The 115343-nt window shown below is 70.8% G+C and carries 102 protein-coding genes and 3 tRNA genes (2 of these 105 running past the window's edge); 55 read left to right on the top strand and 50 right to left on the bottom strand.

Annotation, left to right across the window (positions count from 1 at the left end; genetic code table 11):
- Together AB0K00_RS00445 and AB0K00_RS00450 are read right to left on the bottom strand one after the other, a co-directional pair.
- Positions 1–110 carry the start of an ABC transporter permease gene (locus AB0K00_RS00445; protein ID WP_363512952.1) on the bottom strand. The gene continues 2215 nt to the left of window position 1, outside the view, so 110 of the gene's 2325 nt are visible here — the first part of the coding sequence; it begins with the start codon at positions 108–110; the stop codon falls past the left edge of the window.
- Entirely contained in the window at positions 107–805 is a 699-nt protein-coding gene (locus AB0K00_RS00450) for an ABC transporter ATP-binding protein (protein WP_363512955.1), read from the bottom strand. Before AB0K00_RS00450 ends, AB0K00_RS00445 begins: the two co-directional genes overlap by 4 nt.
- A 66-nt stretch (positions 806–871) precedes the next feature.
- On the opposite strand from AB0K00_RS00450, the gene AB0K00_RS00455 reads away from it, so the two are divergent.
- Positions 872–3544 (top strand): LuxR C-terminal-related transcriptional regulator, encoded by a 2673-nt coding sequence (locus tag AB0K00_RS00455; protein WP_363512958.1) that lies wholly within the window; start codon positions 872–874, stop codon positions 3542–3544.
- 59 nt (positions 3545–3603) lie between these two features.
- Here the strand turns inward: AB0K00_RS00455 and AB0K00_RS00460 are convergent, their stop codons facing one another.
- On the bottom strand, positions 3604–5232 hold the full coding sequence (locus AB0K00_RS00460; protein ID WP_363512962.1) for a beta-1,3-glucanase family protein: 1629 nt from the start codon (positions 5230–5232) through the stop codon (positions 3604–3606).
- A 156-nt stretch (positions 5233–5388) separates the two neighbouring features.
- Positions 5389–6246 carry a flagellin gene (locus AB0K00_RS00465; protein WP_363512965.1) on the bottom strand — a complete coding sequence of 286 codons (858 nt, stop codon included), beginning with the start codon at positions 6244–6246 and terminating at the stop codon, positions 5389–5391.
- 144 nt (positions 6247–6390) lie between these two features.
- Here AB0K00_RS00465 and AB0K00_RS00470 point away from each other — a divergent pair, with 144 nt between their 5' ends.
- Positions 6391–7113: a DUF6086 family protein gene (locus AB0K00_RS00470; protein ID WP_363512968.1), complete on the top strand. Its 723-nt coding sequence runs from the start codon at positions 6391–6393 to the stop codon at positions 7111–7113.
- A gap of 87 nt (positions 7114–7200) precedes the next feature.
- Complete coding sequence (locus AB0K00_RS00475; RefSeq protein WP_363512971.1) at positions 7201–9657, top strand: LamG-like jellyroll fold domain-containing protein; 2457 nt, start codon at positions 7201–7203, stop codon at positions 9655–9657.
- Between the two features lie 61 nt (positions 9658–9718).
- Here the strand turns inward: AB0K00_RS00475 and AB0K00_RS00480 are convergent, their stop codons facing one another.
- The 3 genes from AB0K00_RS00480 to AB0K00_RS00490 form a co-directional block, all read right to left on the bottom strand.
- Positions 9719–10072 (bottom strand): hypothetical protein, encoded by a 354-nt coding sequence (locus AB0K00_RS00480; RefSeq protein ID WP_363512974.1) that lies wholly within the window; start codon positions 10070–10072, stop codon positions 9719–9721.
- 5 nt (positions 10073–10077) lie between these two features.
- Positions 10078–10509, bottom strand: a complete 432-nt coding sequence (locus AB0K00_RS00485; RefSeq protein ID WP_363512976.1) for a helix-turn-helix domain-containing protein — start codon at positions 10507–10509, stop codon at positions 10078–10080.
- 92 nt (positions 10510–10601) lie between these two features.
- Positions 10602–11408 (bottom strand): SAM-dependent methyltransferase, encoded by an 807-nt coding sequence (locus AB0K00_RS00490; RefSeq protein WP_363512978.1) that lies wholly within the window; start codon positions 11406–11408, stop codon positions 10602–10604.
- Positions 11409–11490: 82 nt separating this feature from the next.
- On the opposite strand from AB0K00_RS00490, the gene AB0K00_RS00495 reads away from it, so the two are divergent.
- Entirely contained in the window at positions 11491–12006 is a 516-nt protein-coding gene (locus tag AB0K00_RS00495; protein ID WP_363512980.1) for an N-acetyltransferase, read from the top strand.
- Here AB0K00_RS00495 and AB0K00_RS00500 read toward each other — a convergent pair.
- From AB0K00_RS00500 to AB0K00_RS00510, 3 genes are read right to left on the bottom strand one after another with little or no spacing between them, the layout of a single operon-like run.
- Positions 11998–13125 carry an aromatic ring-hydroxylating dioxygenase subunit alpha gene (locus AB0K00_RS00500; RefSeq protein WP_363512982.1) on the bottom strand — a complete coding sequence of 376 codons (1128 nt, stop codon included), beginning with the start codon at positions 13123–13125 and terminating at the stop codon, positions 11998–12000. The two genes, AB0K00_RS00495 and AB0K00_RS00500, sit on opposite strands and share 9 nt — an antisense overlap.
- 19 nt (positions 13126–13144) lie before the next feature.
- Positions 13145–13783 (bottom strand): response regulator transcription factor, encoded by a 639-nt coding sequence (locus AB0K00_RS00505; protein ID WP_363512984.1) that lies wholly within the window; start codon positions 13781–13783, stop codon positions 13145–13147.
- On the bottom strand, positions 13771–14991 hold the full coding sequence (locus tag AB0K00_RS00510; RefSeq protein WP_363512986.1) for a sensor domain-containing protein: 1221 nt from the start codon (positions 14989–14991) through the stop codon (positions 13771–13773). Before AB0K00_RS00510 ends, AB0K00_RS00505 begins: the two co-directional genes overlap by 13 nt.
- 139 nt (positions 14992–15130) lie before the next feature.
- On the opposite strand from AB0K00_RS00510, the gene AB0K00_RS00515 reads away from it, so the two are divergent.
- From AB0K00_RS00515 to AB0K00_RS00540, 6 genes are all read left to right on the top strand, one after another.
- Positions 15131–16513: a hypothetical protein gene (locus AB0K00_RS00515; protein WP_363512989.1), complete on the top strand. Its 1383-nt coding sequence runs from the start codon at positions 15131–15133 to the stop codon at positions 16511–16513.
- A gap of 155 nt (positions 16514–16668) precedes the next feature.
- Positions 16669–16830 (top strand): hypothetical protein, encoded by a 162-nt coding sequence (locus AB0K00_RS00520; RefSeq protein WP_363512992.1) that lies wholly within the window; start codon positions 16669–16671, stop codon positions 16828–16830.
- Between the two features lie 38 nt (positions 16831–16868).
- Complete coding sequence (locus AB0K00_RS00525) at positions 16869–18356, top strand: hypothetical protein (protein ID WP_363512995.1); 1488 nt, start codon at positions 16869–16871, stop codon at positions 18354–18356.
- Positions 18347–18419 (top strand) — tRNA-Met (locus AB0K00_RS00530). The genes AB0K00_RS00525 and AB0K00_RS00530 overlap by 10 nt, the downstream gene beginning before the upstream one ends.
- Before the next feature lie 22 nt (positions 18420–18441).
- On the top strand, positions 18442–20244 hold the full coding sequence (locus AB0K00_RS00535) for an ankyrin repeat domain-containing protein (protein WP_363512997.1): 1803 nt from the start codon (positions 18442–18444) through the stop codon (positions 20242–20244).
- 21 nt (positions 20245–20265) lie between these two features.
- Positions 20266–20338, top strand: a tRNA-Ala gene (locus tag AB0K00_RS00540).
- Positions 20339–20341: 3 nt separating this feature from the next.
- On the opposite strand, the gene AB0K00_RS00545 is transcribed toward AB0K00_RS00540, so the two are convergent.
- The 3 genes from AB0K00_RS00545 to AB0K00_RS00555 all read right to left on the bottom strand — a co-directional run bounded on the left by AB0K00_RS00545 (position 20342) and on the right by AB0K00_RS00555 (position 24897).
- On the bottom strand, positions 20342–20884 hold the full coding sequence (locus AB0K00_RS00545) for a GNAT family N-acetyltransferase (RefSeq protein WP_363512999.1): 543 nt from the start codon (positions 20882–20884) through the stop codon (positions 20342–20344).
- 41 nt (positions 20885–20925) lie between these two features.
- Positions 20926–24378: a glycoside hydrolase family 2 TIM barrel-domain containing protein gene (locus AB0K00_RS00550; protein ID WP_363513002.1), complete on the bottom strand. Its 3453-nt coding sequence runs from the start codon at positions 24376–24378 to the stop codon at positions 20926–20928.
- Between the two features lie 156 nt (positions 24379–24534).
- A complete protein-coding gene (locus AB0K00_RS00555) occupies positions 24535–24897 on the bottom strand; it encodes a cyclic-phosphate processing receiver domain-containing protein (RefSeq protein WP_363513005.1) in 363 nt (120 codons plus the stop codon).
- A gap of 136 nt (positions 24898–25033) precedes the next feature.
- Here AB0K00_RS00555 and AB0K00_RS00560 point away from each other — a divergent pair, with 136 nt between their 5' ends.
- From AB0K00_RS00560 to AB0K00_RS00580, 5 genes are all read left to right on the top strand, one after another.
- A complete protein-coding gene (locus AB0K00_RS00560; RefSeq protein ID WP_363513008.1) occupies positions 25034–25732 on the top strand; it encodes a DUF6308 family protein in 699 nt (232 codons plus the stop codon).
- A gap of 213 nt (positions 25733–25945) precedes the next feature.
- A complete protein-coding gene (locus AB0K00_RS00565; protein ID WP_363513011.1) occupies positions 25946–27370 on the top strand; it encodes an ankyrin repeat domain-containing protein in 1425 nt (474 codons plus the stop codon).
- Between the two features lie 95 nt (positions 27371–27465).
- On the top strand, positions 27466–29550 hold the full coding sequence (locus AB0K00_RS00570; RefSeq protein ID WP_363513014.1) for a cellulose binding domain-containing protein: 2085 nt from the start codon (positions 27466–27468) through the stop codon (positions 29548–29550).
- Positions 29551–29638: 88 nt separating this feature from the next.
- The gene (locus AB0K00_RS00575; protein ID WP_363513017.1) at positions 29639–30121 is read left to right on the top strand and encodes a GNAT family N-acetyltransferase; all 483 of its coding nucleotides are present in this window, start codon (positions 29639–29641) and stop codon (positions 30119–30121) included.
- A 782-nt stretch (positions 30122–30903) separates the two neighbouring features.
- Positions 30904–32679: a GDSL-type esterase/lipase family protein gene (locus AB0K00_RS00580; RefSeq protein ID WP_363513020.1), complete on the top strand. Its 1776-nt coding sequence runs from the start codon at positions 30904–30906 to the stop codon at positions 32677–32679.
- 87 nt (positions 32680–32766) lie between these two features.
- Here AB0K00_RS00580 and AB0K00_RS00585 read toward each other — a convergent pair whose 3' ends face one another.
- Positions 32767–33798 (bottom strand): DNA polymerase IV, encoded by a 1032-nt coding sequence (locus AB0K00_RS00585; RefSeq protein WP_363513023.1) that lies wholly within the window; start codon positions 33796–33798, stop codon positions 32767–32769.
- Between the two features lie 110 nt (positions 33799–33908).
- Here AB0K00_RS00585 and AB0K00_RS00590 point away from each other — a divergent pair, with 110 nt between their 5' ends.
- Genes AB0K00_RS00590 through AB0K00_RS00615 form a run of 6 tightly spaced genes read left to right on the top strand, consistent with a single transcriptional unit; the run spans position 33909 to position 39476 of the window.
- Entirely contained in the window at positions 33909–35513 is a 1605-nt protein-coding gene (locus AB0K00_RS00590) for an AAA family ATPase (RefSeq protein WP_363513026.1), read from the top strand.
- Entirely contained in the window at positions 35510–36001 is a 492-nt protein-coding gene (locus AB0K00_RS00595) for a hypothetical protein (protein ID WP_363513029.1), read from the top strand. Before AB0K00_RS00590 ends, AB0K00_RS00595 begins: the two co-directional genes overlap by 4 nt.
- Positions 35998–36216: a DUF2997 domain-containing protein gene (locus AB0K00_RS00600; RefSeq protein ID WP_363513032.1), complete on the top strand. Its 219-nt coding sequence runs from the start codon at positions 35998–36000 to the stop codon at positions 36214–36216. Before AB0K00_RS00595 ends, AB0K00_RS00600 begins: the two co-directional genes overlap by 4 nt.
- On the top strand, positions 36200–37039 hold the full coding sequence (locus AB0K00_RS00605) for a helix-hairpin-helix domain-containing protein (protein WP_363513035.1): 840 nt from the start codon (positions 36200–36202) through the stop codon (positions 37037–37039). The genes AB0K00_RS00600 and AB0K00_RS00605 overlap by 17 nt, the downstream gene beginning before the upstream one ends.
- A 52-nt stretch (positions 37040–37091) precedes the next feature.
- Positions 37092–37745 (top strand): 4Fe-4S single cluster domain-containing protein, encoded by a 654-nt coding sequence (locus tag AB0K00_RS00610; RefSeq protein WP_363513038.1) that lies wholly within the window; start codon positions 37092–37094, stop codon positions 37743–37745.
- 24 nt (positions 37746–37769) lie between these two features.
- The gene (locus AB0K00_RS00615) at positions 37770–39476 is read left to right on the top strand and encodes a prolyl oligopeptidase family serine peptidase (RefSeq protein WP_363513041.1); all 1707 of its coding nucleotides are present in this window, start codon (positions 37770–37772) and stop codon (positions 39474–39476) included.
- A gap of 1 nt (position 39477) precedes the next feature.
- Here AB0K00_RS00615 and AB0K00_RS00620 read toward each other — a convergent pair whose 3' ends face one another.
- Both AB0K00_RS00620 and AB0K00_RS00625 read right to left on the bottom strand, forming a co-directional pair.
- A complete protein-coding gene (locus AB0K00_RS00620) occupies positions 39478–40284 on the bottom strand; it encodes a hypothetical protein (RefSeq protein ID WP_363513044.1) in 807 nt (268 codons plus the stop codon).
- Positions 40285–40331: 47 nt separating this feature from the next.
- The gene (locus tag AB0K00_RS00625; RefSeq protein WP_363513047.1) at positions 40332–40595 is read right to left on the bottom strand and encodes a hypothetical protein; all 264 of its coding nucleotides are present in this window, start codon (positions 40593–40595) and stop codon (positions 40332–40334) included.
- Positions 40596–40941: 346 nt separating this feature from the next.
- Between AB0K00_RS00625 and AB0K00_RS00630 the strand changes: the two genes are divergently transcribed.
- The 6 genes from AB0K00_RS00630 to AB0K00_RS00655 all read left to right on the top strand — a co-directional run bounded on the left by AB0K00_RS00630 (position 40942) and on the right by AB0K00_RS00655 (position 46377).
- On the top strand, positions 40942–41952 hold the full coding sequence (locus AB0K00_RS00630; RefSeq protein ID WP_363513050.1) for a glycoside hydrolase family 11 protein: 1011 nt from the start codon (positions 40942–40944) through the stop codon (positions 41950–41952).
- Positions 41953–42040: 88 nt separating this feature from the next.
- Positions 42041–42703, top strand: coding sequence for a hypothetical protein (locus tag AB0K00_RS00635; protein WP_363513053.1), 663 nt, complete (start codon positions 42041–42043; stop codon positions 42701–42703).
- Positions 42696–43475: a hypothetical protein gene (locus AB0K00_RS00640; protein WP_363513056.1), complete on the top strand. Its 780-nt coding sequence runs from the start codon at positions 42696–42698 to the stop codon at positions 43473–43475. The genes AB0K00_RS00635 and AB0K00_RS00640 overlap by 8 nt, the downstream gene beginning before the upstream one ends.
- A 31-nt stretch (positions 43476–43506) precedes the next feature.
- The gene (locus AB0K00_RS00645; RefSeq protein ID WP_363513059.1) at positions 43507–43926 is read left to right on the top strand and encodes a hypothetical protein; all 420 of its coding nucleotides are present in this window, start codon (positions 43507–43509) and stop codon (positions 43924–43926) included.
- Between the two features lie 98 nt (positions 43927–44024).
- A complete protein-coding gene (locus AB0K00_RS00650; RefSeq protein WP_363513062.1) occupies positions 44025–44735 on the top strand; it encodes an NAD(P)-binding domain-containing protein in 711 nt (236 codons plus the stop codon).
- A 13-nt stretch (positions 44736–44748) separates the two neighbouring features.
- Positions 44749–46377 carry a DUF885 domain-containing protein gene (locus tag AB0K00_RS00655; RefSeq protein ID WP_363513065.1) on the top strand — a complete coding sequence of 543 codons (1629 nt, stop codon included), beginning with the start codon at positions 44749–44751 and terminating at the stop codon, positions 46375–46377.
- Positions 46378–46410: 33 nt separating this feature from the next.
- On the opposite strand, the gene AB0K00_RS00660 is transcribed toward AB0K00_RS00655, so the two are convergent.
- Together AB0K00_RS00660 and AB0K00_RS00665 are read right to left on the bottom strand one after the other, a co-directional pair.
- Entirely contained in the window at positions 46411–47292 is an 882-nt protein-coding gene (locus AB0K00_RS00660) for an RNA polymerase sigma-70 factor (RefSeq protein WP_363513068.1), read from the bottom strand.
- A 9-nt stretch (positions 47293–47301) separates the two neighbouring features.
- A complete protein-coding gene (locus AB0K00_RS00665) occupies positions 47302–47649 on the bottom strand; it encodes a DoxX family protein (protein WP_363513071.1) in 348 nt (115 codons plus the stop codon).
- Positions 47650–47792: 143 nt separating this feature from the next.
- Between AB0K00_RS00665 and argG the strand changes: the two genes are divergently transcribed.
- Entirely contained in the window at positions 47793–49241 is a 1449-nt protein-coding gene (argG, locus tag AB0K00_RS00670) for an argininosuccinate synthase (RefSeq protein WP_363513074.1), read from the top strand.
- Between the two features lie 23 nt (positions 49242–49264).
- Here the strand turns inward: argG and AB0K00_RS00675 are convergent, their stop codons facing one another.
- From AB0K00_RS00675 to AB0K00_RS00700, 6 genes are all read right to left on the bottom strand, one after another.
- Positions 49265–49876 (bottom strand): hypothetical protein, encoded by a 612-nt coding sequence (locus AB0K00_RS00675; RefSeq protein ID WP_363513076.1) that lies wholly within the window; start codon positions 49874–49876, stop codon positions 49265–49267.
- A 125-nt stretch (positions 49877–50001) separates the two neighbouring features.
- Entirely contained in the window at positions 50002–51369 is a 1368-nt protein-coding gene (locus AB0K00_RS00680) for a hypothetical protein (RefSeq protein ID WP_363513079.1), read from the bottom strand.
- Complete coding sequence (locus tag AB0K00_RS00685) at positions 51366–51887, bottom strand: SigE family RNA polymerase sigma factor (RefSeq protein WP_363513082.1); 522 nt, start codon at positions 51885–51887, stop codon at positions 51366–51368. Before AB0K00_RS00685 ends, AB0K00_RS00680 begins: the two co-directional genes overlap by 4 nt.
- Before the next feature lie 77 nt (positions 51888–51964).
- On the bottom strand, positions 51965–52765 hold the full coding sequence (locus AB0K00_RS00690; RefSeq protein ID WP_363513085.1) for a hypothetical protein: 801 nt from the start codon (positions 52763–52765) through the stop codon (positions 51965–51967).
- The gene (locus tag AB0K00_RS00695; RefSeq protein ID WP_363513088.1) at positions 52755–54785 is read right to left on the bottom strand and encodes a hypothetical protein; all 2031 of its coding nucleotides are present in this window, start codon (positions 54783–54785) and stop codon (positions 52755–52757) included. The genes AB0K00_RS00690 and AB0K00_RS00695 overlap by 11 nt, the downstream gene beginning before the upstream one ends.
- A 152-nt stretch (positions 54786–54937) precedes the next feature.
- Positions 54938–55726, bottom strand: a complete 789-nt coding sequence (locus AB0K00_RS00700) for a hypothetical protein (protein WP_363513091.1) — start codon at positions 55724–55726, stop codon at positions 54938–54940.
- A 67-nt stretch (positions 55727–55793) separates the two neighbouring features.
- Here AB0K00_RS00700 and AB0K00_RS00705 point away from each other — a divergent pair, with 67 nt between their 5' ends.
- A complete protein-coding gene (locus AB0K00_RS00705) occupies positions 55794–56432 on the top strand; it encodes a hypothetical protein (protein WP_363513094.1) in 639 nt (212 codons plus the stop codon).
- Between the two features lie 52 nt (positions 56433–56484).
- Positions 56485–57180, top strand: coding sequence for a Crp/Fnr family transcriptional regulator (locus AB0K00_RS00710; RefSeq protein WP_363513097.1), 696 nt, complete (start codon positions 56485–56487; stop codon positions 57178–57180).
- Here AB0K00_RS00710 and AB0K00_RS00715 read toward each other — a convergent pair.
- Positions 57159–58919 carry a hypothetical protein gene (locus AB0K00_RS00715; RefSeq protein WP_363513100.1) on the bottom strand — a complete coding sequence of 587 codons (1761 nt, stop codon included), beginning with the start codon at positions 58917–58919 and terminating at the stop codon, positions 57159–57161. The genes AB0K00_RS00710 and AB0K00_RS00715 overlap by 22 nt on opposite strands.
- The gene (locus tag AB0K00_RS00720; RefSeq protein WP_363513103.1) at positions 58904–59659 is read right to left on the bottom strand and encodes an ABC transporter ATP-binding protein; all 756 of its coding nucleotides are present in this window, start codon (positions 59657–59659) and stop codon (positions 58904–58906) included. Before AB0K00_RS00720 ends, AB0K00_RS00715 begins: the two co-directional genes overlap by 16 nt.
- 154 nt (positions 59660–59813) lie before the next feature.
- Between AB0K00_RS00720 and AB0K00_RS00725 the strand changes: the two genes are divergently transcribed.
- On the top strand, positions 59814–62846 hold the full coding sequence (locus AB0K00_RS00725; protein ID WP_363513106.1) for an FtsX-like permease family protein: 3033 nt from the start codon (positions 59814–59816) through the stop codon (positions 62844–62846).
- Positions 62843–65830, top strand: a complete 2988-nt coding sequence (locus AB0K00_RS00730; protein ID WP_363513110.1) for an FtsX-like permease family protein — start codon at positions 62843–62845, stop codon at positions 65828–65830. Before AB0K00_RS00725 ends, AB0K00_RS00730 begins: the two co-directional genes overlap by 4 nt.
- Here the strand turns inward: AB0K00_RS00730 and AB0K00_RS00735 are convergent.
- Positions 65800–66309, bottom strand: a complete 510-nt coding sequence (locus AB0K00_RS00735; protein WP_363513113.1) for a hypothetical protein — start codon at positions 66307–66309, stop codon at positions 65800–65802. The two genes, AB0K00_RS00730 and AB0K00_RS00735, sit on opposite strands and share 31 nt — an antisense overlap.
- 341 nt (positions 66310–66650) lie before the next feature.
- Here AB0K00_RS00735 and AB0K00_RS00740 point away from each other — a divergent pair, with 341 nt between their 5' ends.
- Together AB0K00_RS00740 and AB0K00_RS00745 are read left to right on the top strand one after the other, a co-directional pair.
- Entirely contained in the window at positions 66651–68216 is a 1566-nt protein-coding gene (locus AB0K00_RS00740; RefSeq protein WP_363513116.1) for a protein kinase, read from the top strand.
- Positions 68217–68415: 199 nt separating this feature from the next.
- On the top strand, positions 68416–69261 hold the full coding sequence (locus AB0K00_RS00745; protein WP_363513119.1) for an NAD(P)H-binding protein: 846 nt from the start codon (positions 68416–68418) through the stop codon (positions 69259–69261).
- A 12-nt stretch (positions 69262–69273) separates the two neighbouring features.
- On the opposite strand, the gene AB0K00_RS00750 is transcribed toward AB0K00_RS00745, so the two are convergent.
- The 3 genes from AB0K00_RS00750 to AB0K00_RS00760 all read right to left on the bottom strand — a co-directional run bounded on the left by AB0K00_RS00750 (position 69274) and on the right by AB0K00_RS00760 (position 71679).
- Positions 69274–70077, bottom strand: coding sequence for a hypothetical protein (locus AB0K00_RS00750; protein ID WP_363513122.1), 804 nt, complete (start codon positions 70075–70077; stop codon positions 69274–69276).
- Positions 70070–70564, bottom strand: a complete 495-nt coding sequence (locus AB0K00_RS00755) for a SigE family RNA polymerase sigma factor (RefSeq protein WP_363513125.1) — start codon at positions 70562–70564, stop codon at positions 70070–70072. Before AB0K00_RS00755 ends, AB0K00_RS00750 begins: the two co-directional genes overlap by 8 nt.
- 179 nt (positions 70565–70743) lie before the next feature.
- The gene (locus AB0K00_RS00760) at positions 70744–71679 is read right to left on the bottom strand and encodes an HNH endonuclease (RefSeq protein ID WP_363513128.1); all 936 of its coding nucleotides are present in this window, start codon (positions 71677–71679) and stop codon (positions 70744–70746) included.
- 118 nt (positions 71680–71797) lie between these two features.
- On the opposite strand from AB0K00_RS00760, the gene AB0K00_RS00765 reads away from it, so the two are divergent.
- A complete protein-coding gene (locus AB0K00_RS00765) occupies positions 71798–74893 on the top strand; it encodes a DUF3427 domain-containing protein (protein ID WP_363513131.1) in 3096 nt (1031 codons plus the stop codon).
- Positions 74894–75546: 653 nt separating this feature from the next.
- Positions 75547–77682: an ATP-binding domain-containing protein gene (locus tag AB0K00_RS00770; protein WP_363513134.1), complete on the top strand. Its 2136-nt coding sequence runs from the start codon at positions 75547–75549 to the stop codon at positions 77680–77682.
- A 3-nt stretch (positions 77683–77685) separates the two neighbouring features.
- Here AB0K00_RS00770 and AB0K00_RS00775 read toward each other — a convergent pair whose 3' ends face one another.
- The 3 genes from AB0K00_RS00775 to AB0K00_RS00785 form a co-directional block, all read right to left on the bottom strand.
- Complete coding sequence (locus AB0K00_RS00775) at positions 77686–78093, bottom strand: hypothetical protein (RefSeq protein ID WP_363513137.1); 408 nt, start codon at positions 78091–78093, stop codon at positions 77686–77688.
- A 10-nt stretch (positions 78094–78103) separates the two neighbouring features.
- Entirely contained in the window at positions 78104–79015 is a 912-nt protein-coding gene (locus AB0K00_RS00780; RefSeq protein WP_363513140.1) for an AAA family ATPase, read from the bottom strand.
- Between the two features lie 834 nt (positions 79016–79849).
- Positions 79850–79922, bottom strand: a tRNA-Thr gene (locus tag AB0K00_RS00785).
- A 213-nt stretch (positions 79923–80135) separates the two neighbouring features.
- Between AB0K00_RS00785 and ugpC the strand changes: the two genes are divergently transcribed.
- Entirely contained in the window at positions 80136–81230 is a 1095-nt protein-coding gene (gene ugpC / locus AB0K00_RS00790) for a sn-glycerol-3-phosphate ABC transporter ATP-binding protein UgpC (protein WP_363513142.1), read from the top strand.
- A gap of 84 nt (positions 81231–81314) precedes the next feature.
- Here the strand turns inward: ugpC and AB0K00_RS00795 are convergent, their stop codons facing one another.
- Together AB0K00_RS00795 and AB0K00_RS00800 are read right to left on the bottom strand one after the other, a co-directional pair.
- The gene (locus AB0K00_RS00795; protein ID WP_363513145.1) at positions 81315–84038 is read right to left on the bottom strand and encodes an Hsp70 family protein; all 2724 of its coding nucleotides are present in this window, start codon (positions 84036–84038) and stop codon (positions 81315–81317) included.
- 463 nt (positions 84039–84501) lie between these two features.
- Positions 84502–84954 (bottom strand): DUF6232 family protein, encoded by a 453-nt coding sequence (locus AB0K00_RS00800; RefSeq protein ID WP_363513148.1) that lies wholly within the window; start codon positions 84952–84954, stop codon positions 84502–84504.
- 501 nt (positions 84955–85455) lie between these two features.
- Between AB0K00_RS00800 and AB0K00_RS00805 the strand changes: the two genes are divergently transcribed.
- Positions 85456–86061 (top strand): DUF5753 domain-containing protein, encoded by a 606-nt coding sequence (locus AB0K00_RS00805; protein ID WP_363513151.1) that lies wholly within the window; start codon positions 85456–85458, stop codon positions 86059–86061.
- Here AB0K00_RS00805 and AB0K00_RS00810 read toward each other — a convergent pair.
- Positions 86048–86245: a DUF397 domain-containing protein gene (locus tag AB0K00_RS00810; RefSeq protein ID WP_363513154.1), complete on the bottom strand. Its 198-nt coding sequence runs from the start codon at positions 86243–86245 to the stop codon at positions 86048–86050. The genes AB0K00_RS00805 and AB0K00_RS00810 overlap by 14 nt on opposite strands.
- Before the next feature lie 319 nt (positions 86246–86564).
- Here AB0K00_RS00810 and AB0K00_RS00815 point away from each other — a divergent pair, with 319 nt between their 5' ends.
- Positions 86565–87395, top strand: a complete 831-nt coding sequence (locus AB0K00_RS00815; protein ID WP_363513157.1) for a helix-turn-helix transcriptional regulator — start codon at positions 86565–86567, stop codon at positions 87393–87395.
- Positions 87396–87409: 14 nt separating this feature from the next.
- Here the strand turns inward: AB0K00_RS00815 and AB0K00_RS00820 are convergent, their stop codons facing one another.
- From AB0K00_RS00820 to AB0K00_RS00830, 3 genes are all read right to left on the bottom strand, one after another.
- Entirely contained in the window at positions 87410–87865 is a 456-nt protein-coding gene (locus tag AB0K00_RS00820) for a DUF6232 family protein (RefSeq protein WP_363513159.1), read from the bottom strand.
- A 183-nt stretch (positions 87866–88048) separates the two neighbouring features.
- Positions 88049–88690 carry a response regulator transcription factor gene (locus AB0K00_RS00825; protein WP_363513162.1) on the bottom strand — a complete coding sequence of 214 codons (642 nt, stop codon included), beginning with the start codon at positions 88688–88690 and terminating at the stop codon, positions 88049–88051.
- Positions 88687–90642, bottom strand: a complete 1956-nt coding sequence (locus AB0K00_RS00830; RefSeq protein WP_363513165.1) for a sensor histidine kinase — start codon at positions 90640–90642, stop codon at positions 88687–88689. Before AB0K00_RS00830 ends, AB0K00_RS00825 begins: the two co-directional genes overlap by 4 nt.
- Positions 90643–90804: 162 nt before the next feature.
- Between AB0K00_RS00830 and AB0K00_RS00835 the strand changes: the two genes are divergently transcribed.
- Positions 90805–91524, top strand: a complete 720-nt coding sequence (locus AB0K00_RS00835) for a hypothetical protein (protein ID WP_363513168.1) — start codon at positions 90805–90807, stop codon at positions 91522–91524.
- A gap of 26 nt (positions 91525–91550) precedes the next feature.
- Positions 91551–91898: a hypothetical protein gene (locus tag AB0K00_RS00840; protein WP_363513170.1), complete on the top strand. Its 348-nt coding sequence runs from the start codon at positions 91551–91553 to the stop codon at positions 91896–91898.
- 77 nt (positions 91899–91975) lie between these two features.
- Here AB0K00_RS00840 and rlmB read toward each other — a convergent pair whose 3' ends face one another.
- Positions 91976–93070, bottom strand: coding sequence for a 23S rRNA (guanosine(2251)-2'-O)-methyltransferase RlmB (gene rlmB, locus AB0K00_RS00845; protein ID WP_363513173.1), 1095 nt, complete (start codon positions 93068–93070; stop codon positions 91976–91978).
- A 6-nt stretch (positions 93071–93076) separates the two neighbouring features.
- Positions 93077–94486 (bottom strand): cysteine--tRNA ligase, encoded by a 1410-nt coding sequence (gene cysS / locus AB0K00_RS00850; RefSeq protein ID WP_363513176.1) that lies wholly within the window; start codon positions 94484–94486, stop codon positions 93077–93079.
- A gap of 67 nt (positions 94487–94553) precedes the next feature.
- Between cysS and AB0K00_RS00855 the strand changes: the two genes are divergently transcribed.
- The 3 genes from AB0K00_RS00855 (at position 94554) to AB0K00_RS00865 (ending at position 95799) form a co-directional block, all read left to right on the top strand.
- Complete coding sequence (locus tag AB0K00_RS00855) at positions 94554–95186, top strand: helix-turn-helix domain-containing protein (protein ID WP_363513179.1); 633 nt, start codon at positions 94554–94556, stop codon at positions 95184–95186.
- Positions 95187–95284: 98 nt separating this feature from the next.
- The gene (locus AB0K00_RS00860; RefSeq protein WP_363513182.1) at positions 95285–95542 is read left to right on the top strand and encodes a type II toxin-antitoxin system prevent-host-death family antitoxin; all 258 of its coding nucleotides are present in this window, start codon (positions 95285–95287) and stop codon (positions 95540–95542) included.
- Positions 95539–95799 carry a Txe/YoeB family addiction module toxin gene (locus AB0K00_RS00865; protein ID WP_363513185.1) on the top strand — a complete coding sequence of 87 codons (261 nt, stop codon included), beginning with the start codon at positions 95539–95541 and terminating at the stop codon, positions 95797–95799. Before AB0K00_RS00860 ends, AB0K00_RS00865 begins: the two co-directional genes overlap by 4 nt.
- 19 nt (positions 95800–95818) lie before the next feature.
- Here AB0K00_RS00865 and AB0K00_RS00870 read toward each other — a convergent pair whose 3' ends face one another.
- Together AB0K00_RS00870 and AB0K00_RS00875 are read right to left on the bottom strand one after the other, a co-directional pair.
- Positions 95819–96349: a GNAT family protein gene (locus AB0K00_RS00870; protein ID WP_363513188.1), complete on the bottom strand. Its 531-nt coding sequence runs from the start codon at positions 96347–96349 to the stop codon at positions 95819–95821.
- On the bottom strand, positions 96346–97359 hold the full coding sequence (locus AB0K00_RS00875; RefSeq protein ID WP_363513191.1) for a hypothetical protein: 1014 nt from the start codon (positions 97357–97359) through the stop codon (positions 96346–96348). The genes AB0K00_RS00870 and AB0K00_RS00875 overlap by 4 nt, the downstream gene beginning before the upstream one ends.
- A 226-nt stretch (positions 97360–97585) precedes the next feature.
- On the opposite strand from AB0K00_RS00875, the gene AB0K00_RS00880 reads away from it, so the two are divergent.
- A complete protein-coding gene (locus AB0K00_RS00880) occupies positions 97586–97846 on the top strand; it encodes a hypothetical protein (RefSeq protein ID WP_363513194.1) in 261 nt (86 codons plus the stop codon).
- Here AB0K00_RS00880 and AB0K00_RS00885 read toward each other — a convergent pair.
- From AB0K00_RS00885 to AB0K00_RS00895, 3 genes are all read right to left on the bottom strand, one after another.
- Positions 97824–98732 carry a hypothetical protein gene (locus AB0K00_RS00885; RefSeq protein WP_363513197.1) on the bottom strand — a complete coding sequence of 303 codons (909 nt, stop codon included), beginning with the start codon at positions 98730–98732 and terminating at the stop codon, positions 97824–97826. The genes AB0K00_RS00880 and AB0K00_RS00885 overlap by 23 nt on opposite strands.
- A 31-nt stretch (positions 98733–98763) precedes the next feature.
- A complete protein-coding gene (locus AB0K00_RS00890) occupies positions 98764–100146 on the bottom strand; it encodes a class II fumarate hydratase (protein ID WP_363513200.1) in 1383 nt (460 codons plus the stop codon).
- 65 nt (positions 100147–100211) lie between these two features.
- Positions 100212–103118 (bottom strand): BTAD domain-containing putative transcriptional regulator, encoded by a 2907-nt coding sequence (locus AB0K00_RS00895; RefSeq protein WP_363513203.1) that lies wholly within the window; start codon positions 103116–103118, stop codon positions 100212–100214.
- 383 nt (positions 103119–103501) lie between these two features.
- On the opposite strand from AB0K00_RS00895, the gene AB0K00_RS00900 reads away from it, so the two are divergent.
- Together AB0K00_RS00900 and AB0K00_RS00905 are read left to right on the top strand one after the other, a co-directional pair.
- Complete coding sequence (locus tag AB0K00_RS00900; RefSeq protein WP_363513206.1) at positions 103502–104788, top strand: esterase-like activity of phytase family protein; 1287 nt, start codon at positions 103502–103504, stop codon at positions 104786–104788.
- A gap of 158 nt (positions 104789–104946) precedes the next feature.
- The gene (locus AB0K00_RS00905; RefSeq protein ID WP_363513209.1) at positions 104947–106278 is read left to right on the top strand and encodes a hypothetical protein; all 1332 of its coding nucleotides are present in this window, start codon (positions 104947–104949) and stop codon (positions 106276–106278) included.
- Here the strand turns inward: AB0K00_RS00905 and AB0K00_RS00910 are convergent.
- Positions 106275–106826 carry a helix-turn-helix domain-containing protein gene (locus tag AB0K00_RS00910; protein ID WP_363513212.1) on the bottom strand — a complete coding sequence of 184 codons (552 nt, stop codon included), beginning with the start codon at positions 106824–106826 and terminating at the stop codon, positions 106275–106277. The two genes, AB0K00_RS00905 and AB0K00_RS00910, sit on opposite strands and share 4 nt — an antisense overlap.
- An 84-nt stretch (positions 106827–106910) precedes the next feature.
- Here AB0K00_RS00910 and AB0K00_RS00915 point away from each other — a divergent pair, with 84 nt between their 5' ends.
- Genes AB0K00_RS00915 through AB0K00_RS00925 form a run of 3 tightly spaced genes read left to right on the top strand, consistent with a single transcriptional unit; the run spans position 106911 to position 109544 of the window.
- Positions 106911–107597, top strand: a complete 687-nt coding sequence (locus AB0K00_RS00915) for an AzlC family ABC transporter permease (protein WP_363513215.1) — start codon at positions 106911–106913, stop codon at positions 107595–107597.
- Positions 107594–107902, top strand: a complete 309-nt coding sequence (locus AB0K00_RS00920; RefSeq protein ID WP_363513218.1) for an AzlD domain-containing protein — start codon at positions 107594–107596, stop codon at positions 107900–107902. Before AB0K00_RS00915 ends, AB0K00_RS00920 begins: the two co-directional genes overlap by 4 nt.
- Before the next feature lie 13 nt (positions 107903–107915).
- The gene (locus AB0K00_RS00925; RefSeq protein WP_363513221.1) at positions 107916–109544 is read left to right on the top strand and encodes a fumarate hydratase; all 1629 of its coding nucleotides are present in this window, start codon (positions 107916–107918) and stop codon (positions 109542–109544) included.
- Here the strand turns inward: AB0K00_RS00925 and AB0K00_RS00930 are convergent.
- From AB0K00_RS00930 to AB0K00_RS00940, 3 genes are all read right to left on the bottom strand, one after another.
- Positions 109541–109909 carry a hypothetical protein gene (locus AB0K00_RS00930; protein WP_363513224.1) on the bottom strand — a complete coding sequence of 123 codons (369 nt, stop codon included), beginning with the start codon at positions 109907–109909 and terminating at the stop codon, positions 109541–109543. The two genes, AB0K00_RS00925 and AB0K00_RS00930, sit on opposite strands and share 4 nt — an antisense overlap.
- Before the next feature lie 188 nt (positions 109910–110097).
- On the bottom strand, positions 110098–110604 hold the full coding sequence (locus tag AB0K00_RS00935; RefSeq protein WP_363513227.1) for a hypothetical protein: 507 nt from the start codon (positions 110602–110604) through the stop codon (positions 110098–110100).
- Between the two features lie 73 nt (positions 110605–110677).
- On the bottom strand, positions 110678–111166 hold the full coding sequence (locus tag AB0K00_RS00940; protein ID WP_363513230.1) for an Lrp/AsnC family transcriptional regulator: 489 nt from the start codon (positions 111164–111166) through the stop codon (positions 110678–110680).
- Between the two features lie 93 nt (positions 111167–111259).
- Between AB0K00_RS00940 and hppD the strand changes: the two genes are divergently transcribed.
- The 5 genes in view from hppD to AB0K00_RS00965 are tightly spaced (at most 37 nt apart) and all read left to right on the top strand, a layout consistent with a single transcriptional unit that may run on beyond the window.
- Positions 111260–112417 carry a 4-hydroxyphenylpyruvate dioxygenase gene (gene hppD, locus AB0K00_RS00945; protein ID WP_363513232.1) on the top strand — a complete coding sequence of 386 codons (1158 nt, stop codon included), beginning with the start codon at positions 111260–111262 and terminating at the stop codon, positions 112415–112417.
- A gap of 10 nt (positions 112418–112427) precedes the next feature.
- Positions 112428–113078: an RDD family protein gene (locus AB0K00_RS00950; protein WP_363513235.1), complete on the top strand. Its 651-nt coding sequence runs from the start codon at positions 112428–112430 to the stop codon at positions 113076–113078.
- Positions 113075–114031, top strand: coding sequence for an RDD family protein (locus AB0K00_RS00955; protein ID WP_363513238.1), 957 nt, complete (start codon positions 113075–113077; stop codon positions 114029–114031). The genes AB0K00_RS00950 and AB0K00_RS00955 overlap by 4 nt, the downstream gene beginning before the upstream one ends.
- Positions 114028–115065: a histidinol-phosphate transaminase gene (hisC, locus tag AB0K00_RS00960; RefSeq protein WP_363513241.1), complete on the top strand. Its 1038-nt coding sequence runs from the start codon at positions 114028–114030 to the stop codon at positions 115063–115065. Before AB0K00_RS00955 ends, hisC begins: the two co-directional genes overlap by 4 nt.
- A gap of 37 nt (positions 115066–115102) precedes the next feature.
- Positions 115103–115343 carry the 5' end (the start) of a hypothetical protein gene (locus tag AB0K00_RS00965; RefSeq protein WP_363513244.1) on the top strand. Its footprint extends 380 nt past the window's final position, so 241 of the gene's 621 nt are visible here — the first part of the coding sequence; the start codon lies at positions 115103–115105; its stop codon lies off the right edge, out of view.

Below are 115343 nucleotides of genomic sequence, written 5' to 3' on the forward strand. Positions count from 1 at the left end.
AGGACCTGCCCCATCGCCGCGATCAGGGCACTGCCGAGGGCGAGGGCGATGAACGTACCGACGAACGACAGCCACCGCAGCCGCAACGTCGCGAGCGCAATGAGGATCATGCCGTCATCCGGGCGGCCACGGCGGCGGCGGTCGGCCGCTCCAGGGAACCGGAGCACCGGCCGTCGGTCAGGAACAGCACCCGGTCCGCGTGGGCGGCGGCGACCGGGTCGTGGGTGACCATGACGATCGTCTGGTGGTGCTGGTCGACGAGGGTGCGCAGCAGCCGCAGGACGTCGCGGCTGGTGCCGGTGTCCAGGGCGCCGGTCGGCTCGTCGGCGAAGAGCACCGCCGGGCCGGTGACCAGGGCCCGGGCGATCGCGATCCGCTGCTGCTGGCCGCCGGACAGCTGGTGCGGGCGGTGCCGGGCCCGGTCGGTGAGGCCGACCGCGGCGAGGGCCCGCTCGACGGTGGCGCGGTCGGGGCGGCGCCCGGCGAGGCGCAGCGGCAGGCCGACGTTCTGCCGGGCGGTGAGCGCGGGCAGCAGGTTGAACCCCTGGAACACGAACCCGATCCGGTCCCGGCGCAACAGCGTGAGGCGGCGTTCGCTGAGCCCGGTGAGGTCCTGACCGGCGAGCGTGACCCGGCCCGAGGTGGGCCGGTCGAGCCCGGCGGCGCACTGCAGCAGCGTCGACTTGCCGGACCCGGACGGCCCCATCACGGCGGTGAACGTCGCCCGCGCGAACGCGACCGTGACCGCGTCCAGCGCGGTGACACCATTGGGGAACCGCCTGGTGACGGCATCGAGCTCGACCATGCCCCGACCGTAGGGAGGCCGGTGCCGGCGCGGTACCGGACAGGTGACCAGTACCCTCGAATGGTCATGCTGTGGGGCAGGGAAGCCGATCGGGCCGCGGTGGGTTCGGTGCTGGACCGGGCCCGCGCCGGGCACTGCGCCGTCCTGGTCGTGCGCGGCGACCCGGGCATCGGCAAGAGCGCCCTGCTCGACGACGCGGCCGCCGGCGCGACCGGGATGACCGTGCTGCGCTGTGCGGGCGTCGAGACCGAGGCGGAGGTCCCGTTCGCCTCGCTGCACCAGTTGCTCGCCCCGGCGTTGACGCGGGCGAAGCACCTGCCGGACGTGCAGGCGGCCGCGCTGCGCGGCGCCCTCGGGCTCGGTCCGGCCGCCGGCGGTGACCAGCTGCTCGTCGGGGTCGCGGTGCTGACGCTGCTGGCCGAGCTCGCCGAGGACGGCCCGGTGCTGTGCCTGGTCGACGACGCGCACTGGCTGGACCGCTCCTCCGCGCAGGCGCTGCGGTTCGTGGCCCGCCGGCTGCACGCCGAGGCCGTGGCGATGCTCTTCGGCGCGCGGGACGAGTTCGCCCCGGAGGGCCTGCCCGAGCACCGGCTCGCGGGGCTGGACCCGGAAACCGCGGACGCCCTGCTGCGGCAGGTCCGCCCGGGCCTGCCGCAGCGGATCCGGTGGCGGCTGGTGCGCGACAGCGCCGGTAACCCGCTGGCGCTGCGGGAGCTGCCCCGCGGGGCGGCGCCGTTCGTCCCGGCCGCGCTGCCGCGCCGGATCCAGGACGCGTTCGCGGCGAGGATCGACCGGCTGCCGCCCGACGGGCAGGCGATGCTGCTGATCGCCGCCGCCTTTGACGGCCTCGGCATCGCGCTGCGGGCCGCCGAACTGCTGGGCGTGTCCCCGAAAGGGCTCGGCGCGGCCGAGGAGGCGGGCCTGGTGACGGTCGCCGCCGGGCGGATCGCGTTCACCCATCCACTGCTGCGGGCCGCGGCGTACCAGCAGACCACGTTCGACCGGCGGCTCGCCGTACACCGGACCCTGGCGGAACTGCTGCCCGCCGACGACGACCGCCGGGCCTGGCACCTGGCTGCCGCCGCCACGGGGCCGGACGAGGAGGCGGCGCTCGCCCTCGAACGCGCCGCCGATCGCGCCCGCGGCCGCAAGGGATACCCGGCCTCGGCCGCGGCCCTGCAACGCTCCGCCCAGCTGACCGCCGATCCGGTGCAGCGGACCCGCCGGCTCGTCGGGGCCGCGGTCGCCGCGAACGACGCCGGCCAGCCCGACCTGACCCGCACGTTCCTCGCGTCCTGCGACCCCGTGGATGGCGACCCCGTGCTCGTCGCCCGGGTGTGCGAGCTGCGGGCCCGGCTCGCGTTCGACGACGGGTCGGCGGCGTCCGCGCACGACCTGCTCGTCGCCGGCGCGGCGGCGCTCGCGCCGGTGGACCGCCGGGCCGCCGGGCTGCTGCTGGTCGACGCGGCCCGCAACGCCTGGCAGCTCAGCGACCCACCGCGGGTGCAGGAGGCGGCGGCGCGGCTGCACGCGCTCGACCTGGCCCCGTCCGACGGCCTGGACCCGGCCGTGGACGCGGTGACCGCGGCGGCGAGGCTGCTCATCGAGGGTCCGGCGGCCGGTGTACCGGCAATGCGCGCGCTGACCCGCACCCGGACCGGCCCGCCGAACCTGCGGCTCAACGCGGCGTTCGTCGCGGGCCTCGTCGGCGACTTCGAGGCCGGCCGGGAGATCTCGCAGGCCGTCGCCGACGAGTCGCGGGCCGAGGGCGCGGTCGGCTGGCTGCCCCTCGCGCACGTGACGCTCGCCGCCGCGGAGCTCTACCTGGGCCGGTTCCGGGACGCGGTCGCCACCGCGACCGAAGGGCTCCAGCTGGCGGCCGACACGGGCCAGCCCAACCGGGCCGGCTACCTGGAGGGCATCCTCGCCTGGATCCTCGCGGTGCGGGGGGACGCGGCCGGGTGCGCGGAGCTGGCCGGGCGCTGCCACGAACGGTACGCCCGCAACCACATCGCCAACGGCCTGGCCTGGGCGGAGTGGGCCCTCGCACTGTCGGACCTGGGGCAGGGCCGGCCGGCGGAGGCGTCGGACCGGCTCGACGCGGCCCTGGCGGGCCCGGTCCGCCACCAGATCCAGGCCGTCTACAGCGCCCCGGACCAGGTCGAGGCGGCCACCCGGATCGGCGCGTTCGACCGGGCCGAGGCCGCCTGCGCCCGCTTCGTCGCGTGGGCGGACGCGGCGCGCATCGGCTGGGCCGACGCGGTCGCGCACCGGTGCCACGCCCTGCTGGAGCCGTCGTGGCCGGCCGCGAACCGGCACTTCGAGGCCGCGGTCGCCGCGCACGCGTCCAGCGGGCGGCCGTGGGAGACGGCCCGCACCCAGCTGGCGTTCGGCGAGCGGCTGCGCCGGGAGCGCCGCAAGGGCGAGGCCCGCACCCAGCTGCGGGCGGCGGCGGAGATCTTCGACCGACTGGACGCCCGCCCCTGGGCCGACCGGGCCCGCGCCGAGCTGCGCGCCGCCGGGGCTGCCTCCGCTGCACCTTCATCCAGCCTGGCCTCGGCGCTCTCCCCGCAGGAGCTGCAGATCGTCCGCCTGGTCGCGGCGGGCCTGACCAACCGCGAGATCGGCGCCCAGCTGTTCCTGTCGCCGAAAACGGTCAGCTACCACCTGTACCGGGCGTTCCCGAAGCTCGGCGTCGCCAGCCGTACCCAACTCGCCCGCCTCGATCTGACCGGCTAGAGCACAAACAAAGGGCCGGATCCTGGCGGAGATCCGGCCCTTTGCGGCAGTGGCTCGCGTCAGACGCGGTGCCACTTCTGGTTGGCGCCGCCCGTGCATTCCCACAAGTGCAGGACGGCGTCGTTGTCCGGGTTCCAGCCGGCGATGTCCACGCACTTGTTGGCCTGGGGGTTGACCAGGTCACCGGCGGCCGACAGGACGAACTGCTGGGCGGCGTTGCCGCTGCAGTTGGCGATCTGGATCGCGGCGCCGTTGGCGGTGGAGCCCCACGCCACGTCCATGCACTTGTTGTTCTCGGTGCGCAGGGTGCCGCCGGTGAACGTCCAGCGCTGGTTGGTGCCGCCGGTGCAGTTCCACACGATGAGGCGCTGGCCGTCGTTGAAGTTCCAGTTCGGCACGTCGATGCACTTGCCGTGCCAGTTGCTGGCGATGGCGCTGGTGTTGCCGGCCGGTGGCTGCGCGGTCGGCGGGGTCGTGGTCGGCGGCGGCGTGCTGCCGCCGACGAATGGGCTCAAGGTGATGCCGGCGGAGCGCGGGTCGCCGGAGTGCACCAGGGACTCCTGGTTCTGCACGTCGTCGAAGGCGAACCCGTACGCCTTCCCGTCGGCCATGTTCGCGTGGATGATCCGCGAGTAGTGGTTGGTCAGCGAGCTCTTGTAGAAGTCCGCCGCCCCGCCGCCGGGCTGGGTGTCGATGGTGCCGAGCGTGCCGCGGTGCAGCGCCGCGCAGAGCGTGCGGGCGATCGGGCCGACGACCTGGTCGTTGGGTGCGCCGAGCGCGCCGTCGCAGCCCCAGACGTTGCTGGTGCTGGGCTTGTTGAACGACGCGACCTGCTGGCCGGAACCGTTGGTGAAGTTCATGACGGTGCCGCTGGTGCGGCCGAAGTACTTGATGCCCGGCTGGTCGGTGAACGGCACCACGGTCAGCGTCTTGGACGCGTACGCGTTCCAGGCGTTGGTGATGTACGGGTCCAGGTACGTCGCGCTGAACAGCCCGGCGTCGGCGGCCTTGCCGGGTGCGAGGACCCGCAGGACGGTGCCGTCGGCGCGGGTGACGACGGTGTTGCCCCAGCCGGCCTGGGCCTTGACCTGGTTGATGACGTTCTGCCGGCCGTTGGTGACGGGTGCGCCGGTGGTGGTCGTGACGCCGTTGCTGCCGGTGACGGTCACGGCGTGCGGGACGGCGAACATGTCGACCTGTGAGCTGTTGAGCCACAGCCCGGCGTCGTTGTAGGTGAACTCGCTCCAGTCGAACAGGATGTCGTGGTTGGGGTCGCTGGCGGACCACGGCGCCGGCTGGACGAGCCCGTCGGGGGTGAGGAAGAACTTGAGCTTCTGCCCGAGGGACATGTAGACCCGGCCGGACAGGTTCTTCGGCAGCTGGATGGTCGTGCTGCCGCCGTTGCCGGGGCCGGCGATGGCGACGTCAGGTGCCGGGGAGGGCGGGTTCGACCCGGCGGCCCAGTTGGTGAAGGTCCCGCCCGCGTTGACGTAGCCGAGACGGCCGGTGGTGAGGTTGACACCCAGTACGTAGAGGTAGACCGCGTCCGCGCGGCCGGTCGTGTTCGTGACCGTGAAGGGCAGCAGGCTGGGTCCGACCGCCGACGCGTTCGGCATCGCGGCGATGCCCACGGGCACCGCGACGGCGAGCGCGGCCAGCGCACCGAGCATTTTCGTCCTGAAACGCACCGAGAGACTCCTTCGTGAGAGCGCTCTCAGCAGCTTTGTTACCGGTCAGGAACCTTGTCAACACAGATCGACAAAATCCCCCGTTACCGAATACAAACTTAAGAATGCGTTGAGCGGGGCCCAACGTCCGCCGGGCCCCGCCCATCGAGTGATCGCCTAGCGCAGCAGGGACAGCACGTTCTGCGGCGCCTGGTTGGCCTGGGCCAGCATGCTGGTGCCGGCCTGGGTCAGGATCTGCGAGCGGGTGAACGACACCATCTCGGAGGCCATGTCCGTGTCCCGGATGCGCGACTCCGAGGCGGACAGGTTCTCCGTCGCGGTGTTCAGGTTGTTGATGGTGTGCTCAAAGCGGTTCTGGTATGCACCGAGCGTGGCCCGAGCGGTCGAGATGCCCTTGATCGCCGTGTCGATCGCGGTGATGGCCGCAGACGCGCCGGTGACGAGGTCGAGCGAGACGACGCCGAGTCCGGTCGAGTCGAAGCCGGTGACCCCGGTGACGCTGCCGAAGGCGGCGGTGCCGAGGTTGACCGCGATCTGGTCGGCGGTCGCGGTGTTGGCGCCGACCTGGAACGTGCCGGTGTAGGCGCCGGCCGGGTCGAGCAGCTTCTGCCCGCCGAAGCTGGTCGTCGTCGCGATCCGGTCCAGTTCCGCGTTCAGCTGGGTGAACTCGGTCTGCGCCGCGGTACGGGCGTCGGTGTCCTGCGAGCCCGTGGACGACGCCTGAACGGAGAGGTCGCGCATGCGCTGCAGGATGGAGTGCGTCTCGGTGAGCGCGCCTTCAGCGGTCTGCACGACCGAGATGCCGTCCTGCGCGTTGCGCACCGCGACCTTCAGGCCGCCGATCTGCGAGCGCAAGCCCTCACTGATCGACAGGCCGGCCGCGTCGTCGGCGGCCCGGTTGATCCGGAAGCCCGACGACAGCTTCTCCAGCGACTTGCTCATCTGGCTGTCGGTGACCGACAGGTTCCGGTAGGCGTTCTGCGCGGCGATGTTGTTGTTGATACGAAGACCCATGGTGTTCCTCCTTGAATCGGGTCGAACGACGTGGGCCATCCGTGGCCCGCTCGGTGAGGACATCGGCGCCACGCCGCCGGTCGTGAGCCTTCGCCGGGACCTTTTTCGCCGGGCGTCGCCGGGCCGGATGAGAAGGTCATCCGCATGGGCATGTTCGGGTACGTCGACGGGGTCTCCTTCTGGAGGCCGGGCCGCAGCACGGCGCAGATGTTCGCGGCGCAGGTGCGGGTGATGGAGGACCGAATCCAGCGATCCAGCGGCATCCTTGGGCCGGAGAGCGACGAGCTGCACTTCGATCCGCTGAAGTTGCGGGAGTTCTTCGTGTTCCTGCTCAACGACTGGAACCGGCAGCACTCGCCGGCGGTACGCGCGATGTCGCTCGGCACGATGCAGGTGCTCGCGGCGCTCGACCAGCACCTGAACGGGCCGCTGCGGGAGCTCGGCGGCAACCCGGAGATCCGCGACCGGATGCACGACGCGCTGCCGCCGGGCGGCCTCGAACCGGTCGCGTGGGGTCCGCCGACCGCCCGGGAGCTGCCGCCGTCGGTGCGCTTCGAGCTGGCGGCGATCGTGTTGGACCTCGTGCGGGGCTGGTATCAGACGATCGACGCCCGGACCGACGGCCAGGGCTGGCAGGGCGACCGGCTCCGGGAGATCGTCGCCGGCTATCCGGTGCCGCTGCTGCTGCCGCCGCACCGGATCCCGCCGGACCTGATGAGCACGGACGAGGGATTTCGCCGGGTCAGCGTGATGTCGCTGTGGGACACGGTCTACGGAGTGTCACGTCTTCGGCTACAAGTAGTGCACGATGGGCTCGGCCACCGGATCACCTGGCTCGGCTTCGGCGATCCACCCAACGTGCCATGAAATGTTTGAACCTGTCAATGCTTGACGATACCTGATTACTTTTGTTGATATAAGACTTCTTCGATGCTCAACGAAGGAGCGCACCCAGTGACCAGACGCTTCGCCCTGATCGCGGCCGCCACCGCGATCGTGGTCGCCGTCGGCGCCCCCGCCGGCGCGGCCCCACCGCCCGCCGAGGGGCCCAGCTGGCACCCCGGCATCCCGCCCATCGCCACCCCGTGGACCGGGCAGGTCGGGCCGGCCAACGCCCTGCCCGAGTACCCGCGCCCGCAGCTCACCCGCACCCGCTGGGAGAACCTCAACGGCGTGTGGGAGTTCGCCCGCGCCACCGTCGGCCAGCCCGTGCCCACCGGGCAGAGCCTCGGCGAGCGGGTCCTCGTGCCGTATCCGATCGAGTCGGCGCTGTCCGGCATCCAGCGGCACGAGGACCGCATGTGGTACCGGCGGACCTTCACCGTCCCGCCCGGCTGGGCAGGGCAGCGGCTGCTGCTGCACTTCGGCGCCGTCGACTACGACGCGAAGGTGTTCGTCAACGGCACCCAGGTCGGCGCGCACCGCGGCGGGTACGACGGCTTCGACCTGGACGTGACCGACGCGCTGACCGGCACCGGCCCGCAGGAGCTCATCGTCTGGGCCGAGGACCTGACCGACGCGACCGGCCAGCCGATCGGCAAGCAGCGCCGGGTCGGCGACCGCGGCATCTTCTACCAGGGCAGCTCCGGCATCTGGCGCACCGTCTGGATGGAGCCGGTCCCGGCCGCGCACATCACGTCCCTCACGATGACCCCTTCCCTGGCGACGCAGACGCTGAGCCTGACCGTGAACGGCACGCCCGGCCAGCAGTTCGAGGCGGTCGCCAAAAACGGCAACAAGGTCGTCGGCCGCGTCACCGGCGTGGTCGGCAGCCAGGTCGCGGTGCCCGTGCCGAACCCGAAGCCGTGGTCGCCCGACGACCCGTTCCTCTACGACCTCCAGGTGAAGCTGACCACCGGCGACGCAGTCGGCTCCTACTTCGGCATGCGGCAGGTCGGTACCGCCCGCGGCGCCGACGGCAAACTGAGGATCGCACTGAACGGCAAGATCCTGTTCAACCTCGCCAACCTCGACCAGGGCTTCTGGCCCGACGGGCTCAACACCGCACCCACCGACGCCGCGCTCAAGTTCGACCTGCAGCAGGACAAGGCGATGGGCTTCAACGCGGTGCGCAAGCACATCAAGGTCGAGCCCGACCGCTGGTACTACTGGGCCGACAAGCTGGGCCTCATGGTGTGGCAGGACATGCCGTCGGCGAACACCGGCCCGATCCCGGTCGAGTGGCGCGACCAGTTCGAGGCCGAGCTGCACGAGATGGTCCGCGAGCACCAGAGCTGGACGTCGATCGTGGCGTGGGTGCCGTTCAACGAGGGCTGGGGCGAGTGGGACCGGCTCGCGACCGGCCGCATCGCCGACGACGTCAAGGCCCAGGACCCGACCCGCCTGGTCAACGCGCACAGCGGCGTCAACTGTTGCAACTCCCACGGCGACTCCGGCCGCGGCGATGTCATCGACTTCCACCAGTACCTCGGCCCGGCCTCCCCCGCCCCGAGCGGCGACCGCGTCTCGATCGACGGCGAGCACGGCGGGTTCGGCCTGAAGACGTCCAACCACATGTGGTTCGGCGACGGCGGCGCGTACGAGATGGAGCCCGACAAGGCGACCCTGACCGCGAAGTACGTTGCGAACCAGCAGGCGGTCATCGCCTCGGCGAAGTCCTGCGGCATCAGCGCCTCGGTGTACACGCAGATCACCGACGTCGAGGGCGAGCTCAACGGCTTCTGGACCTACGACCGGCAGGTCGCGAAGATGGACCTCCGCCAGGTGAAGAAGATCAACCAGCAGATCATCGCCGCCGCCGACGGCTCCCCCGGCAACATCCCACAGCCGCCGCCGGGCACCCCCGGCCTGACCGGGATCGCCTTCTACCCCCTCGAAGCGTCCGGGGCCGATGAGGCCGGTTCCCACGACGCCACCGTCGTCGGTGGCGCGGCGTTCGCGGCCGGGCACACCGGCAACGGGGTCCAGCTCGACGGCGGGTACCTCGACACCGGCGCACCGCTGCTCAACACGGCGACGGACTACACGGCTGCCGCGTGGGTCAAGCTCGACCGGGCCGACGGCGGGTTCCAGACCGTCGTCAGCCAGGACGGCCCGACCAACAGCGACTTCTTCCTGCAGTACTCCGGTGCCGACCAGCGCTTCGCGATGAGCTTCGTCGGCGTGCGGGCCCTGTCACCGACCAAGCCCAACCCGGGCCAGTGGTATCACCTCGTCGGCGTCCGCGACACCGTCAAGGGCGAGCTGCGCCTCTACGTCGACGGCGAACTCGCCGGCACGGCAAGCGCCTGCCTGCCCCAAGCCGCCCCGACCGGCAACACCGTCATCGGCCGCGGCAAGTTCGGCGGTAACCCGGTCGACTTCCTCGACGGCACCGTCGACCAGGTCCACCTGTACGACCGCGCCCTGACCCCCGCGGAGATCCAGCAACTGTTCGCATCCGGCAACTGACCTTCCGCCCTGCCTCGAAGGACCGGGAGCGTGCCACGGCGCGCCCCGGCCCTTCGGCGTCTCAGCGGCGCACGGACTGCTCGATGAGGTCGACGGAAGCGCGAGGGTCGTCGACCTGGATCACCAGGCGCGCGTACCGCTCGTCGGCGAGCTCGACGACGATCGCCTTGGCCGCGTCGTGGACGTCCCAGAACACCTTCTCCCCGTCCAGGTGGAACGTGCCGGCGGTGATGACGTTCGGGATGTAGGCGCCGGGTGCCCGGATGCCCTTCGGCTGGCGGAGCATGCCGGGGTCGGCGGTGGCGCCGCGGACGTTGGCCAGCGGGATCGCCAGGCGGCTCTTGAGCGCCCAGAGCTTGTCGAGCCCCTCGATCTCCACGACCAGCGTGTCGCCGTCGATGCTGACAGTTGCCATGATCGTCACTCCTTGGTGGTGGATGAGCGCACGCGGGCCCGCAGCCGCAGGCCCAGCAGTTCGGTGGCGCGGTCCGGGCCGAGCGCCGCGTCCAGCCGGGCCAGGGCGCCACGGATCAGCGCGGCGACCTCGGCGTCGAACGGCGCCTGCTCGACCGCGGCCAGCAGCAGCAGATCGAGCGTCCCGCCGGCCAGCAGGCTGTCGCGAGCCCGGTCCGTGGCCGCCAGCAAGGGCTCGAGGTCGTGCTCGAGATACCAGCGCAGCGCGGTCAGATACAGCCCCCGCTTGCTGCCGAACGTCTTGTACAGGCTGTTGCGGTGCACGCCCAGCCCGTTGACCAGGTCGTCCACGGACAGCCCGTCATAGGCCCGCCCGGCGAACAGCGCCACCGCCGCCCGCGTCACGACCTGCTCGTCAAATCCCCTCGGCCGCCCCATACTTCGACGCTACGAGTAAAGGAACGCCCAGTCAAGAACGACCGTTCCTAAATGACGCCGATCACACGCGAACAGAACCGCCGATCCGGGGTTCAGGGGAGGCGGGCGACGCCGGCGTACATGGCGGTTTCCGAGGCGGTCGGGCGGGGTTGGGGCTCGTCCTCGGCGCGCCACTCCGCCAGCGGGACGATGCCCGGGGGCACCAGGTCCAGGCCGTCGAAAAAGCGGGTGAACTCGGCCTCGGTGCGCAGGCGGCCCTGGCCGTGCTTGCCGGAGGAGATGTCGGCGACCAGTTCCGGCGGCAGGTAGTCGCTGGTGGCGTGGGAGGCGACCAGGTAGCTGCCGGACGGCAGGGCGGCCAGGAGGCTGCGCACCACCGCGTACGGGTCGTCGTCCTCCGGCACGAAGTGCAGGATCGCGAGCAGCAGCAGGGCGACCGGCTGGGAGAGGTCCAGGGTCTGCCGCAGGCCCGGGTCGTTGAGGATCTTCGCGGGGTCGCGCAGGTCGGCGTCGACGTAGACGGTGGCGCCCTCGGGGGCGCTGGTCAGCAGGGCGCGGGCGTGGACGAGGACCAGCGGGTCGTTGTCGACGTAGGCGATCCGCGACGTCGGGGCGATCGCCTGGGCGACCTCGTGGGTGTTGTTGGCCGTGGGCAGGCCGGTGCCGATGTCCAGGAACTGCCGGATGCCGACCTCCTCGGCCAGGAAGGTCACCGCGCGGCGCAGGAAGCGGCGGTTCTCCACCACGGCGGTGCGGATCGCGGGGAACTTCGCGGCGATCGCGTCGCCGGACTCGCGGTCGGCGGCGAAGTTGTCCTTGCCACCGAGCCAGTAGTCGTACCGCCGGGCGGGGTGGGCCACCGTGGTGTCGATCCGTGACTGCCAGTCCTGCGAACTCACCAGCGAACCTCCGTGTCCGATGTGTCCGACATGTCCGAACGACGTTCGACGACCCCGGACACGGCGATCCTAGAATGCCGTCATGGTGACCTTCCGCCCCGCTCGTAGCTCCGACATCCCGGCCGTGGTCGCGCTGGTGCAGTCCGCCTATCGCGGGGACAGCAGCCGCGCCGGGTGGACGACCGAGGCGGACCTGCTCGAGGGGCAGCGGACCGACCCGGCGATGGTCGAGGCCGCGATCACCGACACGTTCGTGCTGGTGGCGGAGCAGGACGGCGAGGTCGTCGGTTGCTGCCAGCTGGAGCGGCGCGAGGGGTACGGCTACTTCGGCATGTTCGCCGTCGACCCTAGCCAGCAGGGCAACGGGCTCGGGCGGGCGGTGCTGGCCGAGGCGGAGCGGATCGCCCGGGACGAGTGGGGCGCCGGGGAGCTGCGGATGACGGTGATCGTCCAGCGGGAGGACCTCATCGGCTGGTACGTGCGGCGCGGCTTCAAAAGGACCGGCGAGCTGGCGCCGTTCCCGTACGGCGACGAGCGCTTCGGCCGCCCGCTGCGGGACGACCTGGCGTTCGAGACCCTGACGAAGAAGCTAGGTTAGGCGCACGCCACGGCCCAGGTACGCCTCGGCGACCAGCGTCGTCCACTGATAGACGGCGTCCTCGTTCGGGGCGAGCGGGCCGGGCACGAAGTGCGGGGAGCTCAGGCCGCGCTGGACCGACTCGCACGCGGCCCAGTCCTGCCGGTTCGTCAGGTCCCAGAAGTCGACCGCGTATGCCGTCTCGGAGAACCCGGCAGGGAAGAACCAGCTGCACTCGATCGACGTCAGGCCCGGCTCCAGCGGGGTCAGCCGGTGCGTCATCACGTAGTCCGGGTGCGCGGACACCAGCAGGTTGGGGAACAGCCCCACGTAGAGCACGGTGCGGCGCGGGGCGTCGGGGATGTAGACGCCGGGGCCGGTGCCGTCGAAGGACATGGTCGAGGCGTGCGGTCGCAGGTCCATCGAGCCGCCGACCCACGCGCCCGGCATGGACCAGTTGTCGCCGGACGTGGGCGGGGACACCTTGCACAGCTCGGGGTGGATCAGCGGGCAGTGGTAGCACTCGTGGTAGTTGTCGATCATCACCTTCCAGTTCGCCGCCACCCGGTATTCGTGGCGCGCGCCGAGTTGCAGGCTGCCCATCTGGTACGGGCGCAGCACACCGTCCAGTGCCCCCAGGTGCTGCTCGAACGGCGGGGCGGGCGCGCCGGCGTTGACGAACAGCCAGCCCTCCCAGACCTCGGCCGGCAGCTCGATGAGGCCGAACTCCTCGGCGTCGAGCGGGCCCATGCCGGGCGCCGTGGCGAGCGCGCCGTCGAGGCGGAAGGCCCAGCCGTGATACGGGCACACCGCCGCCGGTCGCCGGTTGGACCCGCCGTCGGGCAGCAGCTCGTGCGCGCGGTGCCGGCACACGTTGGCGAAAGCGCGCACGGTGCCGTCGGAAGAGCCCTCGGGGAAGGTCAGCAGTACCCCCACATCGCCGACGGTGACAGCACGCTGGGTGCAGCCGTCGCTGAGCTCGCCCACGCGGCCGACGCACGTCCACGCGTCGGCGAACAGGTGCCGCCGTTCCCAGGCGAGGACCACAGGGTCGGTGTAGGCCTGCGCGGGCAGCATCCGTGAGGACCCGAACGGGCGCAGCGCGGCCTCGACCGCGGCCCGGTCCAGCGGGGCTTCCATACCTTCCATCATGACGGCTCTACCGGTGGTCGAGGTAGCTCAGGACGGCGAGGACGCGGCGGTGGTGGTCGCCGGACGGGGGCAGGCCGAGCTTCGCGAAGAGCGAGTTGATGAGGTTGTTGACGGACTTCTCGGCGAGGACCAGGCGGGTGGCGATCGCGGCGTTGGAGTGTCCTTCCGCCATGAGGCGCAGCACCTCGCCCTCCCGGGCGGTGAGGTTGTCGAGGGTGTCCGGGCGGTGGATCAGCTGCGCGACGACCTCCGGGTCCATCACGGTGCCGCCGGCGGCGACCCGGCGGATCGCGTCGACGAACTCGCGGACCTCCCCGACCCGGTCCTTGAGCAGGTAGCCGACCGCTCCGGCCCGGTCGGCGAGCAGGTCGCGGGCGTAGAGGCGCTCCACGTACTGCGACAGCACCAGGATCGGCAGGCCGGGCACCGCGCGGCGGGCGGCGACGGCGGCGCGGAGGCCCTCGTCGGTGAAGGTGGGCGGCAGGCGGACGTCGACCACCGCGACGTCGGGTCGCGCCGCGACGAGCCGCTCGGCCAGCCCTTCGCCGTCGGCCTCGGTGACGGTGACGTCGAAGCCGTACGCGGTGAGCGTGCGGGTCAGGCCGTCGCGCAGCAGCACCTGGTCCTCGACGATCAGGACCCGCACGGCAGCTCCATCTCCAGCACGGTCGGGCCGCCGGCCGGGCTGCTGACGCGGACGGTGCCGTCGAACGCGGACAGCCGCCGCTGGATGCCGAGCAGGCCGGTGCCGCGGGACGGGTCGGCGCCGCCGCGGCCGTCGTCGCGCACGGTGATCTGGACGGTGTCGCCCGCGTCGACGAGGCTGACGCGGACCTGCCCGGCGCCGCTGTGCCGGATGGCGTTCGTCAGCGCCTCGGCGGTGGCGAAGTAGGCGGCCGCCTCCACGGGCGCGGCCAGCCGCCGCTCCAGCCGCAGGTCCAGTTCGACCGTGACCGCGCTGTCGAGGACGAGCGCGTGCACGGCGGCGGCCAGGCCGCGGTCCGCGAGCACCGGCGGGTGGATGCCCCTGACGAGGCCGCGCAGCTCGGTGAGGGCGGCGCCGGCGCCGGTCCGCGCCTCGGTCAGCAGTGCCTTGGCGACCGCGGGGTTGTCGTCGATGACGTCCTCGGCCACCCCGAGGTGCATGGCCAGCACGACCAGCCGCGCCTGGGCGCCGTCGTGCAGGTCGCGTTCGATGCGGCGCAGCTCGGCGGCGGAGGCGTCCACGGCGGCCGCGCGGGTGGTGGTCAGCCGGTCGACCCTGGCCGTCAGCCGGGCCGCGGCCGTGGGCTCCAGCAACGCCCTGCTCAGCCGGGTCTGGCCGCGGATCAGGTGCCGGGGCAGGTGATATGCGAGCACTGCGAGGGCGGCGCCCACGGGCACCAGCACCCAGGTGAGCGGCCCGGACCGGCCGGTCCACTCGAGCACCGCCGGGTCGAACCCGGTCGGCTCGGGCAGCAACGCCCGCAGCGCCGGCGCCGTCACGCACTGGACGGCGGCCAGCCACAGCCCGGCGGTCAGCACGAGCCCGCCGAGGCCGGCCACGAACTGGCACGGCAGCCACGCCAGGTCCCGCCACGTCGCCGGATCCCGCATGACGGTGCGCAGCCGGGCCCACCCGTTGCCGCTCAGCGGCCGGTACGGGGACGGCGCCCCGACCCGGCGGCGTTGCGCACCGGCGAGCCGGCGGCAGGCCCAGACCGCGGCGGCGAAGAGCGCCACGCCCAGCCCGGCGGCCAGGCTCGCCGGTCCCGCCACGGCGACGAGCACCAGCAGGGCCGGCGCGGGCAGCCCGATGGCCGCACCCACCGCGAGCCACCCGAGCTCCCGCAGACGATCACGAAACCGGTTCACGACCACGACGGTAGGCCGCACCCGGCGCGCCCGACAGGGTGCCCGCACCTGATTGCGTCGAGGTGCCGCTGCCCTGGGCCGGCCCGTGTCCCACCGGCCAGTCTGAGCGCCGGCATCCACTGGACAAAGGGGCATCTCGATGCGACGTCTCGGCACGGCACTGCTCATCACGGCGCTTCTGCTGTTGGGGGCGCCGGCCGCTCCCGCGCACTCGGCACCCGACGGCTTCACCGCCACGGAGGTCTCCTTCACCGGCAACGGCGGCGTCGTGCTGCACGGCACGGTCCTGACCCCGGCCGCGGCCCCGCCCGCCGGCACCACCCGCCGCCCGGGGATCGTCATGCTGGAGGGCGCCGGCAACCGCGGCCGGTCCTATCTGCGGCCGGAGGCGGAGGCGTACGCCCGGCACGGCATCGTGACGCTGTTCTACGACAAGCGCTCGGTCGGGTACTCCCTGCTGCACCGCGATTATTCGGTGCTGGCCGACGACGCGCTCGCCGGGATCCGGCTGCTGCGCGACCGGCCGGACGTCGACCCGGCCCGGCTGGGGCTGTGGGCGCTGTCGGAGGGCGCGTTCGTGGCCCCCATCGCCGCGAACCGCTCGACCGACGTCACGTTCCTGATCACGGTCGGCGCGGTCGGCACCACCGTGGCCGCCCAGACGGCCTGGGCCTACGGCACCTACCTGCGGCACGCCGGGGTGCGCGGGTCGATGCCCCGCATCATGCAGACCACCGCCGTCCGCGCCACCATCGCCATGGGCCTCTTCGCCGAGGCCGGCTTCGACCCGGTGCCCGCGTGGCAGCAGGTCCGCCAGCCGGTCCTCGCCCAGTGGGGCCAGCTGGACCGCGACTCCGTGCCGCGGCGCAGCAGCGAGCTCATCGGCGCCGCCCTCGACCACGGCGGCAACACCCGGCACACCATCCGCGTCGTCGCCGGCACCAACCACAACCTGCACCGCACGGCCCACGACGGCTTCGACCGCCTGCCCGTCCTCCCGGCGGACTACGCGGACTACGAGACCGCCTGGATCGCCGACCCGCCCTACGATGCCGCCATGGTGGGTGCCGTGCTGGCCGACGAGCCCGCCGTGCCCGTGGTGACCGGCTCGACCTGGGCGTACTTCGGTGTCGCGCTGGCCATGGTGGGCGCCTTCGCCGGCTACCTGCTCGCCGGTGTCGGGCGGCGGATCCGCGGCGGGGTCCGGGGCCGGTCCTCGCGGGCGGCCCGATGGCTGGTCGCGCTCGCTCCCGTCACCGTCGCCGGCACCTGCGTCGTGATGCTGTTCCTGCTCGCCACCGCGGCCAAGGTGCCCGGGCCGGTGATCCTGGGCCGCCCGCTGGTGTGGCTCGCCCTGCAGCTGCTCGCCGTGGCCACCGTCGCGGCGGCGGTGGGCGTCGCCGCCACCTGGCGGCACCGCGGCGGCCTCGGCCCGGCGGAGCGGATCCGGCTCGGTCTGCTCACCGCGGGTGGTGCGCTGTTCGTGGTCTGGGCCGTCCAGTGGGGGCTGCTGCTGCCTTGATGCGTGCAGGTGGCGGCGGCCGGTACCGCGCAAATCGGGCGAAACGCTGAGCTGCTGAATGCCTTACGGATTGTGACGGCCAAGCGGTTAGGGTGGTGGCATCCGGGTAGTCGGCCGACCGGTACTTGACCGGACGACACCGCACGGGGCACCCGATGACGCTGAAGAAGACGCTGACCTACGCCGCCTGGGCGTTCCTCATCTATTTCATTGCCTTCCGCCCGCAGGCCGCGGCGAGCGTCGCCAGAGGGCTTCTCGGCCTCATCACCCGTCTCGGCACCGGGTTCGGTGACTTCTTCAGCAGCCTGGTCACCTGACCAGCCGTCACCCGATCGGGTTTCGCTATGGTCGGCCGATGTCCCGGTTGCAGCAGCGGATCGTCGAGGACTTCGTCGCGTGGGCGTCCGGCGGTGCGGCGGGTGACGGGGTGCGGGATCGCATCGCGGTCCTGCTGCGGTGCCGCGCCGATGCGCGCGAAGGGCCCGATCCGACCCGCTGGCGCAGCGGCGACGTCCACGCCCTGTTCATGGACTCGGTGGTGCCGCGGCAGGTCGACGCGTGGGGGCTGGCCGAGCGGGGTCTGGACACGCTCCGCGACTACCTGAGGTTCCTCGACGACACCGGCCGGCTGCACCCGGGCAGCGCCCGGCCGGCGGCGCTGTTCAAGGAGCTGGACCGGCTGGCGGTCAAGTACCCGGCGGCGATGGCCGACGCCGACCGGTGGGGGCTGGCGAAGCGGGTCTTCACCGCGATGCTCCGCGACGGCGTCGACCCCGACGGCGACCCGGCCGAGGTCGACGCCTGGGCCGCTCGGTTCAGTGCCCGCGCGCCGGAGGAGCGCCGCGAGGTGCTCGGCCGGATGCTGGACGAGCAGGAGGGGTACGCGACCGGGACCGTCCTGGTCAACCACGGCCGGGTCGCGATGGTGACCGGCGGCCGCAAGCCGCTGAAGCACCTGATCTGGCCGGACCTGCCCTGCGACTGCGGGTGCACGCCGCCGGCGCGGTTCGCCCCCGTCGCGCTCCCGGACGACGCGGCCCTGGCCAAGGCGGTGTCCACCGACGGCGCCGCGCTGCTGCACGACCTGGCCGCCCTCGCGGGCTGGGTCGGGCCCGACGGCCGCGCCGTCGACGACCGCGGCGAGCTCCGCAAGGCCGACCGGCCGGCGCTGCTCACCGCGCTGGGCCTGCCCGCCGGCAGGACCTCGGCGGGCGGCGAACAGGTCATGGCGGCGCTGTGGCGGACCGGGATCGAGTTCGACGTCGTGCGGCTGCGGCGGACCAGGGTCGTGCGCGGGCCGGGCGCGGACCTCGTCGATGCCGTGCTGGCCGGGACCGCGCCGGCGCGGGAGGCGCTGGAGCTGTGGTCGGAGCTGGCCGAGGTGCTCATCCATCCGATCACGCCGATGCACGCGGAGAAGGGCACCGCCCACCTGCGCAGCTGGCTGGATCCGTGGACGCCGCTGTTCCTCGACGCGCTGTACGCCGCCGGCGGGCCGGCCGACCTGCAGGCGCTCACCGACCGGCTGCTGGACGAGCAGGCCGGCCGGCTGCCGAACGGCGACCCGGAGCTGTTCGCCGGCGTCGCCGGCACCGCGATCCGCAACATTCTCGCCACCCTGGCCCGCCACGGTGCCGTCACCGTCACCGGCGGCACGGAGGATCCGGAGCGCGCCGCGGTCGCCGCCGCGTACGGCACCACGCTGTGGGCGATGTGGCCGCAGCCGGGCCTCACCGTCGACCTGACCGACCTCGGCCGGTATCAGGTGCGCCGCCGGCTGCTGTCCGAGGGTGCCGAGGCGCCGCTCGCGGCGTCGATAGACTCGGCGGCGGCAGGGCCGTAGCGCAGAGGTCGTCGCGTCCGTCTCATAAACGGAAGGACGCCGGTTCGATTCCGGCCGGCACTGCCCTCGACGCGAAGGAGACAGGGTGCTGCCGCTGCATCCGTCCGCGGTGCCGGCGCGGATGATCGAGCGGGCGACGGCGCGGCGGCTGGCCGGTGACTGGCGCGGGGCGTGTGCCGCCGCGGGCGTCGACGTCGAGGTCGACAGCGCCGCGCTCAAGCGGGCCCACGGCGCCCAGGTCGCCGCGGACGTCGACGACGAGCTACGTCATCTGGTGCCGGACCTGCTGCGCTGGCATCTGCCGCGGCGCCCCGCGGACGGGCTGCTGCGCACCGGGCTGCGGCTGCCGCTGGCGCTGTTCCCCGACGCGCACGCGCTCGTCGCCCGGCCGCCGGACCGCCTCGACCGGCCGCAGCGGATCGCGCTGCGGTTCGAGCGCCTGGACGGCACCGCGGTCGGCCGGCGGGACGACGCGCTGCTGCACCTCCGGGACCGCTGGGACTCGCGGCGGACGGCGCGGCTGCTGGCCCGCTGCGGCGGCGAGACCCGGCTGCCGTTCTTCACCGCCACCGGCGAGCGGCTGGACACCCCCGGCGGCGACGGGCCGGAGGGTCTGGTCGAGCGGGCCGTGCTGCTCGACGAGGGCGGCCGGCACGCGCAGGCGTGGGCGGCGGCCGGGTTCACCCTCGAGGTGCTGCTGTTCGACGAGGGCTGGAGCCGGGACCGCATCGACCCGGCCGCGTTCGGCCCCGGGCGGACCGGCGCCGAACGGGACGAGGCCCGCCGGGCCGTGGTCGAGCAGTCGCTCACCTGGCTGCGCCCCCTGCACGCGGCGCTCGCCGGCGCCGCCGGCTGGGTCGTCGAGCACATCGCGGACCTGCGCCGGACCGGGCTGGCGGAGCCGGAACCCGGCCACGAGGCGCGCTCCCCGGCCGGCGGTGCCGCGGCGCGCCGGGCGGTCGCCCCGCCGCGGCCGGAGCCGATGCCGGTGGGCGTGGACACGCGGTCCGGGCTCGTGCGGATCGACCTGCGGGGCCGGTGCATCGTCCTGGACCGGTTCGACACCGGGCGGCCACGGGCCCGGCTCGTCGCCGGTGTGCCGTACGGCCGCGTCGACGAGGGCCGGGTGCGCGCGGAGGTGGCCGAGTTCGGGCTGCCGCTGGACCGCGTGCCGCGGCTGCCGCACGTCCTGGCCCGCCGGCCGGAGGAGCTGACCGCCCTGCTGCACGGGCGGGTGCGCCCCGACCAGCTGCATCCGCTGGTGCATGCGGCGCTGTTCCCCGCCGGTACACCTCCCACACCGCCCGCGCCGCCGAAGCTGCGGGACCGCATCCGGGTCCACTGCGACGACGCCGTCCACGAGGTGCTCCTGCGCGACGGCGCGATCCGGCTGGACCACCCGCCGGAGGAGATCCGGCGGGAGCGCATGATCAAGGCGTTCGGTGGCCGGGTGCAGGGCTGCGTCGCGGCGCACGACGGCTGGCGGGACGCGACCGTGCGGCTGCCCGGCCCGATGCGTGGCCTGCGTCGCGAGTTCCTGACGCTGGCCCTGCACGGCGACGGCCCGGCCGTGGCCGCCGCCCTGGACGGCGGGCTCGACCCGCACGTGTGTGACGAGCGGGGCCGCACGCTGCTGCACCTGCTGCCGCGACTGTCCGATGTGGACCTGCTGCCGCGACTGCTGGCGGCGGGCCTCGACGTCAACGCCCGCGACCTGAACGGTGAGACCCCGCTGCACCCGGCCGTCGACCACGGCCCGGCGGACCTGGTGCGGGCGTTGCTCGCGGCCGGCGCCGACCCGCAGGCCCGGTCCAGCGCGCCGTATCCTCGGGTCGCCATCTGGACCGGCCGGCCGGACCTCGAGTTCCTGCGGAGCCTGAACCGGTAACGCCCTAGACTGCTGCGCGGCAGGGCCGTAGCGCAGAGGTTGTCGCACCGCCTTCGCAAGGCGGGGAACGCCGGTTCGACTCCGGTCGGCCCTGCCCTCAGCTCCTCTCGACCGCGTATTCGAACTCGCGGCCGGCGGCGGCTTCCACGGTGTTGCCGGTGCGCTTGAAGCCGGCCTTCTCATACAGCGCCTGGGCGCGGGCGTTGTGCTCGTGGACGTAGAGCCGGGCGCGTTCGACGTGCGGCTCGGGCAGCGCCCATGACCAGGCGAGCGCGGCGTCGAAAAGCGCCTGGGCGAGGCCGGTGCCGCGCGCCTCGGGCCGGACGAAGACGCCGACGACGTGCGTCTGCGCCACCTCCGGGGTGTACCCGAAGTAGTCCACCACGCCGGGCAGCTCGACGAGCACGGTCACGGTGCCCAGCCAGCGCCCGGCGCCGTCCTCGGCGATGAACTGCCGCACGGTCGTGCCCTCGGCGGCGGTGGCGGTCCGGCCCTGCCAGAACTCGTCGGGCTGCGCGACGGCCTGCTCGTGCGTCTCGAGGAACGCGATCGCCGCGACGGGGTCCTGGAGTGCGTCGAGCCGGAGTTCCTTGGCCAGGGCCCAGTCCTCGGCCCGCACCGCTCTGATCGTGTAGCCCATCGCGCCATCGTGGCATCCGGCCCGGCCCCGCCGTCACCCATTTACGCCGGGGTGAACCGGACCGCGTTCGCCCGGGCGAAGGTCGTGCCGGCGGTCAGGACGACCTTGCCGGCGGTGCCCTGCGCGAAGGCCCACGTGCCGAGGATGCGCCAGGTCCCGCCCGCGGCGACCTGGTCGACGGTGACCTGTGCGGTGCCGCCGGCGTGGGTGATCTGGTACGCGGCGGCGGTCGTGCTGCTGGTGCTCGCCGGCACCCACACCTCGACCAGGTAGGTGCCGGCCGCGCGCAGCGTCGGTGCCCAGGTGGCGGTGGAGCCGCCGGTGTTGCTGTAGCGGCTGGGGGTGCCGTCGACGCCGGCGAGGCTGCTGGCCAGCCAGGTACCGGTCTCGCGGTACCGGATCGACCCGGCGCAGTCGGCGGTGGTGTCCAGCGGTGTGACGGTGACCTGCCGCGCTCCGGGGGTGCCGGGCACGACGTAGCCGGCCGAGGGTGCGCTGGTGCCGCTCTCGCCGACGGCGGTGACCCGGTACGCGATGCCCGCGACGGTGCCCTGCGGGCCGAGCACGAGGGTGGTCCCGCCGGCGACGACGGCGACGGTGCGTTCCGGGCCGCAGTCGGCGGCGGCGACGAGGTAGCCGGCGGCGCCGCTGACCGCGGACCAGACGAGGGTTGTCACGCCGCCGCTGGTGGAGCTGCCGAGCCCGGTCGGGGCGGCCGGGGTGCCGGTCGGCAGCGGCGGGGTGGTGCGGGCGGGCAGGGTCTGCGGGGCGGACCAGCCGGCGGCGGTCCCGCACCGGACGCTCACCTGCTGGGCGGCGTCGGCGACGAGCCCGGTGACGGTGAGCAGCTCGACGGCGGAGGACTCCACGACGCGCACGACGGTGCGGCCGCCGCCGGTGGCGGTCACCTCGTACCGCTCCGCCTCAGGGTGTGGGGTGATCCGCACCGCGACCCGGTCGTCGGCGGCAAGCGCGCCGTGCACGGTGAACGTCGCGGCGGTGACCGGCGCCTGCTCGCTCCAGACGGTGTTCGAGCCCTTGATCCGCACGGAACTTGCGGCGACCGTGCCGCGGACCGAGCCCTTGAGCGCCGTGGTGACGTCGCTGACGACGGTCGTGCCGGAGTACGCCTGCACCTGGTGATCGGTCGCATTCGGGGCGACGATGAAGCCGAGCACGAACCCGCCGGCGACGGGTACCACATCCTGGATCTTGGGCGGCAGCGCCAGGGTGCCGGTCGGGGTGACGGTCACCGGCGCGGAGGCGGGTGAGACGCCGGCGCCGTTGACCGCGACGACCCGCACCTGGATGGCGCTGCCGTTGGTGAGGCCCGTCAGATCGGCGAACCCATTGACGGTGTCCGCGCCGGTGACGCCGGTCGAGGTGAGCACCCGGTAGTTGTCGGCGTTGGCGACCCGGTCGAAGACGACCCGCACCGCCCCGTTCGCGGCGACCGTCGCGCGGATCACCGGCGCCGCGGGTACCCGGATGTCCAATGTGGACACGGCGATCTCGTGGCCGGACGGCGCGAGGAGGGTCAGCCATTGCCGGACGGCGGTGCCCGGGTCGGTCCAGCGCACGGCCCGCTGGAGGGTCGCGGCGCCGGGTGCGATGTCGGGCAGCGGGACGATCCGCCCGTCGATGACGGTGCCCTGCGCGTCGGTGACCTGCCAGGCGAGGCGGTGCCCGCGCAGGACGCGGGCCGGGGCATCGGCCCGCGGATTGACCGTGAGCAGGCTCAACCCGGTTGCCGCGGTGATGCCGAGTCCGGCCACGAGCGCGTTGGTGGCCTGCAGTTGCGCGTACGCCCGCTTCCGCTGCCCCCACACGTTCTGGATGCCCCAGCCGCGGACCTGGTTCGGCGACGTGCCGCCGAAGCTGCTGCGGTAGTCGTTGAACGTCCAGTGTGCGCTGCCCACGATCCACGGCCGGCCGGGGAAGACGGTCGCGGCGGCGTCGCTGGTGGTGCGGAAGTCGACGTCCTCGCGGGTGGTGGGGAACGTGAAGCTGTCGGAGCTGTACTCCGAGACGAAGACGGGCTTGTCCGGGTACAGCCCGTGCACGTGATCCGCGCCGCCGGCGAAGCCGCCGTACATGTTGATGCAGGCGAAATCCGTGTACTGCAAGGCCTCCGCGCCTGGCGTGGCGGCGCTGCCGGAGGTGTTGCTGACGTAGGTGCACAGCCGCGTGCTGTCCAATGTGGACTTGATGTACGCGATCATCTCGCGGACGAAGACGCGCCCCTCCTCGCTGGCGCCACGGATCTCGTTCGCCACCGACCAGGCGACGATCGACGGGTGGTTGTAGTCGCGGCGGATCATGTCGCGCAGCTCGGCGCGGGTGGTCTCGTTCGCCGGGTCGAGGTTGGCGCCGCTGCCCCAGACCGGGATCTCCTCGATGAGCAGCATGCCGATCTCGTCGGCGTAGTCGAGCAGCTCCGGCGTCTGCGGCACGTGGTGGATGCGCATGAGGCCGGCCCCGGCCGCCTTCATCCGGTCGAGGTCGCGCCGCACCAGGTAGGTCGGCTCGGTCGCCCCGACCACCCGGTCGTCGCCGACCCGGTTGTAGCCGTTGAGCCGGACCGGCTCCCCGTTGAGGTGGATCGCCGTGCCGCGCACCTCGACCTTGCGGAACCCGAACCTGTCGGCCTTGCCGTGCAGCACCGTCGAGCCCTCGCTGACGGTGGTGTCGCAGGTGTACAGCACGGGCCGGTCGAGCCCCCACAGCTCGAACTGCCCGGCCGCCACGCCGCTGTCCAGCCGCGCCTCGGCGGTGCCTTTCGCCGGCACGGTGACCGTCGTCGCGGGCGCCCCCCACGGATAGGTGCTGCGCACGGTGACCGTCCGCGCGCTGGCACCGGCGTTGGACAGCGTGACCCAGTTGACGACGCTGCCGGCCCCGCTGCCCAGGTCGGGCGTGGCGATGACGTGCTGCCGCTCGATCCGCACGGCCGCGTCCACGGTGAGCGAGACCGACCTGCTGATCCCACCCCACGGCCACCACGCGCCGATGGAGTAACTGTTGCTGGCCGCGACGACGACGGTGTTGGTACTGGTGAGCCGGCTGGTCACGTCGAACTCGAACGGCGTGTAGCCACCCTGGTGCTCGCCGAGATACGCACCGTTGAACCAGACCCTGGCCCGGTAGTAGACGGCCTCGAACCGCAGCCGGACGACCTGCCCGGCAACAACCGCGGGCGACGCGACGGTCCTGCGGTGCCAGCCCCAGCCGCGATATCCGGCCCAGGCGTCGTGCACGTCCCAGTTGCCGGGCACCTGCAGCGTCGCCCAGCCGGAGTCGTCGAACCCGGGCTGCGCCCAGCCCGCGGCCTCACCGGTCCCGCCGGGGTCGGTCGCGAACCGCCACCCCCCGTCGAGCGACACGGTCACCGACCCGGCCGCCTGGGCCGACCCAGCCAGCACGGAGATGGGCAGAAGGGCCCCGGCGGTGCCGGCACCGAGGAGCTTGAGGACGTCGCGCCGATGCGGGGTCACATGAGCCTCCGGAAGGTTCCTCCCGGAATCGGCTACGGGCGGATCCGATTCCGGAAGAGACTTGCAGTAGCCGCGAAGCTAGTGCACTCTGCGCAACCCGTCAACCATCGAGCCGCTCGAATCGGGTCGGTCACGCGCGTCGGTCACGTGCGTCGGTCACGTGCCGAGGTATGCGACGTGCGGGGAACCGGCGGCCAGGCGGACCTCGTAGCCCCAGCGGCGCAGGGCCTGCAGCATCTTGGCCGCACCCGGCGGGTTCGCGGAGTGGATGACGACGACCCCGACGTCGAACGGGCGCTCCTCGAACGCGGCCAGCTCCAGCAGCTCCACCACCGGCCAGATCGTGTCGTCGCCGCCCAGGTCGTGGTCCAGCCACAGCTCATCGATCCGCCGCTGCCGGTACCGGCCGAGGACCTCAACCCCGGCCGCGCTGGTCCGCGCCACCTCCGCCGCCCGTCCATCGACGAAAGACCGCAGGTCGTCGACCAGAACGATGACGCGCTCCCGCTCGCTGCTCACCCGCCGCACCGTAACCGACCGCCGACAAACAACCCGGTGGATTACTGATCGCCGACGAACAGGGATCCACCGGGTTGTGGGGTCCGTCAGAGAGATCCGCCGCAACACCGCCACCGGCTCAAACAGGTAGGTACACATGACTGGTAAACGGGTTATCAACCTGGCCACACTGCTGCAGGTGCTCGACGCGCCGCAGTCCAAGCTGGACCTGCAGCGATACTTCGCAGCCGGCCCGCGACCAGGCGACGCACCACCATTTACGGGCAGTCGATTCGAAAGGCTGGCCGGCGGCGGGGACCGCGCGGCGAGTTGGGATGTCATCACCGCAGACGACCTGGTCGCAGTCGAGATGCTCAACGTTCGGGTGCCAGCCCGGGTGGCACTCCACCTGCTCGAAGGGGAGCTCGGCAACACGATCACAAGGGAGCTGCGGGAGATTCCGGTCGACGCGGTGCTTGGGACCGAGAAGTCCGCCGCGCGCGTTGCCGTGAACAGTCCGGCCAGCAACGCGTGGCATCTTCTCAAGAACTGCGACGACGTCGGCTGGGTCACCGCGGGGAAGTTGCTCGCCCGGAAACGCCCCAGGCTCATCCCGGTCTACGACAGAGTGGTGCGCTGTGCCTATGGCGCCCCGAAGGGCTTCTGGCTCTGGCTGGACGGCATGCTGCAGAAACGGGATGGCGTGCTCGCGCAGCGACTGGCGACGCTTCGGGAAGCGGCCGGGCTGCCTGACGAGATCAGTGCGTTGCGCGTCCTCGACGTGACGATCTGGATGCGCCATCGCAAGAGGCACTCGGAAGATCGGTGCCCTGGCATAAGCGCTGACCTCGACTGATCCGGGGATGGCTGCCGGGTGGACGGATCGGCGCGGTTTGCCGGGTGGGTGACGGCGGGGGGTGGGTCGCTTAGGGTGGGGGGTGGCGCTCGGGGCGCCGGCAGTCCGCGCGAAGGGCCAAGCCCACCTGGAAGGTCGAAGCGAAGCCGGTGCGTCACCCCTCCTTTCCGGCCTGAGCATGCGGGCGCCAGGCATCCGGACAAGGAGGCAGCCATGCCGACCCGCCGTCTTCCCGACAATCCCGACCTCGAGCACCTGCGCAACCAGGCCAAGACGCTGCAGCGGCGGGTCCGGGACGGGGACGCGCAAGCTCTCGCGGCGGTGCGGGAGTTCCATCCGCGGCCGCCGCAGGCCTTTGCCCGGGCCGATGCGCTGCTGGTGGTCGCCCGGTCCTACGGGTTCGCGAGTTGGCCGGCGCTGCGGGCGACCCTCGACGCGATCGACCGGTTCACGCGGTCGCCGCACCGCCGGCCCGTCGACGGCACGAGCGCGCCGGTCGATGAGTTTCTGCTGCTGGGCTGCCTGACCTACAGCAACGACGATCCCGCGCGGTGGGCGCGGGCGCGGCGGATGCTGGCCGAGCGGCCGGAGCTGGCCGGGGAGTCGATCTTCACGGCGGCCGCCGTGGGGGATGTGGCGGCGGCGCGGCGGTTGCTGGACGGCGATCCTGGGCTGGCGGACCGGCAGGGTGGGCCGCACCGGTGGGAGCCGCTGCTGTACCTGGCGTATTCGCGTATCGACAGCACGGCGCCGGGGCACTCCACGTTGGAGGTCGCGCGGCTGCTGCTGGAGCGGGGTGCCGACCCCGAAGCGGGGTTCCTGTGGGACGGGCTCACGTCGCCGTTCACGGTGCTGACGGGGGCGTTCGGCGGGGGTGAGGGCGCGCCGCCGCCGCACCAGTTCCGGCTGGAGCTGGCGGAGCTGCTGCTGAGCGCGGGTGCCGACCCGAACGACAGCCAGACGCTGTACAACTGCGGCCTGCAGCCGGACGGGGACGAGCACCTGCGGCTGCTGTTGCGGCACGGGCTGGGTCGCGGTGACGGCGGGGTCTGGCACCGGCGGCTCGGGCACACGCATCCGACGCCGGCGCAGCTGCTGCAGGACGAGCTGATCAAGGCCGCGCGGCACGGCCGGTTCGACCGGGCCCGGCTGCTGCTCGACCATGGTGCCGATCCGGACGGGGTGGGCACCGCGCATCCCATTTTCGGGGGGCGCACCGCCCGGGAACTCGCCACCCTGCACGGGCACCCTGACCTCTTCGATGACGGCGGCAGCGCGGACCCCGTGCTGCAGTTCCTCGGCGCTTGCACGCGCGCGGACGAGGAGGCCGCCGAGCGGCTCCGGACGGCGGCTGCGATCGCGGCGCACCCTCAGCACCTGGTCGCCGCCGCGATCGACGGCCGGACCGCGGCGGTGCGGCTGATGGCGCGGCTGGGGTTCCCGGTACAGGGCATGGCGCTGCACCAGGCCGCGTTCCACGGGCACCTCGACACAGTCAAGGCGCTCGTCGAGCTCGGTGCCGATCCGAGCCGGACGGACCCGTCGTACCACGCCACGCCGCGCGGCTGGGCGGAGCACAACCATCAATGGGCGGTGGCGGAGTACCTGGCGACCGTGGAACGTTCACGGACCAGCTGAAGGTCACGGCGGCGGGGTTGTCGAAGCGCTTGACCTGATCTCGGGACGTCACCAGCATGGGAGCGCTTCCATTCAAGCTCTCCGATTGGACCGCCATGCAGATCGGACTCCGCCGTGCCGTGAGCCGCCGCGCCGTGATGAGCACGGCGCTGCTGCTCGCGGCCGGGATGTCGGCCGCCGTGCCAGGCGTCGCCGCGGCCGCCGACCCCGTGCCCACCACCGTCACCGTGAACGCCAGAGCCGGCCTGGCGACCGTCCCGGACACCGCGTTAGGCGTCAACGACGCGATCTGGGACGCCGAGCTCGGCACGACCGCCGTGTCGGACCTGCTCGGTGCCGCCGGCGCGCAGATGATCCGGTACCCGGGCGGCTCCTACGCCGACATCTACCACTGGCGCGACCACACCGCTCCCGGCGGCTACGTCGCTCCGAACACCGACTTCGACACGTTCATGGGTTCGGTACGCCGGATCCACGCCCAGCCGATGATCATCGCGAACTACGGCACCGGTACCGCGGAAGAAGCGGCCGACTGGGTCCGCTACGCCAATGTGACCAAGGGTTACGGCGCGAAGTACTGGACGATCGGCAACGAGAACTACGGCAACGGCCACTACGGCTCCGCGTGGGAGGCGGACAACCACGCCGACAAGAGCCCGCGGGCCTATGCCGAGGGCGTGGTGGCGTTCGCGGCCGCCATGAAGGCGGTCGACCCGACGATCAAGATCGGTGCGGTACTCACCACGCCGGGCAACTGGCCCGACGGGCTGGTCGGCTCCGGCGACGCGGGCACGTGGAACCAGGTCGTGCTCTCCGTCGCCGGACCGTCCATCGACTTCGTGGACCTGCACTGGTACCCGGGTGGTGGCACCGCCGCGGAGTCGCTGGGCAAGACCGATCAGATCGACGACATCATGTACCTGACGCGCCAGCAGCTCGCCCGGTACGCAGGTGCCGGCGCCGCCCGCATCAAGGTGAGCTTCACCGAGCTCAACGTCGGCGTCGGGCAGAACACGCAGCCGGGCGCGTTGTTCCTCGCCGACGCGTACAGCAGCCTGCTGGACAACGGCGTCTTCACGGTCCAGTGGTGGAACGTGCACAACGGCATCGGCACCGTGTCCACGGTCGCCGGGCAGACCGACTACGGCGACTTCGGCCTGCTGTCCAGCGGCGGCTGCCAGACCGGCGGCACGGTCTGCGAGCCGGCGATGAACACGCCGTTCGCGCCGTACCACGCGCTGAGTCTCATGAAGTCCTTCATCCGCCCGGGCGACCAGCTCGTCCGCGCGGGCACCGGTGACCCCTTGCTGAGCGCGCACGCCGCCCGCCGGCCGAACGGCGATCTGGCCGTCCTGCTCGTCAACAAGGACCCTGACAACGCGCGGGCGGTCAGCCTCCAGTACGCCGGCTACTCCCCCGCCGCCGCCGCGCCGACGGTCATCTCGTTCCGCAACGGCGACACCGGCCTGAGCACGGCGGCCACCGGCACCGCGGCCGCGCAGACCCTCGCGCCGTATTCGCTGACGCTGCTCGTGCTGCACCCGTCGTCGCCGGTCACGGGCGCTCCCGGCGCACCTGGCCAGCCCACCACGACCGCCATCGGCGCGACCACGGCGACCATCGCGTGGCCGGCCGCGCCGGCGGGCGGCAGCCCGATCGCCAAGTACGAGGTGCACCGCCAGAACGGCACCACCAGCGAGCAGCTGGGCGAGACGCCGGGCACGTCGCTGCAGGTCGCCAACCTGAACCCGGGCACCCGGTACACCGTCAACGTCATCACCCGCGACACCGCCGGCCGGCTCTCGTGGTCCTCGCCGCCGCTGACGTTCACCACCACCAGCCCGGCGACCAGCACCTGCACCGTCCGCTTCACCGACGTCAACGACTGGGGCAACGGCTACGTCGGCAACATCGACATCACCAACACCGGCACGTACCCGATCAACGGCTGGACCCTCACGTTCACCTGGCCCACCACCTGGCAGACCGTCAACGGCAGCTGGAACGGCAACTGGACCCAGACCGGCCGCGACGTGAAGATCACCAACATCGACACCAACGGCGCCCTTGCCGCCAGCGGCGGCGCCACCAGCACCGGCTTCGTCGGCGGGTACAACGGCCCCAACGTCCTCCCGACCGCCTTCCGCCTCAACGGCACGGTCTGCACCGTCGCCGCCTGACCCTGCGTTCCCGGGCCGGCAGCACGCCTGCCGGCCCGGGGCCGTCGAAATGCGTTGCGGGGCGGCGGCTGGGCGGGAGGATGGCCGGATGGAGCACACGCATCCGGTCCGGCGGGCGACCCCCGCCGACGCTGAGCTCGTCGCCGACATGCTGGACACGTTCAACCGGGAGTTCGACACGCCGTCGCCGGGTGTGGCGGTCCTCGCCGGGCGGCTGAAGACCCTGCTCGCCGGGGACGACCTGGCCGCGCTGCTGACCGGCGAGCCCACCGCCGACGCCCCCGCCGCCGGTCTCGCCGTGCTCTCGTTCCGGGTGAGTGTCTGGTACGACGGACCGGCCGTCACCCTCGACGAACTGTATGTGCGCCCCGGACTGCGCGGCCGGCGCTACGGCCACGCGCTGCTCACGGCCGCGTGTGAGCTGGCCCGCGGGCGCGGCGCGGAGGCGCTCGAGATCAACGTGGACGGCGAGGACGTGGACGCCCGGCGGTTCTACGAGGCGCACGGCTTCAGCAACACCGAGCCGGGCGCGGCCGAGCCGATGTTCTACTACTACCGCGACCTGGTCTAGTCCTACCGCGACCCGGTCTAGTCACCTCCGCAACTGTGGAACCCCGGTGAGGCCGGTGGCCCGTGGTCAGCGAGGGTCCTCGGAGCCGAGCATTCGTCTGAGCGGTACCTGGACCACTGGGCCATACTGGCGGTCCCGGTACGACGCGCTCGTGGGTCCGTTGCTCAAGCGCCGTCCATTTGGCGGGCTGGCTGGCGGCGTAGGCGGGCGCCAGGGCCGACATCTATGACCTGGGCCATACCATGTGAGCTCAGTAAGCGAGCATTCTCAGCGATACGATCTTCCATCTTTAACGCTATCCGGTCATCTCGACTCGCGATACCGCCTTCGACGGACACGCCGGTTGCTTACACAAACGGCGTCGGCGCCACGCACCTTCCCGCTCCTGGGGGAGAGCACAGGTTCTACGACCCCCGGGACAGCCGGTGGTTCGACGACTTGGTGTATCAGTGCGACTGGCGCCACGAACCGGACGACAGACGGGTGACTAGGCACCACACTGGCGACCTGCAAGTGCAAAATGTCGCCATTTCCTTCGTTTCCTCCACCAATACCGCCAGTAGCGTACGCATCACGGATGTGGCATCGGTCAGGCGGTTGAGTTGGTGCAGCATCTAGCTGATAACCAACCACATGTAGCGGTGTTTGTAGGTCGATCACGCAACGTATCCGTGTTTTGGTTGCGGTTAGCGGTTAATGAGCGAACGATTCATAGGCTGACGCCATGTATAAAGCGGAGCCAGTGAGGACGCCAGCGAAACGCCGTCCCGAGGAGTGATCGCATGTCTCGAAAGACCCGATCAACACTACGATACTTAGCGGCGGCTGTCACCACGGCCTGCTTGCTCTTGGGAACCAACATTTCGAATGAGCTTGCCCATGCTGCCACGCCCGCGTGCTCGCCCTACGCCTTCAGTAATGTTGGGTTGAGCGGTGGCATTGCCCTGAACACATGCAGCCGGATTGTGCAACTCACTAGTCCGGGCAGCTCTGTCAGCGACGACGAACCGAGCCTCGCCCCTAACGGTCAAAATGTAGCGTTTCGACGTTTCACGAACAACGTCAGTGAGATCTTTACAGTGTCGACGTCTGGCGGCACGCCGTTCCAAGTGACGCACCTCGGAACTGAGAACACCGAACAGCCTAGTTGGTCTCCGGACTCCACGCAGATCCTGTTCAATGGGATAGCCAGCCCAGCTGACCTTCACAAGACGATATATAAGGTCATGGCCGACGGCTCTGGCCTCACCGTGATTGGCGAAGGCGAGCATCCAGTGTGGTGCCACAACGGACGCATGGCGTTCGCATACCAGCCGGAGCTTTCGCCGACTCGTGAAATCCACGTAGTAAACAGCGACGGCGGCAACGAACTGGTCCTAACCAACGGAGCGGGCGACAGCGACCCTGCATGGAGTCCCGACTGTCGGTACATATTCTTTGACCGGTGGGCACCAGCGACCGGTTCGGCGCAGATATTCACCGTACCTGTTACAGGAGGTCAGCCAACCCAACTCACCGTGAATGCCACGGGTCTTGACCTGAATCCTAGCATCAGCAACAACTGGACCATGGCGTTTGTACACACTCCAGACGGCGCGAACCCCCAGATCTACCTGCAATGGCTTGGCAGCGCATCGGCCGTTGCCCAGCCCGCCACGAGCCAGGACGACTTCTGGCCGTCGTTCTCGCCAGGCGACGGCAGCGTTTCCGCTCCCGTAGGGTTTCCAATTGCTGTTGGAGACACTCAGCTTGAGGCATTCGGAGGCGGCGACTCGTACGGCTCCGGCGAGGGGGCTGGCGGGTACACGCCAGACACGAACATCAAAACCAACCGTTGTCACCGCTCTCCGAGTTCATATCAGCAAATCGTCGCAGATCGACTCGGGTACAAGCTCCGCTTCCATGCCTGCTCTGGTGCCGTCATCAACGATTTCTACGCACCGTGGATCAAGAACCATTCCGGCGCGCCCAATGATGGAGAAATCGGGCAGTTGGACTGGCTAAATTCGAAGATCAAGCTTGCCATGATTTCCGTAAGCGGTAATGACGCCCACTTCCCGGACGTCATTCAGGGCTGCTACCTCCGCGACCAATCGATTTTCCCGACCTGTGAAAGCCTGTACGGCTCGAGGGTGAAGCGATGGATTTCCCAGATTGAGCAAAGTGGCGAGCTGGTCGCGTTGTACCGAAACATAAAGGCGCGCGTGGCTCCGGGTGCCAAGATTCTCATAAATGAGTATCCTCGCTTCTTCCGACTCAACCCCACCTCGGCATGCAATGCCGGTGGGATGGTCTTTCGCGCGTCAGATCAACGCTGGATCAACGACAGCATTCTTCGTCTAGATGAAATTATCGCAAGCGCTGCACACAAAGCAGGCGTCACGCCCGTCGGCACCTATGACGCCTTCGATGGACATGAGCTGTGTTCACGTCAGCCATGGATGAATGGACTTATCCTCGACGTGAACAAGAGCTACCGTCAACAAAGCTTCCACCCTAACGCTCTCGGCTACTTTGCGGAAGCAAAGCTCAACCTACGGAAGCTTGGCATCAAATAGCGTGAATAGTTGCTGGCGACGCGCAATCGGGTGTCGCCAGCAACCTATGCCGGTTGAGGCGTGCTCCGCCGCAGCGGGCACCCAGGGCTAGTCCATCGCCAGGTCGGTGCGGACGCCGACCAGCCGCACCGGCCGCTGCAGGTCGAACTTGGCCAGCACGGTGCGCGCCGCCCGCTCGATCTCGTCGAGGTCGGTGGTTGGGTCGCCGCGCAGCTTCATCGCCTTCGTCGGCGTGTGGAACGACGCGAACCGCACCTTCACCGCGACGTGCGTGACCCGCCGCCCATCGGCGACGACGCCGGCACCCAGCTCCCGTGCCAGGGCCGCGACGTGCCCGGCGATCGCGTCGCGGTCGGTGAGGTCCTCGACGAAGGTCGTCTCGCGGCTGCGGGACCTGGCCACCCAGGGCTCGGTGTCGACGCTGGTGTCGCCGGCGCCGCGGGCGCTCAGCGCCAGCCACGTGCCCGCGCGCTTCCCGAAGTGCTCGGCCAGCAGCTCCGGGGACGCGCCGGCCAGGTCGGCGACCGTGCGCAGGCCGAGGGCGGTGAGCCGCTTCACGGTCTTCGGCCCGACGCCCCACAGCTCACCGGCTGGCTTCGCACCCATCGCCGCCATCCAGGTTGCCCTGGTCAGCTGGTGGATCCCGCCGGGCTTGGCGAACCGCGCGGCGTGCTTGGCCGTCAGCTTGTTGTCGCCCACCCCGATCGCGCAGCTCAGGCCGGTCGCGTCGAGCACCGCCCGGCGTACGTCCACCGCCAGCGCCACCGGATCCTCAGTGTCGGCGCCGAGGAAGGCCTCATCCCAGCCGTACACCTGCAACCGCACCGGAAACGTCGCCAGCGTCGCCATGACCCGCGCGGATGCGGCCTGGTAGGCGGGCGGGTCGGACGCCAGGAACACGGCCTCGGGGCACCGCCGGGCCGCGACCTGCAGCGGCATGCCGGACCGGACGCCGAATGCGCGCGCCTCATACGACGCGGTCGCCACCACCTGCCGCGCCCGACCGGGATCCCCGTCCCCGCCGACCACGACGGGCCGCCCCCGCAACTCCGGCCGGCGCAGCACCTCGACCGCCGCGATGAACTGGTCGAGGTCGACATGCAGCAACCACCAGCTCACCCCGTCGAGGGTAGCCCTGTGGCGCTGCGCCCATTGAGCGAATCGCCTGGTGGCAGGGGGTTGCTACCGTCGAGCGGACCTCGGCCACGCCTTGAGAAGGGAATCGGAGGATGCGCGGCTTTCGTAGCGACCTGGTGCAGTTGCTGAAGGCGCGTTTCCCTGTCCTCTACATCGAGTCGTATGAGGAGCAGCGGGTCGTCGCGGAGGTGTCGGCCGTTGCCCGGGACGCGAGCCTGCTGCGGACCCTGCGGACGGTGTGGACGTGGTCGGCGACCGAGGGGCTGATCCAGCCGGACGGCACCGCGCGGCGGGGCACCACGGAGCCGGAGGCGGCGCTCGAGGCCGTCCTGCGCACCGAGACGCCGGGCGTGTTCATCTTCAAGGATCTCCACGCGGCGCTGAGCAGTGGGGACCGGCCCGCGAACCCGGTGGCGATCCGGCGGGTCCGCGACGTGGCGGCGGCGTTCAAGTCCGGGCAGGTGCCGCGGGTGCTGGTGATCGTGGCGCCCGTGCTGCGCATCCCCGTCGAGCTGGAGAAGGACATCACCATTGTCGACTTCCCGCTGCCGAGCGAGGACGAGATCCGGGGCCTGCTCGACGGGATGATCGCGAACAACGGCACCGGGGGGCGGATCCGGATCGGGTTGACCGACGTGGAGCGGGAGCGGTTCGCCAAGGCCGCGGCCGGTCTCACGCTGCACGAGGCGGAGAACGCGTTCGCCCGGGCGATGGTCAGCGACGACGTGCTGGACATCCACGATCTCGACGTGGTCCACGACGAGAAGCGGCAAGCTGTGCGCAAGTCCGGGGTGCTGGAGTTCGTCGACGGTGGCGTCGAGCTCGCCGACGTCGGCGGGCTGGAGAACCTGAAGCGGTGGCTCGCCAAGCGGGACAGTTCCTGGCTGGCCGCCGCCGCGCTGTACGGGCTCCCGGCGCCGCGCGGCGTGCTGATCACGGGGGTACCCGGTTGCGGCAAGTCGTTGACGGCCAAGGCGGTCTCGGCGGCGTGGGGGCTTCCGCTGCTGCGGCTGGACGTCGGCCGGGTCTTCTCCGGGATCGTCGGGTCCAGCGAGCAGAACATGCGCACGGCCATCCGCACCGCCGAGGCGACGGCGCCGTGCGTGTTGTGGGTCGATGAGATCGAGAAGGGCTTCGCGAGCAGCGGCGGCGACTCCGGTACGACGCCGCGGGTCTTCGGCACGTTCCTCACCTGGATGCAGGAGAAGACGAAGGCGGTCTTCGTGATCGCCACGGCGAACGACATCGAGCGGTTGCCGGCGGAGCTGCTGCGCAAGGGCCGCTTCGACGAGATCTTCTTCGTGGACCTGCCCACCCGAGCCGAGCGGGCCTCGATCTGGCGGGTGCACCTCGCCCGGCGGCTGCGGCACAAGGCGGTCGCCGGTGAGCTGACCCTGGACGACCGGTCGCTGCGGGAGTTGTGCGACTTCAGCGCCGGGTACTCGGGTGCGGAGATCGAGCAGGCGGTGATCGCCGGACTGTTCGACGCGTTCTCCGAACGCCGCCCATTGCGCCAGGACGACCTGATCCGGGCGACGGCGAACATGGTGCCGTTGAGCGTCACGCAGGCCGAGCGGGTCGCCGCCATCCGCGCGTGGGCCGAGACCCGGGCGGTCGCGGCGACCGCGGCCGAGGACTGGGACCTCGGCGCGTTGCCCCCGACAGGCTCTGCAACATCGACAGGAGGTGCCGGATGAGTGTGTCGCTGATCCTGGTCCCGCTGGCTGTGGCGGCCGTGAGCGCCGCGCACGGCCTGCGGTCGGGCCGGGACCACCAGCAGCAGGTGGTCTGCCAGGTGCAGACCAGGATGCGGGACGCCTCGCTGCTCGCCGCCGCGCTGCGCGGGACGGACGCCGAGGTCACCGAGGGCGACGGGGAGATCCTCGCCAGGTGGAAGGGGGTGCGTGCCCGCTTCACCCGCAACCAGGACGAGATCTGGGAGGCGCACTTCACCGGTGACGTCGACGAGGCGCGCGCCGTCGACATCGTCCGCGCGATCGACGCCGGGTACGGCCGGCAGGTGCAGCGGGCGGTGCTGGAACGGCTGCGCGAACGGGCCCCCGCCGCGGGGCTCCGCCTGGAGTCGGAGAGCGCCGCCGCCGACAGCAGCGTCCGGCTCGTCTTCGCCGTCGAAGCAGCCGCCGGAGCCACCGACGGGGCCACCGTGGCAGGTGGGTCGTCGTGACGGACCGGCCGCGCATCATCGTCACCGTCTCCAGCGACGGGCAGATCAGCGCCGAGACCGAGGGTCTGCTCGGCGCGGCCTGCCTCGACTACATCGCCGTGCTGGAGGACCTGCTCGCCGCCCGAACCGTGGAGAGCAGCTACACCGCCGACTACACCAGGGTCCGCGCCGACGTCCACGCCGTCGAGACGCAGCACGATGTCGAACGCGCCTGACAGCTGGACGGTGCCGGCCCGGTGGTCGCCGAACCCGGCGGCGAGCCTGAGCTGGCGGATCCGGCACAGCTGGTGGCTCATCCTGCCGATCCTCGGCCTGGGCTGCCTCAGCGGCGCCGGGTTCCTCTACGTCGGCGTGCGCGCCAAGCGGCCGTCGTGGTGGATCCCCGGCATCGCGTACCTGCTGCTCGGCTGGGGCAGTTTCATGTTTGTCGGCGGGAGCCCGAAGGAGAGCTCCGTCAGCGACTGGGCCGTTGGGCTGTGGTTCGCGGTCTGGATCGCCAGCATCGTGCACGCCTGCCTGATCAACTCGTCGTGGCTGCAGTGGCGGGCGCACTACATTCCCTGGCACGCCGAGCCCGCCGCACCGCCACCGACCTGGCACAACACGGCACCCACCGCGCCGTCGGCCTGGCAGAGCGCCGCACCCGCACCGCCGCCGCCGGCCTGGCACAGCGCGGCACCCGCGCCACCGGCGTTCCCGGCCGCGGCGGCGCCGCTCCCGCCGGCCATGCAGGCGCCGCCCGGCGAGTACTTTGCCCCGGCCCCACCGGCGGCGTACGGGCCACCGTCGCCCATGGTCGTGGACGTCAACGCCGCCACCGCCGAGGACTTGGCCCGGCTGCCCGGGTTCGACCTGGACCGTGCGTACCGCATCATCGCCGAACGGCAGGCCAGGTCCGGGTTCACCAGCCTCGACGATTTCGCGTTCGCCGCCGGCCTGGCGCCGCACCAGTTCGCGCCGCTCCGGGACCGGCTGACGTGCGGCCCGCCGACCCCGCCGCCGGGCCCGCACCCCCAGGGCCGCGTCCTCGATGTCTGACCTGCCACGCCCGGCGGCCGAGATGGCTGACCCGCCACGCCCGGACGCCGACATGGCTGACCTGCCGCGTCCGGCGGGCGACCCCGACCTGGTGGCGGTCGCGCGGTTCCTCGCCGTCACGCACGCCGAAGGTCCCGGCGAGCGCACCGCGGTCTGGGTGCAGGGCTGCACCGTGCGCTGCGCCGGCTGCTTCAACCCGCACCTGTGGACCTTCCGCGGCGGGCAGCGCACCCCCTCGGACGCGCTGGCCGCCCGGGTACTGGCCGCGAACACCACGGGGCTGACCCTGCTCGGTGGTGAGCCGTTCGACCAGGCCGCCGCCCTCGCGAAGGTCGCCGCCGCCGTCCAGGCCGCGGGCCGCTCCGTGATGACGTTCACCGGATACACGACCGCGCAGCTGGACCGGGCCGTCGCCGCCGGCCGGGGCGACGTCGCCGCGCTGCTCGCCGGCACCGACCTGCTGGTGGCGGGCCCGTACCTGGCCGACCGCCTGGACCTCGCCCGCCCGTGGGTCGGCTCGACGAACCAGGAGTTCGTGCTGCTGACGGACCGCTTCCCGCACCTGCTCGACGACCTCACCGCCACCCCGGACCGCGTGGAGGTCACGGTCGGCGCGGACGGCCGGGTCGAGGTCAACGGCTGGGCGGACCTGGATGCCCTGGACACCCTGCTCGCCGACCTCGGCCGGGTCCCGCGCCGCTCCTGACGGCCGGTCCTGGAGAATCGGCGTGTGTCGCACCTGAGCTTCGACTGGCTGCAATGGCAGGACGGTGCGCTGCACTGGCTGGACTCGCACCACGGGCTGATGCGGTGGCGCCCCGGTGGCGAGCCGGTCGAGCTGACCCCGCCAGGTTTCCGGGTCGGCGGCGGCGTCCACGGGTACGGCGGTGGCTCGTACCTCGGCACGCCCGGCGCTGTCTGGTGCGTCGGTGACGGTGGCCTGTACCAGGTGAACGACGACAACACCGTGACGCTCATGGTCGAGGGCGCGTTCGGCGACCTTGTCCTCGGTGCCGGTGAGCTCCTGGCCGTCCGGGAGGACGCGACCGGCGACGCCCTGGTCGCGGTCTCCCTCGACGGCGACCCCGAGCCCAGGGTGCTGGCGGAGGCCGCCGGGTTCTTCGGGGCGCCGCGGCCCACCGACGGCATGGTTGCCTGGACCTGGTGGAGCGCGCGGGACATGCCGTGGGACGGATGCGAGGTGTGGGTCGCCGCATACGAGCCCGGCGGCCAGATCGGCGATCCGATGCGGGTCGCCGGCGGCCCCGACGAGTCGGCGATCGAGCCGCGCTGGGGCCCCGACGGGATGCTGTACTTCATGTCGGACCGGACCGGCTGGTGGAACCTGTACCGCCACGACGGCACGGCCGTGGCGCCGGTGGCGGCGGAGTGCGCGGCGGCGCCGTGGGAGCTGGGGTACGCGTCGTACTGCTTCCTCGACGACGGCCGGATCGTCATGGTGGTGCGAGAGGGACCGGAGCACCGCCTGGTGGTCGTCGACGATTCGGGCACGGTGTCGCCGGTTGCCGTGCCGTACACCTCGATCAAACCCTGCCTGTCGGGGTCGGGCTCCTCGGTCGCGCTGGTCGGGTCGTCGCCGACGCTCCCCCAGCAGGTCGCGGTGCTGCGGCTCGACGACGGCGCGCCGCCGCTCGAGGTCGTGGCCGGCGCCACCGCGGTGGCCGGCGGGTCGACGCCAACGCGGCTGGATGTGCCGGTCGACGGCGGCGTCCGGCAGGTGGTGGCACTGGTGTACCCACCGGCGGGCGCGCCGCACGACTGGTCCGCGCCGCTGATCGTGCGGGCACACCCTGGCCCGACGGCGTCCATCGCGCTGCGGCTGGACCCGCAGGTGCAGTACTTCACCGCCCGCGGGTTCGCCGTCGTCGACGTCGACTACACCGGCAGCACCGGCTACGGCCGGGCGTTCCGGGAAGCGCTGTACGGCCGGTGGGGCATCGACGACGTGGCCGACTGCGTGGCGGTGGCCGAGCACCTGGTGGCCTCGGGGCGGGCGATGGCGGGGCAGGTGTTCGTCCGCGGGGCGAGCGCGGGCGGGTACACGGCGTTGCAGGCGGTATCACAGGACGGGCCGTTCGCGGCGGCGGTCGCGGTATCGGCGGTCGTCGACCCTGACCGGTGGGCGGAGACGGCACCGCGGTTCCAGCGCCCGCACGCGGCCCGCCTGCGCGGCGGCGCGGGTGCGGTGACGGCCGCGTCGCTCCGTACGCCGGTGCTGCTCATCCACGGCACGGAGGATGCGGTGGTCGCGGCAGACGACGTGGTGGAGTTGGCCGATGGCCTGCGCGAGCGGGACGCGGCGCACGAGCTGCTGCTGTTGAAGGGAGTCGGGCACGACGTCGCCGGCTCCGAGGACGCCAGTGCCGCCTTGGAGGCGGAACTGCGCCTGTACCAGCGCATCATCGACGCACGCTGACTTACGGGTTCTGCGTCTCGCCGCCGTGCTGGTCGACGATTTTGGACTGATACTCGGGCGGGATGATCGCCGACCGGACGATCTGCCCGAACCCGGGCTGGACACCCATGGCCCCTCCCGGCTCCTCGAGCCAGTCAGCGGAATCCACGCCAGGAACCGACCTCAAGATGACTGCCAGGAAATTCGGGTCGATGAACTGTTCGGCGACGATCGCGATGTAGGCGTCACCGTCCCGGGCGCGGACCAGCACCGAGATCTCATGCCCGTGCAGACGTGCGGACCACGCGCTGCCGCTGCGTATGGAGTTGGCTACCAGGCGGCACACGATCTCCCTGACGCTGACGACGACCTGCGTCGCCAGCTCCGCCTGAAGTCGCTTCAGGTCGACATCTGTCGGCAGCAGATGCAGCGACGACACACGCCCAGTTCCTTTGCCTGCCCGTTTGCACTCGGCCTCCAACCGGGCGTAGAAGTCGTCGCTGCCGCTGTCGGCCTTCCGCATTCCGGCTGCCCCGATCCACCACCAGGCAGATCCTTCCGACAGCACGGCTGGGTGCTCGCCCGCCGGGTCGAGCTTGTGCACCGCGGCCCGGTGGTGGCCGGTCTTGACTTTCAACCAGACCAGGTCATCGATTGCCACGACCCGCTCCGCTCCCCGGGCGGCAACCTCGAACGGAACCTGCTGGGCCCGCACCACAACAGGATGATCGATGCCATGAAGTCGCTGCTCAAGGGGCGGAAAGGAGCCACCGAGGTCCTCCAGGCAACGCTTCGTCGGCCTGACTGGCTCACGTTGATGTTGACGCATGGATCGACCTTAAGGGCATGTGCTCTTAAGTGAAAATCGAGCGGCGTCTACCGGTCCGCGAGGCCGCCGAGGTTGTCCAGCTCGGCGCGGGACATGCCGGTGAGCAGCGAGACGGAGCCGGCGACGGTGCCGTCGAGCTGTTGCAGCGCGCGCGTGACGGACTCCTGGAGCTCGGCTCGGTGGTTTTCGATGTATTCGCGGACCGCGAGGTCGACGATGTCCTTCTTCGAGCGGCCGAAGAAGTGGGCCGCATGCGAGATGAGCTGGTCGGTCTGGGCGTCGACCTTGATCGGCGTCGCGGCGGGGGGCATGGGATCTCCTCGTGTGACAGGCGGTCGCTCAGGTACCAAAGTACCATCCGCTACCTGAGCTCGCCAGGACGATCGATGCCGACACGCACTCACCGCAGACACCTCCGGGCCGGCGGCACCGGAAAGGCCTTTCCCGCCGGCAATGAAAGGTCATCAGGGTTGTTTTCGAAAACACGGCGGGTTTCGAAATACTCGGGGATTGTTGACACCTCTGTGAAGGCGGACGAATACTGGCGCCATCGGTAGACCTCGACCGCCATCGATCAGGAGCGCCGTCATTTCCGGGGCCTCAGGAAAGGCTGCCGGGACATGTCGTGCTGCCCTGGAGTCCCGGAGGAAGTACACGATGAATGACACCCCTGTCCGTACGGATCATCACAGACGCGGCCGGGTCAGGCTGCTCGTCACCAGCGCCTGCGCCACGGTCCTGGCCACGGCCATGGCGTTGCTGCCCGGGGTGGCGCACGCCGCCGTGACGTCGAATCAGACCGGCACCAACAACGGCTACTTCTATTCGTTCTGGACCGACAGTGCCGGCACTGTTTCCATGGAACTTGGATCAGGCGGCAATTACAGTACGTCGTGGCGGAACACCGGGAACTTCGTCGCCGGCAAGGGGTGGAGCACCGGCGGGCGCAGAAGTGTGCCGTATTCCGGCAGTTTCAATCCGTCCGGAAATGCCTATCTGGCGCTCTACGGCTGGACCAGAAACCCGCTCGTGGAGTACTACGTCGTCGACAACTGGGGCACGTACCGGCCGACGGGCACGTACAAGGGCACGGTCACCACTGACGGCGGGACCTACGACATCTACCAGACGACGCGGTACAACGCGCCGTCGATCGAGGGCAACAAGACGTTCAACCAGTACTGGAGCGTGCGGCAGTCGAAGAAGACCGGCGGCACGATCACGACCGGCAACCACTTCGACGCGTGGGCGCGGTACGGGATGAACCTCGGCAGCCACGACTACATGATCCTGGCGACGGAGGGCTACCAGAGCAGCGGCAGCTCCAACATCACCCTGGACACCTCCTCCGGCGGAGGCGGCGGAGGGGGCGGCGGTGGAGGCGGTGGCGGCGGCGGAGGCGGTGGCTGCACCGCCTCACTGTCGGCCGGCCAGCAGTGGAGCGACCGGTACAACCTGAACGTGGCCGTGTCAGGCTCCAGCACCTGGACCGTCACGATGAACGTCCCGTCGCCGGCGAAGGTCATCGCCACCTGGAACATCAACGCCAGCTACCCCAGCGCCCAGGTGCTGACCGCAAAGCCGAACGGCAGCGGCAACAACTTCGGCGTGACCATCCAGACCAACGGCGCCTGGACCTGGCCGTCGGTCTCCTGCAGCGCAAGCTGACCGCACGCACCCGTGGCGCGGCGCCCCGAGGGCCGCGCCACCCGTGTGTGCGTTGACAGATAGGTTCGCGAAGACGAAGCTATCTGTCATGGAGCTGCTGACGGTCGCCAGCGCGGCCCAGCGTCTCGGCGTGACCACCCGCCGGGTGCAGCACCTTGTTGCCAGCGGCCAGTTGCGGATGCTCGCTCGCGGGGTCGTCGACGAGACCTCGGTCGAGCGATACCTGGCGAGCCGGGGCGATTTCCGTGGGCGCCCCTGGTTGGAGCCGACCGCCTGGGGTGCCGTCGCGCTGCTGTCCGGCCGCGACGCCGCATGGATGGGCGAGAGCCAGCGGTCCCGCCTCCGGGGAAAGCTGAGGACACTGGGCGCACGGGAACTGGCGGGACGCGCTCGCGGACGGGCCGTCGTTTCGCGGTACACCGGCCACACCAGCACGGCGGGCAGGCTGCGCGGCCAGGTGGTGGACACGTCCGCGGCCGCCGAGGCGCTCGGGCTGACCGCGACGGCGGCGGTCGACGGTTACGTGGCCGCCGGCGAACTCGACGCGCTCGTCGCCCGGCACGGCCTGGTCCGCACCGACGCCGGGCCGTTCACGCTGCGGGCCACCGGCATGCCCCTCGACGTCGTCACCGACCTCGCGCACAGCGCGACGGTGCTGGCGGCCCTGGACCTCGCGGAGTCCCTCGACATCCGCGAGCGCAGCGCCGGCATCGACGCGCTCACCGGGGCGCTGGAGCGGTTCCGTGCCTGAGCGCCCGACGATCGACATCCCAGACCCGCGAGGCGGCTGGCTGTCGCCGTGGCCGAACGTCGCCGAGATCGAGGCGGTCCTGCCGCACGAGCACTGGACGCTCGTCGGCGGGCTGATGACGCAGTTGCACTGCATGTATCGGGGACTCGACGTGGTGCGCGCGACCAACGACGTGGACATCGTCCTGCACATCGAGACGACCCGAGGTGTCGCGGCGACCGCGGCGACTGCGCTGGAGTCTCTGGGGTACGAGCTGACACCCCCGAGCGACCCCCGGATCGAGATCGCGCACCGCTTCCGGCGTGACACCGCGACCGTCGACCTGCTGGGCAGCGCGCCGGACGTGGTCGACGTGCTCATCGCCGACCACGCCGCGCCGCGGGTCGTCGAGAAGCTGCGCGGGCGGGCGATGGTGGCGATCGAAGGCGGCACGCAGGCGCTGCGCCGTACCGTCAACGCCCGGCTCGCGATCGGGTCCGAGCGGGTCACGACCGTCAGCATGCCCGCGGTGTTCGGGGCGTTGATCCTCAAGGCCGCCGCTTACCAGGCCGACACCCGCGATCGGGACCGGCATCTGTGGGACGCGGCGGCGTTGCTGTGCTGTCTGGAAGATCCGTACGCCGATCGGGAGCGGTTTGCCGGCTCTGACCGGGCTCGGGTGGAGGTGCTGCGGCGGGCGCTGCCGGACGATCACGCCGCCTGGCGCGCCCTCGCCGGAGACGTGCGGGCCCAGGGCCAGTTCGCGCTGAGGATCCTGGCCTCGCGGGACTGACGCATCGCCGGAAGTCGTTATGCTGGCGCGCATGCGCTGGTGGAGACTGCCGTTCACCGGGGAGCCGTATCGCAGCACGCTGTTCCTGCTGCTGTCGGTGCCGTTGGCGATCTGGGCGCTCGTTGACGGGGGTGGCGCGCAGCGGCGGGTCGCGAAGGTGCTGCTGGCGCGGGAGCCGGCGGTGTCGCGGGTGCGGGGGCTGGCCGCGGTGCCGCTCGACCTGGTGGCGCTGGTCGTGGTCGGCTACTGCTGGACGGGTGTGCTGGTCAACGTGGTGTACCCGATCCGCCCGCTGCTCGGCATGAGCGGTGAGTACCGCGACTCCTGGGGCGGCCCGACCCTTGCCGGTGCGTGGGCGGTGCACGTGCTCGGCGGCCTCGTGTTCTGGTTCGTGGTCTCGTGGATGCTGCGCGGTTACGTGGCCCTGTGGCGCCGAATCACCGGCGGCTGAAAAGCAACATCCATCACGGTTCGGCGCGGACGTGTATCGCAGGTCACATCGGGGAGAGGGGAGGAATCGGTAGCGACGTAGCAAGGGTTGGCGGGGGTATGACAACGATCGGATTTGTCGGCAGTGGCCACATCGGTGGGACCGTGGCGCGGCTTGCGGTGGCGGCGGGGTATGACGTCGTGCTGAGCAACTCGCGCGGGCCGGAGACGCTCCAGGACCTGGTTGCCGAGCTCGGCCCGCGGGCCCGGGCGGCCAGCGCGGCCGATGCCGCTGCGGCCGGGGACATCGTGGTGGTGAGCGTGCCGTTCAAGGCGTATGCGGCGGTGCCGGCCGAGCCGTTGTCCGGCAAGGTGGTCATCGACACGAACAACTACTACCCCCAGCGGGACGGCAACTACGCCGAGCTGGACGACGCCTCCGTGACCAGCAGCGAGGTGCTGCAGCGTCACCTGGACGGGGCGAGTGTGGTCAAGGTGTTCAACAACATCTTCTTCAAGCACCTGGGGTCGCTGACCCGCCCGACGGGCGCCGGTGACCGGACCGCGCTGCCGATCGCCGGTGACGACGCCGCGGCGAAGGCCACCGTGACCGAGTTCCTCGACGCGATCGGTTACGACACCGTCGACGTCGGCTCGCTCGCCGACAGCTGGCGGTTCCAGCCGGACACGCCCGTGTACGGCTCGCCGTACGGCACGTTCAGCGACCCGGTGGGCACGCCCGCCGATGCGGAGACGGTGCGTGCGGCGGTGGACAAGGCGCAGCGCGGCGGCTCGCCGGATACGGTGGCCTCCGACCACGTCGGAGGATAGGAGCCGCACACCGATGGACACGCTGGCACGGCTGGGTGACGAGTATTTCCGCCTGCATTTCGCCGCCGACCCGTTGGCGGCCAGCGTGTTCGGTGTGGAGGGCTATGACGCCGAGGTCCCCGATCCGGGCCGTGCCGCGGCCGCCGAGCAGCGGGCGGCGCTGGCCCGGGTCGAGGCGGAGCTTGCCACCGTCGACCGGGACGCACTCGACGGGCAGGACCGCATCAGCCACACCATCCTGACCCGGCTCCTGCACGACGAGCAGCGGACGCTCCAGGACGGGCTGGCCGAGGTCGCCGTGACCGCGAGCATCGCTGGGCCGCTGGCCCTGGTCGTGTCGGCGGTGCCTGCGGCGACCGGGTCCGACGAGGCGTACCTGGCCCGGCTGGAGAAGCTCGGCGGCTTCTTCGACGGGCACGCCGAGCGCTACCTGCAGGCGGCCGGCGACGGGCGGTTTCCGACGGAGCTCGGCGTGCGGCAGGCGGTCGCGCAGGTCGACGCGTATCTGGCCACGCCGGTCGAGCGGGATCCGTTGCTGCGGCGCCTCCCGGGCAATGCTCGCGCCGCCGAGGCGGTCACGGCGTCGCTGCGCCCGGCGTTGGTCCGGTTCCGTACGACGCTGGCCGAGCAGCTCCTTCCCGTGGCCCGCAGCGGGGAGCGGGTCGGGCTGTGTCACGTGCCCGGCGGCGGCGAGGGGTACCGGGCGCTGATCGGGGCGTACACCACGACCGGGCTCGGGCCCGAGGAGATCCACCAGATCGGGCTGGATCTCATCACCAACCTGCGCGAGGAGTTCGCCGAGCGCGGTGGGCGGGCCCTCAACGCCCGCAGCGCCGGTGAGGTCATCGCCCGGCTGCGGGACGACCGTGAGCTGCGGTTCGGCGCGGCCGGGGAGATCGTCGACACCGTGACCGGGGCGCTGCGGCGGGCCGAGGAGGCGGTGCCGGACTGGTTCGCCGGGTATGACATCGCGCCGTGCGTGGTCCGCGAGATGGACCCGGCGGAGGCGGAGAACTCGGTACTCGGTTATTACGTCGCTCCGGCCGCCGACGGTTCGCGGCCCGGTGCGCACGTGGTGAACACGTACCGGCCGGAGCTGCGGGCCAGGTTCGAATACGAGGTGCTCGCGTTCCACGAGAGCGTCCCCGGGCACCACCTGCAGATCGCGGTCGCGCAGTCGCGTGGTGACCTGCCGCAGTTCCGCCGGTTCACCTACTTCGACGCGCACGGCGAGGGCTGGGGGCTGTACACGGAGCGCCTCAGCGACGAGATGGGCCTGTACACGTCGGAGCTGGGGCGGCTCGGCATGGTGTCGTTCGACGCGTGGCGGGCGTGCCGGCTCGTGGTCGACACGGGCATGCATCACCTCGGCTGGTCGCGGCAGCAGGCGATCGCCTACATGCTGGAGAACACCGCGCTGACCGAGACCAACATCGTCAACGAGGTCGACCGGTACATCGCGATGCCGGGGCAGGCCCTGGCGTACATGATCGGGCGGCTGCGGATCCAGCAGTTGCGGGAGCGGGAGCGGGCGGCGCTGGGGGCGGCGTTCGACCTGCGGGCCTTCCACCATGAGGTGCTCGCCTACGGGCCGCTGCCGCTGGACACCTTGGAAGAGCAGGTCTCGGCCCGCTGGGCGTAGGTTTCCGGCGGCCCCGTCGCGGGGCGGGGTCGTTCAGTGGACCTCGCCGGTGGCGACGGCGCGCAGCTTGTCGGGGTTGGCGACGTTGTGGATCGCGGCGATCCGGCCGTCCGCGTCGACGTCGAGGATGAGGGTACCGATGACGCGGCCGGCGCCGGTGAACACGACGCCGGTCCGGCCGTTGAGCTCCACCAGGTCCACGCGCATGTCGGCGAGCGCGACCCCTTGGTAGGGCTGCTCGCCGAAGGTCGCGAACCAGGCCGCCACCCGCTCGGCGCCGGTGACCGGGCGCAGCGCCTGGCGGACCTTGCCGCCGCCGTCGGTCCAGACGGTGACGTCCGGTGCGAGCAGCTGCATGAGCGTGTTGATGTCGCCGCCGGTCGCCGCGGCGAAGAACCGCTCGGTGACCTCGCGCTGCCTGGCGGCGGTGGCGTGGAAGCGCGGCCGGCGGGCCTGGACGTGTTCGCGGGCGCGGTGCGCGGCTTGGCGGACGGCGTCCTCGGACCGCTCGACCGCGTCGGCGATCTCCGCGTAGGTGAAGCCGAAGGCCTCCTTGAGCACGAACACGGCGCGCTCCAACGGACTCAGCGTCTCCAGCACCATCAGCAGCGCCATCGACACCGTGTCGGTTTCGGTGGCGGTGTCGGTTTCGGCGTCGGTGCGGATCGGTTCGGGCAGCCACGGTCCCACGTACACCTCGCGCCGGGAGCGGACCGACCGCAGCCGGTCCATCGCCACGTTCGACACGATCCGCACCAGGTAGGCCTTGGGTTCGGCGACGTCGCCGCGGTCGGCGGCGGACCATTTCATCCAGGCGTCCTGCACCGCGTCCTCGGCGTCGGCCGCGGTGCCGAGGATGCGGTACGCCACGGAGAACAGCAGCCGCCGGTGTGCTGTGAACGCGTCGGTCGTCACGATCACGTTCTACCCGCTGAGGCCGAGCAGGTACGCGGCGACCACCGGGGCCAGGTACATCAGCGGAAACGGGACGTGCGAGAACGAGCGGGCCCGCAGCACCGTGATGACGGCGCCGGTGAAATACAGCACCAGGCCGACGCTCGCCGCGACACCGACCGCGGGCACGAACAGGCCGGCCAGGAGACCGGCCGCGCCGGCGGCCTTGGCCACGCCGAGCCAGGTCCACCAGGACGCGGGGACGCCGTACGCGGCGAGTGGCTCGACGACCCACTTCGCGCGGGTGAACACCGAGACGGCCGAGAAGCCGACCCAGAGTGCGGCGAAGACGGTGACGACGGTGAAGGCGATGGACATGGCCTGCTCCTCCCGGGTTGTTGGACGACCGCGAGACGGAACGCAGGAGGCCTGGCGTGACATGGTGTGACGGCCGTCACCCCCTTGAGGTGCCGATCACGTAAACTTGCATCATCATGCAGTGGGATGCATATACTTTCGGCATGTCCAAGGTGCTCACCTCCCTGCCCGTCGGTGAACGTGTCGGAATCGCCTTCTCCGGTGGCCTGGACACGTCGGTAGCTGTCGCGTGGATGCGCGAGAAGGGCGCGGTGCCCTGCACCTACACCGCCGATATCGGGCAGTACGACGAGCCTGACATCGCCTCGGTCCCGGGCCGCGCCGGCGCGTACGGCGCCGAGATCGCCCGCCTGGTCGACTGCCGCGCCGCGCTGGTCGAGGAGGGCCTCGCGGCCCTGGCCTGCGGCGCGTTCCACATCCGCTCCGGCGGCCGCGGCTACTTCAACACCACGCCGCTGGGCCGGGCCGTCACCGGCACGCTGCTGGTGCACGCGATGCTCGAGGACGGCGTGCAGGTCTGGGGCGACGGCTCCACCTTCAAGGGCAACGACATCGAGCGCTTCTACCGGTACGGGCTGCTGGCGAACCCGTCGCTGCGCATCTACAAGCCGTGGCTGGACGCCGCCTTCGTCACCGAGCTCGGTGGCCGCAAGGAGATGTCCGAGTGGCTGCTCGCGCACGGGCTGCCCTACCGGGACAGCACCGAGAAGGCGTACTCCACCGACGCCAACATCTGGGGCGCCACGCACGAGGCGAAGACCCTCGAACGCCTCGACACGGGCATCGAGATCGTCGAACCCATCATGGGCGTGAAGTTCTGGGACCCCGAGGTCCACATCGCCGCCGAGGACGTCACGGTCGGCTTCGAGCAGGGCCGCCCGGTCACGATCAACGGCAAGGAGTTCGGTTCCGCCGTCGACCTGGTCCTGGAGGCGAACGCCGTCGGCGGCCGGCACGGCCTGGGCATGTCCGACCAGATCGAGAACCGGATCATCGAGGCGAAGAGCCGCGGCATCTACGAGGCGCCGGGCATGGCCCTGCTGCACGCCGCATACGAGCGGCTGGTCAACGCGATCCACAACGAGGACACCGTCGCCGCGTACCACAACGAGGGACGGCGACTCGGGCGGCTGCTGTACGAGGGGCGCTGGCTGGACCCGCAGGCCCTGATGCTGCGCGAGTCGCTGCAGCGGTGGGTGGGCTCGGCGATCACCGGCGAGGTGACGCTGCGGCTGCGGCGCGGCGAGGACTACTCGGTCATCAACACGTCCGGCCCGGCGCTGAGCTACCACCCGGACAAGCTGTCGATGGAGCGCACCGAGGACTCCGCCTTCGGCCCGCTGGACCGGATCGGCCAGCTGACCATGCGCAACCTCGACATCGCCGACTCGCGGGCGAAGCTGGAGCAGTACGCGCGGATCGGCATCGTCGGCAGCAGCCAGCACCGGCAGCTCGTCGCCGGCCCGGAGCAGTCGACCAGGCTGATCGGCACGATGCCCGAGGGCGGCGCCGAGGCGATCGCCTCCCGCGGCGAGGTCGCCGCGGGAGACGAGTGGCTCGACAACGCCGCCATGGAGGCCGGCACCGACTGAGGCTGTTTACGGCAGCGGGCCTTTTACGGCAGCGGGGCCTTCGGCAGGCTCGGGGCCGAGTTGAAGACCTGGACGCCGGCCTCGTTGTCCCCGTCGAACGGGGTGACGGCGCCGGCGCCGGCACCGAGGCAGAAGTCGTCGCCGGCCGGGTCGGCGAACCACATGCCGACGTGGCCGAGTTCCTTGCGGACCCGGTCCTTGCCGACCAGCGTCGAGGAGAACGCCTCCTCGACGATGAGCTTCAGCTGGGTGTGGCCCTTGCCGTACTTGTCGGTGAAGACGTCGCCGATGTACTCGGCCGCACCGAACGGCGCCGCCGGAACCTCCAGCAGGAACACGGTGAACGCCGTGTTCGCCGGGCCGCCGGTGACGTTGACGTCGAAGGTGTCGAAGCCCTTCACGTCGGTCTCGAGGGCGACGCTCACGTCGACCTTGACCTTCGGCAGGCACTTGGCGAGCTGCTCCGAGCTCGGCGCCAGCTTGAACTTCACCACCTCGGCCTTCTTGCCGGTCGAGGTGTACTGGCCGACCTTGTCGAGCGTGACGTCGCCGTTGAGGGCGCCGAAGCCGACGAACGCTGCGGCCCCCGCGACCGCGCCGACCGTCAGCAGCGCGAGACCTTTACCGATGCCCATGACTGTGACCTCCCATGTGGGTTTGCCTGCGGCGGGTTGCCGTCGGATACCCATGGGCACGGGCGTTGCCGGAGCACCGTTCACCGGCCGCGATGTCATGACCTCGACACCGCGGCCGGTGAACCTCACCAGCCTTTGACCTCGGGCTCGGTGCCGCTGGCCGCCCGATCGTCGGTGAAGATGCGCTCCGCGACGACGGCTCCTTGCGCGTCGTAGGCGCGGGCCGTGAGCTCGACCCCCAGGCCCAGGCCCAGTTGCCCGACCCCGTTGACCAGCGGCGTGGACTTGAAGACGGTGCCGTCGCGCAGCAGGTCGAGCCGGACAGCGGCGGGCGGCGCGACGATCTGCACCGTGGTGGGCTGCTCGGCGTTGAAGTGCGGCAGCCGCATGACGATCAGTGCCCGCTCGGGGTCGCCGAACACCCCGGACCCAGTCGGGTGGTCCCGGCCGTTCGGCTCCGGATTCGTGTCGGTGGCCAGGGTGATGTACGGCCCGCCGCCGTCCGGGGTCACCGCCATCACGGTGGCGATCTGACCGACGCCCGATCCGCCGCCGTTCGGGTCGTCGACGACGAAGTCGTCGCTCCACAGCACGACGTAGTGGATGTCGGGGCCGACCAGCCCGGTGCTGTAGGCGAGCGCGTCGGCGGCGGCCTTCGCGGCGCGCGGGGCGGGTTTGCCGCGCCCGTACAGCGGGTTCGGGTCGATCGTCCCGGTCCGCTGGGTCCCCGGCGAGGCGAGCCTGCCCTCGTAGAAGATCGTTGAGCCGCGGCTGATCCGTACCCGCGCCCCGCCGGCGATCTTGGCGGTGTCGCGCATGATGTACCCCGCCGGCTCGGGCGTCCACTGGCGCTGGACGGTGCCGTCGAGCAGGTATCGCGGCCGGTCCGACACCGACACGTCGTAGCCCTCCGGGCCGAACACCAGCGAGTAGCCGGCGTTGTTGTCGGTGCGCCATTCGTTGCGCACGACGGGTTCCTCGACGTCGCCCCAGGCGGTCAGCTCCAGGTTCTTTGCCGCCGCGCCGCGCCGACCGGTCAGGTCGATCATGCGGGGCCGGTCGGTGGAGCCGGCCACGATCACGAGCCGCCGGTTGCCAGGCAGGTCCCCGGCGAACAGCACCCGCAGCCGGGCCCGGTCGTCGGGCATCCCGTACGCGTCGGGGTCGGCGAGAACACGGTCCAGCACGTCCTTGATGAAGTTGATGTCGCCGGCGAGGGACCCCCGGGTCGGCGTGTCCAGCAGCGGCTGGACCAGCGCCGGCGCGTCACCGTCCTGCCGGCCGGGCCCGACCTCGGGACGGCCGATGGTGTTGACCGGGCGCACCAGCGCCGCGACCCCGAGCACGCAGGTCACGGCCAGCAGGGCCAGCGCGGTGACCGCGAAGACCCGCGTCCGGCGCCGCCGGTTCGCACCCATGATCGCCAGGTCGGTGACGTCGTACAGTTTGGCCTGCTCGGCAATGTCGTCGAGCGTCTCCGTCAGCCGGTTCACGACCGCACCCCCATCTCGGTCTCGATCTCGCCGGCCAGCTCTGGCGCCAGCGTCCTCAGCCGCGACAGCGCGTGACTGGTCTGACTCTTGACCGTGCCGACCGACGTACCCATCACCTGCGCCGTCACGACCTCGGACAGATCCTCGAAGTACCGCAGCACGATGACCGCCCGCTGCCGCGGGGTGAGCTTCGCCAGCGCCTGTTCGAGCACCAGCCGCAGCACCGCCCGGTCGGTCTCGTCCCCGGCAGCGGCCCGGTCCGGCACGTCAGCGGTGGAGTGTTCGAGAAACCTCCGCCGGCGCCAGGTGCGCACGTGCTCGTGGTACAAGATCTTGCGGATGTACGCCTCGGGGTCCCCGGCCGCGGAGACCTTCGCCCAGTGCAGGGCCGCCTTGATCAGCGCCCCCTGCAGCAGATCCTCCGCCTGCGCATGCCCCCCGGCGAGCAGATATGCGGCGCGGGACAACCGCGGCAGCCGTGCACGCACGAACTCCCGGAACCCCTCTTCGTCGACCACGCGACTCCTCCCGACCGGCCTCTACCGGTGTACATGCCTCCACCGCCCCGCCAGGTTGGAAGCCGGCCACCGCTCGCCTATTCGACGTCGGCGCCGGAGCGTTTGCGGTATTCGGCGAGTGCGGCGTCGAGCCCTTCGGCGTACTCGTACAGGCCGATGCCGTTGTAGCTGCGACCGGCCTTCTCCAGCAGGTCGATGAGCTTGAGCAGCTCGTCCTTGCGTCCCTGGGTCATCGCTGTGTAGACCTCGGCGAATGCCTCGTGTTCGACGAGCGACGCCGCGTGCCGGCTGCGGGGGTCCTTCTCCAGTGCCTTCATGACCCTCGACCATGCCTCGGTGCGCTCGCGGGTCAGCTCCGCCCGGCGCATTGCCAGCTCATGTTCGCTCTGCATCTCGATGCGCCGCCGCCAGTAGGGCTGCATGCTTTCGCGGACCCGTGGATCCGGGAGCACGAACACCACGGGACGGCAGGTGAGTCGCTCGTCGGGCGCCCCCATCACCCAGTCCTTGGCGGACAGGCGCGCGTTGAGTTCCAGCTCGAGGCGGTGCGAGTGGTGCGGTTCGAACGAGCGGGCAACCCGCTCGGTGCGGATCCGCAGCGCGTCCAGCGCATCGGGGGTGTACGTGTTGATGCAGTGCTCGAACCGGTTACGGGTCATCCGCCTGGCGTGCCAGGTGAAGGTGGGCCGGACCGAGAAGTCGAAGGCGTCGCCTTTCGCCGCCAGGGCAATCGGCGCGGTGGGCCGGCAGTCGGTCAGCTCGGCCTCGATGCCGGGGTCCTCGACGACGGTGGGTTGCCACCAGTCGGCGAAGCGGCGGAACCACTCCTTGCCGGACGGCGTGGTCGGCTGGTCGAACGTGGTGAAGTCAGTGCTCATGGTGGCGCCCTTCCAGCATGCCGGCGATGGTGTCGAGGATCGGGTTGTCCGGCATGCTGCGCTGCCAGAAGAACCGCAGGTAGAAGCTGGCCCGGCGGTTGATCGGGCCGCCTTGCAGGACGTGGTTGAGCAGTTCGCACAGCACTCCGGCGAGGTCCGGGTCGTCTGCCGCGAGGCCGACCCAGCGCTCGAACACTGACCACGCCTGCCGAGCCGTTACCGGGTTCAGCAGGGCGCCCGGCCAGAGCCCGGCGTGATCCGCGATCGACACGTCGCCCGTGGCGGTCTGCCGCAGGAGCGCCGGCCACGCGCTGGTCGCCGCTTCGCCGATGGCGTCGCTGTCCACGTCCGCCAGCTGCAGCAGGCACCGGCTGGCCATGGTTCGCAGGTTCGCGATCGGGGAGTCGGGCCAGCGGACGAGCCGCTGCATCACCGCGGCGCCGTTCGTGTGGTAGATGCCTCGCACACCGACGGGGATCGCGTTGCTGGTGCGTTGCATGTCGTCGCAGGCCGCGCGTTCCAGCACGGCCAGGGCGTCGAGTGGGTACCTGCGCCGGAAGGTGTTGGTGGCATAGGTGCGCACTGCGGTGTCGCGACGGTGCCCAGCCTGCTCCACCCATTCCGCGACGCAGGTCAGGACCCGGGCCGCCAGATCAGGGTTGTGGACGGCGAGCTCGCACGCGAGGGCCGCGGCCTGGCGCCGCGACCGGCTGCCGCTCGCGGCCCAGCGGTCCAGCAGATCCCGGCGGATCTGCTCGAAGTCGTATTCGCAGAGCAGGCCGGCGGCCGCGGCGACCGGTCGGACGTCATCGGTCTCAACAAGGTCGTCGAGCCATCGCAACAGCGGCTGACGGGCCGTGTCGTAGTCGTGCCACGCGACATCGAGCAGACCGCGAACCAGTCCCGGCTGGCGGAGCCGGGCGATCCGGGCCGCGCCGACGGTGCCGGCCAGGTTGGTGGTCGGTTCGTGGCGGATGTCGTCGAGCAGAGTCTCGAGGCTGTGTTCGAGCACGGTGCGGTCGCCCGACGCGCGCCCCGCGGCCTCGTCGATGCGCTGGGTGAGCGCACCGGTCGCCTCGAACACTCTGGTCAACGGATACCCGTGGAACACGGCGAAGGCCAGACGGGCGGCGCGGCGGTGCTGGGCCAGGCGGCGGGCCCGGTGTCCGTCGCCGGCCGCACCGTCGTGCGCCGGTGCCGCTTCGAGGAGCTTCACCGCTTTGCCACGCAACGCGGCACGATCGGCCAGCAGGTCGGCGGCCGCAGCGCCGTCCGGGGTGTGTTCGGCGAAGTCCGCCGCGAACCGTACGGCGTCCGCCATGGTGCGCACGGACAGGTGCTCCACGTGCTCGGTGCGGCAGCGCTCGACATACGACCGGACGCAGTCGCCCTCACATGCCGTGCATGCGCCGACGCAGCGGCCCCGGTCGCCGAGCCACCGTTCCAGCCACAGGAGGAACACCTCACGCGGGTCGGGCGGAACATGCTCGACGTGGTATTCGACAAGCTGCCGGCTGCTGGCGTCGGTGACCCCGACGAACACGACGGCTGCGCGCGCCCCGCGGGCGAGCATGGACAACTGCGCCAGTTCTGACGGCTCGAGTTCGGCGGTGCGCGCCAGCTCGACGATGTGTCCGTGGTCCGGCCTGAGCAGGTTCCGGTCGGAAAGATACGCATGGATGGGTTCGTCGCCGACGAGATGGAGCTGGGTGATCCGATCCGGGGCGTGCGTGCGCGCCAAGCCGACCAGGGCCGCGGTGACCCGTCCGCTGCCCGCGGACCCGGTGAGGTACGCGACCGGTCGTCGGGTGAGCAGTTCGACCAGCCGGTCCGGGCTTGGTGTCGCGGTGTAGGTGTGGATGCGCTCCAGCACCATGGCGCCGTCGAGCGGCTGGTTGATGAACCGCCGCCGTCCGGGGCCCGTGCCGACGTTCAGGATCGAGCCTATCGACGACGCGCCCGGCCCGATCGCCGACGGCCCCAGGAACTCCGAATCCAGAATGCCGTATGACCTGATCATGTTCGCTGCCAACGAGCGCACCGCGTCGTCGGTCTCGGCGATGTCGTCTTCGTGCTCCGTGGCTGTGGCCGGCGTGGGCGGTTGGGGCTGCGGCTGCGCTTCACCTTCCGGCTGCGGCGGTGCCGGCTGAGGCTGAGGTTGCTCGATGGCGGTCACTGGTCGGCCCTGCCGTTCCACGGGCCATGGACGGACCCGATGGCGGTGCCGCCAGGGCCGAAGACCGCCGGTCCATGCGTGGTGACGCCGCTGATCTGGAACGTCGCGGGTGTCGTGTCGGCCTTCGGCGGGTAGGGCTCCACCGCAGGAGGTCCGGTCGGATCCGCTGCGGGTGGCTGTTCCCAGGCGACCGCGTTCACGTCCTCATCCGGCACGAAGATCCACGCATCCGCCGTCAGTTGCTTGACCGCCACCCGTACCTGCGCGAAACGCTCGGGTCGAAGGCCGCGGTAGCCGTGCCGGACGACGTCCTGGAAAATGCTCCGCGACACGATGAGCGCAACGGAGGCATGCGGGAACGTTCGCAGCGCCTGCCGCAGCGGCTCGGCGTCCAGCAGCCGGCTCACCTCGACCACGGCCTCGCCCGGGAATCCGTTGGCGCCGGTGAGGTGGACCAGGCCCTGATGTATCGCGACGCGCAGGCGGACCTTCGCCTCGGGCAGGAGGCTGCGGTTGTGTTCCCGCAGAATCCTGTCCAGCGCAGGCACGAAGTCCGCCACGACCGTGGGCTCCGAGGTGTCGGCCGGCAGGATCGCCAACTCGCCGTCACCGCTCTGTTGGGTGGTCCAACTGTCGCGCTCCAACCCGATGCTCGCGACGGCCTCCACCATGACCTCGCGGAACAGTTGCTGCGCCCGGAACTGCCGCAGATTGTCCCGTGGGCTGTACCGCTCCATGTCGACTGCGACGAGCACACATCGTCTGGGATGAGCCGGTTCGGACACCGTCGCCACCTTTCACCGCTTGTCCGCCGCGCGGCGGACACCGGCGACCGTTTCTGTATATCGACGGATGGCACTGGAGATTCCGTCGAAATACGGCATGACCGGAACCTGCCGGGCGGCGCTGAACCCCTCTTGCGAGGCAATCCCTCACGTCGCGATGGGCTGCGATGGATGCATGAGCGAAGCACCCGAACCGTTGGAGCCCCTGGAAGACCTGCGCATCGCCGTGTCGGTGGGCGCCGCCGCGCAGACGTCCATCCAACACGCTGACACGAAAGCCGCAGTGCTGCTGACCGGGCTGATCAGCGCGGCGGCACTGGCCGCCAACCAGCCCGGCCTCGCCGCCGCCGCGGTTCGTGCCGGGGCATTCGCCACCGCCTGCATGCTCGCCCTGGCTGGGACGATCACCGTCGGCACCACTGTGGCGGGATGGCAACTCGGCCGGTGCCTCCTACCGCGACTGACCGGCCCGCACGGTGCCGCCCGCAACCGATTCGCATTGCCGGATCTCGGGGAGCAAGGAGCGCCGATCGACCCCGCGCCAGTCGGACGGCAACGCGAGGAGGCGTGGGCGGCGGCGGCCGTGCTCGCCGGAATCGCGATGCGGAAGTACCAGGCGATCCGGACCGGGCTGCCCTGGGTCGCGGTGACGATCGCCGGGTCGGTCGGCTGGCTGTGCCTCGCCGCCACCATTGGCGGACAGTAGTCGCCCGGCTTCAACTGGTATTGTCGACGCCTATCAATGAAGGCGGGTGGACATGATCGCCGTTGACGTCGACACCGCCACGTGGGCACCCGGCACGTATCTGCACCGGCTGGCACCGCAGGCATGTGACAACCTGCGAACCATGACCCCGCGCCGCCGGGCCGAGTCCGGCGACGTGCTGATCAGCCAGGGTGCCATGGAGCGGCACGTCATCCTGCTCCACGGAGGCATCTCGAAAATCACGGCCCTGACCAGCGACGGGGTCGAGTCCTTGCTGGCGATCCGGGTCGGCGGGGACCTCATCGGCGAGATGTCCGCGCTCAACGACCTGCCCCGTTCGGCCACGGCAACCGCGTGCACCCCGCTGGTCTACAGCGTGATCCGCCGATCGCAGCTGCAAGTGTTCCTGGAGCAGCAGCCCGGCGCCGCGCTCGCACTGGCCGGCATGGTCGCTGATCGTCTCCGGTGGGCGAACCAGTTCCGGGTGGACTTCACCGCGTACCCCGCCAAGGTCCGCGTCGCGCGGGTGCTGGTGAAGATGGCGGTCGCCTACGGCCGCCGCACCCCGACCGGGTTGGAGATCGGCTTTGAACTGACCCAGTCGGAGCTGGCGAGCCTGTGCGGCGCGGCGGAGGTCACCGTGCAGAAGTCGCTGCGGGACTTCCGGCGCGCCGGGTCGATCATCACCGGGTATCGCACCGTGACGGTGATCGACCTCGACGGCCTTCAGCAGGCGGCAGAGCTGTAGGAACTCCGCGCCGGCCGCTTGCTGGTGAACCACAGGGCGGTGCCGTACATGGCCAGGCCCAGCAGGATGAAGGTGATGGAGACCGGGTAGCGCAGGCCGGCCGGCATGTACGTGGCCAGGAACCAGGTGTGACGCAGGGTGCCGTTGGCGACGAAGACGGTGGCCACGATGCCCTGGGGGAACAGGGGGAGGGCGCCGAGGCCGAGGCACCAGCCGACGACCGCCTTCTGGGTCTTGCTCAGGTGGTCGAACTTGAACGAGCTGCTGGTCTGTGGCTTGCGGCCGGTGCGCATCGTCTCCAGCAGTTCCGGGCCGTGCGACTGCAGCCGCCGTTCGGCGAGCAGGCCGAGGCCCCAGTACAGGAGGCCGCCCGTCAGCACGCCGACGGGTACGCCGGCCCAGCCGAACCAGATCGCGACCAGGGCCGCGGGGGCGGCGGTGACCACGACGAGGGCGAGCATCAGGTAGGCGAGGCCGGTCAGGCCGCCGTCGTCCTCGCTGGTGCGCAGCGGGTTGCCGGCGCGGCGGTGCGGGTCGGTGCCGGGGACCAGGGCGTACACCGACAGCAGCGGGAGCAGTCCGGCCGCGCCGCCGAGCAGGGCGACCAGCAGCGCGATGAGCAGTGGCCACGGTCCGCCGGTGATCGCGGTGAACCCGACGGTCAGCACGAGCGCGATCGGGGCCTGGACCGACAGCCAGGCCAGTTGCCGGCCCCGCACGTCGCTCGCGCCTGGGGTCATCAAGGTGAGCCAGAGGGCGGTGCCGTCGGTGCCGTACAGGTTGGCGGCCATCGCGGCGGCCATCGCCACGAAAATGGGGCCGGCGTAGGGCAGCATGCCGTTCCAGCCGATGAGCAGCGGGCTGGCGGCGAAGCAGATGCCGTAGGCGAGGGCGAACGCGAGCTGGTGGTTGCGGACCAGGTCGCGGGACCAGGTGCGCAGCTCCTTGGCGACGACGGCGCCGCGTGCCGTGGTGGCGGTGATGGGCCGGCGGCCGCGGCCGGAGACGCGGGTGGTCCGCTTGGTGAGCAGCGCCGCCCACACGCCGAGCAGCAGGATCACCAGCGCGGCCAGGGCGGCCAGGGCCCACCAGTCGCCGCGGACGGCGAGCAGCCCCCAGGATGACGGCAGGAACCAGACGGCGGCGGGGATGCCGGTCTGCCCGAACGCGGCGAAGAAGACCCAGATCTGGCCCAGCGCGGCGAGGATCAGGCCGTTGAGCAGGCCGGCGCCGATCGCGCCGAGCCGGGACCGCAACGCCAGGCCGACGAGCGCGACGGACACCTTGGACAGCAGGACGAACACCGCCAGCTGCAACACCATCGCCGGGACGGCGATCACCACGCTGATGAAGCTTCGCTGTACACCGGCGATGAGGAGACCGAGCAGCGCGCCGAGGCTGACCAGTGGGGCGACACCGACGAACGCCGCGGCCAGCAGGCCGGTCGCGAGGCGCCGGGCGGGCAGGCCGAGCAGGGCGAAGTACTCGGGGCGGACGGTCTCGTCGCCGCCGCCCATGAAGACCGGGCCGAGCATCCAGCCGAGCAGCCACACCGCGTAGCCGGCGGCGAGGAGCTCCGGTTTTCCGCTGATGGCGAGGTACACGGTGCCGGCGGCGAGCAGGGCGCCGAGGACGGCGCCGGTGCCGGCGGTCTGGGCGCGTTGCCCGCGGAAGGCGTGGCGCAGGATCGAGAGCTTCATCCGGGCCATCGTCAGTTCAACGGTCATTTCGACAGCCATGACAGCTCCTTGATCCCCTTGTCCTGACCGCCGACGAGGCCGACGAACGTGTCTTCGAGTGAGCGGGTGCCGCGGACGCGGTCGAGCGGGCCGGCCGCGACAACGGTGCCGGCGTCGACGACGGCGACGTGGTCGCAGAGCTGCTCGACCAGCGCCATCACGTGGCTGGACAGGACGATCGACCCGCCGCCGGCGACGAACCCGCGCAGGATCGTCTTGATGGTGGCGGCGGAGACGGGGTCGACCGCTTCGAACGGCTCGTCGAGCACCAGCAGCCGGGGCGCGTGCAGCAGGGCGGTGGCCAGGCCGATCTTCTTGCGCATGCCGGTGGAGTATTCGATGACCAGCGCCTTCTCGGCGGTGTCGAGCTCGAGGACGGCGAGGAGTTCCTCGGCGCGTGCTGCCACGACCTTGCTGGGCATGCCGCGCAGGAGGCCGAGGTACGTGAGCACCTCCCGCCCGGTCAGTCGCTCCGGCATCGCGAGCCCGTCGGGCAGGACACCGACGAGTGCCTTGGCGCGGTTGGGTGCGGTCCAGACGTCCTCGCCGAAGATGCTCGCGGTGCCGCCGTCGGGCCGCAGCAGCCCGACCGCCATGGAGAGGGTGGTGGTCTTGCCCGCGCCGTTCTGCCCGACGAGGCCGTAGAAGGAACCCTGCGGGACGGTGAGGTCGATGGCGTCGACCGCGAGCTTGTCACCGAAGCGCTTCGTCAGCCCTCGGATCTCCAACGCTGTCTGCATGCCATCACGGTATTGGCGCATCGAGGCGAGCAGATTGCCCCTGGATACCTGAAGGGGGTGGGGTTAGCTCCACCCCTGCCTTTCTCCCGGTCGCGAAGAAAGTGCCGCTGCGGGGCGTCAGCGGCCGACTTCGGCGGGTAGCCTGCTGGCGGGCGTGATCGACGGCAAGCGATGGGGGAACCGCATGCTGCTGCTGGTGCTCGACGCCCTGCGCCGCCGCGTGGCGCAGGGGCTCGCCGTCGCGGTGCTGACCGCGCTGCTGTGCGCGGTCGCCGCGGCCGGCCCGCAGTTCGCCGCCGCCGCCGTGGCCCGGGCCGCCGCGGCCGATGTCGCCGCCGCACCGCCCGCTCAGCGGATCCTCACGGTGCACCGGGGCATCCCGACCGGCCGGGACCCGGCGGCCGCGCTGGCGGGCTTCCGGGTCTCCGTCGAGCAGCTGCTGCCGGCGCGCGACGGGCCGCCGATCCTCGGCCTGACCCGGCCGCTGACCAGCATCACCGGCGGGTTCCAGCGCGTCGCGCCGGTGGCGTACCGCGACGGCGTCTGCGAGCACCTGCGGATCACCGGCGCGTGCCCGACAGCGGCGGCGGAGGCGCTGCTGAGCCGGCGCGCGGCGGACACCCTGGGCCTGCGCGCGGGCGACCGGCTGACGCTGCGGACGCAGGCGGCGACCGAGATGACGCTGCGGGTCACCGGCACCTACGAGCGGGTCGACCCGGCCGGCGACTACTGGGCCGAGCCGATGTTCGGGCCCGGTCAGATCAAGGCCGGCGAGGAGTCGCTCGATCCCACGTTCGTGTCGCTGGCGACGTTCGCCGACGACCGCTTCGAGGAGCCGACCGCCGTCTACACCGCGCCGCTGCCGACCCGGCTGATCGGCGGCGCCGGGCGGGCCGAGGTCACGCGGCGGCTGGACGACGCGAAGGAAGCGGTGAACCGGGCAGGCTTCGTCTTCGTCCCGCCGAGCGCGGCCCTGCTCGACGCGGTCGACGCGGACCGGGTGGCGGTGCGCGACGGCGTGCTGGTCGCCTGGCTGCAGGCGCTCGCGCTGTGCTGGCTGGCGCTGGGCATCGTCGGCCGGCACACCGCGCTGGACCGCCGGCCCGACATCGCGCTGCTGAAACTGCGTGGTGCCACCCAGCGCCGGATGTTCCGGCTCACGGCCGGCCAGCACCTGGTGCCGATGCTGGCCGCGCTGCCGGTCGGCCTGCTCCTCGGGTACGTGGGTGCGCGGGTCGCCGCGGGCGCCGCCGTGTCGCTGGAGGTCCGGCAGGCCGGGCCGGCGGTCGCGGTCGCGTTCCTGGTCGGGCTGGCGGTGCTGCTGCTCGGTGAGGTGTCCGCGCTGCGCACGCCGGTCGCGACCCTGCTGCGGCGGGTGCCGTCGCGCCGCCGCGGCTGGCCGCGCCGGACGCTGGACGTGGTGGTCCTCGCGGTGGCCGCTGCCGCGCTGTTCCAGGCGAACGCCGTCGGCGGCACCGGCGTCGGGGCGGCCGCGCCGGTGCTCACCGCGCTCGCCGGGGCGGTGCTGCTGGCGCGGCTGCTCGCCGCCGGCAGCGGCCGGGTCGGACGCGGGGCGATGCGCGCCGGTCGTGCGCGCCTCGCGCTCACCGCGCTGCGGTTCTCCCGGCAGCCCGGCGCCGACCGGATCTTCGTGTTGACGGCGGTCGCGGTCGCGCTGCTGGGGCTGGCCGCGCAGGGCATCGCGGTCGGGCGCACCACACGTGCCGACCGGGCGGCCGTCGAGGTCGGCGCCGCACAGGTGCTCACGGTGCAGGCGGCCAACCACACCGCGCTGCTGTCGGCGGTCCGGCAGGCCGATCCGGGCGGCCGCACCGCGATGGCGGTGGTCGTCGAGGCCAGCGGGCCGCTGCCGGTCCTCGCCGTGGACGCGGGCCGGCTGCCGGCGGTGGCGGACTGGCGCCCGCAGTACGGTGCGGCCGGCGCGCTGGACCCGTCCGGGGCGAGGGCCGAGCCGCTGCCGCCGGTGCAGGGCACGACGCTCACGCTCACCGCCCGCAACGATTCCGCCGGACCGGTCCGGCTGCTGCTGACCCTGCGGCACGGCGGCACCGGCGCGGACCTGTCGGTGCCGATCGGCCCGGTCCCGCCGGGCGAGCATCAGGTGTCCGCGCCGGTCCACGGCTGCGGGTCGCCGCCCGGCTGCCGCATCGTCGGTCTCGTCCTCGCCGGACCGTCCGATGTGGACAACCGGCCGGTGAGCGCGCCGCCGAACGCGTCGCTGACCGTGCGTGAGCTGCGCCAGCAGGGCCCCGATGCGGTGATTCTGGGCAGCGCCGACCTCGGCGACCAGCGCCGGTGGCGGACCGCGGACACCGGACCGGCAATGAGCGTCGGCGCCCGGCAGGGTGTGTTGACGCTACGGATCCCGAAGGCGGCGGCGGACGACGCGACGGTGGCCGACAACCGCGCATACGTCGTGGACGTCGTGTCCGCCGTCCCCGTGATCCTCGCCGGGCCGGCACCCCGTGCCTGGTCGGCCGGCGATCCGGTGCTGCCGCTGTTCGGTGGCTCCGTGGTGCCGGTGCGGGTCGCCGCGACCGCGGCCGTGCTGCCGGTGCTCGGCGGGGCCGGCGCCGTCATCGACCTCGACGCCGCCGTGCACGCGGCCGCCGACGCCGGCACGGGCGGGGTGTCGCAGGTGTGGATCGCCGCGGGTACCCCGCCGGAGATGGTGGCCGCGCTGGTCGCCGACCTGGCCGGCGCCGGGGTGACCGTGGTCGGGATCGACAGCGTCGCGCGTCACCTCGACCGGCTCGACCAGGACGGGTCCGCGCTCACGGCCCGGTTCCAGCTGCTGGTCGCGGTCTGCGCGCTGCTGCTCGCGGCCGTGGCCGCCACCGTCGCGGTGACCGTCCAGCAGGCGGCGCGGGCCGGGGAGTGGCGGGCGCTGCGCGCGCAGGGGCTGCCGGCGCGCGTCGCGGTCGGCGTCGAGACCAGCGGGCAGGCCGCGCTGGTCGGGATCGGTGTCCTGGCGGGCCTGCTGCTGGCGGGCCTCGCCGGCCGGGTCACCGGGCCGCCGCCGGTGTTCCTCGACGACTGGCGGCTGCTGCCGCCACCGGACACGTTCCGCCCGTCCGTGCTCGGCGGGGTGGTGCTGCTCGCCCTCGTCGTGCTCGGCCCGACCCTGTTGCGGGCCCGCCGCGTCGGTAAGGAGAGCGCACGATGATCGCCCTCATGCTCGCCATGCTGCGGACCCGGCGCGGCCAGGCGGTGACCCTGTTGCTGCTGACCCTGATCGTGGTCGGCGCGACCGTCGCCGTGCCCGCCTACCTGCGGGCGGTCGACCTCGCCGTGGTGCGCAGCGAGGTGACCGGTGCCGCTCGCGGCGAACGTACCGTGGCCCTGACCGCGACCGTGGACAACAGCTCCACGAGCAGGATCGACTTCACCGACGTCACCAGCGCGCTGCTGACCATGCCCGGCTTCACCCAGGTGTACTCGGCGGAGTTCCCCACCGTCGGCATCGAACCCGAGCCGCGCGACGTGTCCCGGCTGACCTACCGGCAGGAGGCCTGCGCGCACCTGAGCATGCTCGCCGGGCGTTGCTTCATCGGTTCCGGTGAGGTGGTGATCGGCGAACACACCGCCGATCGGCTCCGCCTCGGCGTCGGCGACCCGATCGACCTCGCCTTCGCCGTGTCCGGCGGCTCGCCCGCCGGCCCGGTCTACAAGGCGTTCGCGCCGCCGACGCCGATGACGGTCGTCGGGGTCTACCGGCCGGCCACGCCGCAGGAGGAGTACTGGGGCGCGCACGACTACTTCGCGGTGGACGTCGCCGGGCGCACCGGCGAGCCCGTGTTCACCGGCGCCGCGACCCTGACGCTGCTGCGGCGCACCACGACGGACGTCGGCGTCGACGCGACCGCCGCGCCGGCGACCTTCGACGCCCGCCGGCTGACCCAGCTGCGCGGCCAGCTCACCGACCTCAACGACCGCACGGCGAAACTGAGCCAGGCGTTCACCGTCACCACCGGGATCCCGGCGCTGATCGACCGGGTCGAGCGCAGCCGGGCCCTGGCCCGCCAGACCGTGCCGGTCGGTGCGGTGCCGCTGTTGTTGCTGGCGTACCTGGTGCTGTACCTCGCCGTCGACTACGGCGTCGAGGGCCGGCGGCCGGAGCTGGCGGTCGTCGCGCTGCACGGCGGGTCGTGGTGGCACCGGTGGCTGCTGGCGCTCGGGGAGAACTTCGCCGCGATCATGGCCGGCGCGGTGGCCGGGTGCGTCGCCGGCCAGCTGCTGGTCGGGGTGCTCTCCGCGTGGCGGTTCCCGGGCCTCGGCGTGCCGTTCTTCAGTCCCGCCGCCTTGCGCAACGCACCGTTCGCCGCGCTCGGCGCGCTGGCCGTCGCGCTGCTCGCGCAACGCCGGCACCTGCTCAGCCCGGTCACCGAGCTGCTGCGCCGGGTCAGGTCCCGTGGTGCTGGTACTGGTGCCGGCGCCGGCCGGCGCCTGCCGCTCGGCGAGGTGCTGGTCGGGGTGCTCGCGGTCGCCGCGGTCGTCCAGCTGTTCCTGACCAACCTCACCGGTGTCGGCGTGCTCGCGCCGGCGCTGTGCATCCTGGCGCTCGCGCTCGTCCTCGCCCGGCTGTTCGCGCCGCTCGCCGGGCTGCTCGGGCGGTCGGCGCTGCGCCGGGGGCGGCTCAGTGTGGCGCTCGCCGCCCTGCAGCTCGCCCGGCGCTCCGGCCCGCAGCGCCTTGTCCTGCTGCTGGTCGCGTCGGTGGCGGTCCTTGGGTACGCGGTGTGCGCCGCCGACGTCGCCGCGCAGGATCGCGACCTGGCCGCGCGGATCGGCACCGGTGCGCCGCGGGTCGTGTCGGTCGCGCCGGTGACGCGCGACCACCTGCTGCACGCGGTGCGGGCGGCCGACCCGGACGGCGCGTTCGCGATGGCCGTTGCGGTCGACGGTCCCAGCCTCGCGGTGGACACCACCCGACTGTCCACAGTGGTCGACTGGCGGCCGGAGTACGGGCGGCTGGACGCCGGGCGGGTCGCGGCGCTGCTACGTCCACCGGCCCGGGCACCGATCTCCTTCCACGGCCGGGACTTCGCGATGGACGTGGACGTGGCCGACGTGCGGATGTCGGTGCCGGTGGAGCTCAGCGTCGTGCTGTCGTCGCTCACCGGGCGGGGCTCAGTCACGCTGCTGTTCACGTTCGCGGCCGACGGGTCGTACACCTTCCAGGGGCGCACGCCCGTCTGCGTCGACGGGTGCCGGCTGGCCGGGCTGCACCTGCAGGCCCGCAGCACGTCGCCGACCAGCACGGCGTTCGTGCTCACCGTGCGCAACCTCGGCGGCGTCGAGCCCGGCGACGCGTCCGGTTGGCGGCCGACCGGCGGCCGGCTCTCCTCGGTTCGCGGCGGGCTGCGGTTGGCGGTGGACGCGCCGGGCGGGCTGCCGGGCGGCGCCTGGATCCAGCCGGTCGACGCGCCGTACCCGTTGCCGGTCCTCGTCGCCGGTCCCGCGCCGCGCGATGCGCTGATCGCCGGGTTGGACGGGCGGTCCACGCAGGTCCTCGTCACCGGCCGGGCCGGTGCGCTGCCGCGGCTCGGCACCGCGGGCACGCTGGTCGACCTGGAGTACGCCGACCGGGTCGCCACCGACGTCGGCAGCGCCCGCCGGGCGGAGGTGTGGCTCAACGCCGCCGCACCCGCGGATGTCCTGACCCGGCTGGCCCGTGAGGGTCTCATCGTGACCGGCGACGTGAGCGTCTCGGAGACCCGGCGCCGCCTGGCCGCGCAGGGTCCCGCGCTCGCGGTGTGGTTCCACCTGCTGGCCGGGGCGCTGGCGGTGCTGCTTGCCGCGGGCGGTCTCGGGCTGATCGCGGCGGTCGATCGCAGCGCCCGAGCCGCGGACGAGACCGCGCTGCGCACCCAGGGGCTGAGCCGTCGCGCGGTGCTGCGGGCGAACCTGTGGACGTATCCGGCGCTGGTGCTGGCGGCTGGGGTGTTCGGGCTGGTGACGGCGCTGGCGGTGTGGCGGCTGACGGGATGGGCGTTGCCGGTCTTCGGCGAGGACATCCCGGCGCTGCCGCTGCCGCACTGGCCTTCGCTGGTCGCGGTGCCGACCAGCTGGCTGGCCAGCGTCGCGCTGCTGCTCGCCGTGGCGCTGCAGGCTTCGGCGCGTCAGGAGCACCACTTGGTCTCGAAGTCCTGATGTCCGCGGCCGGGCCGGCAGCGGAAGGTCCGCTTGCCCGAGACGAACCGGAAGCGCCCATCGTCGGCGCGCTTCAGGGTGATGCGGTACCGGATCGCCGTGACCGAGTCGTCGCCGAGCCTGGTGAGGGTCACGGTGAGGACCGGTTCGGTGCTGTCCTTGTCCTCCTGGAGCAGGTAGATCTCGACCGGCCCGTCGAACCCGCGGTTCAGGTCCAGCAGCGCGGCGACGACCGTGTCCGGCGACTGCGCCCAACCGGGGGCCTCGACGTCGATCAGCGCGTTGAAGCCGGGTGCGGTCATGGCCCCGGTTTCTTTGTCCGCCGCGATCTTGCCTGTCCACTGGGGACCCGACGGCGCGACGGACGGTGGGGTCCAGCGGGTCGCGTCGTCCTGCTCGATCGGATCGCCGCAGCCGGCCACGAGCACGATGGCCAGGAGCAGGTGGAACGCCTTCATCGCCGATGCGCTGTTGTTCACAGCGACATAGACGCTCGTGGGGCCGTCGAGGTTTACCGGATCAGGTTTACCGGATCAGGTTTGCCGGATCAGGTTTGCCGGATCAGGTTTGCCGGATCAGGTTTGCCGGATCAGGTTTGCCGGATCAGGTTTGCCGGATCAGGTTTGCCTGGAGGGTTTCCGTGCCGCGTTCCTCGCGGACGCCTTCCTGGTGCGTGCCGTCGTGAGGTCCGGGTGCCAGCCGGTTTCGATGGGCGGGCCCGGCTCCGTTGCTGGCGGAAGGCCACCGTGCGTTCGGCCACGGTGACGAACCGTGACGTCCCTGCGGGGTGAGGCGGGCGGTTGTGCAAGGGTTGAGCACCGTGGTGGGGCGTCTGTTGAGCGGCCGGTACGAGCTGCGGTCGGTCATCGGCCGGGGCGGCATGGCGCAGGTGTGGCTGGCCATCGACGGGCGGCTGGGCCGACCCGTGGCCGTCAAGATCCTGCACGACGAGGGCCGCGCCGACCCGTCGCTGCCGCAGCGGTTCGAGCGCGAGGCGCACACCGCGGCGCGGCTGTCGCATCCGAGCATCGTGGCCGTGCACGACGTGGGAGTCGACAACGGCACGCCGTACCTGGTGATGGAGCTGGTCCAAGGGCACAGCCTCGCCGACGAGGTGGCCAACGGCCCGCTGGACCCGCAGCGTGCGATGCGCATCGCCGGGCAGGTGTGCGACGCCCTCGCGGCCGCACACGCCGCCGGGGTGGTGCACCGGGACGTCAAGCCGGCCAACATCCTCATCGGTGAGGAGGGCCGGGTGAAGGTCTGCGACTTCGGCATCGCCCGCATCACCGACCGGGCGCAGACCGCGCTGACCGCCGCCGCCACAGTGGTCGGCACCAGCACGTACATGGCACCCGAACAGGTCCGCGGCGGGCCTGTGGACGCCCGGACCGACCTGTACGCGCTGGGCTGCGTGATCTACACCATGCTCACCGGCCGCCCGCCATTCGTCTCCAGCTCACCGGTGCAGACCGCCTGGCAGCAGGTGCACGAAGCGCCGGTACCGGTGGCGGCCCTGCGGCCCGGCCTGCCGCCACGGCTCGCCGGGCTGGTCGGTGCGCTGCTGGCCAAGAACCCGGCGGACCGGCCGGCAAGCGCGGCGCAGGTCCGCGCGGCCCTCGCCAGCATCGCCGGCGGGCCGGACACAGCGACGCGCGGCGATGCAACGGCCGTGCTCCGGCATGCCGCCGGACCGGCCACACTCGTGCGCGCCAAGGGTCCGGCCGCGATCGGGCGCGAGGTGCCGATCCGTGGCCGCACCGCGGTGCGGCCGGCGACGCGCAGCCTGCCCGCGGGCGGCGCGCCACCCGCGCCCGCCGCCCCGCGACGGGGCCGCGCGGCCGGCATCGTATTGGCGACACTCGGCGTGGCCGCCATCGCCGCCGTCGGGTTCGCGCTCGGGACCCATCCGGGCCGTTTCGACTACCCGGCCGCGGCGCCCACTGCGGCGGGCACGACCCAGACGCTGCCGTCCGCGGACACGTCGAGCGCGGCTCCGAGCGACACCCCGAGCGACACCCCGACCGACCCGTCGAGCGGGACATCGCCCGATCCGTCGAGCGCGGCTCCGAGCGACACCGCGAGCGACGCAACTGGGGCGACGCTTGCCGCGGCCCGTGCCGCGGTGCGGGCTCAGGCCGGTAACGGCGCCCTGGACAGTGATACCGCACGCGAACTGAACCGCCGGCTCGACAGCCTCGCCCATGACCTCAATCGCGGTAATGCCGACCGCGCCGCAGCGGAGCTGGCGAGCCTGCGCAAACGGCTCGACCAGCTGCATCAGAACGGCACGCTCACCAGCAACGGGTACACGGCCGTGCTCACCCCGGTCGACCAGCTCGCGGCGAACCTGCCGACCCCCAGCGTCAGCAGCGGGCGGGACTGACCCTGCGCCTCGGGTGCTCAGACAGGGCAGCGAAATGGGCCCCGGCGAATCCCGCCGGGGCCCTTTCGCGCATCCGGGGCCCTTCGTTCATAAGGTCGCCGCCCGCCAGGCAATGAGGACCGAACCTGGCCTAAAAGGTCCCTACCGTTCTCACTACGACATCCCACCGGTTCTTCCGCTGCTTCGGGAGGAGACCCTCATGTATCTCGTCATCGGCGCCACCGCGTACTTCGGCCGTCAGGCCGTGGAGGAGCTCGCGACACTTTCCGGGGTGACGGTGCGGGCGCTCACCCGTACCCCGGCAAAGGCCGATCTTCCGGCCTCGGTTGCACTCGTCGCCGCGGATCTGACCAGGCCGGAGACTCTGCCGGCGGCGTTCGCCGGGGTCGAGGCGGCGTTCCTGGTGCTGCCGTACGGGATGGACGTGGCGCCTCTGCTGGCCGCGGCGCGGGCGGCCGGCGTGCGGCGGCTGGTGTTCCTCTCGTCCGGGGCGATCACCGGCCGGGCCGAGCAGCAACCCGACGTGATCGCGCAGTACCACCGCGACGTCGAAAGGGCCATCGAGGCGTCCGGGATCGAGTGGACGTTCCTGCGCCTGCTGTTCCCGGCGATCAACGCACTGACGTTCGCCACGCAGCTCCAGGGCGGTGACGTGATCCGGGCGCCGTACGCGAGGGCGGCGGTGAGCGCGGTGCACGAACGCGACGTCGCCGCGGTGGCCGCGCGGGTCCTCGTCGACGGCGGGCATGGTGGTCGCGTCTACGACCTGACCGGACCTGAGTCGCTGACGCAAGCGCAGCAGGTTCGCATCCTCGATGAGGTGTTGGGGCGCCCGCTGGTCGTGGAGGACCTCGACCCTGCGCCGGTGTTGCAGCAGTTGAGCCAGTTCATGGACGCAGAGTTCCTGGCGGCGCTGTTCGGGCTGATGGCCGACGCGGTGGGCAAGCCGGCCCCGGTGAACGACGTCATCGAGCGGATCACCGGCCGACCGGCGCGGACGTTCGCCACCTGGGCCGCCGATCACCGGGCGGACTTCGGCGCCTGAGCCGGTGTTCGGCTATGCCGGCGGGGAGGAAGGTACGCAGGCGCTGGTGGCCATCAACGTGTTGTACGCGTAGACGCGAATGGACCTTCCGTAAGCCAGTGCGCTCTTCTGCAGGTACACGTTGACGGCGCTGTTGGGTTCGGCGCTGTCCTGAACCGAGCGGGGGATCGTCGTCGGCACCGAGCGGCCGGTGGCGAGGACGATGTCGACCTCGCCGCAGAAGTTGCTGTTGGGGACGGTCCGCATTGCGGGCCACGCCACGGTCGGCTGGGACCGGGTGAGGGCGTACGAGGCGCTGTACACCTGGACGTACTGCGCGCGTTGGATGTCCCAGCCGTAGGCGACGTGGACGAACTGCAGGCGGGCGGCCGGGCAGACGTCGAAGAGGTTGCGTGGCAGTGGCGCCATCAGGCCGTCGTTGTTGGTCGACAGTTGCGCCTCGACCCGGCCGTCCGGCAGCTGCGGCAGTCCCCGCGCGGACGTACCGCACACCGCGCTGCGCGACGACCCGGCCGAACTCGCCGAGGACGGTCCGCCGGGCGGTGGGGCAGCCAGAACTGTTGACGGCGACGGGCTGGGCGACGGCGTGGCCGTGGGCGAGTTCGCGGGTATCGGCGGCGGCCCGCCGTTCCGCCAGGACGGCAGCGTGACCAGCGCTATCAGGGCGATCGCGGCAAGAACCGCGGCGACGGTACGCCGGCGGCGGGTCCGACGCAGCCGGCGCGGGATCTCCTCCACCGATGGCGGGTTGGCGGTCCTGGCCGACTGGTCACGGAACGCGTCGAAGTGGGTCCGCAGTGGGTCGCGCTCAGTCATGGCTCACCCACTCCTCATCCACGCTGAGTAGGCGGCTCAGGGTTGTCCGCGCGCGGTGCAGCCTCGCCTTGACGGTGCCTTCGGGCGCGCCGACGAAGGCTGCGATCTCCTGTACCGACAAATCGGCGAGATAGTGCAGCACCACCGCTTGCCGCAGCGGCGGCGACAGCTGCCGGAGCCCGCGCACCAGGTCCAACGAGAGGGCGTCGGGGGCCGGCACGTCATCAGCGATGAGCTCGCGGCGCAGGTGCAGCAGGCGCTTGGCCCGCCGCCACCGGCTGATCGCCAGGTTCCAGGCGACCCGGCGCACCCAGCCGACCGGGTCGTCGAACGAGGACACCGTCGCCCACTGCGCGAAGGCACGCGTGAACGCCTCCTGCACGATGTCCTGCGCGTCGGCTCGGTCACCGGCAAACGCGTACAGCTGCGTGAGGAGGCGCGGGTACGTCGCCGAGTAGAACTCAGCGAAGTCCGGCGCGACGGCCATCAGATGCACCACTCCGGTCGGGCGATCCGCAGCAGCCTATGCCATTGCAGCGGCCGGAAAATTCCTCTCGGCCGATGCAACCTTCCGCGGCCGGCCGCGTGTCACTCGTGCACGCCGATATCGGCGTGCCTAACGCTCGGTGGGTGCGGCTGATAACGGGGGGCCGCACCCGCCGGCCGTCAGGTCGCTTGGAAAACCGTGTCGACGTGCCATTCCAGGAACGTGCGGTGCGGACGATCGGCAGCGCGCTCCGGGACGGCGATGGGCTGACCGTGCCGGGAGTAGAACTCCTCACCGTTGCCGAAGTCCTCGCGAAGCCTGGGACTGACCAGCAGCCGATGCCTAGGGTCGACGCTGAGGTACCCCCGGTCGAACATGATGTGCACGTCGGACCGCAACAGCAGCCCGTTGTCGAGCCGGTGCTGCCCACCGCTGGGCAGCGGCAGGATGTGCGCCGCCTGGAGTACTGGTCGGATCTTCGCGCCGGTGATCGCGCAACGGTGCCGGTACGCATCGAGCACGACGCCTTTGAACGCCTGCTGTCCGAGGCGTTGTGGTTGCAGGCGCGGGTCGCCGTAGACGGGTCCGGCGCGGTGCCAGGGTGCGCTGAGGTCGAGTTCGACGGCCGGCCCGGTAAGCCGGTGGATGACGTCGCCGAAGTAGCCGCCGTACGCACTGTCGGCGAGGTCGTAGCCCTTGCCTTGCACGATGTTGGACGCGAAGTCCGGCGGCGACCCGGCGTCAGCATCGGCTGCGAAGAAGCGGGTGTCACGGACGAAGATGCAGCCGATGACCGGGTCTTCCCGGGACGGGATCGGCTGGCGCCGGTAGCCACCGATGGCACTGCGCATCTGCTGCAGGCTGGCGGCACCGTTGCCTTCGCCGAAGAGTTCCCAGGCTTCTGAGATGGGCAGGCGGGCGAAGCCGCTGTAGAAGCCGCCGCCGACGACCCGGTTGTGTGGGTGATGGCTCTTGAAGAAGAACGGCTCGCCGACCTGGATGGCCCCGAACGCCGTGTTGCTGTTGGGCCGCCAGAAGTTGACCTCCTGCAGGTGCGGACGTTCAGCAAGGAACCTGAACCAGTCGCCGTCCGTCACGCCCACGTAGGCCCTCACGCGAACAGTCTGCCGGATCAATGCGCTACGTGGACACCGCCTGAGCTCGCCTGACAAACCCAACCTGACCGACCGTCACGTTGGAGGCCAAACGCGATCGGTCGGGCAGACTATGACGGTGACTGAGGAACTGCCGTCGGGGCTTTACGAGATTGTCGTCACCCAGGGTCTTGAAGCTCGACTCTCGAGGGTTGATCGTGAGCTCGTCAAGCGGCACGGTCTTCGGACGGCGGATGCCGCTGATCGCATCGCCCAACTCCTCGCACGACAAATCGAACGTGCCCTAGACGCAGTTCCTGAGTCCGACCGCGTCGCGATCGGCGTCGACGTCGCGCAGCGCCTGCTCGATGTACTCGGCGCGCGGCTGCCGCGGACGGATCCAATGCTCGAATCGCCGCTATCATCGGGCGAGGTGCTGAGCGCTATTGGCGAGCGACGACCAGACGGCTCCGTTCACACTTCCGGACGCCCGCTCATTCCGCTCCTCGACACAACACTACTCACGAACGCGCCCGGCGAACCCCGGGTAGGCAGTCAGATACTTACGGAGATCGCTTCGGCCGACTCCATCGATCTGGTGATGGCGTTCATCCGCACGAGTGGTTTGCTTCCACTCGCCGATGCACTTCTGGAGCATTGCGCACACGGCAAAAAGCTGCGGGTCTTAACGACCACGTACACCGGTTCGACCGAGGCCAACGCACTGGATCGGCTGACGGCGCTCGGCGCCGACGTTCGCGTGTCCTACGATCTGTCGACCACCCGGCTCCATGCGAAGGCGTGGCTGTTTCACCGGCGGACGGCGTTCAGCACTGCGTACATCGGATCGTCCAACCTCACCCACTCTGCCCAAGTTGCCGGGCTCGAGTGGAACGTACGTGTCTCCACCGCTCGGAACCCGGACGTCATTAAGAAGATCGAGGCTGTCTTCGAAAGTTACTGGCAGAGCGGCGACTTCATCCCGTATGTGCAGGCGGAATTCCTTGAAGCGATCGACCGGTCGCGCCGACCCAGCAGTCGGAACGTCACCGTCCTCAGCCCGCTCGAAGTCCGCCTTGAGCCGTTTCAGGAACGCATTCTTGAGCTCATCAAGCTGTCCCGAGATCGCGGACACCACCGCAATCTGCTGGTGTCCGCAACCGGCACCGGGAAGACCGTCATGGCGGCGGTTGACTACGCCCAGCTTCGCGGCACGCTGCCTCGCGCACGTCTGCTCTTCGTTGCGCATCGCGAGGAAATTCTCGACCAGAGCCTGGCAATGTTCCGCCACGTCATGCGGGACCATACGTTCGGGGAGAAGTGGGTCGGAGGCGAGCGGCCCAACCTGTTCAACCACGTCTTCGCATCGATCCAGAGCCTCAGCGCGGCGCGGCTGGAGCACCTCGCCGCCGATCACTTCGACGTCATCATCGTCGACGAGTTCCACCACGCCGCCGCACCGTCATATCGCTTCATCATGGACGAGCTTGCACCGCGAGAACTGCTCGGCCTGACTGCCACGCCGGAACGCACCGATGGCCTGCCGATCCTGCACTGGTTCGGCGACCGTATCGCCGCCGAGCTTCGACTCTGGGACGCGATCGAACAACATCGCCTCGCGCCGTTCGCGTACTACGGCATCCACGACGGCATCGACTTGCGCGACATCCCGTGGCGCCGCGGACGCGGCTACGACGAGGCGGCGCTCACGGATGTCTACACGAGCGACGAAGCTTGGGCTCGGTTCGTTTATCGCCAACTGGAGGCGCACGTCGATGACGTCTCGACCATCCGCTGTCTCGGCTTCTGCGTCAGCGTCGCCCATGCCCGATTCATGGCCGAACAGTTTCAGAAACTCGAGGTGGCGGCCGTTGCGGTCTGGGGAGAAACGTCAGATGCGGAACGTCGCTCCGCGCTCCGGGACCTAGATGAAGGCCGCGTCCAGGTCGTCTTCTCGGTTGACCTCTTCAACGAGGGTGTCGACGTGCCGAAGGTCGACACGCTCCTCATGCTGCGCCCCACCCAGAGCGCCACGCTGTTCCTCCAACAGTTGGGTCGTGGCCTGCGGATTGCAAAGAACAAGACCGTATGCACGGTGCTGGACTTCGTCGGTATGCACCGCCGCGAGTTTCGCTTCGACCAGCGATACCGTGCGCTCCTCGGTGGCAGCCGTCGTGACCTTGAACGGGCCATTGCCGAGGGCTTTCCATACTTGCCGGCTGGCTGCCACATGGAGCTGGATCGGGTCGCCCGCGACATCGTGTTGCGCAGTGTCCGCGAGGCCATCCCATCACGTTGGCCGGCTAAGGTCGCCGAACTCCGAGCGCTCTCCCAGTCCCGACAGACCGTCACCATGGCCGACTACCTAGCCGACACAGGCCTCGAGGTCAGCGACATCTACGCCGGCGATCACAGCTGGTCGGCGCTATGCGAGGCGGCCGGTCTTCCACTGGCGGCCGCAGGGCCACATGAACAGGTCCTGCGGCGTGGAATCGCCCGAATGCAACACGTGGATGACCTCCAGCGCCTGGACGGATACCGCTCACTGCTGGACCGATCGAGCAGTCCCGACGTTGCCGCCATGGGTGACGTCGAGAGGCGCCTCACGCGGATGCTCCTGTCCAACCTCGCCGATCAGGTCGTCACGAAGGAAACCCCACTGCAATCCGCAGCCGACCTTCTGTGGTCGCACCCCCAGGTCGTGGCCGAACTGCGTGAACTGTTCGAAGTGCTTGGTGATGCACCTAGCCACGTACACCAGCAGGCTCTCCTCGGCATCCCGTTACAGGTCCACAGCCAGTACACCCGCATCGAGATCCTGGCGGCCGTCGGTGAAGGCGCAGACACGAAAACACCGCAGTGGCGGGAAGGCGTTTACGACGCAAAGGCCGCCGGAGCTGACCTGCTCGTCTTCACTCTTGATAAGACAAGTGGCGACTTCTCCCCGACCACCCGCTACCGCGACTACGCGATCAGCCGGGATCTCATCCACTGGGAAAGCCAATCCACCACACGCACCGACAGTCCGACCGGACGCCGATACCGCAATCATGTCGCGCTTGGCCGCTCGATCCTGCTCTTTGCGCGGACACGCGCCGACGACCGAGCGTTCTGGTTCCTCGGGCCAGCAACCTACGTGCAGCACCAGGGCGAACGGCCGATGGCCGTCACGTGGAAACTCACTACACCCCTATCGGGCGATCTGTTTGCCGCGTTTGCCGCCGCCGTTGCATGACATTTGTAGCGGTCACCTTTGTCCACTGATCAATGCATCAGGTGGTCGTTCACGCGATTCGGTGGCCGGTGCCGGCGAGCCGAGCGCATCGGCCGACGAGCACGCCGCGCACCAACGCTCCGCCTTAAGCTGACTCAGAGACCTGAGGAAAGAGCCGACGGCGGGACCTGGACCCGCAACCTTCCGATTACAAGGTGTCACCCATGGCGGTAACACCGGAACGTGGCGGGTCACAGAAGGCACACCACCTATCAGCAGTGATTACCTCCTATGGCCGCGCTTGACCGACTGAACCCCGTATGTGATTTCGCTACCGATCTTGCTACCAGTCGGCTCCTGGACGGGTAGATCCGGCGCCGAGGGCGGTAGGTCGGCACATGGCGAGCACGACACCAAAGTTCTGTATCCCGGCTTGATCGGCGGCCCGCCTAAGCACGCGGCAACCAGCAAGGCCGACAGGACGAGTGCGGCAATCTTGTGTCGCATTGCCGATTGGTGCCGTCGACGCAGCTCGGATCGGATGCGCGAGCCTCCTTTCGGACGGTCTTTCCGGCATCAACGTCTAGGGGCTCCGGCTGCCTGGACCACCGGTACCGGGTCTGGGGTCAGTACGGTGGGCGGACGGTCCTACAGCCATCGACACGAGGGCAGCTATGGCTTCAACGGCGGAGATCGACAACGAGCAGCAGTACTTTCACCGTGCCGCCGAGGCGCGCGAGCATGCGCGGACGGCCGCCGGTAACGCCGCGAATGCCGCCGCCCATGCCGCTGCCGCCACGCAACTCGCCAGCTACGCCAAACAGCACCAGGATGCGCTCGGCGCCACCGGCAGCGCCGTCGCACACGGCCGGATCGACGAGGTCGGCGAGGACCCGCTGTACATCGGCAAACACTTGATTCGCGACCATCAGAGCAAGGAAGTCCTCATCGTCGGCTGGCAGGCCCCGGCAGCTCGGCGCTACTACCGGGCAACGCATACGGACCCTCATGGGTTGACCCGCAAACGGACCTTTCACTGCACAGGCAACACGATCGACGACTTCACCGACGTCGTCTTCACCGCGGCACCAGGGAGTCCGCAGGGGCCCGACGCGGCATTGCTCCGCGCGCTCGCTGAGGGCCGCACTGGCAACATGCGCGACATCGTTGCAACGATCCAGGCCGCCCAGTACGAGGTCATCGAGGCGCCCCTGGACGCAGTCCTGGTCATCGAAGGTGGCCCGGGTACCGGCAAGACCGCGGTTGCGTTGCACCGGGTCTCCTGGCTGCTCGTCAATCATTCCGACCGGCTACGCACCTCCAGGGTGCTCGTTGTTGGGCCGCACCCGACGTTCACCCGGTACATCAGCACCGTTCTGCCCGGCCTCGGCGAGCGGAACGTCTTGCAGCAGGACATCACACAACTCGGCCCGCCAGTCAGCCGCGGCCGGCCCGAATCGGTACCGTTGAGTCGGATCAAAGGGCAGGCGCGCATGGCCGGGCTTCTCGCCCGCGCGCTGCGGCAGCGCATCGGCCGGCCCGAGCCGGCCGAACGGCTGCAGATCGACAGTAGGTTCGTCACGATCCCCGGCGCGGACATCGGCGCGGCTGTCGATGAGCTGCGCGATGGGCCAGGCCCCTACGCGCAGCGCCGGACGCAGCTGCGGGCCGTCCTGACCGGGCTGCTCGAACGACGCGGCGTCACAGCCGTGCAGGCCCGCCAGCGGTCCGTCGACAACCTGATCGAGCGCCTCTGGCCGCAGCTGAGCCCGTCGGCGCTCCTGCGCGACCTGTTCGGCTCCCGAGATCGGCTGCGGGTAGCGGCCGGTGACGAGTTCACCGCCGCGGAAGTCGCCCAACTTCGCCGACGCAGTGCAGACCGACTATCGGAACAGATCTGGAGCCGGGACGACCTACCACTGCTGGACGAAGCGGATTTTCTCATCAACGGAAGCCCAGCCGAACGGTACGAGCACGTCGTCGTTGACGAGGCGCAGGACCTGTCGCCGATGCAGCTGCGGTCAATCGCCCGGCGGAGCGCCACCGGGTCGCTGACTGTACTCGGCGACCTGGCCCAGTCGACAGGGCCGTGGGCCCGCGACAGCTGGGACGACGTGACCGCGCATTTGCCGGACACGCACCCGCGCACAATCGCGCAGCTGCGATACGGCTACCGGGTGCCACGGCAGGTATACGAGTTCGCGGCGCTGCTCCTGCCGGTCGCCGCGCCGCTGACGCCGCCGACTGAGGTCGTCCGGGACGGGCCGCGGCCCAGCATCCACCGGGTCGAGGCGGCGGATCGGGCCGGGCGGGCGGTCGCAATCGCTCAGGCGCACGCGGCCGAGCGGCGGTTCGTCGGCATCATCTGCCCGCCGACGTGCCGCGCCGACGTCGAGGCCGCTCTGGCCGCCAACGACGTTGCCTGGAGCAGTGCCGACCGCGGCGAACTCGGCAACGCCATCAACCTGGTCAGCCCGCAAGAGTCGAAGGGCCTCGAGTTCGACGCCGTGGTGGTCGTCGAGCCGGAAGACATCGTGGCCAGCGACGAGCATGGCCACCGACTGCTGTATGTGGCGTTTACCCGAACCGTCGGCCACCTCGATGTGATCTGCGTCGGAGAGCCGCTGCCGATGCACATCACCGCACCCGCGCCGATCGGCGGCGAGCCGCCGGCGCCAACGGTTCCCGACTTGGGACCGGAGGCCCTCACGCGGCTTGCGGGCGAGGTAGCCGAGCGTGTACGTCGGCAGAGTCCGTCGGCGCAGTGGGACGAGGTGCTGCAGGCGGCGGCAAAGGTGTTGCGCGGCTGACGGCTACGACTGGCGCAGGATAGCGTCGTGGGCGAGGCGGTGGCCAACCTTCTGCTCGACGATCAAGTCCCGGATCTGGGGGATAGTGTCCTTCGCCCGCACATGGACATTCAGTTCCTTCGCCAGTTGCTGAATCTGGGCCTTTTTCAGTTTGAGATCGTCCAGGTAACGCGCCGCCGACTGGCGGTCGCCAAGGCTGCGCAGATCGGCGTTGACCTGTTCGGCGTTGACTGCCAACGCGACCGGCTCTGCCGTTCGCGTGGTACCGCCGCTGATGCGGGCGCCCTTCGGTACAATCATGAGTCTGGAGTCCCCAGCCAGGAGCGAGTCATACTCGTCCTTCTTCAGCTTCTTCAGGAATTCCCCGATCTGCTGCAGCATGTCGTACGTGCGGTCAGTCGGCTCAGTCACCCGACGCTCCTCAAATCCCGGTCTTGGCTATGAACTCGCTGGTCAACTGCGTCAGGTCGTATTCGACATTCTCAGTGGTGTGCGCAGCAAGCACGGCAGGGATGCCAAGCTCGCCGGTATCTGCGAAGACATTCTTACTTTCCCGCAGGCCCTGCTGAAACAGCGGTACCTCGGTCTGCCCGGTCCGCTCAATGTAACCACGCAACTTTGTCATCAGCCCCGACCCTGCGTACTGGATCATGGTGAAAACCACGCCAAGGATCTCGGGATTGATGCTCGCCTCAGGGTCTGACCCGGCGACCCCGTTGTACTGCTCGACCAGCTGGGTCAGGCGGCGGCGTAGATACGTGATGCCGAGCGTCGACAGGTAGTCTGCCTTCGCCGGGACCAGGATGTGGTTGCTGGCGACGACTGCCGTCCGGGTCACCATGTTGAAGTTGGGCGGGCAGTCGATGAGTACCACGTCGTACTCGGCGAACTCGTCGGCGGCGAGCGCGTCGGCGAGCATCCGGTGGACCTTGAGGTAGTCGGGGTTGAACGTCTGGTACCGCGAGCCGCCCAGCCCCGCGGCAAGGTCGAGCTCGACGTCGACCAGGCCGAGGTCGGACGCGATTAGGTCGAGTCGCCCGCCCCGATCGCTGAGCCGCGCGTTGATCCGCGGCGGCGCGGTCACCATGTCCCGCAACGGCTTCTGTGACTGCGACCAGTTGAACGAGTCGTACCAGTGCAGGACCGTCTTCGCGGGGCGCAGTTGCGCGTCCCATTCATCGGCCGCGTAGAACGAGAACGTAAGGCTCGCCTGCGGGTCGAGGTCGATGAGCAGCACCCGACGGCCGCGATTGGCAAGGTCGGCCCCCAGGTTGGCCGTAACTGTCGTTTTGCCCACGCCGCCCTTGTAGTTGAGCACTGAGATGACGTTCACTCACCCACCCCGACTACGCCGACCGGTCCCGACAACGGTGAAAGCCTGTCACAGGCACACGGCGATCGACTCCTCCGAAGGCAGGAGGCCATTACGGCCAGGCAGCCGGTGGCCCAGCACCACTCCACCACTCGAGACCGTCGAGCCATCGTCCACGACCGGAGGGACGGACTCGGTAGTTGGGGTCAGGTCGGGCCCCGATGCAACGCGGGCAACTGGTCGAGCGGGAGGGCACTGACCTCGAAAATGCGGGTTTCGACTGTGGTCGTGAACGTTTGGCGAGGCACTGCAGACCCTCGTCAACGCCGAATACTCAATCGTCACCGAAGAGCTGCGCGCCCGCCAGGGCGACGCTGATTGTTCGTAGCCCTCGTCGCCAGCGTGGAGACCCCGCTGCCCGTGAGCTCGTGTCCGAGTTCGTGAATACAGACATCACGGCCACCAAGATGATCGCCTGGGGTAGCTCACGGAAGGCTCTCCGTTCGCTTCCTGACAATCTCACAGGTCCGCCCAGCCCAGCTGATCGACGACCCCACGGGGTCAGCCGCGTCTGCGCTTACAGCATGTAGTCGCTTCCCAGGAGGGCCGACGCAGGTGCACATCTTCGTGCTGCATACCGCGAGCGGGTTGGAGTGCAGCATAGGACACTGCGTGGCGCGTCAAGGCAGGCAACGGGGTCAACGGTTCACCGCTGCCCTCATGACTGCCCAGGTTGCGGGCGTCCACTACCGATCTTGCTACCAGAGGCGCGCATCGGCAAGATCATGCTACTTTTACATCATCGATAGTCGATGTTATGAGCCCGCCACCAGCAGCTATGAGTCTGGAAATGAGAGCCGACGGCGGGACTTGAACCCGCAACCTTCCGATTACAAGTCGGGTGCGCTACCAATTGCGCCACGTCGGCCAGACTCACGATCCTACCGGGCCGTGCCTAGGGGCCGCCTCCGACATACCTGGTGGGCAAGTCGGCACGAAATCGGGCAAAATTCGCCCCTGACCTTGGCAGAGCGGGCTTGCGCGCCTAGGGTTACCCCAACTCCGGGCTGCACCGCCGCGGCTCGAAGCTTCTACTCGGATCGTCCGGCACGTTCCTGCCGGTGGAAGGTGGCACCCTGTCATGGCTACGGTCACGTACTCCAAAGCCTCCCGGATCTACCCGGGCACCCCGCGGCCCGCGGTGGACCAGCTGAGCCTCGAGATCGGTGACGGCGAGTTCCTCGTCCTCGTCGGCCCCTCGGGCTGCGGCAAGTCGACCTCGCTGCGCATGCTCGCCGGCCTCGAAGACGTCGACGCCGGCGACATCCTGATCAACGAGCGGAACGTCACGCACCTGCCGCCGAAGGCTCGTGACATCGCGATGGTGTTCCAGAACTACGCGCTGTACCCGCACATGACGGTGTACGAGAACATGGCGTTCGCGCTCAAGCTGCGTAAGACGCCGAAGCACGAGATCGACCGGCGGGTGAAGGAAGCCGCGGCGATGCTGCAGCTGGAGGACTACCTCGGTCGTAAGCCGAAGGCGCTCTCCGGTGGTCAGCGGCAGCGTGTCGCCATGGGTCGCGCGATCGTGCGTGAGCCGCAGGTCTTCCTCATGGATGAGCCGCTGTCGAACCTGGACGCGAAGCTGCGTGTGCAGACGCGTTCGCAGATCGCGACGCTCCAGGCGAAGCTCGGCATCACCACCGTGTACGTCACGCACGACCAGGTCGAGGCCATGACGATGGGTCACCGGGTTGCGGTGCTCCTCGACGGCGTGCTGCAGCAGGTGGACAGCCCGCGGGCGCTGTACGACCGTCCGGCCAACGTGTTCGTCGCCGGCTTCATGGGTTCGCCGGCCATGAACATCAAGACGGTGCCGCTGAGCGACAAGGGCGGGCGTTTCGGTGACGTGACGCTGCCGTTGACGCGTGAGCAGCTGGCCGCGGCGCAGGCCGATGGTGGCGGCAACCGGGTCACCGTCGGGTTCCGGCCCGAGGACACGGACCTGGTCGGCCCGAACGACGGTGGCATCCCGATCACCGTGGACCTGGTCGAGGAGCTCGGCTCGGACGCGTACGTGCACGGCACCGTGGCGCTCGAGGGCCAGGACGAGCGGTTCGTCGTGCGTGCCGACCCGCGTCGCACGCCGCGCCTCACCGAGATCGTGTACGTCCGCCCGCACGTGAACACGCACCACGCGTTCAACGCCGCGACGGGCCTGCGGATCGGCTAGTCAGCCAAAGAAAAGCTAGTCAGCCAAAGACAAGAACGAAAGAAGGGCCCGGCGACAACCGCCGGGCCCTTCTCCATGAACGGACTACGAGGCGAACCGCCACAGCTGGAAACTGCCCCCGCTCGCGCAGAGGATCTGCGCCGCGTTCCACGAGCAGCTCGGCCCGATCGTCTTCGGCAGCGCGCCGAGCGCGATCCGCTCCCCCGAGGACGCCGCCACCCCGACCAGCGTCAGGGTCGTGCCGGACGTGGCGCTCTGGGTGCCCGTGAAGAACATCAAACTGCCGCCCGTGACCCGGACACCATACGAGCCCTTGTCCTCGTTCTTCAGCACCTGCTTGCCGTCCGAGTTCAGCAGCACGCTCGCCGGGGTGTCGCGGTCGGTGGCCAGGACCTGCTTGCCGGCCGGGATGAGCGTGGTGGTCCCAGGCGCCGGGGCGTTCCACACCTCGCGCTTGTCGGTGAGGGAGATGGCGCGGACCGTGGTGTCCTTGCCGCCGTAGGTGCCGTCGATGATGCAGAGTCGGCCGTCCGAGCAGGGCGCCAACGCGGCGATCTTGACCGTGTCGTTGCTGGCGCTGTAGATCTGGGTGGGTTCGCCGGACGAGCCGAGGTCGTAGACGTTCACCTTATACTTGGTGCTGCCGCCCGCGACGTAGAGTTTGCCGTCGTACGGGAGGTAGAAGGAGCCCGAATCGCCGACGTTGTTCCAGCTGCCGGTTTCCTCGCCCTTGGTGGCGTTGATCAGGCGGATCTTGTCGTCGCTGTCGATGCTGAGGAAGTTCTGGCTGGACTTGGTGTCGCGGTTCGTCGGTGCGCCGGCGTAGTTGGACGGGCCGCGGAGGTCGGTGGCCTTCGTCTGGGACAGGATCGTGGAGACGCCCTTGGGGTTGTCCGGGCGCCTCCAGGCTTCCTTGCCGCTCCAGTTGAAGGCGACAGTCTCCTTGTCCTTGTTGCGGTGCAGCAGCCAGACGGGTCCCAGCGGCAGGAAGGTGTCGTAGTAGTCGTCGAACGGCTCTTCCCGCAGCGTCTTGCCGTTGTCCCAGCTCAGCTCGAACACGCTGCCGGCGGATGAGCCGCCGCCGATGACGACGATGCCGCCCTGGTACGCCAGGATCCTCCATTTGCTGTAGTCCTGGTTGAGGGTGATCTTGGACCAGGCCGGCTTCTTGTCGTCGAGGTCGATGGCCTGGACGAAGAACTGCTTGTCGACCCGCCAGCCGATGACGGCGCGGTTGCCGAGTGTGGCGGAGATCGGGGTGTTGACGGTTTCCGGGTCGCCCATCTCGAAGGTTTTCTCGGCCTTGAGCGTGGCGAAGTCGACCGTGGTGGCGCGGTCGCGGAAGAACCAGAAGTATCCGCCGGCTACGACGGCAAGCACGAGCACCGCGGCGACGACACCGACGAGCAGGCCGCGCCGGGACCGCCCACGGGCCGGCAAGGGAGGCGAAGGGGGCGCAGGAGAGAACGGTGCGGTAGCCGGTGCGCCGTTGAACTGCCCAGGCGGAATCACCTGCGACGCCGACATCGGATAGCCGCCAGGCGCGCCGCCAGGCGCGCCGCCAGAAATAGGCGCAGCCCCGAACCCGGGCGACACCGGCGCGACGGCCGGCGCATTCCCAAAACCCGCCGGCGAGCCGCTGAATCCCGCCGGCGAGCCGCTGAAGGCTCCGGTCGGGGCGGCCCCGTACCCAGTGGCCGACGTGACATCACCAGCAGCGAACCCAGCAGGCGGCGCCAGTTCGGCCAGGGCACCTTCGGCGACCGGGAGCTCGGGCTGCTCCAGTACCGTCGGCGCGATCCCCAACTCGGCGTGCAGCTGTCGCGACGCGAGCGGCAGCCGCGACGACCCGCCGACCAGGAACATCCCGGCGAGCTGGTCGCCCCGCAACCCCGCCGACGAGATCACCGATCCGGTCTCCCACACGGCCCGGTGGATCAGCGGCCCGATGACCCGGTCCAGTTCCTCCCGGGTGAGGTGGATCGCCTGGTCCGCGCCCGGCACCGTGATCGGCGCGACCGTGGTCCGGGACAGCATCTCCTTCGCCCCGCGCACGTCGTCCCAGAACAGCCGCCGGTCCCGCCGCTGCGTCGTGGAGGCGGGATTTCTCAGAGCTTCCCAGATCCCCGGCGCCGTGGTCCCGATCAGCGCCCCCAGGTGCTCCACGAGCGCCGCGTCGATGTCGAGGCCGCCCAGGTCCTCGACCCCGCCGGAGCCGATGACCGTGAACCGCCCGTTGTCGTTGCGCACCACCGCGATGTCGAGCGTCCCGCCACCGAAGTCGAAGACCGCCAGGGCGGAGCCGACGGGCACCGGGCGGCGCAGGACGTCTGCGAAGTACCGGGCGGCGGCGACGGGCTCGGGGACCAGCATGACCGGTGGCCAGCCGGCCCGCCGGGCGGCGGTTGCCAGGGTGTCCCGGCGGCGGGTTCCCCACGCGGCCGGGTAGGTGAGCACGGCGGTGGGCAGGAACCCGACGGCCTCGACGGCGGCGCGGGCGACGGCGGCGAGGATCGCGGCGAGCAGGTCGACGGTCGGGATCTCGCGGTCGCCGAGCAGGACGGTCGGCTCGTCGATGCGGCGTTTCGGGTTGGGTTCGAAGCGGGACGGGTCGAGCCCCGCGAGGCGGGCCGCGTCACGGCCGACGTGCAGCCGCCCGTGTTCGTCGACGAAGACCCCGGACGGCATGATCGGCGCGCCGTCGACGAGCAGCGGTCGGGTCCGCCCGTCGGGCCAGCGCACCACGGCCACCGTGTTCGACGTACCGAGATCGACACCGATCGCGAAGCCCTGCTGAGGCTCAGTCACCGGCCCATCCTAGGTGCGCCGCAAAACTCGGGCTTGATCCGTTCGGAGGGCGGGTTCCAGTTGCCGAGGGTGCTGCTGAGCTGCGGTCTGCCGTCGTTGCAGGTGTACCGGATGGGCTCGGCGCAGGAGATCGTCTTGCCGCCGGCGAAGCGCTGCCGTAGGCGGCGGGGTCGGCGACGGCGCTGCGAACCGCGCCGCGGCCGACGAGCAGCGGCCCGGTCGGCTCGACCCAGACCGCGGACGGCGGCAGCGGTGCGCCGTCGAACAGCAGCGGCCTGGGTTCGCGGCCCTCGACCGCCGGCACAGCCACGGTGGTCGAGGTCCCGAAATCGATGTCGAGGCGCGCCGATCCAGCCACGCCAACGACGGTAACCAATACGTCCGGTCGCCCGGCGCGCGCCCTGAGGTGTCTAGGGGTGGTCCGGATCTGCGGCCAAGGTGCGTTTTGTTCGTGCCGGGAATTTCAGTAGCGCGGGCGGTTGGCCTCGACGGCCCGGATCACCGCTCGGCGCACCTGCTCGAATTCCTGCTGGTCGCACGACTGGAACAGGGTGATCTCCTCGCCGAAATGCACCGCGCTCAGCGCCATCCACCGGGGATTGTGCCGGCTGTCAATCACGTGGGCGACCCCGAGTCCGGCGGCGATGGCGATGGCGGCGCACAGCAGTGCCACCGGTCCGTACGCCACGGCCAGGGGCACCGCCAGCACCAGCTCGACCGCGCCGAGGATGAGCGCCGCCCGGCGGGCGGGGTAGGCGTCGATGCGGACCCGTTTGATCAGGTCCAGGTCGCGGACGAAATAGCTGCCTTCGGCATTTTCGATACCATGGTTCGTGACGGCGATATCCGGGCGGCGGTAGTAATAGACGATCCTTCTACCTTTGTTGGATTCCGCGACGTAGGCATTGATTGCCATTTGGACCCCCCTAAGTACCTCCATCGTCCGGGGCTGATCGCCATTCAGCAATTGCTCTGATGTCAAGTTCCGTTGGACATTGCACGGTGTTCTACGCACGGTGCGATGGGCGGCGGACGTCAACTTGACAGCCGCTCTGGGGCCTTTCGGGGGTTGGCGCACTTTGTACGTTGTTCCGCCACCTGAACGGTCGATCAATTTCCGCTGGTGGCAGGCCGGGCAGCCGGCCGACGGCCCGATCCGGGCCGGGCGACGCGTCAAGTTATGTCAACGAGCGCGGCCGCGGATGATCTCCGTGAGCGTGCGACGGTCTGCCCGGGTTCGGCGGACAGCGAGTCCGCAATCGTCCCAATCAGGCGACGCAACCATCTGGTACCGGCCACGAGACTGGACCTGGCGATGGTGCTGTGCCATCGTGCGTGTCTTATAACCTGCGTTTTGCAGTTAGCCGACGGCGAACAGCCGCCGGGGACTAGGGTTGGCCAGATGAGGAGTGTGACAATGGCGGACGCAACGAGGACGCACGACGTGCGGGATCCTGCTCCCTTCGACCGGCTCACGAAAGTGGAGCCGCAGGCAGCGCAGATCTTCCTCAACCAGCCGCTGTTCTTCCCCGGCCTGCTCCAGACCCGCGCCTACGCCACGGCGATGATCAGCAGCGTCGTCGGCCTGGAGCTCGACAGCCCAGAGCTGCACGACAGGGTGGATGCCCGGGCCCAGCGGGCCGAGACGCTGCACGCCCGTCTCCAGAGCGACGCGCCGCCGCACATCTGGGCGGCGATCGACGAAGGAGTGGTGCGGCGCGTGGTCGGCGGCGCGGCGGTGTGGCAGGAGCAGCTCAACCACCTCGTCGCCATGGCCAAGTTCGACACGGTGCACCTGGCGATCATCCCGTTCGACCACGGAGCGCACCCGGGGCTCGGCGGCTCCTTCGAGGTGCACGAGCTGCCCAACGGTGACGCCTCGGTGTTCTTCGAGGGCGCGTACGCCGACGAGCTCATCGAGACCGATCAGGACCTCGCCCGGCGACACCGGGGCAAGGTGCAACGCATGGTGGAGTCCGGTGTGGACGCCCGCGAGCTGCTGGCGACGATCACCGCCGGCTAGGGTCCGCGTCCTTGATGTAGGCGATGAAGTCCCGGAACGCGGCGGCATGGAAGGTCAGTGCCGGCCCGGTGGGGTCCTTCGAGTCGCGGACGTGTGTCACCTCGCCGCCGGACGCGACCGCCACACAGTTGCCGCCGCTACTCTTCGAACTCGTCCGCCAGACAAGTCCGCCCCGGTCGTCCATAAGCCCTCCCGCAGGCCGCGTAAGCGCCTGGGCGGACCAGCCATCCGGGTGGGACGGACGCGGAGCCACCTCATCGGCGCCGAGCAATATCACAGTACCTGAGGTTCAGAACTCCAGATGGACAAAGCGTTGCCGAGGTCATGCCATGAAGCGTGCGATACGGTAGGATTCTGCGATCGTGTTTCGGCTGTCTGCAATTCGCAGATCGTAGGAGGCAGACGGGTGAGCGTTGGCTAGGACAGATTCGCCCGATCCGTCCGTCAGTGCCGCAACGACGGAGGTCGGGCCCGCCGTTGCCCGTGAGCTCGTCAGGCTGCGGTTGAAGACGCTGCGCGAAGCGAGCGAGCTGACCCCTGCCACCGTCGCCGAGCACACCGGCTGGTCCATCTCGAAGCTGGCCAGGATCGAGAAGGGCGAGGTCACCGTCCAGCCGCTCGAGGTGCGGTTCCTGCTGCAGTATTACGGCGTCGACGACGAGGACGAGGTGGCGGCGCTCGCCAAACTGTCCCAGGCGTCCCGGGCCCGCCAGTGGTATAGCAAGCACCGCCTCGCCGGCGACTTCCAGCGCTTCGTGGCATACGAGTCCGAGGCGCTCACGATCAACATCTGGCAGCTGCTGTTCGTCCCCGGGCTGCTCCAGACCCTGGAATACGCCCACGCCATCACCGCACTGTCCATGCGGCGCAGCCCGGATGACAAAGAAGTGCTGGCCCGTGTCAAATTGCGGATGGACCGGCAGCACGCTTTCCGGGAGCGGCTGAGCAAGCCCAATCCGCCGCGCATCGTGGCCGTCATCGACGAGTCGGTCCTGCGCCGGCCGGTCGGCGGCCGCGACGCGCAGCGCCGGCAGCTGGACCACCTGATCGATCTGGCGACCAACGACGACGCGGTCACGATCGCCGTCACCCCGCTCGACATGGTGCATCACTCCGGGCTCGGCGGCACCTTCGAGCTGCTGCAGTTCGGCGAGAAGGAGCACGGTGACGTGCTGTTCGTCGAGGCCGCCGCCGGAATGGACTCCCTGACCACCAACCCCGACATGACGAGCCTGTTCCGCAACCTGCTGAGCGACCTGCTCGTCTACGGCCGCAGCGGCAACGACGCCGTGGACCTGCTCCGGTCCATCCGCGCGTCGCTGCCGACCCCCTGACGGCCGTGCGCCGGTTACGGGCGCAGCGGCGCGTTCGCCTCGACCGCCCGGATCACCGCGCGCCGCACCTTGCCGAACTCATCCTGGTCCCGGGAGCTGAACAGCGTGATCTCCCGCCCGTGGTGGACCGCGCGCAACGCCATCCAGTGCGGATTGCGCCGGCTGTCGGCCACCAGCGCCGCGACGAGCCCGAAGGCGGTCGCGAAGCCGACGCACGCCAGCATCCCCGAGCCGTAGGCCGCCGCGAGCGGTGCCGCGAGGGCCAGTTCGATCGCGCCGAAGATCAGCGCCATGATCAGGGCGTGGTGGGCGTTGACGGAGATCCGGGTGATCGACTCCAGATCGCGGAGCAGATAGCGACAGTTGCCGGTCTCGATGAAGCGGTTCGTGACGACGATGCCCGGACCTGGGTAGTAGACGATGAACCAGCGATCCTGGTCGGCACCTGAGACGCCGGTGTTGATGGCCATGACGACCTCCCCCTCAATGTCTCCATAGTCAGACGCGGGGTGGCTGTCGGCAATATTCTGATGTCAAATTTCTGTCAGAAGATGGCTAGCTGCATTTTGCAGATACGGAGTTTTGCGTCGTTGCGGCCAGTCTGGGGGATTTTGGCAAGTCTTTTTCCGCGAGCTTCTGCCAAGTGTCCCCGTTCAGCCGCGGCCGAGACCTGCGTCGCGGGCCCTGACAATGGCCTCGGCACGCGTCGCGACCTGCAACTTGGCGAAAATGGTCGAGATGTGGTTGCCGACCGTCTTGCCGGCCAGACCCAGGCGGGCCGCGATCGTCGCGTTCGGCAGGCCCGCGGCGATGAGGTCGAGCACCTCCCGTTCCCGCGGCGTGAGCTCCGGAAACGGCTGCCCGGTCGGCGGCGGCGGCGCCGCGAAGTAGCTCAGCATGCGCCGCGCCACACCCGGGCCGAACACGGCGCCACCGGCGGCAACCGTCGTGATCGCGTGGGAGATCTCCTCCTGCGAGGCGCCCTTGATGAGGTACCCGCGGGCGCCGGCACGCATCGCGGCGAACACCGAGTCGTCGTCCTCGAACATGCTCAGCACGAGCACCGCGACCGCCGGCGCGATCCGGCTGATCTCGGTGGTCGCGGCGACCCCGTCGAGGTCGGGCATGCGCAGGTCCATCACCAGCACGTGCGGCTGCGCGGTGACCGCGGCCCGGATCGCCTCGCGGCCGGTGGCGGCCTCGGCGACCAGGTCGATGCCGGGCAGCGACGCGAACAGGGCACGCAGCCCGTCGCGAACCACCGGATGATCGTCGGCGACCGCGACCCGGATCACGTCGGCACCGCCAGCGGCAGGACCGCGACGACCCGCCCGCCGGTCGGGGTGGGCCCGGCGGTGCAGGTGCCGCCGAGCTCGGTGGCCCGCTCCCGGATCGAGGTGAGCCCCACCCCCGGCACCCACGGCCCGTCCGGCGACCCGTCGTCGACGACCGACAACCGCACCGCCGAGTCGACGGCCAGCTCCACGCGGGCGGCACCGGCGTTCGCATGACGGGCCACGTTCGTCAACGCCTCGGTGCCGATGCGGTACACCGCGACCTCCACCGCGGCGGGCAGCGTGGGCAGCGTGTCCGGCGCGTCGACCGTGACCGCGAGCGGCAGCGTCGCCCCGTGCCGCCGCAGCGCCCCGGCCAGGCCGAGCTCGTCGAGCGTCGGTGGGCGCAGCCCGTACACCAGGCGCCGCACGTCATCGATCGCCTCCCGGATGTCACGGCGGAGCTCACCCAGCAGCGCCGCCGCCTGCTCGGGCGCACCGACGACCAGGTTGTGCGCGGCGTCGGCCTTGAACCCGGCGCCGGTCAGCGCGGGACCGAGGCCGTCGTGCAGGTCCCGGTGCAGGCGGCGGCGCTCCTCCTCACGGGCGGCGACGATCCGCTCCCGCGCCGCCTGCACCTCCTCGGCCAGCGCGGACGCGTGCAGCGCCGTGGCCAGGGGGCCGGCGAGCAGGTCGAGGACGGCAAGGTCCGCGGCGGCGAGCCGGCGGTCACCGGAGCGGACCCCGACGATCAGCTCGCCGACCCTGGCGCCGTGGAACGTCAGGGGCACCGTGTGCAGGCTCGGCGGCGGCTCCCCGGTCGCGGCGAGCTCCCGCCCGTCGCGGCGCAGCGCGGCGAACGGCAGCCGCAGCGCGTCACGGGTGCCGTCGAGGACCCCGGCCAGATCGTCCGCGGCGAGCCGCGCACCGACCCGCGACACCGCCAGGACGGGATCGGACCGGGAGCCGTACAGCAGCCGGTCCACCCGCCGCTGCGACCACACCCGGACCGGGTTGAACGCGAGCGCGATCAGCAGCGTGGCGAGCACCGGGGCGCCGGCACCGCGCAGCAGCGCGTCGAACAGGGTCAGCAGCCCCGCGTACGCGCCGATGACCGCGACGCTCAACAGCAGGTAGAGCACCGTGCGGGACAGCACCAGCCGGATGTCGAGCAACCGGTGCCGCAGGATCGCGATCGTGATCGCCACCGGCACCAGCGGGATCGCGAGCAGCAGCAGGATCGGCCCGCCCCCGACCAGCCACCGCGGCAGGTTCAGCCCGACCGCGACGATCAGCGCCCACACCAGCCACAGCAACTGCCGGCGCAGCCGCTCGTCGCCGCGCCGGAACCGCACCACCAGCGCCGCGATCGCCCCGAGCAGCGCGAACAGGGGCGCCAGGTTCGCGGCGAACCACAGCGGCCCGAGCGCGTCGTAGAACGGCAGCTCGAGGTACGAGTGGACGCTCCGCCCATAGATGACCAGAGGCTCCGAGCCGGTGGACATCGCGACGGTGAAGCACACCCCGACGGCGACCGTGGCCCAGCACAGCCCCCGCCAGCGCGGCGACACCGGCCGCCCGGTCGGGAAGAGCTGCAACGCCAGCGGCAGGAACATGCAGATGCCCCACGGCCAGGCCGCGTAGAACGCGCTGGCGAGCACCCGCAGCGTCCACTCGGGCCAGCCGTGCGTGATGTCGTACAGGAGCACCGGCGTGAGCGCGGCCGTCGTCAGCGGCGCGAGCCCGGCGCCCAGCAGCAGCCAGCCGACCCGGTTCGCGGGCCGCTGCACCGCGAGGATCCCGCCGCAGCCGGCGAAGCCGACCCCGATCGCGGTGTTGGTGAGCACGTACGAGTCGACCAGGTCACCCAGCGACACCCGCTGACCGAGGACGCCGGCGACCACGACCAGCACCTCGACGCCGGCCAATGCGCACAGCGCCCAGGCCAGGGATCGATGCCTCCGCGAGCTCACGCACTCATGGTGCGGCACAACCGGCGTTCCGTGATGGGGGCAGGCCCCTACCCGGCGGGGCGGATTCCCGGGCGTCCGGGGACGGCGCCTCAACCGGTCGGGGGTGGCCCGGCGCGACGGTGAACGGCATCACCAACCGTCGCTGCTTTGAAAGGACGCGTGATGTCCGTCGCCACCACCGCGCCACCGGCCGCTCCGGCCGTCGTCCCGCGGGACACCCGCACCGCCCGGCGCGTCGCCGCCGCCGTCCTGCTGCCGCTCGGCCCGCTGTCCGTCGCGGTCCTGCGCGGCGTCCTGCCGTACTTCGGCGCCGGCGGCAACCGGGAGACGATCACCCAGACCGCGGCGCACCTCGGCCGCCAGGACGCCGTGCTGTGGCTCAGCGTCGTCGCGCTGGCCACGCTGATCCCCGGCACACTGGCCGCGGGGCGGCTCGCCCAGCGACGTGCCCCCGTCCTCACTGTGCTCGGCGTCGGGCTGCTGGTACCGGCCTTCGCCGCCCTGTTCTTCTTCGCCGGCGACCCGACCATCCGAGCCCTGGCCGGCGGCACCGTCGACCCGGACACCGCGACCCGGGTGCTCGACGCGCAGGCCGCCCTCGCGCCGGTCAACGCCGCCGGGTTCCTGTTCGTCGCCGGGCACATCCTCGGCATGATCCTGCTCGGCGCCGCCCTGTGGCGTGCCCACGCGATCCCGGCCTGGGCCGCCGTCGCCGTCATTGTCTCCCAGCCGCTGCACCTGGCCTGCGTCATCCTCGGCAACCAGCCGCTGGACGCCGCCGCGTGGGGGCTGACCGCGCTCGGCTTCACCGTCGCCGCGGTCCGCGTCCTGCGCACCCCGAACGACGCCTGGGACCTCGCCCCGACCACCCGTGCTCTCTAGCTTCCTAGCTTCGGAAAGGACCCACCATGCGCGCACTTCGCACCGGACTGGTCATCGCCGCGATCCTGGGCGTCGCCGACATCGCCGCCGCGATCGCCGGGGGCGGCGACGCCCCGCCGCTGCCGATCGCCATCGCCGCCGCCGCGCTCGGCCTGATCACCCTCGTCGCGGCCTTCTACGGCTGGCAGGGCCGCCGCGCCGCGGTCGGCACCGTCATCGTCACCCGCGTGCTGTCGGCGCTCGGCGCGGTGCCCGCGTTCTTCGCCGACGACGTCCCGGCGGCGTTCGTCGCCAGCGCCGCGGTGCTCGTCGTGCTGACCGTCGCCACCGTCGCGCTGCTCGTACCCCCGCTGCGCCGGCAGGCCGTCGCCTGACCGCTGGAACGGCAACGCCGCCCGGTCTCCGAGGACCGGGCGGCGTTTGCGCAGTTTGCTCAGCGGGTGCGGCTTGCTCAGCGGGTGCGGCGGCGGTTGACCTCGGCCAGGGTCACCGCGGCGGCGACCGAAGCGTTCAGGGATTCCACCTCGGAGATCATCGGGATCCCCACCCGCAGGTCACAGGTCTGCCCGACGAGCCGGGACAGGCCGCGACCCTCCGATCCGACCACCACGACGAGCGGGCCGACGGCGGCCTCCAGGTCATACAGCGAGGTCGCGCCGTCCGCGTCGAGGCCGACGACGATGAACCCCTCATCCTGGCACGCCTTCAGCGACCGGGTCAGGTTCGTCACCTGCGACACCTTCACCCGGGCCGCGGCACCGGCGCTGGTGCGCCACGCGGTGGCGGTGATCGCCGCCGAGCGCCGCTCCGTGAGGAACACGCCCTGGGCGCCGAACGCGGCCGCCGAGCGGATGATCGCGCCGAGGTTGCGCGGGTCGGTGATGCCGTCCAGCGCGATGAGCAGCGGCGCCGTGTGCTCCTTCGCCGCCGCGAGCAGGTCCTCGAACGGCTCGTACGCATACGGCGGGACCTGCAGGCCGAGGCCCTGGTGCAGGACGCCACCGGTCATCCGGTCCAGCTCGGCGCGGGTGATCTCGAGGATGGCGATGCCGCGCTCGGCGGCCGTGCGCACCGACTCCTTGACCCGCTCGTCCATGTCGAGGCCGATCGCGACATACAGCGCGGTCGCCGGCACGTGGGTGCGCAGCGCCTCGACCACCGGGTTGCGGCCGACGAGCAGCTCCGGGCCGTCCTTCGGCTGCGTCGACTTACGGCCCGGCGAGACCCTCGGCGTGGACCGCGAACCGGCCGGCCCCGCCTTCTTGGCGCTGAAAGGGCCCTTGCCCGCGGTGCGCTTCGTGCCCGGCTGGCCGATCTTCGGCGCACGCCCCTGGGCGGCCGCGGCGCGCAGCTCGTTGGACTGCTTGCGCGCGGTCTTCTGGGGCAGTTCCTCGTCGCCGCTATACCCCTTGTGCCAGGGGCGCTCGTCCGCGGGCAGGGTGCGACCGCGCCCCGCGAGGGACTGCCGGTTCTTGCCCCCGGTGCCCTTGGCGGCGCCCTTCTTCGACACGACCCGCTTGCCGCGGCGTTCAGAGTTGCCTGGCATGTCTTCTCAGCTCTCCAACGTCCATCGTGGACCGGCCGGTGTGTCCTCCACCGCGATGCCGGCGTGTTTCAACTGGTCCCGCACCGCGTCGGCGGCGGCCCAGTCCTTGCGGCCGCGGGCCGCGGTGCGCTGCTCCAGTGCGAGCGCCACCAGCGAGTCGACCACCCGCGTGAGATCCCCGGCCTGCGTGGAGGCCCACTGCGCGTCCAGCGGGTCGAGGCCCAGGACGTCCAGCATGGCCCGCACTCCGCTCAGCGCCTTTGCGATGGCGGGACGATCGTCGGCGGCGGCAAGGGACGTGTTCGCGTCGCGGACCACGTCGTGCAGGACCGCAAGCGCGCGTGACGTGTTCAGGTCATCGTCCATGGCCTCGACGAACGCGTCCGGCACCTCGCCGAGCTCGCCGGGGCCGACCAGCTCGACCGCCCGGGTCACGAAGTTCTCGACCCGCCGGAACGCGGCCGCCGCCTCCTCGAGCGCCTCCTGCGAGTAGTCGATCACCGACCGGTAGTGCGGCGCGAGCAGGTAGTAGCGCACCTCGACCGGCCGCAGCCCCGCCTCGACCAGCGACTCGAGGTTGATGACGTTGCCCAGCGACTTCGCCATCTTCGACCCGCCGAGGTTCAGCAGCGCGTGATGCACCCAGAACCTGGCGAACGGGTGCCCGGCCGCGTGCGACTGGGCGATCTCGTTCTCATGGTGCGGGAACTTCAGGTCGAGCCCACCGCCGTGGATGTCGAACTCGATGCCGAGGTAACGCCAGCACATGGCCGAGCACTCGATGTGCCAGCCGGGCCGGCCCGTCCCCCACGGCGACGGCCAGTTGGCCTCGGCCGGCTCCTCGGGCTTGGTGCCCTTCCACAGCGCGAAGTCCCGCGGGTCCTTCTTCGCCCGCTCCGGCCCGTCCGTGGCCGGCTCCATGTCATCCGGCTTCTGCCCGGACAGCGACCCATACTCCTCGTGCGAGCGCACGTCGAAGTAGACGTCACCGCTGCCGTCGGCCGCCGGATATGCGTGGCCACGGTCGATGAGCAGCTGGATCAGCTCGTGCATCTCCGTGATGTGCCCGGTCGCCCGCGGCTCATAGGTCGGCGGCAGCACGCCGAGCTTCAGGTAGGTCGCCGACAGCAGGCGCTCGTTCGCATAGGCGACGGCCCAGAACGGCTTGCCCTGCTCGACGGCCTTGACCAGCACCTTGTCGTCGATGTCGGTGATGTTCCGGATGAACGTGACGGTGTATCCCGACCGCAGGAACCAGCGGCGCAGCACGTCATAATTCACCCCGGACCGCAGGTGGCCGATGTGCGGCCCGCCCTGCACGGTGAGCCCACACAGGTAGATACCGACCTGCCCGGGCGTCATCGGGACGAAGTCCCGGACCGATCGGGTAGCGGTGTCATACAGGCGTAGGGTCACGGATGCAAGAGTAACGGTCGACCCGCTCCGAACTCACATCGGAACATCCGCGCATAACCTTGGTCCCGTGGCAACCGAGACCGCGCAGACCCTCGACCGGGGCCTGCGCCTGCTGCACGTGGTCGCGGAGACACCCGGCGGCCTGACCATGACCGAGGCAGCAGCACTCTTGGGTGTCGGCCGCGCGGTGGTGTACCGACTGGTGGCAACCCTCGCCGAACACGGCATGGTCCGGCGGGACCGGTCAGGCCGCTTACGCCTTGGCGCGGGCGTGCTGCAACTGGCCCGGCGAGCCCAGCCACTGGTGGCCGACGCGGCCCTGCCGGCACTGCGGCGCCTCGCGGAGACGGTCGGCGCCACGGCCCACCTGACCATCGCCGACGGCGGCGAGGCGTACGCCTTGGCGGTCGTCGAGCCGAGCTGGACCCAGTTCCACGTCGCGTACCGCACCGGCTCCCGCCACCCATTGGACCTGGGCGCGGCAGGCAAGGCCATCCTCGCCGGCCGCCGCGGCGACTACAGCGCGGTGTCGACGGTCGGCGAACTCCAGCCCGGCGCGTACGGCGTGGCGGCGGCGGTAGCGGGGGTCGAGGGGCTGGAGGCGAGCGTGGGGGTGGTCGCGCTGACCGCCCTGGACCCGGCCTCCGTCCCAACCCACGTCACAGCCGCCGCCACGACGATCGCCACCGCCTTGACCTGACCATCCGTCGTCTTGGCACGCAACCAAACGGCCAAAGACTTCGGTTTGACTCGGACCCGATGTTGTACAGTTGCTTGTACAACGAAGGGGGATGCGCCATGCGTACCATCACCTACTCCGAGGCACGCCAAAACCTGGCTTCGACCTTGGACAAGGTGATCGACGACGCCGAGGAAGTCGTGATCACTCGGGTTGGCCACGAGCCCACCGTCATCGTGTCGCTGCGTGAGTACGAATCATTGAAGGAGACCGCCTACCTGCAGTCGAGCCCTGCGAACGCTCGCCGGCTCGAGGCTGCGATCGCCCGGCACCGCAAGGGCGAAGGTGAGATCCACGAGCTGATCGAGGTCGAGTGAAAATCTCGTGGGACCGCGACGCCTGGGACGACTACCTCTGGTGGCAGGCCAACAATCGGCAGCTGCTGCGTCGCATCAATCAGCTCATCGAGGACGTCGTCCGCAACGGCAACGCCGAAGGCATCGGCAAGCCGGAGCGGCTGCGCCATCAGTACGACGGGTATTGGTCCCGACGGATCGACCACGAGCACCGGCTCGTCTACGCGGCCAATGACAATGAGCTGCACATCATCGCCTGTCGCTACCACTACTCGTAGCGCAACCAGGCCGCAGCGATCAGAGGGGCGGGGGTGGGTCGGTGCGGAGGCGGCTGTACAGGTAGCCGTCGCGCCACTGGCCGGCGCGGAACTCGCAGGCGCGGACGATGCCCTCGAACAGGAAGCCCGCCTTCTCCAGGGACTTCTGCTCGGCGATGTTCTCCGGGTGCGTGCCGGCCTGGATGCGGTGCACCGGCGTGTGCGCGAACAGGTGGTCGCACAGCATCGCCTGGGCCCGCCAGCCAAGGCCGCGGCCGCGCCATTGCGGGAGCAGCGCGATGCCGATCTCCCAGTAGCCGATGGGGCCGCCGTACCGGCCGGCGACGTAGCTCACGAAGCCGACGGCGACGCTGTCCGGCTCGACCTCGACCATGAGCCGCCCGTAGTCGGCGCCGAGGTAACCGTCGGCCGTGAACTGGCGGGCCGGGCCGTGGGCGTCGCGGAAGCCGGCCCAGTCCAGGCCGATGAGCCCGGGTTCGGAGCCGAACCGCCGGAACATGTCCAGGTCGGCCTCGACGACCGGGCGGAGCCGGATGGAGAGGTCGCTCACTCGGGCTGCCCGACCGCGACGGGCGCCGGCTCGAGGGCAGGCCGGGTGAGCGTGTGACTGATGTACGCGAACAGCAGCCCCAGCATCAGCGCCGCGAACGACAGCGACAGGTCGGTGTCAGCGGAGTTGATGGGCGGGTTGCCGGCCAGGGACGTCATGGCACCGCCGACGCCCGACCCGATGAAGTACAGCAACAGGTACACCGGGAACAACGCAACGGCACAGGCTGCGGCGACCCCGAGCAGCCGGAGCGGGGACACGTCGCGGGCGGCGGCGACCGCGGTGGCCGCGCAGGCCGGCAGGAAGAGCAGCCCGAGCATGCCGATCAGCCCGTACGAGGCGGTGGCGGGCCACGCGGCCGCCGCGGCGAGACCGGCGAACGGCGCCATCCACACGAGCCGCGCGGCGGCGAGCGGCAGCAGGCCGAGCGCCACGGCCGCGAACATCAGCATGAGCCCGACCTTCAGCAGCGACAGCGCGTTCTCGACCTGCACCTGATCCGGGGCGGTGACCGGCTCGTCCCACGGCGTCGTGATCAGCACCGTGACGGCCGCGGACACCGCCGCGACGGTGGCCAGGAGATGCCCGGTGAACTCGGATCCGGGTTCACCGGTGGAGACCCTGCGGGCGACGAACGCGATCGCCGCGAACGCCACCACGCCGCCGACCGCCAGCCACACCGCGGTCGAGCCGCCGCTGACGTCGGCCCGGTCGAGCGCGAGGTCCACCCCGATCCAACCGACCGCGCCTACCCCGGCGGCGACGATGCTGCGCAGGTTCGCCCGGCAGATGAGGACCACACCGGCGAACGCCAAGAGGATCGCGAGCTGGCGGATGTCGCGCGGCCAGTACGTGTTGTTGCTGCCGATCTCCGGGTACGTCTCGCCGGTGGCCGGGTCGGTCCAGAACCCATCGGGCTCCATGAACGGCTGGTAGATCGCCAGGCTCACCGCCCACACCACAGCGGCGACCACACCGCAGCACGCCCCGAGCATGGTCCGCCAGCTCATCCCCATCGCTGCATCCTGATGCCTCCCTGCCCGCAGCGGAACCCCCGCGAGCGTGACGGGGTTATAGTTGGTTCGGGAACGTCGGGTAGGGATTGCCGGTGTTGCCTCGGGCACTGTCGATCCCTGACTGTTCCGCCGAGCACGACAACGCAATACGTCGAAATCACTTTTTCACCGCGCCTTCCGAGCAGGCGGTCCAGGTGAAGGGGGGCTTCGAGGTGGAGTTATGTTGTCGTTGCCCTGGGTGCTGCTCGCCGTCGGTGTGCCGTCCGCCTTCCTGACGATCCGCTACGTGTTGTCGCTGATCTTTGCCCTGATCGTCTACCTGCGTGACGGCAGGGAAGCGCTGAAGGACGTGCAGCCGATCATCGACGCCGGTGCACGTTCCACGCCTTCCGTGCTGCGCCTTCACCTGCCGCGTCCGCCGATGCCCGCGGTCGAGCCGGCCGCGCCGGTCACGCCTGTCACGCCGGTTTCGCTGCGGTGATCAGGTCGCCGAACTGCTGGCGCAGGTCGAGGAGGCCGAGGTCGGTCCGGCCGGTTGCCTGCCGGATCAGCTCCGTCAACGGCCATTGCACGAGGTACCCGAACCGCACCGCGTAGATGCCGACCGCGTGCAGCGCGTACCGGTCGGAGAAGTCCATGAGCGCGTAGCCGAGCAGCTGGTACACATCGGTGCTGGCAAGCGACGGCGACCGCGTCCCGTCCAGCCGTGGCTTACCACCGCAGCCCGCCTTGAAGTCGATGAGCAGACCCGCCACAACGAGGTCCGCGTCCGCACCGAGGTATCCGCTGCCGTCGAACGTCGGTCCGGTGTGGACAGTGCCCGCGCTCAGCCGCGGCAACAGGTGCGTCCGGGCGAGGTCGCGCATCGCGATCAGGTCGGCCACCTCGTCGTCGTTGGCGAGCGCGAGGAGGTCCGCGGCCGTGCTTCCCGCCGGCAACGTGTACAGCCGCGACCCGGTGACCATCGGGTTCCGGAACCGCTCAACCAGCAACGCCAGCGCGTAGCAGACCCGCGCCCACCACTCGTCCGGCTGCTCGGCGTGCACGGCAGGTTCGAGGATGGTCGGGCGACGTGGACAGAGCGCGTCGAGCAGTTCCCGCCCCGCTGCGTCGAAGCCGGCCCGCCGATCCCACAGCCCACGCATCGGCAGCTCAAGGGAAACCTGCCGGTCGATCAACAGCCGCAGCCACCAGTCGATCGCCGCGCCTTGCGTACCGAGCGCCACCACCTTCGCCGGCGCCACCACCAGCCCACCCGCCGCGTCGCGAACGGCCCGCTGCAACGGCCCCAGGTGCGGAAACGTGTCCCGCATCCACCGCCCGACCGGACTATCAGCCTGCTGCACAGCGACGGTGAGACTCGACATCCGCGCAGCCTACGGACCAACGCCCAGCTGGTCAGGGGTGGGTCATGGAGAGCAGGTCGAGGGCCTCGTCGAGTTGTTCCTCGGTCAGGGTGCCCCTGTCGAGGTGGCCTCGGGAGATGACGACCTCGCGGATGGTGTGGCCCGTGGCGAGGGCTTCCTTCGCCACGGCGGCGGCCTCGTCGTAACCCAGGTAACGGTTCAACGGCGTGACGATCGACGGGGAGCCGGCGGCGTACGAGTGCAGCACCTCCTCGTTCGCCTCCAAGCCGTCGACGCAGCGGGATGCGAACAGGCGGGAGACGTTCGTCAGCAGGCGGATCGACTCCAGCAGGTTGCGGGCGATCACCGGCAGCATCACGTTGAGTTCGAAGTCGCCCTGGGAGCCGGCGAAGGTGACCGCGGCGTCGTTGCCGATGACCTGGGCGACGACCTGACGGACCGCCTCCGGCACGACCGGGTTCACCTTGCCGGGCATGATCGACGAGCCAGGTTGAAGGTCCGGCAGGCGCAGCTCGCGCAGCCCCGCCCGCGGGCCGGAGCCCATCCAGCGGATGTCGTTGGCAATCTTGTACAGGCCCACCGCGATCGTCCGCAGTTGGCCGGAAGCTTCCACGAGGGCGTCGCGGGCGCCCTGGGCCTCGAAATGGTTGCGGGCCTCGGTCAGTGGCAGGCCGGTTGTCGACGCCAGCTCCGCAATCACCGCGGCGGAGAACGACGGTGGGGTGTTGATGCCGGTGCCCACGGCGGTGCCGCCGAGGGGCAGTTCGCAGACGCGGGGCAGGACGGATGAGATGCGGTCGATGCCGTAGCGGACCTGGGCGGCGTACCCGGAGAACTCCTGTCCGAGCGTCACCGGTGTCGCGTCCATGAGATGGGTGCGGCCGGCCTTGACCAGCGACGCGAACTCGTCGGACTTGGACGACAGTGCCGATGCCAGGGTGGACAGCGCCGGGATCAGCTCGAAGGACATTGCCGTGGCGGCGGCGATGTGAATCGACGTGGGGAACACGTCGTTGGAGGATTGTGAGGCGTTCACGTGGTCGTTCGGGTGCACGGGACGGCCCAGGGCGCGCGACGCCAGGGTCGCCAGGACCTCGTTGACGTTCATGTTCGACGACGTTCCGGAGCCGGTCTGGAACACGTCGATCGGGAACTGCGCATCGTGCAGGCCGCTGATCACGTCATCGGCGGCGGCGGCGATGGCCGAGGCCACGTCGGCGGGCAGCACGTCCAGCGAGGCGTTCACGGTGGCCGCGGCCGCTTTGATCTGCGCCAGGGCCTTGATGTGGGCGGGCTCCAGCCGGCCGCCGGAGATCGGGAAGTTCTCCACGGCCCGCTGGGTCTGTGCGCGCCACAGCGCATCGGCCGGGACGCGGACCTCGCCCATCGTGTCGTGCTCCACGCGGAATTCCATACGTCCTACAGTGCCCCGTTGCGGCCGCCGTCAACGAGGAAAGTGCGCGCAGATCACAGGCGGCGTCAACGATAAAGTGCGCTCAGATCACAGACGCCGAGTTCCTCGAACAGCTGGACTGCCTGGTCGTGCCGGCCGAGGCCGGCCAGAGCGCGGGCCTGCTCGTACCGGTCGCCGATGCGGATCGTCTTGGCCAGGGCCTCCTCGTTGAGCTGCCGTGCCTCCTCGTCCATGCCCAGCTCCCGGAGCGTGATCGCGAGGTCGTTGGCGGTGAGGCACTGCCCGGACACGTCGGCGACCTGCTCCATCAGCGACCGTGCGGCCCGCTGGCACGCCACGGCGTCCGCGAGGCGGCCCTGGAGACGGTGGGCGGTGCCGAGCTTGCTCAGCGTCTCCGCGGACCCGTACTGGTTGACCGAGTGCTGCTTGAGCACCAGTGCGCGGCGCAGCATCGCGGTTGCGACGGTGAGGTGCCCGAGGTGCAGGTGGACGAGGCCGATCTCGCCGAGCATGATCCCGAACGCGCGCAGGCCGCCCATGGTGCGGGCGACGGCGAGGCCGCGCCGGTTTGCGACGAGGGCCTGCTGGTAGTTGCCGGCCTGGGTGTGTACGAGGCCGATCATGCTGTTGATTTTGAACTGCAGGCTGGCCGGGACCTCGTCCATCTGCAGGGCCGCTGCGGCCTCGGCGGCGGCGATCGCTTCCGCGTACTGGCCGAGCTTGCTGTGCAACATCGCGGTGTTCGTCAGCGCGGTGCCGACGAGGCGCGGGATGCCTTCGCGTTCCGCGATCGCGGTGACCAGCCGCAGCGTCGACAACGCCTCCGCCATGCGGCCCATCCGGAAGTACACGGCGGCGAGATAGTTGCGCGACTCCGCCTCCATCTCCGCGCTGGGCAGGGTGGTCGCCGCGGCGATCGCGCGTTCGTACAGGTCGAGCTGCGTCTCGCCGTAGCCGAAGCCGTACAGGAACGGTGACACCGCCCGGGTCATGAGGCAGATCTGCCGGTGCCGGCCGAGGTCGGAGGCGAGCCGGGCGGCGCCGAGCACGTTGGGCAGTTCGCGCTCCAGCCAGCGCCTGGCCTCCGCCACACCGCTGAACTCGCGGGCGGTCGGCGGGGGGACGTCCAGCCGCAGCACGGCCCGCGTGTCGGCCAGTTCCAGGAAGGTGTTGGCGCTGGCGACGCTGTGCAGGTAGTGGTCGAGGAGCCGGTCGACGGCCGCGTCACCGTCGGCCGCGAGCTGGGCGGCGTAGTCCCGCAGCAGGTCGTGCAGCCGGTACCGGCCGGCCGCCGGCGCCTCGACCAGGTGCACGTCGACGAGCTCCTCGAGCAGGTCCTCGGCCTCGGCGACGGGCAGCTCGGCCATCGCGGCGGCCACGGCCGGCTCGAAGTCGCCCGCCGGGTGCAGCCCGAGAAACCCGAAGAACCGCTGCAGGGGCACGGGCAGCTGCTGGTAGGACAGTGCGAACGCGGCGGCGAGGGTACGCCCGTCCACCGCCAGCTCCGGCAGCCGCCGGTCGGCGCCGCGCAGCCGGCGGGCCAGGTCGCCGACGGTCCAGCTGGGACGGTGCTGGAGCCGGGCACCGGCGAGCCGGACGGCAAGGGGCAGCCGGCCGCAGAGCTCGACGACCTCGGTCGTGCACGTCCGGTCGGCGAGGGCGCGGGCGCCGACGGTACGTTCCAGCAGCTCGATGCCCTCTTCGAGGGGCAGCACATCGAGGGAGACGGGCTGGACGCCGTCGAGCCCGCCGAGCCGGCGACGGCTGGTGATGATCACGCCGGTGTGTGCGGTGCCAGGCAGCAGCGGCAGCACCTGCGCGGAGTCCAGGGCGTTGTCGAGCAGCACGAACACCCGCCGGTCGGCGAGTTCGGTCCGCCACAGCACGGCACGGTCGTCGAGCACGGCGGGCACGCGTTCCGGGGGTACCCCAAGCTGCCGCAGCAGGGCACCGAGCGCCTCACCGGGGTCCAGCGGCGCGCGGTCGCTGTGCCCGCGCAGGTCGAGGTACAGCTGCCCGTCGGGGAACCGCGGGGAGACCGCGTGCGCGGCGCGGACGGCGAGGGTGGTCTTGCCGGTGCCCGCCATCCCGTCGATGGCGAGCACGGCGTGCCGGTCGTCGCTGAGCGCGGCGACGATCCCGGCGAACGCGTCGGCCCGGCCGGCGAAGTCGGCGATGTCGCGGGGCAGGCAGCGGGCGGCGCGGCGCGGCTCGTCCCGCGGCTCGACCGGCGCGAGCAGCAGCGACACGTCGCCGTTGAGGATCCGCCGGTGCAGCTCGACGAGCTCGGCGCCCGGCTCGATGCCGAGCTCCTCGGCGAGCATGCTCCGGCCGCGGCGGAACACGGCGAGGGCGTCGGCGCGCCGGCCGGTGCGGGCCAGCGCGGTCATCAGGTGACCACGGAACTGTTCGTGGTGCGGATACCGCTCGACCAGGTCGGCGACCTCGGCGAGGATCTCCTCGGCCGCGCCGAGCCGCAGCTCCAGGTCGAGGCAGAGGGACATGGCGGCGGTCCACTGCTCCTCGAGGTGCGCGGCGGCGGCGCGGACCGCGTCGGAGTCGACGTCGGCGAGGGGCCGGCCACGCCACAGCCCGAGCGCGGCCCGCAGCTCGTCGCGGGCGGTGGGAAGGTCACCGTCGGCGGCGGCGGCCCGGCCGCGTTCGATCCGAGTGGCGAACAACACAGCGTCGAGCTCGTCGGCGCCGACCTTGATGCGGTAGCCCGACGGCTCGGTGATCACGAGCTCCTCGGGCAGCCCGACCCGGCGGAGCAGCTGGCGGAGCCGGGAGACGCAGCTGTGCACCTGCGCCCGCGCGGTGGTCGGCGGGTTGGTGTCCCACAGCGCCGAGATGACCTGCTGGAACGGCACCAGCTGGCCCTCGCGCAGGAGCAGCAGGGCGAGGAGGATGCGTTCACGGGGCGCCGCAACCGTGATCTCGGTTACCGGCGTGCGGATCTGTACCGGTCCCAAGATCGAAAACCTGGTCGAATTGCGCATACCCACCCTCTGTGCGGCGCCTGCCTCCCCTCGAAGCGCACGCGGTAATGCCCGATGGTAGTCAAATGAGAGCGGCGAAAGAGCAGAGCGGTGGAGTCTTTTTCACGGAACGCCATGTGCATGCCGGAATGCGTCCAGGTCTTGCAGGGGGTTGCTCTTAACCCGCTCAGGGACTACTCAAGTCCCGCTCCTGCCTTGCTCTGGACGAACGGGGATATTTCGGCCATGCAGCGAAACAATTGGTGAGGGGTCGCGCCCAGCGACGTGTGCGACCCCCCAATTTTTCTGTACGGAACGCAACGGAGTTCACGCTGCGGCTATGCGCCGTTCGGCCACCTCGCCCAACGTCCGGCGGTATGGCAATCCTGCTGCGCGCCGCCATGGCCGCCGTCCCCGCACTGGCTCTCACCGCGCTCGCGGCGAGCCCCGCCGCCGCCTGGTCCGGGCTGCCCGCCAAGGTCACCTCGACGGCCACCCTCCCGTCGATCCCGCTGAGCCGGCTCGGCGTCGCCGACGACCGCGGCGTCAACCTCGGCGGCATCGGCAGCGACATCTTCCTGACCGGCCGCCCCGGCGAGTACTGGACGATCACCGACCGCGGCCCCAACGGCCTGATCACGATCGGCACCGAGAAGCGCCGCACGTTCCCCACCCCCGACTTCAACCCGACGATCGTGAAGGTCCGCGCCACCGGCGGCGTCCTCAAGGTCGAGCAGACCATCCCGATCACCACGGCCACCGGCAAGCCCGTCACCGGCCTGCCGAACCAGCTGCCGCACGACGAGCAGCCCTACACGTACAACGCCTCGACCCCGCTCTCGATCAACCCGAACGGCCTCGACACCGAGGGCATCGTCCGCGCCGCCGACGGCACGTTCTGGCTCGTCGACGAGTACGGCCCGTCCCTGGTGCACGTCTCCTCGCGGGGCCGGGTGCTGGCCCGGTACTCCCCGCACGGCCTGGGCCTGACCGGCACCGACTACCCGGTGATCGAGGCCTTCCCCGCGATCTACGCCTCCCGGAAGATCAACCGCGGCTTCGAGGGCCTCGGCCTCCTGCCCGGCGGTGACCTCGTCATCGGCCTGCAGAGCCCGCTCCTCGTGCCCACCAAGGCAGCCGGCGAGGCATCGCTCAACACCCGGCTGCTGCGCTTCTCCACCCGCACCGGCAAGGTCACTGCCGAGTACGCCTACCAGTTCGCTCCGGTCTCGGTCGTCGACCCCGGCCAGACCAACCCCGCCGAGCTGAAGATCTCCTCGGTCGTCGGCATCGGCCCGCACACCGTCCTCGTCCAGGAGCGCACCGACCAGGCGGCCCGCCTGTACCTCGTCGACCTGCGCAAGGCAACCAACCTCCTCGGCGGCCGCTACGACGACCCGACCACCGTGCCGTCACTGGAGCAGGACGCGTCAACGGTCAAGGTCGCCCCGAAGGTGCTGCTCCTGGACCTGAACACGGTCCCGGGCACGCAGAAGAAGATCGAGGGCGTCGCGGTGGTCAACCCGTGGACGATCGCCCTGATCAACGACAACGACTTCGGCATGACCGACGGCCCGGCCGCCTTCGACGCTGCCGGCCGCCTGGTCGACAGCGGCATCAAGACCACCCTGGTCACCGTCAAGCTCACCCACCCGCTCCACTGACCCCGCTCCCCCACCCACCGGCGGGCCGCCCACCTCGGACGGCCCGCCGCGCCATATGGTCAACGCAACGGCGGTCACCCCCGACGGGTGAAATATCCGCGACACGGGCTTATCGGGCGATCCCACGCAGTATCATCCGGCGCCGCTACGGTGATCGGGTGGCTAGGGGAGCGGTCCGCAACTTCGAGACGGCGCTTGGCGCGATCGGTGTGCTGGCGCTCATCATCACGGCGATTCTGGTCACCGGCTGGAACCCGCTGCCCAACGTGTCCGGGAACTTCACCGACTGGTGGGAGAAGGTCGCCTCCAGCAGCGGGAAGCTGTCCGATCCGGAAACGCTGTGGACGGACCGGGTCGGGGGGCAGCCGTCCGCGGCCGTGATCGTCGGGGACGCGGTCGTCGTGCAGATGCGCGGGACGATCGAGGCGCGCGGGCTGCGCGGCGGGACCGAGCTGTGGACGAAGGAGGCCGACTGGGCCGCGGTCGCCGGGGACGGTGCGACGCAGGTCGTGATCGTCGGGCGGCGCAGCAAGGGCCTGGAGGCGATCGACCCCGCCAGCGGGACCGTGAAGTGGAAGGACGGGGATGCGGTCGGGGCGTGGACGTACCGGGACACCGTCCTGGCGTTGAGCTGCGGCGGCCTGTCGGACTGCACGCTCACGGCGCACGCACCGAAGGACGGCGCGCAGATCTGGAAGCTGCCGCTGCCCGGGATCGGCAGGGTGCTCGCCGGGGTCAACAGCGATCTGCTCGGCACGCGGCTGCTGTCGGGCACGTTCGACAACGCGGTGAAGGCGACCCCAGGGGCGGTGCCGGCGATGCTGGGCTTCCCGATCGATCAGCGGGTACAGGTCGTCGACACGATCACGGGCAAGCGGCTGCGTACCGAGGAGCCGACGACGAGCAGCCGGATCGTGGTCGTCGGCGGCCGGGTGCTGGTGTCGACCGCGTCGCCGAAGGACGGTAACTGCCGCTACAGCCTCGAGGCGCGCGACGCCGGCACGGGCAAGGTGGTCTGGAAGAAGGACGGGTACGACCTGCGCACCTCCTCGGGGGCGGGCTGCGAGCAGCGGCGCGATCCGGCGGGTGCGGACACGGTGATCGCGGCGACCCGGGGCGACAACCGCGAGGTGTTCCTGTCGCCGCGGGACGGGCGCGAGCTGTTCGTCGGCGGGCCGGGCGACACGCTCGTCGCGGCCGACAGCCAGTACGGGCTGATCCGCGGCAGCGACAAGAAGACGCTGCAGGTGATCAACCTGACGACCGGCAAGACCGCGTGGACGCAGGAGATCACCGAGAAGGCGGACGTGGCGATCACCCGCTATGCGGTGCTGGTCAACGATCCGGGTGCGGGGACGCTCAAGGCGTACAAGCCCGACAGCGGCGGGCTGCGCCTGGACGCGAAGACGACGTCCGACGTGCTCGGCGTCGGCCCCGACGGGCTGATGGTCGCCCGGGGACGCACGCTGGGATTTCTGCCCTTCTCTTAGCGGTGTTCCATCACCAGCGTGAATGCGGTGCCGGGGGTCAGGGCCTCGTAGACGTGCGGGACGTCGCCGGGGAACGAGCAGTAGTCGTGCACCTCGAGGTCGACGGTCGCGTCCGCCGGGCCGACCCGGAGCCGGCCGCTCATCAGGACCACGTGCTCCACCGTGCCGGGCAGGTGCGCGTCGGCCTTGCGGGGGCCGCCCATCCCGACCCGCATCACGTAGAGGTCGCGCTTCGCGCCGGGCGGGCAGGTGGCGAGCAGCGTGCCGCCGAAGTCCGCCTGCTCGGCCTGGACCGACGGGCCCTCGCCGGCGCGGATCACCCGCGGGGCGGTCGGCGCGGGCGGCTCGACCAGCCGGCTGAACGGCACGTTGAGCGCCACCGCCAGGGCCCACAGGGTCTCGATGTTGGGGTTGCCGGCGCCGGACTCCAATTGGTGGAGGGTCGACTTGGCGATGCCGGCTCGCTTGGCGACCTCGCTCAGGGACAGCTTCTCGCGGTCCCGCTCGCGGCGCAGTGCGGCGGCGATGAACTCCAGCGGCGCGCCCATATGACTCCCGTTCGGTGTATCGAACGTTGCATTCGGCTTGACGAACACATGGTGCTGGGTTCAGCATAACGAACTATGCGTTCGATGTCCCGAACAGCGTTGACGGCGGACCCGATGGTCCGTGACGTCGGAGCCCTGTGCGCCGCCGCGATCGTGGTCGGCCTGTCGTTCGGCGCGATCGCCACCGCGGCCGGCCTGCCACTGAGCCAGATCGTGGTCATGTCCGCGTTCGTGTACGCCGGTGGCGCCCAGTTCCTCGCCGTCGGCCTGGTCTCCGCGGGCGGGACGGCCCTCGCGATCGTCCTGGCCGGACTGCTGCTCAACGCCAGGCACCTGCCGTTCGGCCTGGCGATCGGCAACGAGACCCTGGGCGAGGCCCGCTGGCGCAGGATCGTCGGCAGCCACATCCTGACCGACGAGTCGGTCGCGTTCGCGCTCGCGCAGGATGATCCGGTACGCCGCCGCCGCGCGTTCTGGCTCACCGGCGTAGCGCTGTACGTCACGTGGAACGTGTCGTCGACCGTGGGCGCGATCGCGGGCAGCGCGCTGGGCGACCCTGACACGTATGGCATCGACGCGGCGTTCCCGGCGGCACTGCTCGCCCTGACCCTGCCGTCGCTGAAGGACAAGGTCGCCGTCCGGGTGGCCGTGGCCGGCGCCGCCATCGCGCTCGCGGCGACGCCGTTCCTGCCCGCCGGGCTGCCGGTGCTGCTCGCCCTGCTCGGCCTGGTCTTCGCCCTGCCGGTCCCGTCGCGGAAGAGGTCGTCGTGAGCTGGATCGCGATCATCGTGCTCGCCGTCGGCACCTACGCCCTGCGCTTCGCCGGGCCCGTGCTGCGCAGCCGGATCACCGTGTCACCTGCCGTCAGCCGATACCTGACGCTGGCGGCGGTAGCGCTGCTGGCCGCGCTCATCGGTACCGCCGCCCTGCTCAACGGCACAGAGTTCGTCGGTGTCGCCCGGCCCGCCGGGGTCGTCGTCGGCGCCGTCCTCGCCTGGCGGAAGCTGCCGTTCGTCGTGGTTGTGGTCGCCGCCGCACTCACCGCCGCCCTGCTCAGGCTGGCCGGAATCCAGTAACTACAGTCGGGGCATGCCAGAGTTCGCGTTCTCGCCGCTGCTGCCGCTCGGACCCGACACCACCGAATACCGGCTGATCACCAGCGACGGGATCGGCCGCGACGGGCGGTTCCTCACCGTCACCCCCGAGGCGCTGACGCTCCTCACCGACGAGGCGATGCACGACATCGCGCACTTCCTGCGCCCCGCGCACCTCGCCCAGCTCCGCGCCATCATCGACGACCCCCTCGCGTCGCCGAACGACCGGTTCGTGGCCCTGGACCTGCTGCGCAACGCCAACATCGCCGCCGGCGGCGTCCTGCCCATGTGCCAGGACACCGGCACCGCGATCGTCATGGGCAAGCGCGGCCGGTTCGTCCTGACCGACGGGTTGGATGAACAGGCCATCGCGCGCGGGGTGTTCGACGCGTACACCCGCCTCAACCTGCGCTACTCGCAGCTCGCCCCGCTGACCATGTGGGACGAGAAGAACACCGGCTCCAACCTGCCCGCGCAGATCGAGCTGTACGCCGAGGGCGACGACGCCTACAAGTTCCTCTTCATGGCCAAGGGCGGCGGCTCGGCGAACAAGAGCTACCTGTACCAGGAGACGAAAGCCCTGCTCAACCCCACCCGGATGATGCAGTTCCTGGAGGAGAAGCTCCGGCTGATCGGCACCGCCGCGTGCCCGCCGTACCACCTTGCGGTCGTCATCGGCGGCACCTCCGGCGAGCACGCCCTGAAGACGGCCAAGCTCGCGTCGGCGAAGTACCTCGACACCCTGCCGACCTCGGGCTCTGCGGTTGGTCACGGCTTCCGCGACCTGGAGCTGGAGGCCGAGGTCCTGCAGCTGACCCGCGAGTTCGGCATCGGCGCGCAGTTCGGCGGCCGGTACTTCTGCCACGACGTCCGCGTCGTCCGCCTCCCCCGCCACGGCGCCTCCTGCCCCGTCGCGATCGCCGTCTCGTGCTCCGCCGACCGCCAGGCCGTCGGCAAGATCACCGCCGAGGGCGTGTGGCTGGAGCAGCTGGAGCGGGACCCGGCGCGGTTCCTGCCCGACGTCACCGACGAGCACCTCGACGACGACGTGGTCGCCGTCGACCTGAACCGCCCGATGGCCGAGATCCGCGCCCAGCTGTCGGCCCTGCCGGTGAAGACCCGCCTGTCGCTGACCGGCCCCCTCGTCGTCGCCCGCGACATCGCCCACGCGAAGATCGCCGAACGGCTCGACGCCGGCGAGCCGATGCCGGCGTACCTGCGCGACCACGCCGTCTACTACGCCGGCCCGGCGAAGACCCCGGCCGGCTACGCGTCCGGCTCGTTCGGCCCGACGACGGCCGGCCGCATGGACGCCTACGTCGCCAAGTTCCAGGCCGCCGGCGGCTCCCTGGTGATGCTGGCGAAGGGCAACCGCTCCAAGCAGGTCACCGAGGCGTGCAACAGCTACGGCGGTTTCTACCTCGGCTCGATCGGCGGCCCCGCGGCGCGCCTGGCCCAGGACTGCATCAAGCACGTCGAGGTCATCGAATACCCGGAACTCGGCATGGAAGCCGTCTGGAAGATCGACGTGGTCGACTTCCCCGCCTTCATTGTCGTCGACGACAAGGGCAACGACTTCTTCGCCGAGGTCACCAAGCCCGTTTTGACGGTTGGCCGCCGCTAGCCGTTCGTGGTGTCGCCGAGTATCCATTCGTGGCTGGTCTTGACCGTTGCCGGATCGGGAAGACTACCCACCGCTGACCATGAGACGAGCAGCGCGACGGTCAGCGCGGCGACACCGATAGCCGCAACCGCCACGTGACTGGAGCTGCTGGGGAGGATGTCAGCACCGACCAACGCGAATGACAGAAACGCCACCGCCAGGGCAGCGATGACAAAGCCCCGCCCGCCCGACGAAGGCACCCCGGTCACCAGATCTGTTCCGCCGAGGACGATGGCCAGGGCGAACGCCGCAGTCGTCCCCCTCAGCCAATGCGTGGGTCGGCGAGGCGGGGCATCCGGCGCGGCGCGCTCTTGCGTGTCGGTCACGGCGTGAGCCTAATGATCCAGGAGGAGCGCCACTGTCCCGCGCTGGCGTCGACAGCACCGGCAACGACGCTTCGCCGAGGTGACGGAGCCGTCCTTACCGTCGGCCACCGCTAGCCGTCCGCGTTGCTCCAGGTCAGGGGCGTCCTATGGGCGCCCCTGACGGCGTTGCCGGGCCGCGCGGGTGGACGTCAACAGTGCTGCACGCTGCTGATGGATCTGATGGAGGCGACCGGCACGAGTGTCTGTTCGTGGGTCACCGTCGGATGGCCGCCGGCGTCCCATGAATGCGTTTCATTCTGGTCGGTGATGGCGACGAAGTCGTGATCCATGTGCGTGATGTCGCCGCATATCGATACGTTGCTGGTGGTTGTGACCATTGCAGGATCGGGCAGATTGTCCGGTGCCGACCATGAGACGACAAGCGCGACGCCCAGCATGACAACACCGATAGCCGCAATCGCCGGCTGATTCGAGTTGCGGGGCACGGCGCCGGCACCGAGCAACGCGAACAACAGAAACGCTGCCGTCAGGGCAACGATGACAAAGATCCGCCCGCTCGGCGCCGACACCTCAGTCACCAGATTCGTTCCGCCAAAGACGATGGTCAGGGCGAACACCGCACTCACCGCACCAAACCAGCGAGTGTCGCGGCGGGGCAGGGCATCCGGAGCCGTGAGCTCCTGCGCGTCGGTCATGGCGGGAGCCTAACGATCAACGATCAACGTCGCCGTCCTGTGCGCGCCGCCAGGTAGAACTCTGTCACAGGCCCTAGGACTGGCGGGCGGCGGCGGCGACCAGGGGCAGGGTGCGGTGGGGGATCTGTTCGGCGAGGGCAATGATCGTCGAGGAGCGTTCGATCCCGTCGAAGCCCATCACCCGGTCGATCACCCGCTGCAGGTCCGTATTCGAGCGGGCCACGATCCGGCACATCAGGTCGCCCGAGCCGGTGATCGTGTGGGCCTCCAGGACCTCGGGGATCTCCGCCAGGTGGGCCGCGACCGGGTCGTGGCCGAAGCGCTGGCGGATCTCCAGGGTCACGAACGCGGTCACGCCGTAGCCCAGGGCCGCCGGGTCGATCTCCGGGCCGTAGCCGCGGATCACGCCGCGCTCCGTGAGGCGGTCGAGCCTGGCCTGCACCGTGCCGCGGGCGACCCGGAGGCGGCGCGAGCACTCCAGCACGCCGATTCGCGGCTCCAGGGCCAGCAGGCCGATCAGCCGCGCGTCGAGCGCGTCGATCGGGTTGGGCAACTTGTCCACCCGTACCCCCGAAAAGCCTGACAACATGAGCAACCTGACCATGAAGAATAGCGTTCCTTGCCCAGCTGCGGCCCGAGCGGCCAGGCTGGGCGTATGACCCGCGCTATCGAAGACCTCAACGAGCTCATCGGTGCTGTCGAGCACGACGTGTCGCATGACCCGTTCCCGCTGACCGGTCTCGATCACGTCCGGTTCTACGTCGGGAACGCCAAGCAGGCCGCGCACTACTATTCGACGGCGTTCGGCATGACGCTGGTTGCCTATCGCGGGCCTGAGCAGGGGTACCGGGACCACGCGGAGTACGTGCTGAAGTCCGGCTCGGCGATCTTCGTGCTCGCGGGCGGCGTGCACCGGCAGTCAGCGGCGACGCAGCACTACGAGCGGCACGGCGACGGTATCGCCGACATCGCGCTCGAGGTGCCTGACGTCGACACCGCCTATGCGCACGCGCTGCGGCAGGGCGCGACGGGCATCGAGGCGCCGCACGACGAGGCGGATGAGCACGGCACCGTGCGGGTCGCGGCGATCGCGACGTACGGCGAGACCCGGCACACGCTGATCGACCGGTCGCGGTACAGCGGCCCGTTCCTGCCCGGGTTCGTGGCGCGGCAGCCGATCGTGGCGCCGCCGGCCAAGCGGTTCTTCCAGGCCGTCGACCACGTGGTGGGCAACGTCGAGCTGGGCCGGATGGATGCATGGGTCGAGTTCTACCGCCGGGTCATGGGCTTCACGAACATGGCCGAGTTCGTCGGCGACGACATCGCCACCGAATACTCCGCGCTGATGAGCAAGGTCGTCGCCAGCGGCACGCGCAAGGTGAAGTTCCCGCTCAACGAGCCTGCCGTATCGCGCAAGAAGTCACAGATCGACGAATACCTGGAGTTCTACGGCGGGCCGGGCGCCCAGCACATCGCGCTCGCCACCGGTGACATCCTGCGTACCGTGGACCTGATGCGGGCTGCAGGGGTGGAGTTCCTGGTCACGCCCGACTCGTACTACGACGACCCGGAGCTGCGGGCGCGGATCGGCCGGGTCCGGGTGCCGATCGAGGACCTGAAGGCCCGCGGCATCCTGGTCGACCGGGACGAGGACGGCTACCTGTTGCAGATCTTCACCAAGCCCGTCCAGGACCGCCCGACCGTGTTCTTCGAACTGATCGAACGGCACGGCTCGCTCGGCTTCGGCAAGGGCAACTTCAAGGCGTTGTTCGAGGCCATCGAGCGGGAGCAGGAACGTCGCGGGAACCTGTAACACTGTTCGGGTGACGTACCCCCAACAACCCCAGCACAACCCATACGCGCAGGGTCAACCGCCTGGTTACCCGCAGGGCGCCTACGGTGTGCCGGCGCAGGCCTACTACGGGCCTCCGCCGGTGCCCCTGGCGCCGACCGGCCAGCCGCTCGCCGGGTTCGGCCTGCGGCTCGGCGCCTACCTCATCGACGGCATCATCTTCGTCGTGGTGTCGATGGCGGTGATGATCCCGGCGGCGATCGCGATGGTCGCCTACGTCGGCTCGCTGGCCTCCCAGGTGAAGACCGACCCGGAGACCGGCGAGATCATCGACTCGCCCAACGCGGCACTGTTCGTCGGCCCGGTCATCCTCGGCTACCTGGCGATCTTCGTCGTGATGGTCGGGCTGAACTACGTGTACTACGTCGAGCTGTTCCCGAGCCGCCGTGGTGTCACACTGGGCAAGAAGGCCCTCGGCCTGGCGCTCATCCGCCTCGACGACCCGTCGGCGCCGATCACCCGCGGGGTGGCCGGCAAGCGCTGGCTGGTGATGTACGTCGTCGGGGTGATCGTCCCGTTCTTCAACTTGATCGACGGTCTGTGGCAGCTGTGGGACAAGCCGTTCCAGCAGTGCCTGCACGACAAGGCTGCTCAGACGGTTGTGGTAAAGGTCAACAGGTGACAGCTCCAGGTTGGTACAAGGACCCCGTCGACCAGGCCGTCCAGCGGTACTGGGACGGTGAGGGCTGGATAGGTGACCCCATCCCAGCGGACGAGGTCCCACCGGCGGAGCCGCCAGCCGTTGCCCCGCCGCCACCTCCGCCGGCGACGCCGGGAACACCCCAGGTGGGGGCGGTGATCCTGCCGCCCGGGACACCGGTCCCACCCGGCGGTTTCCCACCCGGCCAACTGCCGCCCGGCGCGGTCGTGCTGCCACCCGGCACGCCGCTGCCGCCCGGGCTGCAGCCGCAGGGGACGCTGCCGCCCGGCGGGTACCCGTCGGGCGCGGTCCAGGTGCTGCTGCCGCCGCAGGCGCTCATGGCCGCGGGGCACGCGGCCGCCATGCCGCACGGCCGGCAGGTCGCCACGCTCGGCGCGCGGCTGGTCGCCCGGCTCATCGACATCGTCGTGGTGCTGCTGATCAACGCCGCGGTCACCGGCTGGTTCGTCTACCAGTGGCTGGACGAGATGCTGCCGCTGTCCCGCGAATGGTTGCGCCGGGTCCAGGCCAACGAGTCGACCAGTGACATCGTCCAGCCCGAGCGTGCCGGCACGCTGCAGGTGGTGATCCTGATCCTCATCGCCGCGCTGTGGTTCGCCTACGAGGTCCCCTCGATCGCCAACACCGGCCAGACGCTCGGCAAGCGATTGCTGAAGATCAAAGTCATGCGCCTGGAGAGCGAGGAGCCGATCGGCTTCGGCCGCGCCATCCGCCGGTGGAACCCGCTCGGCCTGTCGGTGCTGCTGTGGACCTGCGGCGTCGGGTTCCTGCTGCAGTTCCTCGACAGCCTCTCCCCGGTGATCGACTGGCCGCTGCACCGGGCCTTCCACGACCGTTCGGCCGGCACCGTCGTTGTGCGGGACGTCCCGTCGCCATCACCGTCGCCATCAGAGCCCACCGGAGACCCGTCATGACCCGCCTCACCCGCGCAGACCTCGACGCACTGCCCGCCTACGTCGCCGGCCGCACCGTGCCCGGCGCGATCAAGCTGGCCAGCAACGAGGTCCCCTACGGTCCGCTGCCCGGCGTCGTCGAGGCGGTCGCCGCGTCGATCGCCGGCGCCCACCGGTACCCGGACCCCGGCGCCACCGCACTGCGCAGCGCGCTCAGCGACCGCCTCGGCATCGACGCGGACCGCATCGCCACCGGCTGCGGCTCCGTCGCGCTGACCGAGCACCTCTTCCGGGTGACCTGCCTCCCCGGCGACGAGGCCATCTACGCCTGGCGCTCCTTCGAGGCGTACCCGATCATCGCCGCGACCAGCGCCGCCACCAGCGTCCGCGTGCCGAACACCGCGGAACACGCCCACGACCTGCCGGCGATGGCGGCCGCGATCACCGACCAGACCCGCCTGGTGATCGTCTGCAACCCGAACAACCCGACCGGCACCGCCAGCCGCAAGGCCGAGCTCGACGCGTTCCTGGACGCCGTGCCGCCGACGGTCCTGGTCGCCCTCGACGAGGCGTACCGCGAGTTCGTCACCGACCCCGACGTGCCCGACGGCCTGGCCGAGTACGGCGACCGCCCGAACGTCGTCGTGCTGCGCACCCTGTCCAAGGCGTGGGGCCTGGCCGGCCTGCGGGTCGGATACCTGATCGGCTCCCGCGAGGTGGCCGCCGCCGTGCGCAAGGTCGTGACCCCGTTCTCCACGTCCGCGACGGCGCAGGCCGCGGCCCTCGCCGCCCTGCAGGCCTCCGACGAGATGCAGCGCCGGGTCGACCTGATCACCGCCGAGCGCGAGCGCGTCGTGACGGCCGTTCGCAAGGTGTACCCGGACGTCCCCGACACCCAGTCCAACTTCTTCTGGTTGCCGCTCGGCGACGCCGCCACCGACTTCGCCCAGAAGTGCGAGGAGTCAGGGGTGATCGTCCGCGCCTTCGCCGGCGACGGCGTCCGCGTCACAATCGGCTCCCACGGCGAGAACGACGCCTTCCTCGACTGCCTCTAGGGCCTGTCCCCGGGGCAGGACCAGTCAGACTGCTCCGGTGAGACGAACCTCGATCACGACGGCCGCGGTCGTCGCGTCTGCGCTGCTGAGCGCCTGCGACGCGGCGACCGCGCCGGCCTCGACCGCCCAGTCCGCCGCTGCCCAGTCCGCCGCCGCGCCGCCCAGCGCGTCCGCCGCACCGTCACCCACGGGGTGCACGGAGCAGAGCGCCGCCGCCCGGCAGATGCGGGCGACCGCCGTCACCAGCAGCCGGGGCAACGTCCACACCCTGACCATCG

The sequence above is a fragment of the Dactylosporangium sp. NPDC049525 genome, from assembly GCF_040676755.1.
Classification (GTDB): Bacteria; Actinomycetota; Actinomycetes; order Mycobacteriales; family Micromonosporaceae; genus Dactylosporangium.

What these genes read in the sequence shown, in the direction of transcription:
- AB0K00_RS00450 (WP_363512955.1), bottom strand. Translation starts at nt 805, where the DNA reads ATGGTCGAGCTCGATGCCGTCACCAGGCGGTTCCCCAATGGTGTCACC.
- AB0K00_RS00455 (WP_363512958.1), top strand. Translation starts at nt 872, where the DNA reads ATGCTGTGGGGCAGGGAAGCCGATCGGGCCGCGGTGGGTTCGGTGCTG.
- AB0K00_RS00465 (WP_363512965.1), bottom strand. Translation starts at nt 6,246, where the DNA reads ATGGGTCTTCGTATCAACAACAACATCGCCGCGCAGAACGCCTACCGG.
- AB0K00_RS00470 (WP_363512968.1), top strand. Translation starts at nt 6,391, where the DNA reads ATGGGCATGTTCGGGTACGTCGACGGGGTCTCCTTCTGGAGGCCGGGC.
- AB0K00_RS00480 (WP_363512974.1), bottom strand. Translation starts at nt 10,072, where the DNA reads ATGGCAACTGTCAGCATCGACGGCGACACGCTGGTCGTGGAGATCGAG.
- AB0K00_RS00485 (WP_363512976.1), bottom strand. Translation starts at nt 10,509, where the DNA reads ATGGGGCGGCCGAGGGGATTTGACGAGCAGGTCGTGACGCGGGCGGCG.
- AB0K00_RS00495 (WP_363512980.1), top strand. Translation starts at nt 11,491, where the DNA reads ATGGTGACCTTCCGCCCCGCTCGTAGCTCCGACATCCCGGCCGTGGTC.
- AB0K00_RS00500 (WP_363512982.1), bottom strand. Translation starts at nt 13,125, where the DNA reads ATGGAAGCCCCGCTGGACCGGGCCGCGGTCGAGGCCGCGCTGCGCCCG.
- AB0K00_RS00515 (WP_363512989.1), top strand. Translation starts at nt 15,131, where the DNA reads ATGCGACGTCTCGGCACGGCACTGCTCATCACGGCGCTTCTGCTGTTG.
- AB0K00_RS00520 (WP_363512992.1), top strand. Translation starts at nt 16,669, where the DNA reads ATGACGCTGAAGAAGACGCTGACCTACGCCGCCTGGGCGTTCCTCATC.
- AB0K00_RS00525 (WP_363512995.1), top strand. Translation starts at nt 16,869, where the DNA reads ATGTCCCGGTTGCAGCAGCGGATCGTCGAGGACTTCGTCGCGTGGGCG.
- AB0K00_RS00545 (WP_363512999.1), bottom strand. Translation starts at nt 20,884, where the DNA reads ATGGGCTACACGATCAGAGCGGTGCGGGCCGAGGACTGGGCCCTGGCC.
- AB0K00_RS00560 (WP_363513008.1), top strand. Translation starts at nt 25,034, where the DNA reads ATGACTGGTAAACGGGTTATCAACCTGGCCACACTGCTGCAGGTGCTC.
- AB0K00_RS00565 (WP_363513011.1), top strand. Translation starts at nt 25,946, where the DNA reads ATGCCGACCCGCCGTCTTCCCGACAATCCCGACCTCGAGCACCTGCGC.
- AB0K00_RS00570 (WP_363513014.1), top strand. Translation starts at nt 27,466, where the DNA reads ATGCAGATCGGACTCCGCCGTGCCGTGAGCCGCCGCGCCGTGATGAGC.
- AB0K00_RS00575 (WP_363513017.1), top strand. Translation starts at nt 29,639, where the DNA reads ATGGAGCACACGCATCCGGTCCGGCGGGCGACCCCCGCCGACGCTGAG.
- AB0K00_RS00580 (WP_363513020.1), top strand. Translation starts at nt 30,904, where the DNA reads ATGTCTCGAAAGACCCGATCAACACTACGATACTTAGCGGCGGCTGTC.
- AB0K00_RS00590 (WP_363513026.1), top strand. Translation starts at nt 33,909, where the DNA reads ATGCGCGGCTTTCGTAGCGACCTGGTGCAGTTGCTGAAGGCGCGTTTC.
- AB0K00_RS00595 (WP_363513029.1), top strand. Translation starts at nt 35,510, where the DNA reads ATGAGTGTGTCGCTGATCCTGGTCCCGCTGGCTGTGGCGGCCGTGAGC.
- AB0K00_RS00605 (WP_363513035.1), top strand. Translation starts at nt 36,200, where the DNA reads ATGTCGAACGCGCCTGACAGCTGGACGGTGCCGGCCCGGTGGTCGCCG.
- AB0K00_RS00610 (WP_363513038.1), top strand. Translation starts at nt 37,092, where the DNA reads ATGGCTGACCTGCCGCGTCCGGCGGGCGACCCCGACCTGGTGGCGGTC.
- AB0K00_RS00620 (WP_363513044.1), bottom strand. Translation starts at nt 40,284, where the DNA reads ATGCGTCAACATCAACGTGAGCCAGTCAGGCCGACGAAGCGTTGCCTG.
- AB0K00_RS00625 (WP_363513047.1), bottom strand. Translation starts at nt 40,595, where the DNA reads ATGCCCCCCGCCGCGACGCCGATCAAGGTCGACGCCCAGACCGACCAG.
- AB0K00_RS00630 (WP_363513050.1), top strand. Translation starts at nt 40,942, where the DNA reads ATGAATGACACCCCTGTCCGTACGGATCATCACAGACGCGGCCGGGTC.
- AB0K00_RS00635 (WP_363513053.1), top strand. Translation starts at nt 42,041, where the DNA reads ATGGAGCTGCTGACGGTCGCCAGCGCGGCCCAGCGTCTCGGCGTGACC.
- AB0K00_RS00645 (WP_363513059.1), top strand. Translation starts at nt 43,507, where the DNA reads ATGCGCTGGTGGAGACTGCCGTTCACCGGGGAGCCGTATCGCAGCACG.
- AB0K00_RS00650 (WP_363513062.1), top strand. Translation starts at nt 44,025, where the DNA reads ATGACAACGATCGGATTTGTCGGCAGTGGCCACATCGGTGGGACCGTG.
- AB0K00_RS00655 (WP_363513065.1), top strand. Translation starts at nt 44,749, where the DNA reads ATGGACACGCTGGCACGGCTGGGTGACGAGTATTTCCGCCTGCATTTC.
- AB0K00_RS00665 (WP_363513071.1), bottom strand. Translation starts at nt 47,649, where the DNA reads ATGTCCATCGCCTTCACCGTCGTCACCGTCTTCGCCGCACTCTGGGTC.
- argG (WP_363513074.1), top strand. Translation starts at nt 47,793, where the DNA reads ATGTCCAAGGTGCTCACCTCCCTGCCCGTCGGTGAACGTGTCGGAATC.
- AB0K00_RS00675 (WP_363513076.1), bottom strand. Translation starts at nt 49,876, where the DNA reads ATGGGCATCGGTAAAGGTCTCGCGCTGCTGACGGTCGGCGCGGTCGCG.
- AB0K00_RS00690 (WP_363513085.1), bottom strand. Translation starts at nt 52,765, where the DNA reads ATGAGCACTGACTTCACCACGTTCGACCAGCCGACCACGCCGTCCGGC.
- AB0K00_RS00695 (WP_363513088.1), bottom strand. Translation starts at nt 54,785, where the DNA reads ATGATCAGGTCATACGGCATTCTGGATTCGGAGTTCCTGGGGCCGTCG.
- AB0K00_RS00705 (WP_363513094.1), top strand. Translation starts at nt 55,794, where the DNA reads ATGGCACTGGAGATTCCGTCGAAATACGGCATGACCGGAACCTGCCGG.
- AB0K00_RS00710 (WP_363513097.1), top strand. Translation starts at nt 56,485, where the DNA reads ATGATCGCCGTTGACGTCGACACCGCCACGTGGGCACCCGGCACGTAT.
- AB0K00_RS00715 (WP_363513100.1), bottom strand. Translation starts at nt 58,919, where the DNA reads ATGGCTGTCGAAATGACCGTTGAACTGACGATGGCCCGGATGAAGCTC.
- AB0K00_RS00720 (WP_363513103.1), bottom strand. Translation starts at nt 59,659, where the DNA reads ATGCAGACAGCGTTGGAGATCCGAGGGCTGACGAAGCGCTTCGGTGAC.
- AB0K00_RS00730 (WP_363513110.1), top strand. Translation starts at nt 62,843, where the DNA reads ATGATCGCCCTCATGCTCGCCATGCTGCGGACCCGGCGCGGCCAGGCG.
- AB0K00_RS00745 (WP_363513119.1), top strand. Translation starts at nt 68,416, where the DNA reads ATGTATCTCGTCATCGGCGCCACCGCGTACTTCGGCCGTCAGGCCGTG.
- AB0K00_RS00750 (WP_363513122.1), bottom strand. Translation starts at nt 70,077, where the DNA reads ATGACTGAGCGCGACCCACTGCGGACCCACTTCGACGCGTTCCGTGAC.
- AB0K00_RS00755 (WP_363513125.1), bottom strand. Translation starts at nt 70,564, where the DNA reads ATGGCCGTCGCGCCGGACTTCGCTGAGTTCTACTCGGCGACGTACCCG.
- AB0K00_RS00770 (WP_363513134.1), top strand. Translation starts at nt 75,547, where the DNA reads ATGGCTTCAACGGCGGAGATCGACAACGAGCAGCAGTACTTTCACCGT.
- ugpC (WP_363513142.1), top strand. Translation starts at nt 80,136, where the DNA reads ATGGCTACGGTCACGTACTCCAAAGCCTCCCGGATCTACCCGGGCACC.
- AB0K00_RS00800 (WP_363513148.1), bottom strand. Translation starts at nt 84,954, where the DNA reads ATGGCAATCAATGCCTACGTCGCGGAATCCAACAAAGGTAGAAGGATC.
- AB0K00_RS00805 (WP_363513151.1), top strand. Translation starts at nt 85,456, where the DNA reads ATGGCGGACGCAACGAGGACGCACGACGTGCGGGATCCTGCTCCCTTC.
- AB0K00_RS00810 (WP_363513154.1), bottom strand. Translation starts at nt 86,245, where the DNA reads ATGGACGACCGGGGCGGACTTGTCTGGCGGACGAGTTCGAAGAGTAGC.
- AB0K00_RS00820 (WP_363513159.1), bottom strand. Translation starts at nt 87,865, where the DNA reads ATGGCCATCAACACCGGCGTCTCAGGTGCCGACCAGGATCGCTGGTTC.
- AB0K00_RS00835 (WP_363513168.1), top strand. Translation starts at nt 90,805, where the DNA reads ATGTCCGTCGCCACCACCGCGCCACCGGCCGCTCCGGCCGTCGTCCCG.
- AB0K00_RS00840 (WP_363513170.1), top strand. Translation starts at nt 91,551, where the DNA reads ATGCGCGCACTTCGCACCGGACTGGTCATCGCCGCGATCCTGGGCGTC.
- rlmB (WP_363513173.1), bottom strand. Translation starts at nt 93,070, where the DNA reads ATGCCAGGCAACTCTGAACGCCGCGGCAAGCGGGTCGTGTCGAAGAAG.
- AB0K00_RS00860 (WP_363513182.1), top strand. Translation starts at nt 95,285, where the DNA reads ATGCGTACCATCACCTACTCCGAGGCACGCCAAAACCTGGCTTCGACC.
- AB0K00_RS00875 (WP_363513191.1), bottom strand. Translation starts at nt 97,359, where the DNA reads ATGAGCTGGCGGACCATGCTCGGGGCGTGCTGCGGTGTGGTCGCCGCT.
- AB0K00_RS00880 (WP_363513194.1), top strand. Translation starts at nt 97,586, where the DNA reads ATGTTGTCGTTGCCCTGGGTGCTGCTCGCCGTCGGTGTGCCGTCCGCC.
- AB0K00_RS00885 (WP_363513197.1), bottom strand. Translation starts at nt 98,732, where the DNA reads ATGTCGAGTCTCACCGTCGCTGTGCAGCAGGCTGATAGTCCGGTCGGG.
- AB0K00_RS00890 (WP_363513200.1), bottom strand. Translation starts at nt 100,146, where the DNA reads ATGGAATTCCGCGTGGAGCACGACACGATGGGCGAGGTCCGCGTCCCG.
- AB0K00_RS00900 (WP_363513206.1), top strand. Translation starts at nt 103,502, where the DNA reads ATGGCAATCCTGCTGCGCGCCGCCATGGCCGCCGTCCCCGCACTGGCT.
- AB0K00_RS00910 (WP_363513212.1), bottom strand. Translation starts at nt 106,826, where the DNA reads ATGGGCGCGCCGCTGGAGTTCATCGCCGCCGCACTGCGCCGCGAGCGG.
- AB0K00_RS00915 (WP_363513215.1), top strand. Translation starts at nt 106,911, where the DNA reads ATGTCCCGAACAGCGTTGACGGCGGACCCGATGGTCCGTGACGTCGGA.
- AB0K00_RS00925 (WP_363513221.1), top strand. Translation starts at nt 107,916, where the DNA reads ATGCCAGAGTTCGCGTTCTCGCCGCTGCTGCCGCTCGGACCCGACACC.
- AB0K00_RS00935 (WP_363513227.1), bottom strand. Translation starts at nt 110,604, where the DNA reads ATGACCGACGCGCAGGAGCTCACGGCTCCGGATGCCCTGCCCCGCCGC.
- hppD (WP_363513232.1), top strand. Translation starts at nt 111,260, where the DNA reads ATGACCCGCGCTATCGAAGACCTCAACGAGCTCATCGGTGCTGTCGAG.
- hisC (WP_363513241.1), top strand. Translation starts at nt 114,028, where the DNA reads ATGACCCGCCTCACCCGCGCAGACCTCGACGCACTGCCCGCCTACGTC.